The organism is Rheinheimera mangrovi, from assembly GCF_003990335.1.
Taxonomy (GTDB): Bacteria; Pseudomonadota; Gammaproteobacteria; order Enterobacterales; family Alteromonadaceae; genus Pararheinheimera; species Pararheinheimera mangrovi.
Genome location: NZ_CP034683.1, coordinates 1,587,958 through 1,703,300, shown reverse-complemented (window position 1 = coordinate 1,703,300; position 115,343 = coordinate 1,587,958). Strand labels below are relative to the sequence as shown.

General features: G+C 44.1%; 91 protein-coding genes (2 of these 91 only partly in view). 15 read left to right on the top strand and 76 right to left on the bottom strand.

Annotated features, from left to right (window positions below; genetic code table 11):
- The 19 genes from EK374_RS07705 to EK374_RS07615 all read right to left on the bottom strand — a co-directional run.
- Positions 1–1,129, bottom strand: partial view of an alginate lyase family protein gene (locus EK374_RS07705; protein WP_233280368.1) — the 5' portion only. Its footprint begins 98 nt before the window's first position; 1,129 of the gene's 1,227 nt are visible here — the first part of the coding sequence; the start codon lies at positions 1,127–1,129; the stop codon falls past the left edge of the window.
- 422 nt (positions 1,130–1,551) lie between these two features.
- Complete coding sequence (locus EK374_RS07700) at positions 1,552–3,684, bottom strand: bi-domain-containing oxidoreductase (RefSeq protein WP_127021670.1); 2,133 nt, start codon at positions 3,682–3,684, stop codon at positions 1,552–1,554.
- A 40-nt stretch (positions 3,685–3,724) separates the two neighbouring features.
- The gene (locus tag EK374_RS07695; protein ID WP_127021668.1) at positions 3,725–4,489 is read right to left on the bottom strand and encodes an AglZ/HisF2 family acetamidino modification protein; all 765 of its coding nucleotides are present in this window, start codon (positions 4,487–4,489) and stop codon (positions 3,725–3,727) included.
- Positions 4,490–4,491: 2 nt separating this feature from the next.
- Positions 4,492–5,106 (bottom strand): imidazole glycerol phosphate synthase subunit HisH, encoded by a 615-nt coding sequence (hisH, locus tag EK374_RS07690; RefSeq protein WP_127021666.1) that lies wholly within the window; start codon positions 5,104–5,106, stop codon positions 4,492–4,494.
- Positions 5,103–6,236, bottom strand: a complete 1,134-nt coding sequence (locus EK374_RS07685) for an N-acetyl sugar amidotransferase (RefSeq protein ID WP_127021664.1) — start codon at positions 6,234–6,236, stop codon at positions 5,103–5,105. The genes hisH and EK374_RS07685 overlap by 4 nt, the downstream gene beginning before the upstream one ends.
- Positions 6,237–6,249: 13 nt before the next feature.
- The gene (locus tag EK374_RS07680) at positions 6,250–7,074 is read right to left on the bottom strand and encodes a glycosyltransferase (protein ID WP_127021662.1); all 825 of its coding nucleotides are present in this window, start codon (positions 7,072–7,074) and stop codon (positions 6,250–6,252) included.
- Between the two features lie 26 nt (positions 7,075–7,100).
- Positions 7,101–8,333, bottom strand: a complete 1,233-nt coding sequence (locus EK374_RS07675; RefSeq protein ID WP_127021660.1) for an O-antigen ligase family protein — start codon at positions 8,331–8,333, stop codon at positions 7,101–7,103.
- Positions 8,334–8,339: 6 nt separating this feature from the next.
- On the bottom strand, positions 8,340–9,260 hold the full coding sequence (locus EK374_RS07670; protein ID WP_127021658.1) for a WavQ: 921 nt from the start codon (positions 9,258–9,260) through the stop codon (positions 8,340–8,342).
- Positions 9,257–10,789, bottom strand: a complete 1,533-nt coding sequence (locus EK374_RS07665; RefSeq protein WP_127021656.1) for a lipopolysaccharide biosynthesis protein — start codon at positions 10,787–10,789, stop codon at positions 9,257–9,259. The genes EK374_RS07670 and EK374_RS07665 overlap by 4 nt, the downstream gene beginning before the upstream one ends.
- Before the next feature lie 26 nt (positions 10,790–10,815).
- Positions 10,816–11,958 carry a dTDP-4-amino-4,6-dideoxygalactose transaminase gene (gene rffA, locus EK374_RS07660; RefSeq protein ID WP_233280367.1) on the bottom strand — a complete coding sequence of 381 codons (1,143 nt, stop codon included), beginning with the start codon at positions 11,956–11,958 and terminating at the stop codon, positions 10,816–10,818.
- Complete coding sequence (locus tag EK374_RS07655) at positions 11,939–12,514, bottom strand: acyltransferase (RefSeq protein ID WP_127021655.1); 576 nt, start codon at positions 12,512–12,514, stop codon at positions 11,939–11,941. Before EK374_RS07655 ends, rffA begins: the two co-directional genes overlap by 20 nt.
- A gap of 9 nt (positions 12,515–12,523) precedes the next feature.
- Complete coding sequence (gene rfbC / locus EK374_RS07650; protein ID WP_127021653.1) at positions 12,524–13,066, bottom strand: dTDP-4-dehydrorhamnose 3,5-epimerase; 543 nt, start codon at positions 13,064–13,066, stop codon at positions 12,524–12,526.
- Entirely contained in the window at positions 13,066–13,947 is an 882-nt protein-coding gene (gene rfbA / locus EK374_RS07645) for a glucose-1-phosphate thymidylyltransferase RfbA (protein WP_127021651.1), read from the bottom strand. Before rfbA (EK374_RS07645) ends, rfbC (EK374_RS07650) begins: the two co-directional genes overlap by 1 nt.
- On the bottom strand, positions 13,947–15,017 hold the full coding sequence (gene rfbB / locus EK374_RS07640) for a dTDP-glucose 4,6-dehydratase (RefSeq protein WP_127021649.1): 1,071 nt from the start codon (positions 15,015–15,017) through the stop codon (positions 13,947–13,949). The genes rfbA (EK374_RS07645) and rfbB (EK374_RS07640) overlap by 1 nt, the downstream gene beginning before the upstream one ends.
- Positions 15,014–16,261, bottom strand: a complete 1,248-nt coding sequence (gene wecC, locus EK374_RS07635; RefSeq protein WP_127021647.1) for a UDP-N-acetyl-D-mannosamine dehydrogenase — start codon at positions 16,259–16,261, stop codon at positions 15,014–15,016. The genes rfbB (EK374_RS07640) and wecC overlap by 4 nt, the downstream gene beginning before the upstream one ends.
- 27 nt (positions 16,262–16,288) lie before the next feature.
- Entirely contained in the window at positions 16,289–17,218 is a 930-nt protein-coding gene (locus tag EK374_RS07630) for a Wzz/FepE/Etk N-terminal domain-containing protein (protein WP_127021645.1), read from the bottom strand.
- A gap of 68 nt (positions 17,219–17,286) precedes the next feature.
- Positions 17,287–20,088, bottom strand: coding sequence for a polysaccharide biosynthesis/export family protein (locus tag EK374_RS07625; RefSeq protein ID WP_127021643.1), 2,802 nt, complete (start codon positions 20,086–20,088; stop codon positions 17,287–17,289).
- Positions 20,089–20,595: 507 nt separating this feature from the next.
- On the bottom strand, positions 20,596–21,732 hold the full coding sequence (gene wecB, locus EK374_RS07620) for a non-hydrolyzing UDP-N-acetylglucosamine 2-epimerase (RefSeq protein ID WP_127021641.1): 1,137 nt from the start codon (positions 21,730–21,732) through the stop codon (positions 20,596–20,598).
- 91 nt (positions 21,733–21,823) lie between these two features.
- On the bottom strand, positions 21,824–23,863 hold the full coding sequence (locus EK374_RS07615; RefSeq protein ID WP_127021639.1) for a capsular polysaccharide biosynthesis protein: 2,040 nt from the start codon (positions 23,861–23,863) through the stop codon (positions 21,824–21,826).
- A 297-nt stretch (positions 23,864–24,160) separates the two neighbouring features.
- Between EK374_RS07615 and EK374_RS07610 the strand changes: the two genes are divergently transcribed.
- From EK374_RS07610 to EK374_RS07595, 4 genes are all read left to right on the top strand, one after another.
- Complete coding sequence (locus EK374_RS07610; protein ID WP_127021637.1) at positions 24,161–25,207, top strand: hypothetical protein; 1,047 nt, start codon at positions 24,161–24,163, stop codon at positions 25,205–25,207.
- Positions 25,200–26,165 carry a glycosyltransferase family 29 protein gene (locus EK374_RS07605; protein ID WP_164731840.1) on the top strand — a complete coding sequence of 322 codons (966 nt, stop codon included), beginning with the start codon at positions 25,200–25,202 and terminating at the stop codon, positions 26,163–26,165. The genes EK374_RS07610 and EK374_RS07605 overlap by 8 nt, the downstream gene beginning before the upstream one ends.
- Before the next feature lie 2 nt (positions 26,166–26,167).
- Positions 26,168–28,357, top strand: a complete 2,190-nt coding sequence (locus tag EK374_RS07600; protein ID WP_127021633.1) for a glycosyltransferase family 2 protein — start codon at positions 26,168–26,170, stop codon at positions 28,355–28,357.
- 149 nt (positions 28,358–28,506) lie between these two features.
- Positions 28,507–29,970, top strand: a complete 1,464-nt coding sequence (locus EK374_RS07595; protein ID WP_127021631.1) for a methyltransferase domain-containing protein — start codon at positions 28,507–28,509, stop codon at positions 29,968–29,970.
- 133 nt (positions 29,971–30,103) lie between these two features.
- On the opposite strand, the gene EK374_RS07590 is transcribed toward EK374_RS07595, so the two are convergent.
- A complete protein-coding gene (locus EK374_RS07590) occupies positions 30,104–32,932 on the bottom strand; it encodes a glycosyltransferase (RefSeq protein WP_127021629.1) in 2,829 nt (942 codons plus the stop codon).
- 222 nt (positions 32,933–33,154) lie between these two features.
- Positions 33,155–34,048 carry a UTP--glucose-1-phosphate uridylyltransferase GalU gene (gene galU / locus EK374_RS07585; RefSeq protein WP_127021627.1) on the bottom strand — a complete coding sequence of 298 codons (894 nt, stop codon included), beginning with the start codon at positions 34,046–34,048 and terminating at the stop codon, positions 33,155–33,157.
- 494 nt (positions 34,049–34,542) lie between these two features.
- On the opposite strand from galU, the gene EK374_RS07580 reads away from it, so the two are divergent.
- Positions 34,543–34,914: a hypothetical protein gene (locus EK374_RS07580; RefSeq protein ID WP_127021625.1), complete on the top strand. Its 372-nt coding sequence runs from the start codon at positions 34,543–34,545 to the stop codon at positions 34,912–34,914.
- A gap of 195 nt (positions 34,915–35,109) precedes the next feature.
- Here the strand turns inward: EK374_RS07580 and EK374_RS07575 are convergent, their stop codons facing one another.
- The 5 genes from EK374_RS07575 to EK374_RS07555 form a co-directional block, all read right to left on the bottom strand.
- Positions 35,110–36,288: a nucleotide sugar dehydrogenase gene (locus tag EK374_RS07575; RefSeq protein ID WP_206099305.1), complete on the bottom strand. Its 1,179-nt coding sequence runs from the start codon at positions 36,286–36,288 to the stop codon at positions 35,110–35,112.
- A 492-nt stretch (positions 36,289–36,780) separates the two neighbouring features.
- On the bottom strand, positions 36,781–39,084 hold the full coding sequence (locus tag EK374_RS07570) for a hypothetical protein (RefSeq protein WP_127021623.1): 2,304 nt from the start codon (positions 39,082–39,084) through the stop codon (positions 36,781–36,783).
- 10 nt (positions 39,085–39,094) lie between these two features.
- Positions 39,095–41,047: a glycosyltransferase gene (locus EK374_RS07565; protein ID WP_127021621.1), complete on the bottom strand. Its 1,953-nt coding sequence runs from the start codon at positions 41,045–41,047 to the stop codon at positions 39,095–39,097.
- A 96-nt stretch (positions 41,048–41,143) separates the two neighbouring features.
- The gene (locus EK374_RS07560; protein WP_127021619.1) at positions 41,144–43,408 is read right to left on the bottom strand and encodes a CgeB family protein; all 2,265 of its coding nucleotides are present in this window, start codon (positions 43,406–43,408) and stop codon (positions 41,144–41,146) included.
- Positions 43,409–43,488: 80 nt separating this feature from the next.
- Positions 43,489–45,402, bottom strand: a complete 1,914-nt coding sequence (locus tag EK374_RS07555) for a glycosyltransferase family 2 protein (RefSeq protein WP_164731839.1) — start codon at positions 45,400–45,402, stop codon at positions 43,489–43,491.
- 215 nt (positions 45,403–45,617) lie between these two features.
- Here EK374_RS07555 and EK374_RS20665 point away from each other — a divergent pair, with 215 nt between their 5' ends.
- Positions 45,618–45,953 (top strand): hypothetical protein, encoded by a 336-nt coding sequence (locus EK374_RS20665; RefSeq protein WP_164731838.1) that lies wholly within the window; start codon positions 45,618–45,620, stop codon positions 45,951–45,953.
- A 791-nt stretch (positions 45,954–46,744) separates the two neighbouring features.
- On the opposite strand, the gene EK374_RS07550 is transcribed toward EK374_RS20665, so the two are convergent.
- The 12 genes from EK374_RS07550 to rfbD (EK374_RS07495) form a co-directional block, all read right to left on the bottom strand.
- Complete coding sequence (locus EK374_RS07550; RefSeq protein ID WP_127021615.1) at positions 46,745–48,151, bottom strand: glycosyltransferase; 1,407 nt, start codon at positions 48,149–48,151, stop codon at positions 46,745–46,747.
- A 277-nt stretch (positions 48,152–48,428) separates the two neighbouring features.
- Positions 48,429–49,691 carry a tetratricopeptide repeat protein gene (locus tag EK374_RS07545; RefSeq protein WP_127021613.1) on the bottom strand — a complete coding sequence of 421 codons (1,263 nt, stop codon included), beginning with the start codon at positions 49,689–49,691 and terminating at the stop codon, positions 48,429–48,431.
- Positions 49,692–50,849: a tetratricopeptide repeat protein gene (locus EK374_RS07540; RefSeq protein WP_127021611.1), complete on the bottom strand. Its 1,158-nt coding sequence runs from the start codon at positions 50,847–50,849 to the stop codon at positions 49,692–49,694.
- Positions 50,846–53,071, bottom strand: a complete 2,226-nt coding sequence (locus tag EK374_RS07535; protein WP_127021609.1) for a glycosyltransferase — start codon at positions 53,069–53,071, stop codon at positions 50,846–50,848. The genes EK374_RS07540 and EK374_RS07535 overlap by 4 nt, the downstream gene beginning before the upstream one ends.
- 39 nt (positions 53,072–53,110) lie before the next feature.
- Positions 53,111–54,835, bottom strand: coding sequence for a BNR repeat-containing protein (locus EK374_RS07530; RefSeq protein ID WP_206099304.1), 1,725 nt, complete (start codon positions 54,833–54,835; stop codon positions 53,111–53,113).
- Positions 54,836–54,855: 20 nt separating this feature from the next.
- Positions 54,856–55,401, bottom strand: a complete 546-nt coding sequence (rfbC, locus tag EK374_RS07525) for a dTDP-4-dehydrorhamnose 3,5-epimerase (RefSeq protein ID WP_127021605.1) — start codon at positions 55,399–55,401, stop codon at positions 54,856–54,858.
- A gap of 1 nt (position 55,402) precedes the next feature.
- Positions 55,403–56,278 (bottom strand): glucose-1-phosphate thymidylyltransferase RfbA, encoded by an 876-nt coding sequence (gene rfbA, locus EK374_RS07520; protein WP_127021603.1) that lies wholly within the window; start codon positions 56,276–56,278, stop codon positions 55,403–55,405.
- Positions 56,279–56,298: 20 nt separating this feature from the next.
- The gene (gene rfbD, locus EK374_RS07515) at positions 56,299–57,213 is read right to left on the bottom strand and encodes a dTDP-4-dehydrorhamnose reductase (protein ID WP_127021601.1); all 915 of its coding nucleotides are present in this window, start codon (positions 57,211–57,213) and stop codon (positions 56,299–56,301) included.
- A 29-nt stretch (positions 57,214–57,242) separates the two neighbouring features.
- On the bottom strand, positions 57,243–58,298 hold the full coding sequence (gene rfbB / locus EK374_RS07510) for a dTDP-glucose 4,6-dehydratase (protein ID WP_127021599.1): 1,056 nt from the start codon (positions 58,296–58,298) through the stop codon (positions 57,243–57,245).
- Between the two features lie 8 nt (positions 58,299–58,306).
- Complete coding sequence (locus tag EK374_RS07505) at positions 58,307–59,884, bottom strand: coiled-coil domain-containing protein (protein WP_127021597.1); 1,578 nt, start codon at positions 59,882–59,884, stop codon at positions 58,307–58,309.
- On the bottom strand, positions 59,881–62,694 hold the full coding sequence (locus EK374_RS07500; protein ID WP_127021595.1) for a coiled-coil domain-containing protein: 2,814 nt from the start codon (positions 62,692–62,694) through the stop codon (positions 59,881–59,883). The genes EK374_RS07505 and EK374_RS07500 overlap by 4 nt, the downstream gene beginning before the upstream one ends.
- A 752-nt stretch (positions 62,695–63,446) precedes the next feature.
- Complete coding sequence (rfbD, locus tag EK374_RS07495; RefSeq protein ID WP_127021593.1) at positions 63,447–64,331, bottom strand: dTDP-4-dehydrorhamnose reductase; 885 nt, start codon at positions 64,329–64,331, stop codon at positions 63,447–63,449.
- A 332-nt stretch (positions 64,332–64,663) separates the two neighbouring features.
- Here rfbD (EK374_RS07495) and EK374_RS07490 point away from each other — a divergent pair, with 332 nt between their 5' ends.
- Positions 64,664–65,122 carry a transposase gene (locus EK374_RS07490; RefSeq protein WP_127021591.1) on the top strand — a complete coding sequence of 153 codons (459 nt, stop codon included), beginning with the start codon at positions 64,664–64,666 and terminating at the stop codon, positions 65,120–65,122.
- A gap of 801 nt (positions 65,123–65,923) precedes the next feature.
- Here the strand turns inward: EK374_RS07490 and EK374_RS07485 are convergent.
- From EK374_RS07485 to EK374_RS07470, 4 genes are read right to left on the bottom strand one after another with little or no spacing between them, the layout of a single operon-like run.
- A complete protein-coding gene (locus EK374_RS07485) occupies positions 65,924–67,009 on the bottom strand; it encodes a chain-length determining protein (RefSeq protein WP_127021589.1) in 1,086 nt (361 codons plus the stop codon).
- The gene (locus EK374_RS07480; RefSeq protein WP_127021587.1) at positions 67,006–67,668 is read right to left on the bottom strand and encodes an ABC transporter ATP-binding protein; all 663 of its coding nucleotides are present in this window, start codon (positions 67,666–67,668) and stop codon (positions 67,006–67,008) included. Before EK374_RS07480 ends, EK374_RS07485 begins: the two co-directional genes overlap by 4 nt.
- Positions 67,665–68,450, bottom strand: coding sequence for an ABC transporter permease (locus EK374_RS07475; protein ID WP_127021585.1), 786 nt, complete (start codon positions 68,448–68,450; stop codon positions 67,665–67,667). The genes EK374_RS07480 and EK374_RS07475 overlap by 4 nt, the downstream gene beginning before the upstream one ends.
- Before the next feature lie 31 nt (positions 68,451–68,481).
- Entirely contained in the window at positions 68,482–70,170 is a 1,689-nt protein-coding gene (locus EK374_RS07470) for a polysaccharide biosynthesis/export family protein (RefSeq protein WP_233280365.1), read from the bottom strand.
- A gap of 316 nt (positions 70,171–70,486) precedes the next feature.
- On the opposite strand from EK374_RS07470, the gene EK374_RS07465 reads away from it, so the two are divergent.
- From EK374_RS07465 to EK374_RS07445, 5 genes are all read left to right on the top strand, one after another.
- Positions 70,487–71,110, top strand: a complete 624-nt coding sequence (locus EK374_RS07465; protein ID WP_127021583.1) for a prolyl hydroxylase family protein — start codon at positions 70,487–70,489, stop codon at positions 71,108–71,110.
- Between the two features lie 26 nt (positions 71,111–71,136).
- Positions 71,137–73,662 (top strand): hypothetical protein, encoded by a 2,526-nt coding sequence (locus tag EK374_RS20750; protein ID WP_206099303.1) that lies wholly within the window; start codon positions 71,137–71,139, stop codon positions 73,660–73,662.
- Positions 73,663–73,730: 68 nt separating this feature from the next.
- Positions 73,731–74,948 carry a capsule biosynthesis protein gene (locus EK374_RS07455; protein ID WP_127021581.1) on the top strand — a complete coding sequence of 406 codons (1,218 nt, stop codon included), beginning with the start codon at positions 73,731–73,733 and terminating at the stop codon, positions 74,946–74,948.
- A 28-nt stretch (positions 74,949–74,976) separates the two neighbouring features.
- Positions 74,977–76,089, top strand: a complete 1,113-nt coding sequence (locus EK374_RS07450; protein ID WP_127021579.1) for a hypothetical protein — start codon at positions 74,977–74,979, stop codon at positions 76,087–76,089.
- Positions 76,089–78,038 carry a hypothetical protein gene (locus EK374_RS07445; protein ID WP_127021577.1) on the top strand — a complete coding sequence of 650 codons (1,950 nt, stop codon included), beginning with the start codon at positions 76,089–76,091 and terminating at the stop codon, positions 78,036–78,038. The genes EK374_RS07450 and EK374_RS07445 overlap by 1 nt, the downstream gene beginning before the upstream one ends.
- Positions 78,039–78,101: 63 nt before the next feature.
- Here EK374_RS07445 and EK374_RS07440 read toward each other — a convergent pair whose 3' ends face one another.
- From EK374_RS07440 to EK374_RS07275, 34 genes are all read right to left on the bottom strand, one after another.
- Entirely contained in the window at positions 78,102–79,520 is a 1,419-nt protein-coding gene (locus tag EK374_RS07440) for an MBL fold metallo-hydrolase RNA specificity domain-containing protein (RefSeq protein ID WP_127021575.1), read from the bottom strand.
- Positions 79,521–79,645: 125 nt separating this feature from the next.
- Positions 79,646–80,134, bottom strand: coding sequence for a DUF2802 domain-containing protein (locus EK374_RS07435; protein WP_233280364.1), 489 nt, complete (start codon positions 80,132–80,134; stop codon positions 79,646–79,648).
- On the bottom strand, positions 80,134–80,628 hold the full coding sequence (locus tag EK374_RS07430; RefSeq protein WP_127021573.1) for a chemotaxis protein CheW: 495 nt from the start codon (positions 80,626–80,628) through the stop codon (positions 80,134–80,136). Before EK374_RS07430 ends, EK374_RS07435 begins: the two co-directional genes overlap by 1 nt.
- Before the next feature lie 39 nt (positions 80,629–80,667).
- Positions 80,668–81,399 (bottom strand): chemotaxis protein CheW, encoded by a 732-nt coding sequence (locus tag EK374_RS07425; protein WP_127021571.1) that lies wholly within the window; start codon positions 81,397–81,399, stop codon positions 80,668–80,670.
- 1 nt (position 81,400) lies between these two features.
- Positions 81,401–82,180 carry a ParA family protein gene (locus EK374_RS07420; RefSeq protein ID WP_127021569.1) on the bottom strand — a complete coding sequence of 260 codons (780 nt, stop codon included), beginning with the start codon at positions 82,178–82,180 and terminating at the stop codon, positions 81,401–81,403.
- A 1-nt stretch (position 82,181) separates the two neighbouring features.
- The gene (locus tag EK374_RS07415) at positions 82,182–83,171 is read right to left on the bottom strand and encodes a flagellar motor protein MotB (RefSeq protein WP_127021567.1); all 990 of its coding nucleotides are present in this window, start codon (positions 83,169–83,171) and stop codon (positions 82,182–82,184) included.
- Positions 83,172–83,915, bottom strand: a complete 744-nt coding sequence (locus tag EK374_RS07410; protein WP_127021565.1) for a flagellar motor protein — start codon at positions 83,913–83,915, stop codon at positions 83,172–83,174. It abuts the gene before it with no gap.
- A 41-nt stretch (positions 83,916–83,956) separates the two neighbouring features.
- A complete protein-coding gene (locus tag EK374_RS07405; protein ID WP_127021563.1) occupies positions 83,957–85,153 on the bottom strand; it encodes a protein-glutamate methylesterase/protein-glutamine glutaminase in 1,197 nt (398 codons plus the stop codon).
- 11 nt (positions 85,154–85,164) lie between these two features.
- A complete protein-coding gene (locus EK374_RS07400; RefSeq protein ID WP_127021561.1) occupies positions 85,165–87,363 on the bottom strand; it encodes a chemotaxis protein CheA in 2,199 nt (732 codons plus the stop codon).
- 15 nt (positions 87,364–87,378) lie between these two features.
- Complete coding sequence (locus tag EK374_RS07395) at positions 87,379–88,134, bottom strand: protein phosphatase CheZ (protein ID WP_127021559.1); 756 nt, start codon at positions 88,132–88,134, stop codon at positions 87,379–87,381.
- Positions 88,135–88,159: 25 nt separating this feature from the next.
- Positions 88,160–88,531, bottom strand: coding sequence for a chemotaxis response regulator CheY (cheY, locus tag EK374_RS07390; protein WP_008898490.1), 372 nt, complete (start codon positions 88,529–88,531; stop codon positions 88,160–88,162).
- Positions 88,532–88,585: 54 nt separating this feature from the next.
- Complete coding sequence (locus tag EK374_RS07385; protein WP_127021557.1) at positions 88,586–89,305, bottom strand: RNA polymerase sigma factor FliA; 720 nt, start codon at positions 89,303–89,305, stop codon at positions 88,586–88,588.
- Positions 89,302–90,192, bottom strand: a complete 891-nt coding sequence (locus tag EK374_RS07380) for a MinD/ParA family protein (protein ID WP_127021555.1) — start codon at positions 90,190–90,192, stop codon at positions 89,302–89,304. The genes EK374_RS07385 and EK374_RS07380 overlap by 4 nt, the downstream gene beginning before the upstream one ends.
- Positions 90,185–91,603: a flagellar biosynthesis protein FlhF gene (gene flhF, locus EK374_RS07375; RefSeq protein ID WP_127021553.1), complete on the bottom strand. Its 1,419-nt coding sequence runs from the start codon at positions 91,601–91,603 to the stop codon at positions 90,185–90,187. Before flhF ends, EK374_RS07380 begins: the two co-directional genes overlap by 8 nt.
- 10 nt (positions 91,604–91,613) lie before the next feature.
- Positions 91,614–93,719: a flagellar biosynthesis protein FlhA gene (gene flhA, locus EK374_RS07370; RefSeq protein ID WP_127021551.1), complete on the bottom strand. Its 2,106-nt coding sequence runs from the start codon at positions 93,717–93,719 to the stop codon at positions 91,614–91,616.
- A 58-nt stretch (positions 93,720–93,777) separates the two neighbouring features.
- On the bottom strand, positions 93,778–94,905 hold the full coding sequence (flhB, locus tag EK374_RS07365) for a flagellar biosynthesis protein FlhB (protein WP_206099302.1): 1,128 nt from the start codon (positions 94,903–94,905) through the stop codon (positions 93,778–93,780).
- Positions 94,906–94,914: 9 nt separating this feature from the next.
- Complete coding sequence (fliR, locus tag EK374_RS07360; RefSeq protein ID WP_127021548.1) at positions 94,915–95,688, bottom strand: flagellar biosynthetic protein FliR; 774 nt, start codon at positions 95,686–95,688, stop codon at positions 94,915–94,917.
- Positions 95,688–95,957 (bottom strand): flagellar biosynthesis protein FliQ, encoded by a 270-nt coding sequence (gene fliQ, locus EK374_RS07355; RefSeq protein WP_127021546.1) that lies wholly within the window; start codon positions 95,955–95,957, stop codon positions 95,688–95,690. The genes fliR and fliQ overlap by 1 nt, the downstream gene beginning before the upstream one ends.
- Positions 95,954–96,700 carry a flagellar type III secretion system pore protein FliP gene (fliP, locus tag EK374_RS07350; protein WP_127021543.1) on the bottom strand — a complete coding sequence of 249 codons (747 nt, stop codon included), beginning with the start codon at positions 96,698–96,700 and terminating at the stop codon, positions 95,954–95,956. The genes fliQ and fliP overlap by 4 nt, the downstream gene beginning before the upstream one ends.
- A gap of 1 nt (position 96,701) precedes the next feature.
- Positions 96,702–97,127: a flagellar biosynthetic protein FliO gene (gene fliO, locus EK374_RS07345; protein ID WP_127021541.1), complete on the bottom strand. Its 426-nt coding sequence runs from the start codon at positions 97,125–97,127 to the stop codon at positions 96,702–96,704.
- The gene (gene fliN / locus EK374_RS07340) at positions 97,127–97,516 is read right to left on the bottom strand and encodes a flagellar motor switch protein FliN (protein WP_127021539.1); all 390 of its coding nucleotides are present in this window, start codon (positions 97,514–97,516) and stop codon (positions 97,127–97,129) included. The genes fliO and fliN overlap by 1 nt, the downstream gene beginning before the upstream one ends.
- 2 nt (positions 97,517–97,518) lie before the next feature.
- A complete protein-coding gene (gene fliM, locus EK374_RS07335) occupies positions 97,519–98,607 on the bottom strand; it encodes a flagellar motor switch protein FliM (RefSeq protein ID WP_127021537.1) in 1,089 nt (362 codons plus the stop codon).
- A 12-nt stretch (positions 98,608–98,619) separates the two neighbouring features.
- A complete protein-coding gene (fliL, locus tag EK374_RS07330) occupies positions 98,620–99,147 on the bottom strand; it encodes a flagellar basal body-associated protein FliL (RefSeq protein ID WP_127021535.1) in 528 nt (175 codons plus the stop codon).
- Between the two features lie 160 nt (positions 99,148–99,307).
- A complete protein-coding gene (locus EK374_RS07325) occupies positions 99,308–101,446 on the bottom strand; it encodes a flagellar hook-length control protein FliK (protein WP_127021533.1) in 2,139 nt (712 codons plus the stop codon).
- A 121-nt stretch (positions 101,447–101,567) separates the two neighbouring features.
- Positions 101,568–102,008: a flagellar export protein FliJ gene (gene fliJ / locus EK374_RS07320; RefSeq protein ID WP_127021531.1), complete on the bottom strand. Its 441-nt coding sequence runs from the start codon at positions 102,006–102,008 to the stop codon at positions 101,568–101,570.
- A 3-nt stretch (positions 102,009–102,011) separates the two neighbouring features.
- Complete coding sequence (fliI, locus tag EK374_RS07315) at positions 102,012–103,349, bottom strand: flagellar protein export ATPase FliI (protein ID WP_127021529.1); 1,338 nt, start codon at positions 103,347–103,349, stop codon at positions 102,012–102,014.
- Positions 103,350–103,391: 42 nt separating this feature from the next.
- Positions 103,392–104,195 (bottom strand): flagellar assembly protein FliH, encoded by an 804-nt coding sequence (fliH, locus tag EK374_RS07310; protein ID WP_127021527.1) that lies wholly within the window; start codon positions 104,193–104,195, stop codon positions 103,392–103,394.
- Between the two features lie 22 nt (positions 104,196–104,217).
- Positions 104,218–105,252, bottom strand: coding sequence for a flagellar motor switch protein FliG (gene fliG, locus EK374_RS07305; RefSeq protein WP_127021525.1), 1,035 nt, complete (start codon positions 105,250–105,252; stop codon positions 104,218–104,220).
- Positions 105,245–106,963 (bottom strand): flagellar basal-body MS-ring/collar protein FliF, encoded by a 1,719-nt coding sequence (fliF, locus tag EK374_RS07300; protein WP_127021523.1) that lies wholly within the window; start codon positions 106,961–106,963, stop codon positions 105,245–105,247. The genes fliG and fliF overlap by 8 nt, the downstream gene beginning before the upstream one ends.
- A 17-nt stretch (positions 106,964–106,980) precedes the next feature.
- A complete protein-coding gene (fliE, locus tag EK374_RS07295) occupies positions 106,981–107,322 on the bottom strand; it encodes a flagellar hook-basal body complex protein FliE (RefSeq protein ID WP_206099301.1) in 342 nt (113 codons plus the stop codon).
- A gap of 234 nt (positions 107,323–107,556) precedes the next feature.
- Positions 107,557–108,912 carry a sigma-54-dependent transcriptional regulator gene (locus tag EK374_RS07290; RefSeq protein WP_127021521.1) on the bottom strand — a complete coding sequence of 452 codons (1,356 nt, stop codon included), beginning with the start codon at positions 108,910–108,912 and terminating at the stop codon, positions 107,557–107,559.
- The gene (locus EK374_RS07285) at positions 108,899–110,020 is read right to left on the bottom strand and encodes a sensor histidine kinase (RefSeq protein ID WP_127021519.1); all 1,122 of its coding nucleotides are present in this window, start codon (positions 110,018–110,020) and stop codon (positions 108,899–108,901) included. Before EK374_RS07285 ends, EK374_RS07290 begins: the two co-directional genes overlap by 14 nt.
- 122 nt (positions 110,021–110,142) lie before the next feature.
- Positions 110,143–111,594, bottom strand: coding sequence for a sigma-54 dependent transcriptional regulator (locus tag EK374_RS07280; protein ID WP_127021517.1), 1,452 nt, complete (start codon positions 111,592–111,594; stop codon positions 110,143–110,145).
- Positions 111,595–111,730: 136 nt separating this feature from the next.
- Positions 111,731–112,528 (bottom strand): flagellin, encoded by a 798-nt coding sequence (locus EK374_RS07275; protein WP_127021515.1) that lies wholly within the window; start codon positions 112,526–112,528, stop codon positions 111,731–111,733.
- Between the two features lie 240 nt (positions 112,529–112,768).
- Between EK374_RS07275 and pseB the strand changes: the two genes are divergently transcribed.
- The 3 genes in view from pseB to pseF are tightly spaced (at most 3 nt apart) and all read left to right on the top strand, a layout consistent with a single transcriptional unit that may run on beyond the window.
- Positions 112,769–113,770, top strand: coding sequence for a UDP-N-acetylglucosamine 4,6-dehydratase (inverting) (gene pseB / locus EK374_RS07270; protein ID WP_127021513.1), 1,002 nt, complete (start codon positions 112,769–112,771; stop codon positions 113,768–113,770).
- On the top strand, positions 113,767–114,930 hold the full coding sequence (pseC, locus tag EK374_RS07265) for a UDP-4-amino-4,6-dideoxy-N-acetyl-beta-L-altrosamine transaminase (protein ID WP_127021511.1): 1,164 nt from the start codon (positions 113,767–113,769) through the stop codon (positions 114,928–114,930). The genes pseB and pseC overlap by 4 nt, the downstream gene beginning before the upstream one ends.
- 3 nt (positions 114,931–114,933) lie before the next feature.
- Positions 114,934–115,343, top strand: partial view of a pseudaminic acid cytidylyltransferase gene (gene pseF, locus EK374_RS07260; protein ID WP_127021509.1) — the 5' portion only. The gene runs 289 nt beyond the window's last position; 410 of the gene's 699 nt are visible here — the first part of the coding sequence; it begins with the start codon at positions 114,934–114,936; its stop codon lies beyond the right edge, outside the window.

Sequence of the window (115,343 nt, the reverse complement as noted above, 5' to 3'; positions counted from 1 at the left end):
AGGTGGTTTTTATGATCCGGCAGCAAAAGGCGGATTTAAATTGAACGACCTGACCTTTTGGTAAAGTTAACATGATATTCGTATCGTCTTTTTGTACTGCAGTGATGTTCGGATGCAAATGAAAGTGAGCTACCGCACTGTGGTAACGTCCGATCAGAGTATCTTTAACCTGAAGTTGGTTTGGCATCATAGACACTGAGCGTCTGTGCACTACTTTGTCAGACAATCTGCAATATCCGTCATGAGATGCCGTAATAGTCACCATCTCATCTGAAACACTGCTGTTCTCCAAAGTAGCTTTAGCACGGCGCGCAACCCTAAAACCACTCCAAACTTCAGAAGAATCGACTCCATTCACAACAACAGTATTGTGTGCAGCGGTTTGGCGTTGCCTTAAACGTTCGGCACTGACACCATAAATCGATGTTCCCGAATTGACAAATACACGCTGTAAACCCAACGACCATTCGAAACTTAAGCTATCCGCATGTGCATGACCCGGCAAATAATCAGGCCCAACCTGAGCGTGATCAAAAATCAAGCTGTGATCAGGCATACTAATTTTGCTATAGCCGCTCTCAGATAAAGTGTGCAGGGGCTCTGGTACAGATTCGCTAACAAAGAGCCCTAGTGATTGTGCATAAGCAAATATTTGCTGCGGTGTAGCAGCTATACCTATGGCACTGTCGTTAAAAAAACTAACCTCGCCGTCCGGATGAAGCATTGTTTTAAGCCAGATCAAACCCTTTCGTGCAATATCTGACCAAGGCTCTACCCTTGTATTCAACTTAGTATTTCCGGACAACTGAGCTAAATGTAGCAACTCCAGTAAATCCCAAAGTAAAATACAATGATACATAGGGCTAAGCTCAAAATGCCCACCGTCTTTCAGAAACTGCTCTGGTATTTCGCGATCAAGGATCTTTAATCCAGAATCAAGGTATTTATCGGCAGCAATCCCTTTAAGGAAACAACCGGAGAATACCAGTGCTTTGCCGTTGGCAAACAAGTGATTTCCTAAAATATGATATTCAAGCTGTTTGCTCAGGGCTTTTGCTTGAAGATCTATACTACGAATAATTTCGGGCTTATTCAGTTTTGCCCTTTTATACCACTTGATCCAATTCACCAACCGCAGCGACAAAGGATAAGGCTCCCAGCCATTGCCTGATACTGCAGGGTTTTCCGCCATCCAACGCTCTACCAGAGCAAGTTGTGTTGCGGTTCTTTGCTGACTGCCTCGGGCATTCAAGTCATCGAAATAGTGCAGGTTATACAGCCAGAGTTTTTCAAAGGCAGGACTATTCCAGTCCTGAGCTGACTGAACCTGACCGGACAGGTTCAGAAAACAAACTTGGTTACCGCCTAAAAATGACGGCTCAACGACCTCTGGCCCATGCCAGATCCAATCGGTAGAACTTAAAGAGGTCGAATCGGATGAAATGTGTCGCAATGGAAATAGCTTATAGTAAATTCTATAAGCTATTTGTTCAAAGCGCAGCGGCCTTACCGTGTGGTAAAGCCGCTGAAGTTTAGTGAGCAGTTGCATCCTTAGCCCTGTTGTATTCTTAATTGCTCTGCTATTTCAATAGAAACTCTTGCCACTTCAAACACTTCATCAGCTGGAATTGGGCACTCTTTGCCTTCATTAATAGCAGCTAAAAAGGCCTGACAACAAGCGACTTGCCCTTTGTCCTGACGCCACAAATTCATTTTCGAGAAACCAGGCCAACCGAAACCTTTTAGTTTCAGGAAATTATCTAATTGCAACACCCGTCCAGCAGTGAACACTTCAACCCTTTCTTTCGGAAAGCTTGATGATCCATTTGCAAAGTAATGGATGGTACCAAAAGACCCATCTGCGAAACCTAAAATAATGGCGGCTTTGTCTTCAGTTATAGACTGGTGTGAATTGTCTCCCATACGTCGAGCCTGAACAGATATAATTTCTGAGCCTGCCAGATAACGCATTAAGTCGATGAAGTGGCAAGCTTCACCTATGATTCGACCACCACCCACCGAATTATCCTGAGTCCAGTGATCTTCAGGAATGGCGCCTGCGTTCATGGTCATAATAAAAGACTTAGGTTCTTTCACTGCATTGAGCAACGACTTCATCTTTTGTATTTGCGGAGAAAAACGACGGTTAAAACCAAGCATCAACAACTGCTTGCCTTCGGTTTGACGATACGCAGCTTCTACTTTCGCCAATTCTTCTTTGTCGATAGCCAGCGGCTTTTCTACAAATACATGTTTGCCATGTTTTAAAGCTTGTTCTGTGAAATAAGCATGACTGTTATGTTGAGTAACAATAACTGCAGTGTTTATTTGCGGGTTTTCCAGCAGAGCTTGTGTATCAGTAGATGCGTTCGCAAACCCCGCTTTTTCGCCATGGATAACACTATTAATCCCCCCTGAGGTGCTAATAGTATGCAGCTGAGCGCCTGCAGCTTTAAACGCAGGGATCAACACTCTGGAAGCGTAATTTCCAGCGCCAACAAAGCCTAAAGTCGGCTTATCAGCTGTAAATGAAGTCTGTAATAAGCTTACAGAACGGATGTGCCGTTCATTAAATTCGCTTGGGTACTTTAATAAAATACCCAGTGCAGCTTTATCGTCTGTTAAAACCGAATAAGCTTCTGCAGCATTTTCAAATATGAAACGGTGTGTAATCAAGGCTTCTACATCAAGTGCGCCTGCAGACAACATATCAAGCACAGCCTCAAAGTTACGTTGTTCAGTCCAGCGCACAAAAGGCAGTGGGTAATCCAGACCTTTTTGCTCATAATCTGGTTCGTAGCGGCCTGGGCCGTAAGAGCAAGAAACCTGAAAGCTTAATTCTTTTTCATAAAAATCTGCACGATTTAATTCAAGGCCTGTTACACCAACTAACACAATACGGCCACGTTTACGGCTCATTCGGGCAGCTTGGGTTATAGGATCATTCGATTTAGTAGACGCCGTAATAATAACAGCATCAACACCATGACCTCGGCTAAATGCCATACCAGCTGCGACCGGGTCTTCACCAGCTCCAGGGTTACAGATTTCTGCACCAAATTGTTTGGCAAGTTCAAGTTTACGTTGATCAAAATCTATAGCCAGTACCCGACAACCCTGGGCGCGTAACAACTGTACTGTTAATAAACCAATTAAGCCTACGCCTGTAACTACTACAGATTCACCTAAGGTTGGTTCAGCTAAACGTATACCTTGTAAGCCGATGCTGGCCACTACAGTAAAGGCAGCAGCTTCGTCACTAACGTTATGCGGGATTATGGCGCATAAATTTTTTGGCACTCGTGCTACATCTGCATGCGGTCCATTAGAAAGCACACGGTCACCAGGCTTAAACTGCTCTGCCCCTTTACCAACAGCCTCAACAACACCAACGTTGCAATAACCTAAAGGAAGTGGCTGCCCCAGCTTTGAGCGCACAGCATCTATAGTGGTTAACAAACCATCCGTTTGAACCTTTTCAAGCACCATTTTTACTTTTTCAGGTTGCTGTCTGGCTTTGTCAATTAAAGACGCCTTGCCAAAATCGACTAGCATACGCTCCGTACCTGCAGAAATCAGACTGCATGTAGTATTAATCAGCAGGTGCCCGGAACTCACAGAAGGCGTAGGTGCCTGAACGACAGTGGTAGCACCTTTGGCAAGGTCTTGGAGAATTTGCTTCATCATTAAGCCTTTGGAAAAATATTGAGCTTTCGAGCTGAGTTCAGCTCTTATTGAGTAATTTCTTATCTTCTACAGAGGGGTAATTGATCAAAACTGCCTTGTAGGTTCCTTTAAATACAAACAGGCTACCTGCAGCAACACCTATAATTTTATGTTCATCAATCACCGATTTAATGTCGCTTAGAGAGCCAGCACCACCAAGTACAGTGAGGGGAATATCTATTGCAGCGCGAATCAATCTGATCAATTTATGATCATAGCCAGCCATTTTACCGTCATTATCAATAGAGTTAACAACAATTTCACCTGCGCCTAATTGCTGAGCCTTTTTAGCAAGTTCTACAACATCACCTTTCACTTTCTTTGTGCCATTGTAAATATAACAATCATAACCGCCAAAAAGAGTTTTCTTAACGTCGAGAACAACAACTACGCTTTGTCTACCGATGGCACTGGCAATCTCAGTTATTAACATTGGGTTCTCAAGTGCAGAAGAACTTAACGCTACCTTTTCAACCCCCAAATTACTAATCCTAACTGCTTGTTCAACAGTTTTAATACCTCCACCGTAACAAAACGGCATACGGCATTCTGTAGCAAGATTTTCTATCATCTTGTAATCAGGTTCTCGATTATCTTTTGAGGCATCGATATCAAGAACAACAAGCTCATCAACAAGTTTTTCATTAAAAATTTTAACTGCATTAATCGGGTCACCGACATACTTAGGATCTTTAAAATTGACTGTTTTAACCAGTCCTTTATTTTTAACGAGCAAACAGGGAATGATTCTTGAACGCAGCATAATTATAAATTCGCAAAATTTTTAAGGAGTGTAACTCCGTTTAATAAACTTTTTTCAGGGTGAAACTGAAATCCGTAGATATTCTCCTTATGCACAGCACAAGCAAACTCCCCTGCATACTCTGATACAGCAAGTATGTCCTGAGGATTTTCAGCATCATAATAATAAGAATGCAGAAAATAAAAACCCTGCTCGTAATCAATACCTAAAAAAATCTCAATATCCTTTGTCGCTCGAACCTGATTCCACCCCATGTGAGGAATAGTAGGCTTGTGATTTAGCTTGGTTACATCAATTTTCTTTACAGTTCCATCAACCCAGCCTAACCCTGGCAAAGAACCTTCTTCGCTGGAATTGGCCATAATTTGCATACCTACGCAAACGCCTAACACTGGCATTTTCTTATTAAGAACCAAGTCGTCCAGCGTGTCACGCATTCCAGAATTATTCAAAAGCTGCATAGCATAATCAAATGCGCCAACGCCAGGAAGGATCAGCTTATCAATTGACTGAAAGTCGGCTTCTGTTTTGACCGCTTTAAAAGATATATTCAACTGCTTGAATATATTAGAAAACGCGCTGAGATTTCCTAAGCCGTAATCCACGATTCCAATCAACGCTTGCCTCCTTTTTCCAACCCGAAAGCACGCATCACTTTCGCACCAATATCATAAATACTTTGCTGGTTTTTATAGTCGCGGTAAGTTTTGTTTGGTGCATCCATATAACCTTGCAATTCATCAACAGTGATACCCAACTTCGTAGCAATATACTCAAACTCGTTGGCAATTTGCTCATCGTCATGCGCAGGAGTTTTTAACTTCTCTAATGCTTCTTCACGAGTCATTTGCCCAGTCAGAATTAAACTTGAGTACTGAACTTTTCTTGTGTCATAACCAAATTTTTTGGGTAACCAGTAGCCTTCATAGAACTTGGTGAATCTGGATTCAAAATGCTTTTGCGCGTAACGCTGATAACCAAAGTTGTCGACTAAAAACTGTGTAGCTTCTTCTTTGTGATATGGCATGTAGTCTAATGGACGAATCAGTTTAATGCCGCGAATGTAAGGCAAATAAACTTTGTGCCACAAAATATTTGTGACCGGGTAATTTTTTAATGGGATAGTGCCAAACTTCTTGTGAATATCAACAAGCTGAGTAGCATCTGACTGATAATACATCCATTCGAGTGGGTTACGAACACACTCTGTAGAGAAATTCCCACCGGTCAAAATATAATTAACCTTATATTTTGCTGCAAACTTATACATAGTTGCAAAGAAAGAATGGTCCTGCGGGCTATCAATATGCGATACACCAGATTTAATGAAAGCTAACTGAAGATCTTTCATCTCTTCCCAATCTATTACTTCCGTATATAAATCAAGCCCAAGTTTGTCGACTATCTTTTCAATATTATTTACTGCGGTCTGAGAGTTCCAGCCAGCGTCAACATGAAATACCAAAGGGCGCAAGCCAAGCTTCTCCTTGGCTAGGTAGGTAAGGTAGGAGCTATCAATACCACCACTCATACCTATAATACAGTCAAAGTCTTTCCCTTTACCTTCTTCTTTAATCTTGTCGGCGATTGCCATAATGTTTTTAAGGCCTACCTCGTCGGTATGCCATTTAGGCTGAATGTCGGTAAAGAAGGTATTACAGTGATCACATACACCTTCATCATCAAATACAATTTTCGAATCGGTGGTATCCATCACGCAATTGGTACAAACTTGATATTCACGCATTAATTCAGATCCTTTAGCGCCAAACTTTAACGTACTTACGATATTCTTTATGAGCCTGGCAAGAATATTGCCACTTAAGCTCACCTGGGATCATGCCTGTTGAAGCATGACAGTAATGAGTTACAGAAATACGGGGCTCATAGTACGTTTTAAAGCCTTTCTCCTCAAGCTGCTTTGACAAGAAAAACTCTTCGTACATCAGAAAGGTAGGTGCCCACAAATCATTAAAATTCTTAAAAAACAATGGAGTAAGCACATAACACGCGCCATATCCCTGATAAATTTCTTGAGCTACTTCATACTGTTTTTCATCTTCACGGTCTGTCAGGCCATGAGTTAACTTCGCAAGTTTGACAATGAGCCCAGCAAGCCAGTAACTGGAATGGTATAAATCGTAAACGACTTCCCTCACTTTACTTATAGACTTAATCACATGAGGGTTTTGTGGTGTCCCATCCAACATGCGGATATCAGGTGACAAAACTGGATAACGGGATACGACGTCAGCGCTTTGCTCTAGTTGTTGCAAAAAATTTTCCGGAAAAATGAGGTCGTTATTACCCACAACCATTAATTCAACATGTGGGAAATCTTGTCTGGCTCTTCGAATACCCACATTCAAACCTTCGAAATAGCCAAGATTATTTTCGTTAAAAATAGCGGTTACCCAAAAGCTATGTAATTTACTGAGCTCAACCAACTTGCCTTGCTCTACCTTACTACTTCCATTATCCACAACGAATACATGAATTTCATTAGAACAGTGCTTTAAAGATTCTAGCATCTTTTCAGTAAAATCAGTGTTATTAAAATTTGTAACTACATATGATACACGCATAAGTAAAACCGGCTCCAAAAATTAGATTAACATTTGATTGCATTATAATGGACTCTGAATAGATACGCTAGAAGTGCTATCATTTTGACGTCTGAGTAAAAATCCAAACTAGTACCCATGAACAGGCCAGTGACTATTACGAATGTAATGACTCTATTAGATTCACTTAAGGTGGAAAAATGAAACAATTTCCATATAAAAATAGAGGCAATACTAATAAAAAACACCAAACCGACCACTCCATAACATACAAAAACATATACGTAATCATTATCAAAACTATTGTTATACACGCCCAAGAATTCGAGATAGGACCTGCCTGCACCAAAAATAAATAACACTACGTTTGAATCAATAACAGCACCTATTTGAGCAAGCCAAATTTCAATACGAGCTCCCATTGAAGATACTTTCAATCCAAATTCAGCTAGACGTTTCAAATCATAAAACGTAGCAGTCAGCATGTCCCAATAAGAAAACACACTAAAAGAAGCAACACAAATTATTGAGAGAACAAAGAAAACCGAAGACCAACCTTTTGTTGCCATAACCAAAAAGGAGTAAATAGCAAACATTATCACCAAGATCAAGATTGCAGTTTTAGATTGCGAAAGTACAATTAATCCAACAGATAATATAACACCAAGCAAGCTTGTATACCGATAATCTGAAAAACTGTATCGCATCAGAAAAAAAGAGAATGAAAAAATTGCCAAAATACCATGCTGTCCAGGACCTGGCGACAACCCCAGAGCTCTAACACTATTGAGCGAGGAGGAAAACTCGCTGTGCGAGGAGCTATTATAAATGCTTGAAATAAGTTCAGAAAATGGAAAACTCAAATGAAAAAATTGGAAAAGTGATACGCAGAAATCGGCAATTACATAAAAAAGTAGCGCATTATGAAATGCGTTTAAATTTTTATCAGAGACTGAAAAAAAAACAAACACAAAGAGAGTTATTTTAACAAACTCTTTTATATCGTAAACATTTCCAAATATAATCGATTTGAATATAGCCCACGTGAAAAATAGAAAAAAAACTGAGAGCAGGAAGGACATTGTTTTAAAATTAAACTTATTCCTATTTGAAAGCAAAAATGGGGTGAAAAAGATAAAATTTAATATATAAAACACATCAAAGCTTACTGCCGGAGAGAACAAAATAAATAAAACGGCTATAATGCTTACATTATTGTAATTTTTAGAAGAAGTACTAACCATACTCTGCGCACACGACAAGCCTGCAGTGCTATTCATCTGTTGTCAGGCCTTATTTTCAAAATAGTCTATGCATTCCAAAGCAAAAAGACTTACTGCTTTATCGACCTTAGCATTTTCACTAAGGACATGTTCCAAAACTAAACCTTTAGTTTCTTCCGCCCAATTATTATATGGCACACCGTAAGATAAGCCGAATCGGTCCACTTGGTTTGGGTACCAATCTCGCTCCTCAACACCTTCGTCACCAACAACAATCGATTTGCATCCACAAAGTACCGCGAAAATTGAATAGGCTGTATAGGTATCATAACTAATAAAAAATTCAGAATTCTTAAAAATCTCTGCCACTTTCGAATGAGGTAAATCGTCAATTAAAGTATCAGTGGAGTGATCTTTTATATGCTTTTTACCCTTTCCCTTTCTAACGCAGTAACAATAACCTTTACGACTAGAAGGTAAATCAGCAGTGTTATAATATTCCAAAGGGTAGTGAATTACCTTTAATTCATTTTTTGAAGTTACCGAGCCAGGAAATTCAAAATCCTTAATAGCTGAGTTAAATTTATAGATTAATTCACCTGCGCTATAATAAAATCGATTTTCATGAAATCCTGGCTGATGAAGAAGCCATCTAACTACGTTTTTAGCTTGTAATGGATTGCCAAAAACAACTTCTGGATATATCACTATATAATCATTAAGATTTTTAATAGAACCTGAAAATACTGGCGTATTAAAAAATTTATTGGTCTTGAATGGTCGGATGCTGTTATAAACGGACCATTTTAAAAGATTAAAAATATTTTTAATAATATTGAATCTATTCACCTCATACGTGTAAGCATAAGGAAAAACATAAGATTCATAACCTAACTCATTAAGGACGTGACATAGTTTATGGAGAACAACGGTACCACCGCTATTTTCATCATAAGACGGGGTAAAACAAATAAACTTCTTCATTTAAAAACCTCACTAAACCGCGCCTTGAAAATAAAAATAGATTTATATTTCGAAAATACAAGATGCAAAATAACCACTGAAGCTAGCGCACAACAAGCCACTGATGTTAACGCAAACCAAACTACACCAAGATTAAAGAATACTAGTTTGTTTAAAATAAGGATACTAACGGAAGATAGTAGTGACGCTGTAAAGACCATAAATCCATACTTAATCAACTTCGGAATTAAACTGTTTAAAACAAAACCAGACCAGAAAAACATAAATATCATAGAATGAAGAAATATGAAAAATGCGCTTCCTTCTCCGCCAAATTTCATAGCAACGATCACTGATAGCGGAATAGTAAGAAGTGAGTAAAGTGAATATGCTCTAAAGTGATATTTTAGCTTCCCCACCGCGAAGAGAATAATAAACAAGAAATTAGTAATTCCATAAAAGTAAGCTGATGATATAAGCCATTTAGCATAACCATTCACATTTTCAGAAATATCTCTAGAACCAATCCAAACATAAATAAGCTCTGCTCCACACAAGAAAAATAAAGGTATTATCGGTGTAACAATAGCAATAAAAGCCAAGAAGAATTTTGTAAATAATTCAGACAGTCTGTCTGAGTCACCGTTGGAAAACAAAGAAGAAAGCCGAGGTAATAAAAATTGAGTTAATGGCACGGTAAATAGGCCAAGACACAAAGAAACTTGAGTTGCTATCTGGTAATAGGCAAATTCTTCCAATGGGATATATTTCGTTAATACTAATTTGTCCACCTGCGTTGCCACGACCCACAAAAGGGATAGGCCTGACAAATGAATAGTCGTTCCAACAAAATCCCTTACTTTGATATTCTCATTTTGATATGAAGAAGATATGTAATTTAAGACATTTTTTTTAGCGAGCATCGTCTTCTCAACACTGTAATAGTACAAAACCAGCGAAGAAACGACTAGAAAATCAATAACACTTACCACAAGCATGATTAAGAAATAAACCAAAATATCCCCAGAGGAATAAACTAAACCTAAGTAGGAGCCAAAGTAATACGCTAAAGTGGAAGTGACAGACCAATAAGCTAATGGAACTTGTCTTTCTAAACCATTTAAAAAACTAGTAAGGTATGTCTTCAAGTAAGACACGAACAGTATAAAACCCATAATCAGGAGAGACTGAGATACGATTTCCGGTTTTAGATTTGATTTCAACCAATTATTTTCAATAAGATCCTTTGATAAAACAACGAAAGTAAATAAAAGTATAGCTACTGCGAAAAGTACGCAAAAAACTTTTAAGTAAAACGAAAAAACTTTTTTGACACCCTGAACATCATTCTTATGAATTGCGACTAAGCGTGTTATACCGCCACTAACCCCCGCATCTAACAAACCTAAAAGACCAATAAACAAAGCTAACAAAGACACCAAGCCATATTGCTCTGGTCCAGTAATATCAAGTATTAAAGGTACAAACACCAAAGGAAGTAATGCCTTTAATGTTTGCGCCCCATACAACACTCCTAACTTAATTAGCATTAATTACTTACTTCCATGGAGAGATATCAAAATCTTTCTTCTGAGAAAAAAGATGCTATAAGATTGCAAATTTTTAAAACTTCCTCATTAGTTAAATCATAGAACATAGGCAACCTTAGTAAACAATCACTAAATTTGTCACAATTAGGAAGGTCTCGGCCATCGTGCAGACTAGTATAATAAGGACTTTTATGCAAAGATATATAATGAAATACTGAGGAAACCTCGTTATCCTTTAAAAACTGTATTAACGAACTTCTCACCTCCAGGCTTGCACATACTATGTAAAACATATGTGCATTATTGGTGGCATACGAAGGCGTTACAGGTAATTTTATAAACCCATCGACCTCCAAGTGGCTGAGCTCTTGAAAATATAAATTCCAAAGTTTCAACCTTTTGCCTTGTATATCTTCTATGTTTTCGAGTTGAGCATATAGATAGGCAGCTATGATATCTGAAGGAAGAAATGACGAGCCTAAATCTACCCAGCCATATTTATCAACTTCGCCTCTAAAAAAAGAGCTCCTATTGGTTCCTTTCTCTCTGACGATTTCAGCACGTTTCACGTATTCTTGATCGTTAACAGTAAGCAGCCCCCCCTCACCTGAAATGATATTTTTTGTTTCATGAAATGAAAAAGTGCCAAATTTGCCTATTTTACCTAATGGTGTGCCCTTGTAATATGAGTCTATCGCCTGAGCTGCGTCTTCCACAACAGATATGCAGTGCTTTTTGGCAATAGCCATAATATGATCCATATCACATGCTACGCCAGCGTAGTGGACAACAATTATCGCTTTTGTATTTTCAGTTATTAACGGTTCTATCAATAACGGGTCTATGTTAGGGTTATCGTTATAACTATCGGCAAAAATTACTTTCGCCCCTCTCAATACAAACGCATTCACTGTAGAAACAAAGGTAAACGAGGGTGCAATCACTTCATCGCCGGGCCGAATATCAAGAAGAATTGCTGCCATTTCTAACGCATCAGTGCATGACGTAGTCAATAATGCCTTTTCAAAACCATAACGACTTTCAAAGAAAGTGTGACATTTTTTTGTGTATTTTCCGTCTCCTGAAATTTTTCCTGAAGATACTGAATCGGTGATATACACTAGTTCTTTTCCATGCATCAAAGGCTTATTAAATGGGATCATTTTCATCTTCACTCTGAAAAAATATTTTTTCTAAATTTAGTAAATTTTTACTTCGATTGGACTTTCGCTTTGCAGGGATTCCTGTATAGATACCCCAGTCTTCTGTGCTTCGATTAACTAAAGTCATTGAACCAATAGCGCACCCTTCAGCTATAACCACGCCAGGAAAAATCACTGACCCTGCGCCTATGATTACATGCCGACAAATATACACAGGCTCAAATTTTTCATTTTTAAATTTTTTGGGTATTAGCGAGTTTGTCATTGTTTCGCCAGTGTAATCATCACTTTGAGCGAAAACCTTTACACCGTAAGCTAATGTTGAGAAATCAGACAAATAAACACCTGGAATACCTCCTGCAACTAAGCACATTGGAGTGATATGGCAATATCTACCAATTTCAACAAGCCCGGAGATAATACAAAAATCGTCTATACGAGAGTTATCTCCGATCTTTATAGTTTCTGGGTTATAAATCGCTGCTTTGTCACTTATTTTTACGTTACGACCTACTGATGCAAAACCCATTGCATTAATTTCATTTTGAGATAGGTATGCCATAATGCTCCACTAATAAAATTTATAGTTACTGAATAAAGCACCATTTTTATCTTTTTCGCTTAATATCAAATTATCGACTTTTGGCCATTGGATATTTAAATCAGGATCGTCCCAGCGAATTGCGCCCTCGTCTTTGGGATCATAAAAATCAGTGCACTTGTATTCAAAATCTGCAATGTCAGATAGCACTAAAAAACCATGTGCAAAGCCCGGAGGCACCCAAAATTGAAGCTTGTTTTGTTCTGATAAAATAACGCCCTCCCATTGTCCGTAGGTAGGAGAATCAGGACGAATATCAACTGCAACATCAAAGACTTCGCCTCTCACCACTCTGACAAGCTTACCTTGAGGTTTAGTTTTCTGAAAATGCAGTCCCCGTAAAACGCCTTCTATCGAGCGGGAGTAGTTATCTTGCACAAAAGGCAAATCAATTTGTGCCAACTCAGCATAACGGTCACTTTGAAATGTTTCTAAAAAAAAACCACGATCATCACCAAACACTTTTGGTTCAATAATCAAACAGTCTTTTAGTTTGGTATGCGACACTTTCATCACACGACTCCGTCTGCCAGTTTCTTCAGATAAGCACCATAACCCGTCTTTCTCAGGTATTCAGCCTGGTTCAATAACTGACTTTCACTTATCCAGCCATTTCTGAACGCAATTTCTTCAAGGCAAGCCACTTTCAATCCTTGTCTGGATTCAATCGTTTGCACAAAATGTCCAGCTTCCAGCAAGGAATCATGAGTTCCAGTGTCAAGCCAGGCGAATCCACGGCCTAACAAAGACACGTTCAGATCGCCACGCTGTAAATATGCGGTGTTTATATCTGTTATTTCTAGTTCACCGCGAGCAGAAGGCTTTATGGATTTAGCAATTTCGATGACATCATTGTCATAAAAATAAAGTCCGGTCACCGCATAATGTGATTTTGGCTGAGCAGGTTTTTCCTCTATTGATAAGGCTCGACCTTCCTTATCAAATTCAACCACGCCAAATCGTTCCGGGTCTGTCACATGATAACCAAATATAGTTGCGCCCGAATCACGGTTGACAGCATCTTTTAACTTATCACTAAAATGTTGGCCATAAAAAATGTTGTCACCAAGTACTAAGGCCACATGACCAGACCCGATGAATTCTTCACCTATTAAAAATGCCTGCGCAAGGCCATCAGGGCTAGGTTGCACGGCATAACTCAAACTTACACCAAACTGGCTACCATCACCAAGCATGCGCTGAAATGCAGGCAGGTCATCTGGTGTTGAAATAATTAATATTTCGCGAATACCTGCTAACATCAATACAGACAATGGGTAATAAATCATTGGCTTGTCGTAAATTGGCAGCATTTGTTTAGAAACACCCAAAGTAATAGGGTGCAACCTAGTGCCTGAGCCGCCAGCTAAAACTATACCTTTTGCAATGGCCATCAGCTCACCTCCCCTTGTCCTAAGCGTTCCAATTTATATGAACCATCTAACACAGCTTGCCACCAGGCTGAATTCTGAAGATACCATTGGACAGTTTTACGAAGACCGCTCTCAAAAGTCTCATCTGGTGTCCAGCCTAAACAATTTTTAATTTTAGAGGCGTCAATTGCATACCTTAGATCATGGCCAGGACGGTCGGTAACAAAGGTAATTAACTCTCTGTAATGTTTCATTCCCAATGGCTTTTCAGGCTGTAATTCTTCTAGTAGGTCGCAAATACTATGCACAACTTCAATATTTTGTTTCTCATTGTGGCCACCAATATTGTAGGTTTCGCCAACTTCACCTTTTGTCACAACATGGTACAAAGCGCGAGCATGATCTTCGACGTACAACCAATCCCTGATTTGATTTCCCTTGCCGTACACTGGTAATGGCTTTCCAGCCAAAGCATTGAGGATAATTAGCGGTATCAGTTTTTCAGGGAAATGGTAAGGACCATAGTTATTCGAACAATTAGTAACCACAACAGGCAAGCCATAAGTTCGATGCCACGCTCTCACCAGGTGATCACTACTTGCTTTGCTGGCAGAATAAGGGCTGCTTGGGGCGTAAGGCGTAGTCTCGGTAAACAAGTCATCAGTACCGTGTAAATCGCCATAAACTTCATCTGTTGAAATATGGTGAAATCTGAATGTGGCTTGACGAACCTCAGATAACCCTTTCCAATAAACTCGGGCTACTTCCAGCAAAGTGTAAGTCCCTACAATGTTAGTTTCGATAAAGGCTGAGGGTCCATCGATGGAACGGTCTACATGGCTTTCTGCCGCCAAATGCATCACAGCATCAGGTTGATGTTCTGCAAAGACTCTGGATAATTCTTTTGAATCACAAACGTCTACTTGTTCGAAGCAATACCGATCAGATTCGCTCACCTGCGCGATAGATGACAGATTTCCAGCATATGTTAGCTTATCAACATTGATCACGCTGCAGTTTGTATTTTGAATAATATGGCGAACTACTGCTGAACCAATAAAGCCTGCGCCGCCTGTTACCAATATTTTCACAACCAAATCCCCTTCGTATCAATAACCAAACCATTAGGTCTTACTTGTTTAAAGTCTTTATGGTCCACCAGTAACAGATGTACATTGGCATTAGTAAGCGCATGCTCAAGACTGACTAACGAGTTTGATGCAAGCTTTTCCGGCAACTCGTCAATGTTTGGTTCTACCCAAACGCAATTCGGATAAATAGCTGAAAGCTGTTTTGAAATTTCAAGCGCCGGGCTTTCACGTAAATCGTCGATGTCAGGTTTAAACGCCAATCCGTAACAGGCAATGGTCAGTTCTTTCACTGTTTTTTCAGGGTTTGCAATAAGATAGTCTGCAACCTTTTGTTTCACTTGATCCAACACCCAAACAGGCTTGCTATCGTTAACTTCGCGCGCCGTTCTGATCAATCTGGCTAGTTGCGGTGATTTACTGACGATAAACCAAGGGTCAACAGCAATACAATGGCCTCCAACGCCGGGCCCTGGTTGCAAAATTTTCACCCTTGGATGTCTGTTCGCTAAACGGATCAACTCCCAAACATTGATTTCCAAATCATCGCAAATCAAGGACAGTTCATTGGCAAAAGCGATATTTACGTCTCTGAAACTATTTTCTGTTAACTTAGCCATCTCGGCGGTACGAGCATTTGTAACTACACACTCACCTTGAACAAAAGTGTTATACAAAGCAACAGCGGCCTCAGAGCAAGCAGGCGTCATTCCACCAATCACACGGTCATTTTCCAATAGTTCTCTCATGACTTGCCCTGGCAATACACGTTCAGGACAATGTGCAACCCTGATATCTGAAGCAATACCAGCTGACTGAGGAAAACTTAAATCAGGTCTGCATTCTGCAAGCCAGGCAGCCATTTGTTCAGTTGCACCTACTGGTGAAGTAGATTCGAGAATAACCAAATTTCCATGTTCAAGAACGGGAGCAATAGCTCTGGCAGCAGATTCTATATAACTCAAATCAGGTTCATGATTTTCGCCTTTAAATGGCGTAGGAACAGCCACAATAAAAGCATCCGCTTTTTGCGGTATTGTAGTTGCAGTCAAATAACCTGCCTTAACAGCGGCATGAACAGCGACATCCAACTCAGGTTCTACGATATGAATTTTACCCGCATTAATCGTATCTACCGCTTTCTGGTTCACATCAACGCCAATAACTTTAATGTTGTGAGTGGCAAACACTGCTGCAGTAGGCAGGCCAATATAACCCAAGCCAATAACGGAAACAGACTTAAACATCCTTTAATACCTCAAATCGTTATAATCTTAAGCAGACTTTTCAGTTCTCATGGACATGCGAAAAATCACAAAAAAAGCCGTTAGAAAGAATCCCAACAAAAAGCCTAATACAACCAATAATGCTCTGGCTGGCTTAATTTTTTTCTCTGGAGCAAGCGGAGGATCTATAGTTTTGAACACATACTCATCACGCACATTTGCCAACATTATCGTTTTGGTTTGTTCTTCTACCAATGAAAACAACATTGTCTTAATCTCAGATATATTCGTTTGCGCAATTTGTTCATTGAGGTAGCGGATACTTTGTTCTGCTTCAATTAAATCACGTTGCTTCATTTCATTGTTAATGTCTTTAGTCAAAAGCAAAACCCAATCTCGAGCAACATTTGGAGACACATGTTCGATGGATATTTTCACCATACTAGTCATTTTATCCTGACTGACCGCAAATATATCTTTGAACTCTTCATAAGCTTCCTGCATTGAAGGCTCAGGCTTAATAGGGGCTTTCACATCACGAACCCAAATCTTGCTCTCTTCGTTGTACTCGTCAGCGTCTATAATGACTTTATCCTGATTCTGATCCCAACCTTTCGCCGCCATAAGAGGGACAAGTAATTTATGCTGATCAATAAAACGAATAATAAAATCACGGGATTTCAGTAGTTCGAGCGCCAGCACTGACTTTCCACCTCCATCTAAGCCGCCTAAATTTACGCCGGCAAGAGCCGCAAGACTGCCTAATTGGCCAGGAACTTTTAAGGCACTATTATCTGCTACAGGTGCTAATATAGTCTCTGCCCGATAAACGTTAGGCAAAAATAAAGAACCAATAGCTACAACAAGGGCAAAACTAATCGATATACCAAAAATTAAGTATTTATAACGTAATATTTGAACCAAATATTCTTTCAAGTCGGTTTCTTCTGGTGCAACCAGACCTTTAATTTCGGTCATATGAATTGATATCCATTCTGCTTGAACGTGCGCAAACGACATGAGGTCACCCATCGTTTGCGTGACGATTAAAATGAGTTAATGGCTGCGATAGCTACAGCTGATTGAAAGAATATTTGTGTTACTGCTGTCCATATTGACAAGCTATCTTTATATTCAGTATCCACTGGAACAATAATAGTGTCACCAGGTTCCAGAGTTTCGGATTTAACTGCGAACCAACCATTTTGCTGTGGAATTACCACTGAACCGTTGGCTTTAATCACGTAAACACGCTCAGAGTCAGCTCGTTTTCTTAAACCACCAGCCAATGCCAGATAATCGTCAACGGTGAGCCCTGCTTTGTATCTGTGGCTGCTAGCATGCTGCACTTCACCCACTATAGAGACGGTGCTATCCATTCTTGGGATATAAAATAAATCGCCATTCTCTACCTGAATATCGGCTTCTGGCTCACCGGCCAAAATGGCTGGCATATCCAATACTAACCGGCCTACAGGAGGTTGATTTTCAATTTGACCGATCATTAACAGGGCGTCTTGTGGCGATGTCGTCATGCCCTGCTCTGAGAGACTTTTACTGGCGATGTCGGCACGCAACTGTTCAATTAACTTTTTCAGTTGTAAACGCTCGCGCTCTTTCACACTTTCGCGGGTGTAGACTACGCCTTGCGTAAAAGCGTTACGACTTAAGCCACCAGCTCGGGCGATAATGTCAGACAACATTTCGCCACGTTGAATGGTATAACGACCTGGGAATTTCACTTCCCCACGAATTTCGATGGTGTTATCAATATTCCAATCTGGAATTGGGAATACGTTTAATCGGTCACGGCTTTGTAGTGCAATATCATTGGAGCCTGCTAAGGCACCCTGCAGATCCACAGCGATGTTTTCTACCTGCACGCCATTGCTATGCGCATCAACACTCACTGCCCGTGTTAATTCTGCCCGGCCTAAATAGGCAGCGTCTGTTACACCACCTGCAGCAGAAACAAGTTGTTTTACTTTTGCGTTTTCAGCCAGTGGATATTCGCCTGGAACCCTTACTTCGCCGCCAACCCGAACAACATTGACAGTTTGGCCGCTGCGTGATTGTGCTTTTAACTTAGCTAAAAGTGGATACAACAGCTCTGTTCTGTTAAAACTGGCAGACAATGCAAGCAGCTCTTTGTCATGATACAAACGTTTCATCACATCACTCATGATTTCCGGCAGTGCATTTTGGCTAACGGCTTCCCTAAGCTGTGTGCGGCCACCTTCGGTTAACTGTGCACCAGAGCTATCTGCTTGCGCTCTATCGACAATACTCTGCCCTGCAATTGATCCTGATTTGCCAGCAGCGTTAGCACTCTGTTTCTGCTGGTTTGCATCAAGCAGCAAATTGTTAAAACCCACTGTGGACAAATCTTCAGTACCAGCCCAACGCATATCCTCATTCAGACTGTTCCGTTCAATCAGCTTTTCACGTAAATAAGCGTTAATGGCGTCTCGATGAGTAAATTCATTGGCGTGGTTGAATACCAGTACTAAATCGCGTGGTTTCAATAACAGGTTGTCTGAACTGTTGGCATCATTGATGGAGTTTGCAAGACTAAACTGCAGTACTTTTACATCACCAGCTTTATTAATTTCCCGGACAACTAATGCGTAGTCAAGATCAGCTGTCATATGCAAATCAGCCCAGAATGATTTGATTAAATCATTTACTTTCATCCCTTGCTGCCAGGAATAATGGCCTGGACGTACCGCAGCGCCTGCAATAGTTACCACATTCTCAATACGTGGCGAAGTTTCAGGTAAACGCAGAACGTCACCGTCACGCAGTGCCATTTGTCTATTTACTTTATTGGTTAAATCAAGATTTAATAAATCACGTAAGTTATAGCTATTAAAGCGCTCTAACACTACAGACTGTGGATAAGCGCCTGCGCTGGCCCCTCCTGCCATAGCAAGCAGTTGGTCAATAGTTTCGCCCGATTTTACTTCATACAGCGCCGGGCGTTTTACTGCACCTGCTACTTCAACAGAAGCACTCATTGGAGCAATAAAGACTACATCGCCATGCTGAAGTTGCACATCAGCAGAGCTATCACCGCGTAATAACAGGTTATATAAGTCAAAGTGCCCCACCGTCTGACCTGCACGTTTTACCTGAATATCCCGTAAGCTGCCGATATCAGAGACACCACCTGCAACATATAGAGTTTGAGTTACCGTTGTCATTGCAGATACAGCGTACATGCCTGGTGTTTTTGCCTCGCCTGCGACCATCACGTTAATAGTTCTCAGCTTGCCCATACTTACGGTTGCATCTACACCTATCATTGCTTCTTTTACTCTGGAGATAATCAACGCAGAAGCTTGCTTCAGACTTAAACCAGAAACTGTTAAAGGGCCAATTTCTGGCAGATTCACTTCACCAGTGCGACTGATGAGCAATTCATGCTCAGCACTTTGTTTACCAAATAATTGTAATAAAATAATGTCGTCAGGACCCAGACGATAATTGTCAGGAACAGGGCCATTGTCCACAGGTGCAAAAGTACTGACCTGCGAATTAAACATATTCAGGCCAAAACGCTGTTTTGACGGGTCGCTTTCTTTAGGTTCAACTTGTGCCAGGGCCATCTCGTCAAAAGCAACCTTTTGTTGCTGCGGCACTAATACTTCTGACTCAGCTTGTTGGTTCTTTGAAGCCCCGCCCATTCCAGCGGGCAAAGTTACACCGTACTGCTTCGCTAATCGCTGTTGTTCTGCTGGTGGAAGTTTTTGAAATTGAGCTATCATAGCTGGCGAAGGCGTCACTGCACATACAGGCAACGCTGTAAAAAAAGCAGCAATAAAACAAGCTTTTAAACCTTTAAGCACCCTGGAACTCCAATCATTAACTGTTATTTTAGCTGTTCAATACGCGCATTAGTTTACCTGCTTTATTCGCCTTTCCAAGCAAAAATAACAGGCACGAGCGTCTATTTATCTGTGCATTCAGCTGCGGTTACTTTGAGCGACTTAATAAACAAGGGGTTACGGAGAAACACTGAAGAATAATTCCGCATATCCATTGCTTAAAGTCCTTACGGTTCTTTACCTCAAAAAACCGGACGCGACTTTAGCCAATTCAAGAAGGCTTGTCCATAAAAATTCCGATTTTGATGTATCTGCCGGGCTGTTGTATGCATGGGTTGCAAACACCGCGGTACCATTAGACGGGCGGGCACAAGGCCCATCAACACCGCGGTACCATTAGACGGGCGGGCACAAGGCCCGCCCCTACTCGTTTTTTTATTCAAACAACGGTTTTTAACCGTAGGGGCCGCGGCTTGTCCCGGCCCGTCCATCTGCACCGCGGTGTATTGCGATACAACACCACGTTTTTTATTTGTTAACTGTCAGCGTTGCCTTAATCGTATCAATAATACGTGCACAAGCCTTGCCATCACCATAAGGGTTATGGGCGAAACTCATTTGTTCATAGTAGGCTTTGTCCGTTAACAAGCGGCTGACTTCGCGCACTATCACATCCGCATCTGTTCCAACCAATTTAACTGTACCGGCAGCAACAGCTTCAGGACGCTCGGTGGTATCGCGCATAACAAGCACTGGCTTCCCCAGAGACGGCGCTTCTTCCTGTATACCGCCCGAGTCCGTAAGCACCACTGTGCTGCGGCTCATCAGATATACAAAAGGCAAATAGTCCTGCGGCTCTATTAAATGCACATTGGATGTGTCACTTAGCAAACGGAATACAGGTTCACGTACATTAGGATTTAAGTGCACTGGGTAAACCACATCAGTGTCTGGGAATTGCTGAGCGATTTGTTTCAGGCCGGCGCAAATTTGCTCAAAGCCACCACCAAAACTTTCACGTCGGTGACCTGTCACTAACACCAAGCGACGGCCATTTAAGCCATATGGGAACTGTTGTTCAAAGTTTTTTGTTAAATCAGCATCGGCGTCAATTTTTGCCACAACCTGATGTAAAGCATCGATCACTGTATTGCCAGTGACAACAATGCCCGCAGCATCGATGTTTTCATTCAGCAGATTTTGTTTTGAGGTGTCAGTTGGCGCAAAATGCAGTTTTGTTAAGGCACCTGTTAATTTGCGGTTTGCTTCTTCCGGCCATGGGCTATAGATATTGCCGGTGCGCAACCCTGCTTCTACATGGCCTACCGCCGTTTTTTCATAGTAACAGGCTAAAGCAGCAGCAAAAGTGGTGCTGGTATCACCGTGCACCAGCACTATGTCCGGTTTAAAATCACGCAGCACAGGCTTAATATTCAGCAAAATACTAGTGGTCACGTCGTATAAATCCTGGCCAGCTTTCATAATTGCCAGATCATAGTCCGGCACAATGTTAAACAGCTTCAACACCTGATCCAGCATTTCCCTGTGTTGTCCTGTTACACAGACCTTACTTTCAATACCTTCAGTTTGTTTCAGCAAATTGACCAGAGGGGCCATTTTGATAGCTTCAGGCCTGGTACCAAACACACTCAACACTTTAATCATACGTATTCCATTTAATTTATAACTGAAAAAACCAAAAGCTATCTATATAACACCAGCTTAAAAAGCTGTTGCTGAACAGCAACTGAAACCCTTAGTGAGCACCGATAAAAGTCCGCACCATCAAACGCCTGAATCTTTGCAAAAAGCCATTGAGTTTAATGACCTTTGCACGCTCTGATAGCTCTCTAATCGCTTGTTCTGGCTCTGCCATCTGTCCAGACTGCGGGCTAAGATACTTAGCGTAACGGATCAGTGCAATATAAATAAGCTCATCCACAGTCAATAGGCGTTGCCGTCTGGAGCAACTTAGATAATCAACAGTCAGCCCCCAACCTGCATAAAAAGGCATACCGTGACAATGTACTTCTTTGCCCCGGATCAGGGCTTCAAAGCCAGCAAGAGAGGTCATCACATGAATTTGGTCCACTTGTTCGATCAGCGACAGTATAGAGGCATCAGCCACTATTTCATCGCAATAGCGGAAAAACTCTGCAGCCTCATGGCTTTGCTGCCTTAAACCAGCCACTTCATCAGGGTGAGGTTTGTAAACAATATAATGCTGGGGATATAGCGCCCTGACTTTTTGTAACAAAGCCCCATTGCTGGTAACTACAGGGCTGCCTAAACGGATTGACGCATCAGTTTCAACCTGCCCCACGACTAAAATCACCGGGGCCGCCCTTTGTGGCCTGCGCCATTGCACCTTTGTTAAATTGTATTTTGTTACACCGAATGTCAGCAAATAATCTCTTAGCAATGCTGCCCGTTTTAGCTGCTGCTCTGTTAACTCAAGGTTTTGTAACTGAAGTTCCAGTTCGGAAGCCTGAGTTGCGTCGTAATAAATACCGCTTTGATCAATCACCCATGACAAAGGCGACCGGAGTTCAGCTCCAAGTCCAATCGATCGCACAAATCCGTCTTCCACTCTACAGATCTGGCTGGAATTGAGATGAGACACATCCTTCATTCCCCACACCAATACCTTGGCATCCGCAGGGATCTTCGTTGCATCCTCAATAAACTGTAAAGGCTTGCCAGCTAAAAAGCTTTGTAAAAACCTGCGCTTCCAAAGCGGCATCTGAAATGCAACCCAAGTTTGGTTGAAACTTTCTGCAGCATTCTGTTGCCGGGCAGTAAGCTCGGTTCTGACTGCTGCTAAATAACTGATCAATTGCTCAGCTTGGCAGGGTTGCAACTGAAGGGGATCCAGGTACCTTGGATAATCAACTAAAGCGGCATGAATCAATTGTTCCAAACTGACTGCTTTCCGGCGAGAAGGCGCTGGCAAATAGTCATGGGTCAACCCCCAACCAGCGTAAAACGGCATGCCAAAACAATGAACAGTGCAGCCCCATAACAAGGCCTCAAAACCAAGCTGGGATGTCACAGTAAAAACTGCTGCAGCTTTTTCCAGAAGCGCCGGAGGATGAACATCATGAGCCAGCACCACAATACGTGAATTTGCTCGCAGGTCCTCAAGCGCAAAATAACCACGTTTTTTTCCTGCCACTACGTCGGGATGAACCTTTACCACCACTTTATGCTGCGGATACAACTGCAGCGCCTGCTCCAGCATCAATGAAAAACTTGTTGCAGAGCCTAGCCCGTAATGAACAGATGCGTCCCCCCATGTCTGGTCAACCACCAGCACAAAAGGCTGTTCAACATTACACAATTCAGGCGCATGGTTGTATTTGGATACCCTACTTACCCGCCAAAGCTGCTGCAATCTTTTTGCCCGCTCGCGCTCAGAGTCATTCAGTTCTTGCTGAATTTGCAGTTCAAGCCTGGAAGGCAAGCTAGCGTCGTAATAAATGCCGATGTCATCCAGCACCATGGAATAAGGTTGGGTATGACCGAGGCCAGTGGAGCGCAAAAAACCATCTTCAAGGCGCAATAGGGGTAACGTAAGTATTTTAGCGAGCAGTTCAGCCCTTCTGGCTGTAGATTTTCGTCCCCAAGCTAGTACTGCCGTCGCATTATTACGTTCAAAAAGGCTTGCTAACGAACAAAGCACAGGGGCGCCAATAAATGCCGATAACCCTGGTATTTTTGCGATAGTACGCGAAACAGACAATACAGTTCCGCTTTCAGATAAATGATTGGTTAGTTTAGCTATTTTATAATCCATAAGCTGCAACAGCAGTTCAAACTGGGCTGATACTATACTATTATGCAGAAAATCGGGCTAGAACAGCGCATTTTGTTTGGATAGCGAATTGTAGGGGTGGGGCTTGCCACCTCCCGTCTAATGACACCACGGTGTGCATCACAGATGTAACACTGCGGTATAGATAGACGGGCCGGGACAAGCCTCGGCCCCTACGGTGAAAACCGATGTTTGAATAAAAATCCGTAGGGGCGGGGCTCGCCCCCGCCCGTTTTGACGATACCACGGTGTCATTTAGACTTTTCAGGGATAAAACATTTGAAACTGCTTTCAGTTACCTTTGTTGCATGCAATAAAAACCCCGCACTCTACAGACAGGATCCTTCATTTATTTACCGCTGTGAAAACTTAGGTCTGGCCTTGCAGTCTCTGGGGTGCCAGGTCAAATTTCTGCATTACTCTGAATTACAAATCTCTGAACCCAGTCAAATTATTCTGTTCCACCGCCCCAACTACAGGCTGTTTTTATCTTACAAGCTGCAACGTCTGGCGAAAAATGGCAGCATTTTGGTCGCAGATGTTGACGATCTGATCTTCCATCCGGATTGGGCTGAGTTTAGTCCTGGCGTTCGCAACCAACTCGTTTCTAAACGGGTTACAGCAGCTGCTTTCAAAAAGAATATGAATGCACTTAAATTGTTCCGCTACATCAGCGTATCCACCACCGAACTACAACAACGGCTGAAAGAAGTTCTGCCTCAAGCCAATACAATGGTGCTGCACAATGCGGTGCATCTACACTGGCATACATTAGCGCCTCAACAGCAAGAAGACATCGCAACGCCTTGTTTGATCAGTTATTGGCCTGGTACACGCAGCCATGATCGTGATTTCCAACAAATCACAGCACCACTGGAGCAGATTTTTGCAGAAAATGCTCAGTTAAAGTTAGTGATCACCGGGCCATTACAAACAAAGTTGAAGCTAAATGAACAACAACTCATACAGACTGAAAAAGTAGCATTTTCCAATTATGCTCAAGTGGTAACAAAATCCCACATCAACTTATTGCCGCTGGAACAAACCTTTTTCAACCAACATAAATCTGCACTCAAAGTCATAGAAGCAAGTTTCTTTGGCATACCTACGTTATCCTCAAGCTTGCCAGACCTGGCTCATTTGCCAGAGCGCAGCTATAAAGTTATGCATAGCGAACAAGACTGGTACAACAGCCTAAAACTTTTGATCAGCCAACCAGTCAAGCGTTCAGACTATCAGCACAGTCCTGATACTCCGGCTGTGCTTCAATCTGCCCGACAGTTCGTGAATTGGTTGATGCCTGATGGATCCGCAACAAATGTTTAGTCCGTTTCGTCAAAAGCCAGAGTACCAAGCCTTACGCATTGAATTGCGAAACCGCCGTACCTTCAGAAGCAAAAACCGGCAATTGCTGCGTCAAGGCTGCTATAACCTGACCACAGTCTGGCGCCATCGCCTGTTGTACTTGCATACTGGCCAACTGAGGGATTATGTAGACTACTTGTCATGTCGCAGGGCTTTCGGCTATCCGGTTACGCCAAGGCAACACAACAAACTAATGCGCTACACCTTATTTCCCTTCCCATTTCGCTGGTTTCAGGCCATGTATGGGATAAGAGCCTTCCGCTACCAACATCTTGCCAACTTGTCTGACGGAAGCCCCGACTGGCGTAGGCGGCAACAACTTAACATGCAAGAGCTGAGCAACACTTTTATACAACGCGTTCAGCGCGCCAAAAGCATCATTGTGGTAGGCAACTCCGCCAGTTTAAACAGCTCCAACTCTGGCAGCTTTATCGACAGTCATGAATTAGTTTTCAGATTTAATCACTGTTTTGCTCAACCCATAGCTGAGCAGACCACAGGTAAAAAAATCTCCTACTGGGTAATAGCGCCAGATTGCCAGACGCCATTACGACTGACTCCCGAACAGTGCTGTGTGCTGTCAGGCCCGGAAATATTAGACTGGATAAAAAGCACAAAAGCACTACAACACTTAACCGGGCAAAACAGCACAGTGCAAATCCCACTAGCCATTTGGCGCGAATTGGTCGTACAACTTGGCGCTCCGCCAAGTTCAGGCTTGCTTATACTGCATTGGCTATTTACACTTGTTACGGATAAAAGCGTTATTCAACGAATTGGATTCTCAGCACCTGAGCAGTTTGACCAGGAACACTACCACAGCATATTACCAGCGCATAAAGGATCAGCGCGGCATCATTGGAACATGGAATGGAAACTACAAGAAACGTGGTTTCAAAGTCAGCTTAGATTAGAGTAGTTATGAAGTTAAACGCCCTATCACCTATTGAATTCATTATTGACAATCCAGACTGGAGCATCAGCCAGCAGAGCGCCCAAAGTATTTTACTACTTTGTACTCAACCCCAATCACAGTGTTGGTTTGAAGTGGTGATCGAAGCAAAAGAACAGTCTGGTTTTCTCGAACAAAACATTTTTTATCTGCACCAAAACAACAATCCTCATGGTGTCGATCTGCATACTGAACATAAACAGCATAAAAGTCTGATTTTTTTCCGTCATAACCCGCTGACCAAGCTCGAATTACGCTGGACTAAAGCACAACAACTGCAGACCAGTCCGGTTCTGAAATTCACCATCAGACAACTAAATACAACGACGGCCATTTTCAGAATGCTGAAATTTATCAGCATCAAAGATAAAGCCAACGCGGTTCAAAGTAGCAGAATATACCGCAAAAGTTATGCCCGCTGGCGTAAGCTTGGCTATCAGGGCGCTCTGGAAAGATTAATACGTGAATACAAACACTTATTAACACATCAATTGATTAGCTGTGAACCCTATCAGTACTGGCAACAAGAGATTGAAACCAGGCGCAAATTTGAGCTGTTAAACGAGCAGCCAACGGAAAGTAAATCTTTTGAATTTGTTCTGCTGATAAAAATTCCGCAGCAAACCACACTTCTGCAGGAAAGTCTGAACTCCATACGTCAACAGTCTTATGCCAATTGGCGGGTATTATTGCTCAGTGAAACCCAAAACAGAGATGATAAAAAATGGCAACCCTTGTTGGACGCAGAACCCCGTATCGACATCATGCAAAGCCATCAGGACTTTTTGTTTAAAAAAAATCAGTTCGTGATAAAAATGGCAGCTGGCGATCAGTTAAGTCCTGATGCACTTGAACTCTGTGCACATAGGCTAATGCACAAACCAGAGATAAAAATACTTTACACAGACCACGATGTGCTCGATGCAGAGCATCAACGTTCAGAACCCGCTTTTAAGCCAGATTGGAACCCAGAGCTTTTTTTGTCCACCAACTATATGGCGCCTGCCGTGTTTTTAAGCACTGAGCTGATGCAGTTGAAAAACCCCAAAGATCCGTTGTGGTTTAAGCAAAACAGCTACCTGTGGCTTTTGCAAAACGTGGGGAAAATAGCAACCAGCGACAGGTTTCTGCAAATAGACCATTTGCCTGCTATTACTTATCACCAAAGTCACGTCAATCACGAGCGTAGCTATTCCAAAGAAAAACGCGAACTGATCCAGCAAGCTATGTCTGACTTTTTGCAAAACGATAAGGAGCAAGTGCTCAACATTGGCCGTGGAAAAACCAATCGCAGTTTCAGAGCCAGGTTTAAAATCCCACAACCTTTACCTTTGGTCAGTATCATTATTCCAACACGCGACATGTTGGACGTGCTTCAGCAATGTATAAAAAGTATTTTGGATAATACCAGCTATCCACATTTTGAAATTTTAATCATCGACAATCAAAGTTCCGAACCCCAGACCCTGCAATGGTTTGACACTATAACAAGTGACCCAAGGATCAGGGTTGTTGACTATCCCTATCCTTTTAACTTTTCTGCCATTAATAACTATGGTGTGTCTGAAGCCAAAGGATCTATTGTCGCAATGGTAAACAATGATGTTGAAATCATTTCTGCGGATTGGTTAACAGATATGGTTCAGCACGCTTTGCGTCCCGGCGTAGGTGCAGTAGGTGCCAAACTGTATTATTTTGACGACACTGTGCAACATGGCGGCGTTGTGCTCGGTTTATGGGGTCTGGCTGGTCATGCACATAAAAATTATAAGCGAACATCCGATGGCTATTTGCAGCGGCTCAACTGTACACAGAATTACTCTGCCGTAACAGCTGCCTGTCTGGTTGTCATGAAAGAAAAATATCTGGAGGTTGGCGGCTTAAATGAAACCGATCTGGCGGTTGCATTTAATGATGTCGACTTTTGCCTGAAACTCAGTGCCAAAGGCTATCGCCATATCTGGACACCTTATGCTGAATTGTACCACTATGAGTCCAAAAGCCGGGGGCCTGAAGATTCGCCGGAAAAAAAGGCACGTGAACGCAAAGAGATCCAATATATGAAGCGAACCTGGAAAACTCAGCTTAAATACGATCCTCATTACTCTCTGCACCTGACCAGGGTACGTGAGGATTTCAGTATTGGTATCGAAGGATAAAAGTTCTGGTTCTGTTTTATTTATGCTAGTTTAACCGGCAATTTTGAAACATTATCTCTTCAGCCCGGGCCGGAACTTACTCCGCTGATTCAAAGTTCCGGCGCTCATTTTGCAAAGTACGGGCCGCACATTTTAAGTAAAGGTTGTTTATGCAATACCAGTCTTTTGACAACACAAACGGCAGTTCTAAATCTTTTGAAAAGCTGGTGTGTTTACGTATTCCGGAGCTCAAAGGAAAAGCATTTCTTGACGTTGGCTGCAACGAAGGTTTCTTTTGTGGTTATGCCCTGCATGCAGGCGCTGAAAAAATCATTGGTATAGACTTATCTGCCAAAGCAATAGAAAAAGCAAAAATCCGTTTCCCTGAGGTTCAATTTTTTAACCAGTCCTGGGATCTATTGCCTGAAGGACAGTTTGATGTCATCACCCATTTATCTGCACTGCATTATGCCGAAGACCAGGCTGCCCTTATCCATAAACTGGTAAATTCGCTAAGCCCAGACGGAGTGTTGATATTGGAACTTGGTATTGCTTCAGGTTCTGAAAGTCACTTTGTTAAAGTGCAACGTACTATTGATGAACGTTTTTTTCCGACCAGAAATAAACTCCATGAAATTTTAGATCCCTATGCCTGGAAAGTGCTTGGCCATAGTGTAAATCAGGCTGGAGATCCTATTCAGCGTTATGTCGTGCATATTCGCAAACCAAGACCCTATGCATATCTGATGATGGCCCCTGCTGGTTCTGGTAAATCGACGATCACCCGCAAACTTTTTAAGCAAACAGATGTAGTGACTTTGTCGGGTGATCTTATTTATTCACAAATCAGCAAAAGAAAACATCAGGTTCCAGCGGCGTTGCAGGATTTAATAACTAAAAACTATAAATCATCCTCAATAAACCAGTTGGTTCAGGAAATATGCGAAACCGGACAGCTGCCCGACGTAGTCGACTTATGGCTATCTCTAGCCCAAAAGCAGGATTTGGTGCTGGACTCCTATGTGCCGGACGAATACAAATCGCAGGTCACTCAGCTCATGTTCGCTAAGGGGTATTTCCCTGTCCAACTATGCTGGGATATAGATCAATCACTGAGTCCAGGTGCGCCAGGAAACCTTTACGCCGATCAGTACAAAGATTTTTTAACTGCACGCTCTGAGCAGGATAAACATTCAGTATTAAACGTTAAAAGACATGCAGGCCCTTTAACCAGACAATTACTGGGCTATCATCTGGATTCTCCTCAAATGGGAGAAATTTTTGCCAGCAACGGTAGAGTCAGAATAAGTGGCTGGGCATTGTCAGCTTCAGTCCCTGACACACCTCTGCGGGTGTATTTACAATGTGGTGAAACGAGAACAGAGCATCAATTCAACAAAAACCGTCCTGATGCTTTAACAGCTATGTTTGAAGACGACATACCCGATTACTGGCACGCAACAGCCTGTGGCTTCAGTTTTGACGCATTTATTGGTGAACAGCAATGTGACATTGGCATCAGCCTTAATAATGTCGACATAGTAATAGCAAGCTTGCAAGCATTACCAAACAATGAATTGACCGAACAAAACAAAAAACACAAAAGCAGCTTTTTTAAATTTTTTAAACTGTAGGGGCGGGCCTTGTGCCCGCCCGTGTCGACGAAACCACGGTATTTCATCGGCAAAACACCGCGGTGTTGTATCGCAAAACACCGCTTTACAGATGGACGGGCCGGGACCTTAGGGGCGGGTCTTGTACCCGCCCCTACGGCCTCCCCCCGCCTAACGCTTCGACTAATTTGGGTTTAACTACGGCAGCAGAATACAAAGCCACCGCTTCTGCCCGGGCTGCATCAGCAACACGGCGGCACAGTTCAGGGCTGCTACTTAACTGCTGTATCCACTGAGCCACAGCCGCAATATCGCCCTTTTTGCAGATAAACCCGGTTTTGCCATGACGGATCAACGCATCAACAGCGCCGCCCTCGTAAGCGATCACTACCCGTCCAGCAGCCATTCCCTCAAGCAAGGTCCGGCCAAATGATTCTTCAAAGTGTGACAAGTTCAGCACAATATCAGCGTGTTCCAGCGCCAGCAATGGATCGGCCAGATAGCCGCCGTCATAAACAACTGCTTCAGGCCATTGTTGACGCAGTAACTGCAGTTCCTCTGTGAAAGGACCATAAAGCCAGCATTCAACCCGGACAGACAACTGCTGCAGTCGTAATGCCAACAGAAAAAAATCCTCTATTCCTTTTTTACGAATATTGCTGCTGATAAGCGCCAGTTTCAGCGGTTGGTCGAATACCGCAGGGGCAAGCTGTAGTAACCCGTCGTTAAAAGCGTTGGGGATAACCTGCACATTTTGATGATCAAGATATCTGGCCGTAGCCTCTGAATTGGCCAGGCAATAATCTGAATGACTCCAGACAAAGTCCCGGATCTGCGTGGGTGTTGCAGCTAAAGCTTCACACAAAGCTGGATCCGCACCAGGAAGCTCCCGCACATGAGTAATAACCCTAACGCCCGCCTGCTTCGCCGCAACAGCACTTTCCCACAACACCAGCGTATTTTGATACAGCACCCGCACATTAAAACGCTGATAAAGCAGTTTGAATTGTGCGGTTATTTCCTGATCTTCAGCTCTGTCGTTACGCCACCACTGATAGGGCCACACCACAACCTGATGACTGAGCAACTGTAGCTGCGCCACATAAGCCGAATTTTGTGCCGACGGCAAGGTTACTATGATATTCAGCGGCTCATCAGCCAGCATTTTCAGTACATCCAACAAACTTCGTTCTGCACCATACAACTGTATACCCGCCTGATGAGCACACACCACAGCGGTTGGCCATTGTGTCTTGTAACTTTTAGCTCCAGCCAGCACTGTACCTTGCGGAAAAAAATGCTCTGCGCCAGTCTCCAGACAATGCAACAGGCTTTCTGTACCATCTGTATTGGCGCCCAGCCACAAAAGGTAAGCCGCCGGATCAAAAGCCGGACCTGGTATACGTCCTTCCGCATCACCATGCTCAAGATAATGCACTGCACCTTCCATACCGGCTGCGCTTATATCTGGATAACGACTCAAATACCACAGTTCGTTAAATAGCGGACTTTGCTTTAGCAGTTGCAACAACTGAGCGCGCTTTTGATCCGCGGGTAACGCCAGCATGCACAAAGGCGCAGGAAAGGGCCTCATATCCGGATTGGCAGACAAATACAAGGTGTCAGCAGTACTGTGCCAATGCTCAGCAGCGTCTTGATACCAGCGCCTGACACCAAAAAATTGTGTACGTAAATGAGTGCGGCTTTGCTGCGTCAAAGATTGCTCTGTACTGCGGCCAAATGACAGCGGCACGCCGGCTTTTACGTGCATCACTGCGCCCTCTCCATACACAGAGGTTAAACGCCGCATGTACTCGGTATCGGCATTTACCCTCACATTGTCCCAATAGCCAAGGCGCTGAACCACCTCACGGCGAAAAAGTAACGACGATATATTGGGATAAATCAGACTGTCTTCCATACGCCAACGAGAAAACGCCAGAGTACCAGACGCTCTGACCCAATAAGACAATGAGGCTAATGCATCTGAGTGTCGAAGAGCCTCCAGCTGCAATTTAAGCTTATCAGGATGAGACCAGTCATCTGCATCATGACAGGTAATATAGTCCCCTCTGGCTTGCTGCAAGCCGGTGTTTCGGCAACGATAAGCACCTTGATTGACAGTATGGCGGATTAAACGAAACCGGCGATCATTCGCACAAAACCTGTTCACCACAGCCACTGTGTCATCCGTAGATGCATCATCAACAACCAATACCTCCAGCCTGCCGTAACTCTGATTCGCCAAAGATAGCAAGGCTGTAAGCACTGTAGCACCAGCATTGTACACAGGCACAATCACGGTCAGCAAAGCCAGATGATGAGTACGAAACGGCCTTAATAGTTTGCTGATCATCCCGGCAGGACGCCCAGCCAAAGCATCAAAAAGCAGAGGTTGAGAAAAATCCGCTTGCACTGCCTTCAAACCATAAGCGGACCAAAGCCTATTCAAAAGCTTGAGCGCTTCAGACGCCGGAAGAGCCATAGCAGCCAATAAGTCTTTGTTATGCCCTGCCACCTGGTCTGGTAGTTTGTGCACATACTGCTGGTAGTGAGCTTTGTCAGCTGTGTGCCACAACACCAAAGCATGTAATAGCCAGGGGCCAGCGTGCCCAAGCACAGCAGCGCAGAATCCGGACAGTCCGCACCTTTCACTAAAACATTCAGCGTCTTGCCAACGACCGTAGCTGCCATACCAACGGGCTAGAACCCAACACGCAAATTCAGCTTGCAAACCAAAGCCCGCAGCCAGCTCCTGCAGCTCGGTGATCACTCTTATGTCGGTTTCAAACCACAGTTTCTGTTCAAGATCTAAAGCTTTAATAGCACAAGGTAAACGCCTTTCGGCATAACCGTGCTGTAGATAATGCTGCCACGCATCCATGCCTGCAGATGCAACATCCTGATAAGTCTCTAAATACCAGAAAGCGTCAAAATATGGCTGTAATTCCTGCGCTGTAGCCAAAGATAAAATAGAAGACAAACCAGAAGGATCCTGTGGTTAAACTAAAGACAGAGTATGCCAGATGAGCACAGGTTATGGGTAGGGGCCGTGGTGTTTTGCGATACGACACCTCGTTTTTTTATTCATACATCGGTTTTCACCGTAGGGGCCGTGGCTTGTCCCGGCCCGTCAATGGGCTCCGCGATGTTTTGCCTGTATTACACCGCGGTATCACCAGACGGGCGGGTACAAGACCCGCCCCTACGGTGCCAATAGCTTTTGTAATTGTGCTCTGAACTCTTCACCCAAGTCTGGGTGGCGTAAAGCGTATTCAACAAATGCTGTTGCATAACCCAGTTTATTACCACAATCATGGCTTCTGCCACGAATATGGTAGGCATCAACAGGCTCTTTGATCATCAGGCTGGCGATAGCATCTGTTAACTGAATTTCGTCTCCGGCACCTATAGTTGTGTGTTTCAGGCAGTGCCACAGCTGCTTCGAAAATACATAACGCCCTACTACAGCCAAATTAGAAGGGGCTTCATCTACAGCCGGCTTTTCCACTATAGCTGTCATAGCTACAGAATCGCCAGCCATCAAGGCAACTCCGCCAGTATCCACCACACCATAAGAACTCACAGCTTCTAAGGGCACAGGTTCAACCATCACCTGGCTGCGGCCCGACTCTTTAAAGCGTTGGATCATCTCCGCCAGATTGTCTTTCTTCAAATTGCTGTCGAATTCGTCGATTAACACATCTGGCAGCACCACAACAAAATCATCGTCTCCAACCACAGGTAAAGCACATAACACGGCATGGCCTAAACCTTTAGCTTCGCCCTGACGCACATGAATAATAGTGACATCTTTTGGGCAAATGGCTTGCACATCCTGCAGTAACTGGCGTTTCACCCGCTTTTCCAGCATAGATTCCAGTTCAAAGCTTTTATCAAAATGGTTTTCAATGGAGTTTTTTGACGAATGCGTCACCAACACTATTTGCTTAACACCAGCAGAGATACATTCGTTCACCACGTATTGGATCAAAGGTTTATCAACCAGTGGCAGCATTTCTTTCGGTATAGCTTTAGTAGCAGGCAACATTCGAGTACCCAAGCCCGCTACCGGAATTACAGCTTTTAATAACGACATCCAACAAACTCCTTTGCATCCATTCAGGACAACAGAACAACTTTAATTAATCAAATTTAGGGCAAGCGCTGAAGCTTAAACCTTTCAAATCCTTTGCAGAACAGTTGGGCACAGCCTCTGACAAAGGCCAGTTAATAGCAAGTTCAGGGTCATTCCATCTGTATCGCGGTGTTTTGCGATATTACACCGCGCTTTTATATTCATACATCGGTTTTCACCGTAGGGGCCGCGGCTTGTCCCGGCCCTTCACCCGCCCCTACGGTCCCGGCCCGTCCATCTTTGCCTCGGTGTTTTGCGATGGTCGCAACCCGTCCATTTATATAGTGCACAGCATACTAAGCCAAGCTTCCGCGGCTTAACAACAAAAAATAAATTTTCCTGCTTGCAGGCTCATCCTTCCTTCAGTTATACATCAGATGAAGTTTAACGCAGTGAGGTGTTCAATGAAGTACAAATCCGCAATGTGGTTGCTTGTTATGCTTTCAAGTGCCTCAATGGCGCAAGAAAGCAAAGTGTATCTGGACTGTGACGTAGCTTTAGTTGTCACAACAGATGAAAAACTGAAAATAGGTGAAAAAACAAAGTTCCATTTTATTATCGACATGGAAAACCAGAGTGCTCAAATTCCAGGTTATACCGAGTTTTTGTATACCAGTACCCACGCTGATCCCGAATACAGAATTGGCTTTGGCCCAACTACCATAGTTTTAGGTGACCCGTCGCACGATAAAACCAAAGCCAACTTTTTAATATCCAGAACCAATTTAGAGATTTACTACTGGGAGCAATGGGCAGATGTAAAAAGCCGCTACGACGGCAAATGCCAAAAAACAGGCCCAGGCAAACCTCCAACAGTTCTTTTTTAACCCATACCGGCGTTAATTGACCACAGGGGCCGCGGCTTGTCCCGGCCCTTCCATCTGTACCGAGGTGTATTGCGATACGACACCGCGGTGTCATTAGACGGGCGGGCGCAAGGCCCATCAACACCGCGGTGTCATTAGACGGGCGGGCGCAAGGCCCGCCCCTACGGATTTTTTTTCCACATCAGCATTCATTCATCAATCGCTGCCAAACAAGTCGCGGGTGTATACCTTGGCGTCTACGTCTGCCAGCGCATCATTTCTTCTGTTGGCAACTATTACATCCGATATCTGCTTAAATTCGGCCAAATCACGGATCACCCGCGAATTATAAAAGTCATCCTGCTTTAACTCTGGCTCAAACACCACCACTTCAATACCTTTGGCCTTTAAGCGCTTCATAATGCCCTGAATAGCAGAAGCCCGGAAATTGTCCGACCCTGCTTTCATCACCAAACGATAAATACCCACCACTTTTGGATTACGCATCAATATCGCATTTGCCACAAAATCTTTGCGGGTACGGTTGGCGTCAACTATGGCCTGGATCATGTTATTGGGTACATTCTGATAGTTAGCCAGCAACTGCTTGGTATCTTTAGGTAAACAATAACCACCGTAGCCAAAGCTTGGGTTGTTGTAATGTTTGCCAATACGTGGGTCCAGCCCCACCCCTTCAATAATCTGTTTACTGTTTAAACCATGAGCTTCAGCGTAACTGTCCAGCTCGTTAAAATAGGCTACACGCATCGCCAAATAAGTGTTTGAAAACAACTTAATAGCTTCAGCCTCAGTGCTGTCGGTGAAAAGTATTTCAATATCTTGCTTAATAGCACCTTGCTTCAACAAGCCAGCAAACTCTTCAGCTCGCTCTGAACGCTCACCCACAATAATGCGTGACGGGTATAGGTTGTCATACAAAGCCTTACCTTCGCGTAAAAACTCCGGTGAAAATATCAGGTTTTCAGTGCCAAACTTCTCACGTGCCGTTTTGGTGTAGCCTACAGGCACTGTCGACTTAATCACCATCACTGCATTAGGGTTAATAGCCATCACATCCTGAATCACGGCTTCCACACTTTTAGTATTGAAGTAATTAGTTTGTGGGTCGTAATCTGTCGGGGTGGCAATAATGACAAAATCAGCATGGGCATAAGCCAGTTCTTTATCTAAGGTTGCAGTAAAATTCAGCGTTTTATTCTGCAAAAAATCTGATATCTCCTTGTCTTCTATCGGAGATTTTTTATTATTCAGCAACGCCACTTTTTCCGGAAGAATATCCACTGCAACAACACTATTGTGTTGCGCCAATAACATCGCATTTGAAAGACCTACGTAGCCAGTTCCGGCTATGGCTATATTACGTTTTAAATTCAACTGGTTACCCTCAAAATACCTGATAGAGCAAAATAATTATGCAAACTATACATCAATACAGCTGATAAAAGTTTTTACATTAACCCTCTTACTTCGACCGGAGACCACAATAACACTGGTTTCCTGAGCCCCCATAAAACTCTCCGAGTAATACCCGCGCTCGCTTGTAATCGTATAAGAATCACTAACAGAAAATATTAAAGTGACTGTAACACCTTTACATTTCAGGTCGACAGCCCCCGCCCTGATAGCAAAGGACACATCAGGATGCAAAAGAAACTGAACGCGCCATACTTTATCAATCTCTGATTCCACATCATCAACCAAAACAACATTGATTCGGTTGCCTGAGAAAACTGCAATCTCTCTTGTAATTAACGCTTCCGGTTCTAAATTGCTTACCCCTTTTATAGTTACAAAATTATGATCTTGTTAACACTTCAAATATACAGCCCCAACATTTAATTTCTTTTCAATCACTTTATTGTAACCTTACGATACCAGAATAGTATCTTTCAAGAAAATTGTTGCATCAGAATACCAAGGCCTAACACCTATGATAATTTTTTCCGCCGAGGAAGATAAATGAACAGCGATTTTTATCTCGTTATAAAAGTTTCTTGTCTCTAGATACTTGTAATAAAACCCTGCATCAGACCAAATGAGGCTATCAGATTTAACTACCCCCTTCTCACATTTAAAGAATATTAGTGCTTTATTTTGTTGACCAGATTGTGTAATTAGCTTACAAGAAAATATAACATTACCAACATAATTAGCATCTATAGAATCTAAAACCATCTCTCCTTCAAGTTTCTTGTAGAAATTAGCTAACAAACGAGTTTCTAGTTCATTGGCACTAAGCACAGCTAGCATCTTTACATCAACTTTTGAAGATAGTGCATCATTCTCGCCCTCCTCAAAATATCTAATTAGGTGTTCCTGGTTAGCTACACAGTCCTCTAAAGCTTTATTCTTAAGCTTTAGAATATTAATTACATCTTCACTTGCTGTTCCCTTAAAAAAGGCATTCCCTTGATAATTTAGGACGTTTTTTATTTCCAAGGCAACATCTTCGACTGAATCAAATGAAAGTATTTTCTTATCAAAATAATGAATAAGAGCAGCTTTCAACAACGAAAGCCAAAAATAAATATCTTTTAACACAAAGCTGTCGATAGTTTTTTCGCTAAGCTCGTGTAACCTTCCGAAGTCTATAAAGTCAAAAAAGGAAGCATTATCCGTATAATAATTTATTACAAAATTTTTGCTTAAACTTACCAGCTGTAGCCTCCATCCATGTAAGCCAAAACCTTTTTGCGAAGGAAAATACTTTTTAAATTCATATGGTCTTTTCGAACTGACACGGTCATAATTTTGAGTTCCGATCCAATCACGAAGATCCGTTGGCCATTTATCATTTGCATAAGATATTCCTGCAAGATCAGTATTTTGTTTAGTAGTCATAACATAGTGTATGAATTGACTCTCTAAAATTTGGTCATCTACACCAACGAGTAATTCATACATCCTTCCGTCTAAAAAAGGATGAATCTCAGACGTACCGAGATGACAACTAGACAAAGCAGATGCCAGATATGTTGAATTTCTGAAATGAACGCTCTCAGCTTGAGAAAATCTTGATTTTGGATAATACTGCAGTACATCATAAAGTGTCTTTTTATAATATTCGTATTGATGAACATAATATTCTTTAGTTAAAATACCAAAACTATCAACCCAGTACTTCCGTGAATTTACATATTCTTTTAAATCAAGTTTATTACTTTTCGACTTAAATCCGTTTTCATGCCCACCAACTACTAATAAGTTTTTATTGTTATAAAACATCTTCAAGTCAGCAAATGAGTTCCCACTAAAACACCATGCTAAATCGACAGCTAATCTTTTATAAATATCAATAGCCCCCTCTCCGATATTAACATTATTAATTACATGCTGATTGCTTACGCCGAGAAAATTAGACACATCCTTCGAAGACATAACATCTGGGCTATAACTTTCACCGTGAGTTACAAAATCAAAATTACTAAGATTATCCTTAGATATTAACCCTAATATCGCTCTGCTATCTTTACCACCACTTAGCCATAGTCTCTTCTTGACAGGTGAAATTGCTATCGACTTATTAAAAGAATTTGCAAAATCTTCTATTTTATCTACTACATCATGTCTAGATAAATTTAATGCGAAATAATTTTCAGCTGAAAATGAAGTCAAATCCCCATCAAAAAAATAAGTATTTGAAGGTTCAACCTTCTTTAAATCTCTCCAGTAAGTATCAGTATCTGATATATGATTACGACCAACAATCCAAATAAAAGATTTTTTCTCAAAACTTTTAGTTAAAATAAATCTACCAAGCAAATTATGCCGATTAGAGACATATATAGTTCTGCCGTCTAACAAATAGAATATTGGGTCAACACCGCAAAAACTTGTAGAAAATGTCAAGTTATTTTCGCTTAACATTAGAGCACAGAATGGCTCTGGAAATCGATTTATACTCAACGGTAACTTATTAAAAAAACTATCGTGAACTCTAGTCTCAAGATCTAGGTCACCAGCACCTTGAACAAGCAAATAGCTGTCTTTGTTATTAACAATTTTTCTCTCTAATGCTACACCGTAGTTAAAACAAATAAGCTCTCCATTTTTAACCTCAACATAATTATGATCTATTGGTTTGAATGGTAAGTTGTTTAAGAAGTCTGCAGGCACTATTCTTTGACCAGGAACGCTATCCATAGAGAATCTCGCTATAAATACTGACATAAATATATCCTTAAAAAATCTCTTGTATAACGCTACAAAAAACTTGTACTGAATAGCGCTGCATTAATTCTTTGCCTTCCACAATCAGGCTAGCATTATTGGTTAATAAACGATTATTTAAAACTCGTTCTTTTATGTCTTCTAACGAACTATAAATAAAATTTTCACTATATACATACTCCGCACCAGCCCAACTCAATATCATACTTTCAGCGCCAGCGGCAAAACCATCTGCAACCGCCAAATGAAAACTCTCAGGCCCAGGAAACCCTGGTGAGTCTTCACTTAACGACAATACGAAGCCAACTTGTTGCTGAGCCAAAGCCCGCTTAATGTCACAATGCCCCAAAAAGTCGATGCTATCTGCCAGACCATAGCTAGCAATCATGTCTTCGCAGCGCCTGTAATACTCCATTTCATCCTGATGTTTACTCAGCCAGGGTATGTCCCGTGGGCCTTTGCCAAAAACTTTTAATCTGTAACGCTGATCATGTTGCTTTAAATTCTGCAGCAAATTGATCGCATGATGGAAACCCTTACGGTAAGGAACAATACCTATCATCGCCAGGTTAAAAAAACGCTCTGGAGCACACACCTGTTGGTAATCTTCTGTATCCACATAGTTGTGCAGTAACCGTACTTTTTGTCGTGGAATATTTGGAAAACGTTCCAGCAAACGTTCGAAAAACAAGACAGATACCGCGAATACTGCATCTACATTCTCAACCTTCAGTTTATCGCCAAAATCCCGGCCCAATTCGAAACGATGCATCCGAACAACCAGTTTTTGGTGCGAACTTTTGCGCTCTGCATACCAAACTGCATTACCCAATAACCATTCACACCAAATATAATCGGCCCACTGCAATAACTTTTCACTCTTGGCCGCATCATGAGCATCATGCCCAAGCCATTCATCCACTTCAATTTGATATCTTTGTTGGAGTTGTGGCAGTACTGGCAAAATAAATTTAAGATCGTGCCCGGCGATTAACAATCTGGGTTTGCAGCTCGCTTTAAAAGCTATAAAACTCCCGCTTTTAAGGCTATTTAAAACACTCTGAACATTAGCAGCAAATTTATGGCTGGATATTGCCGCTTCATACTTCTGAATAAAACAGGCAAATCGATTAAAATCCTGCTCAGAAACATCGCCTTTGTTTCTAAAAATTAAACCTTTGATTGCCGTTTGTAAGCCAACCCTCAACCTTAGCGTTATATAGTCAATGCCAATACCAGCCATAACATCAATAACACGTTGCCACACCAGCAAATGGTTATTCAGCTCTCGGCTGCCATACTCTTGCGTACTGGACGCTTTGAAAGAGGCCCTTCGGTTATAAATAAAAGTTGGATGATCCAAATACTCTATTTGCGTACAGTGCAAAAGCAGCGTCGCTAAAAAAATTGAGTCTTCACCTACCCTAATATCTTCGGGCCAATAAATAGAGTGGCTCTGTAACAAAGAGCGTTTGATCAGGCTGGGTACAGTGGAACTTTGCTTGCCGATAATCTTTGCAATGCGACTGGGTAAGTTTGTAGCCTCAGACCAGTCGGTTACCCTATTTTCCGGCTGCTGCGCCTTGCCGTCATCTGACAACAAGTAGCCCCGCACTATGCAAGCATTCGTCGCTTTTGCATGAGCATAATGCAGCTCTAAAGTATCAGGAAGAATTTCATCGTCGCAATCCAGATAAAACACATAGTCGCCTCTGGCCTGTGCTGTGCCCAGATTTCTTGGTCGTGAAGGTGAACCACTGTTTTGCGGCAGCTGCAAAACCCGCCAATGTGGCTCTGTTACAGCCTGTTGTTGTAAGTAGGCAAAGGTTCCATCAACAGAACAATCGTCCACAAAAATAACCTCGTAGCGTTCTGCCGAAAAACTCTGATTTCTTAACGAAGTTAAACACCGCTCCATTTTGCCCACAGCATTGAAGCTGGGCACTATTACTGAAATATCCATTTAGCTCATTTCATCGTTATTAGTTTCAACGCACTCTGACTAAGAGTTATACCTAAGCGGCCTCAGTATGCAAGCCTCAGAAAAAACACCACCACCTCAAACGGCATAAGCCACTATGGGTTCACCCGCAAGCCGCGCCTGATACAAACGAATAAACAAACCGGAATGCGCCAGTAAAGTGGCGCCAGACACTGCAGTTTCAAGCTGATATTTTTTAGTGGAATAAGGTGTTAACGGGTAGTCAGTTTGATAACAAAGATGCAGTTTAGCAAGCTGCAACCAAGAACCGTCAATCACCTTACTGGCATTAAAAAGCAAAAAATACGGCGTTTGAATAGGCTTGTACTTAGCCGCCATCGCGTGTTTTTGCATAAAACTTTCAGCAGTTACAGTAATACCAAAACGATTATAGTTTTGGTAAAAAGCCGCCACTTCAATATCGGGCACTTTAGCCGACACCACCAATAACAAACTACAATCAGGGCTGCGGCTAAAATGTTGCTCAAAATAGCTGATCGCAGCCATGGCCTCTGCATCATTACTAATTTGGCTAACCAGCGTGATGCCTTCGTTATCAGCTTTTACCTGAAAACCAATACACTGCAGCATATAGCGCCAACGTTTAGCATAAGTGTGTTCTGCCAGCACCAATTGCAAAGCCTGATCACGGATATGGTCTATTTCAACTTCGGATAAAGCACCAAGACGATCAGGGTTTTTATCTGCAAAAACCACTAAATCGCCAAACATTTCTGCAACACCCTTGGCATAATTCGACACCACCAAGGTATGAGAAGACATAAGTTCAAACACCCGGCGGGCAAACATAGTTGAGGATTCAGTCACAGTATTAAAATTAAGCCCCAGTACTGACGACTTATACACGGCTGGCATTTGAGTATGAGGCAAACCAGGCCGGATATAAGGCTGATATTTATCGGGCCACAGATGCAAAGGATCGTTGTCGCCATAATAGCGATCATAAATTTCTGGCTGATAGCCAGAAGCCAGCAAAGCATCCAGCACTTGTTCCATCACCTCGCAGCGTTCAAGATGATTGGCATACCAACTACCAGCAAATACAACTTTAGTACTGCGCGCACCAGAAGCTAAGGGGTTAAACAAAAGTGGGTTTGTTGCAAAAGGCAGCGCAAAAACGTGTTGGAGCTTATAGTCCTGCCGATATGCCTCTACACACTCCGCAGCCGAGGTAAACACATAATCAAACAAGGCTGCAGTTTTGACAAAATCATGCTTGCGGTCGGTGTAATGAGTTGGGTCTTCCTTATTCCAAAACAAAGTTGCAATACCTTGTTGCCTGCAATAGCTTAATATCTCCAGCAAAACGCTTCTGTTTTCCCGGGCAAAATTGCTACTGGCGTATATTTTGCCCTTCCACGGCCTTTGTAACGAATCTTCACCCGACCAGGCTGACTCGCAAAAAAACAAATCAGGCTTATGTAGTTCAAACTGCTGACGCCAATTTTCCGGGGTGAGCGCAATGGCGTTAAATTCGTTTTTAAAACTGTTAAAACTAAACTCATCCAAAATAACAGCGACGCTAAGCTCGTTCGCCGCCTTTAACACCACAGGGGGTTGTTCCACCTTAACAGCCGAAATTGCCTTAGGCTTTTGCATGACAAAACCAGCTTGATTGCGCATTTCAAAACAAGCGCCACGCCATGGCTTGATGCCTATATGCACGTAGCTGGTATTAGCAGGCAACTGATAATTAAAACTGTCCATTTTTAAATTATCGGCACTTTGCTGTACTAAATAACGATACCAAACTGCCAATTCGTCCGACCAGGTTAAGCCGGTAACACCTTGTACTATCTGAACTCCGTTTGCGTCAAAACACTGCAACCAGTAGAGACCTGAAGGTTTATTTAGTTTTACTCTATCGTACTGCTGAAATAACAACTGCAGTTTGTGCTCAAGCAATCCGCCAATCACAGGCACTACAACAAAAAACTGCTCGCTTGGCCGCACAAACTGGTACGCAGGCAACTGGCCAAACCAACGTAAAACCCCGCTCAATGGCCGCCCCTCCGCAGCACCGTGCAGCGCATAATGCAATAGCGGATTAATGCCAGCCTGAGCTACGTCAGGGTAAGTATTCAGGTACCACTTGGTGTCAAACCAGGCTGAAGGGCTATCACCTTGCTTCCATCCCATGGTGTGAAAATACTGGTACGGATCCTGGCTTATATGAGGTGCATTGGTTCCTACATGCTGTAAAGCTTGATACCAGACGGGGTCAAGTAATCGTTGTTCTGAAATGCATTTCACAACACCAGAAGCGGCTTTTTGTTTTTGTGCTGAGGAAGGCTTAAGAAAAGAAAAAAAAGCGCCAAACATGAAAGATACACTCCGCTAAAGCAAGTTCAGACACTGCTGCTTTGGCCCACTGTTGCCTTAAAAAAAAGGTAAAAAAACCTTCAGTCATAGCGCTGTACTATAACTTCTTTTATAACAACAAAGCCACTCCCCTGCACTCTGAAGCCAAAGCTTATTCGTTTGCAATTTGCTGGAACTTCGATTGGCATTGGCTCGTTAAGCCAATAAAACTGGTGATGAAGTTGGCGCCCTTCTCCATCGTAATAAATTAAAACGCCTGAAACACTAAGCTGTCCTTGCGCCACCACTTTCAATAAAACGTTACTTTCTTCCGTATTAACCGGCAGTACATCATGGATTGGCTGCTGCAACATCAGGTACGCATGCTGCTTATCCTGCAATCTTGACTCTAATGACAAACCAGTAGCGGAAGCAGTAGCAGAAACACCTTTCACTGTGTCGAAGCTATTAGTCAGCCAACTCTGCTGCGAAAGGATTTGTTCTACATGTAAAACCGGACCTTTCCGGCTTTGCCTTGCAATCAAAAATTCAGGAAGCTTTTCAAAATACGACTCAGGAAAATGCCATTGCCCGGCTGTAAATAGAAGAGGTAACTCGAACTTCCCCAGTCTACTATGGCGATCGCGGAATAATTCCATATATGGGCTACGGGCACTTATATCCTGATTAAGTACCTGCTGCCGCTCATCAATACGGTAGATATCATTGGTAAGGTTGTTATTAATAAAGCTCTGATAAAGCACAGGATAACGCAAACGAGCGGAGGAAGAATTTGGCGCAAACTTGACTATTCGCTCAATAAATTCCGTGTCAGCACCTTTTTTTAAATTTTCGAAATAACCATAGTGCTTATGAATACTGCTCAATGCAGCAAAAGACGCTGTGCCATATCGCTCTACCTCTTTATCCATCTGCAGCATATTGCTTGTGCTATTTATTCTGACAATATCCGCAATACAGTAATCCGGGCTATTTGATTGTATCCAGGCCGACTGCATCCAGGCTCGTTGTGCACAGCTCATATCATCAGAGTCATTCACCAGATAGATAGTGTGCTCTTGCTGATGAGCCAAAATAGCCTGGTTTCGTTGCCAATAAGTGCCTTTATTTTCGCAGCTGAAAAACAGTTCCAGCCAATGATTGTCAGCAAATAAAGTAGTGAGCCGTTTTAACGTGGCAATAGAATCATCAGTACTGGCATCGTCCATTACACACAATTTAATAGCAGCATAAGACTGCAAAGCGATAGAAACGACACTTGAGGCTAAGTGAGCAGATTTATTGTAATTAGACATCACAAACACAGCTTGCGCCGATCCTTCGTGACTAGGCGCAGTGAAAGCGACTTTTCGGCCAGTTATTAACCAACGTGGCAACAACCAATGATTCTGGTGTGCTACGCCTTGGTAAGCGGTTGTGTTGGCTGGTGCAGGAACCAGATCAAATAAAAACAAAAATCCATCTTCAGTAATCACTTTATCCTGAATGTAACTGCACAAATCACCGGGCTTGCCTTGGCCGGCAGTATCATCCAAAACCCAGAAATGATTGGCTTGTGCAACCGCTGTGTTTCCCCATACAACAGCTTGTTGCCTAAACCTATCTAAACCTCCGAATCGACTAAGTCCAGCCTTAGTAATAAAAATATCGGCTTGTGTGGCCAGAGGGTGATCAGGGTAAGCTAACAGCTCTTTACCGACCAAATGAGCCAACAACTGATAAAAACTTGTGCACTTGAGCATTGTCCGAAACAAACTCGCCTTATCAAGTAACATTATTTTGTTTGTTAGGTCCACGCCTTGAAACACAGTATGTGCACCGTAACAACGTAAAAATAAACAGCTGTGGTCAACAAGGGTATCAGCTTGCGAAAGCAGCCAAAGCTCCCCTGCCAGGCGTTTCATATACTCTTTGCTGTCTTTATAAAACTCGCCTTTTTCTCCTGACACCTGAAGATGATGTACTGCACCACTCTGAGTCACCCAGTCTGACAACTCTGCATCGCCAAACAGTAACTTGGGTTCTGCAACAAGCAGGCAAAGTTCTAACTTGGACACTGTAGATAACTGCTTCAAGCTGCTAATCAGTGCTGCCGTATCTACGCGCCGTTCAAGTAAAATAACCAGCCCTGCTTTCACGGACGGCTGAGCTGAGTTCCAATCAGAGATCAGTGCAGCCTCTTGTTCTTCAGTGACGCTCAGCAACGCCTTTGATTGCTGTCTTATTGGCGCGCCATCTGCCGACCAAGATTTCAGGCCAACATAGTTCAGACCAGATAAAAAGGCACTTAAATCTTCTGGCTTACAGATACGAAAAAATTTGTGTGCCAGTAGTAACTGAGGCACAACCAATGCATGTGCGGTTTCAAGCGACTGAATTTTTGAAATACCATCGGGGCTTTGAAAAACAACGTGCTGATACAACCAACTCTGAGCCACCAAAGACCAAAACTGCTGCAATTCAGTTAGTTGGCTTAATCGGCAAAAATAAGCCAAGTCAGCTAACTTCGCTGTATCGCAGTGTTGAAAAAAGGCTTTCAGGCTGAGCCAGGGCGTTACGGCAACCTCACAACACTTAACGCCAGAAGGCATTTTCAGAGAGGCCAGTTGACCCGCCACACGCTCAGACGAAGGGTATAACCAAAGTTGGCAACATGCTGGCAGTTGCTTTAGCAGTTCAATAGTTGCCAAGTCATCTACCCACACGACCAAATGAATGACGCTATTATTTGGCGTATCCAACCTTAGTTCATTTGCACGTTTTAGGTTGTACGTCCAAAGATGTGCAAATTGAGGGTAGCAATACTGCAGCCAAACATAAAGCTGCGCCGCTATGCCATAACACTCATCCTTAAATGCTTTGTTTGCAAAATGCAGTAAACCAGAGTCGCTCAAAGGAGCTGTGGGCATGCCTATTTTCCTAAAGTATGATGTAGGGGCCGCGGCTTGTCCCGGCCCGTCCATCTGTGCCACGGTGTATTTGCAATACAACACCGCGGTATCATTAAACGGGCGAGCACAAGGCCCGCCCCTACGGATTTTTATATAAATATCCGTTTTAATTCATATCCAATTTTAACCGTAGGGGCCGTGGCTTGTCCCGGCCCTTCCATCTTTACGGCGGCGTATTTGCCTATATTACACCGCGGTATCAATAGACGGGCGGGTACAAGACCCGCCCCTACAGTCCCGGCCCGTCCATCTGCGCCACGGTATATTTGCCAATATCACGCCGCTGTATCATTAGACGGGCGGACACAACGCCCGACCGTACAGATTTTCACCCCAGATCGGCGGTAAAACATATTCGAATTACTATAAAAAACAATATTTTGTACTACCTTACCATCAGTGCCATTTGTTTAACAAAAGAAAAAATATCAGGCTTGAAAGTAAGGTGTTTTAATACGCCTTTTAAATTGTGGTTCAAGGCCGATGCGCTGACATGCTTTGTTAGCAATGCGTTTAGCTGCGGCCAATTAGCAGCCATACTCAAATGAGTCGAAAAATAAGCTGAACCAGTATCATTGACTGGTTTGTCCTGTTGTAAATAAAGCTTTAATGCTTCAGCAAGAGACTCGGAAGTAACTGCAACTGCAGCTCCGGCATCCACAATATGCTGCGTAGCTGCAGTTGGCGTAATAAATACCTGCAGCCCGGCAGCCAAAGCATCTATTAATTTAGCTGGTAGCTGAAATTGCGAAACAAGGCTTTGCGGGTCTTGCAATAAAACACAAATATCTCCAGCACTAACCAACGCAGGCATATCTTCTAACGAAGGCCCGGTAACAAATAAAAATTCTACATTACTAAACTGCTGCAACTGCTGTTTTAAGTTTTTGTCTGGAAAATCACCGGCTATTAAAAATTTAATTGTTTTGCTATTTAACTGAGTTAATGCAGCAGCGGTTTCCAATAAGCCTTTGTGCTTACGCGCTGTACCCACAAAAACCAGCAACCTGTCTTCCGCTGTAACACCTAAAGAGGCCCTGACTCGTAGCCGATGTGTAACTGCCTTAGTGAAAACAGCTTCGTTACGCACATGAGGAATAATAAGGCCGCCGTATTTAGCCTGTAACGCAGGGTTAGACACTGTAATAGCGTCAAATAATGCAACAGAACCTACCGCCAATTGAGTCCAGGGTGCCGCATCCAGCGGCAAGGAAGCAAAGGATTTAGCCTCAAATTCAGCAAAGGAAAGTGGCAGCTCTTCTTCTATAAAAGCCAGTTCTTCATCGTCTACATCCATAATCACTTTACTGCCCCACACTGCTTTATAAATAAAGCCTAATACCAAATTCACAATACGGGGTTTAGACAAATGAACTATGTCGTACGGGTGCTGCAACACAAACTGCAAACAATCGTCTAAAAAACACTCACTTTCACCAAAGTTAAAACTATGAGTAAGTTCAGATAAATAATGCACAGGGGGCCAAATACCACGTTCCGGTTTAAACACACAACCTATCAGCTCAGCAGAAACACCGCCAAAACGGTATAACTCCAGCAAAGTAACGGCACGCCCTGCAGCATTGTGGCTCAAATCCCAGGCTGCAACAGCAACACTCTGATTTTGAGCATTTTTTTGCTTTGCACGCATCAGCTTAGCGCGTGAAATATTGATTTCACAACTGCTAATTAACTCTTCAACTTGGGCGGCTTTAATATAACAGTGTATCGACTCAGCAAACTCCCCCTGATTAAACAGGGCGTTGCCTTCAGCCAAAGAAAGTCCCTGCATAGTTACCCTTTTACAACTTTTTGAGACTGAAACTGTAGTTTTTTACACAACCTAAGCACACAGTTTAGGAGCAGCTCCCTTAAACTATTTTCGCCACTCTGTATGTAAAAACTCAGCAAAACAAAGGAGCGCAAATGAATAGTGAAAGTATTTTTGCACCTGCTCTACATCTGATACTGACTCACGCAATCTCATATAGAATGCCAAAAGCTAAACCTGGCAGCCTATATGCCAAAAGGGAACTATAAATGCATTGCAAATAATAAAACATTGATAATCAATTAGAAAACCTAACATTAGTATAACGAGAACGCATTGAATCGAGAAATACACTTGCTTCCGGCGAATGAGGAAACGTCTCAGCAAATTGCAGAGTGTAGAAATCGGCTGTTTCATAAAGTTTATTTGCATTAGAAACGCGAACTAATCTTTTAAAGAAGTCTTGGTGTGGCAAAATAGAAATTGCCTTCTTTAAACAGTTAATCGCCTCAGAAAACTCCTTAAGGCCGATCAACACACCAGCCAATGCATTATAAACAAATGCATCATTCTGATTTTGGATCAAAAAATGTTTAAGACGCGTCTTTGCAACATCACTAAAACCCAACGTATTTAGACTATTACAAAGCAGAATAATTGCATTTGAATTTTCAGGTTTAGCCCTTAGTGCCAGATTTGAAAAAAAAACTGCCAGACCAAAATCATTTTTATTTTTATAATTCATAGCAGTTGAAAGGTAAAAATTAAATAAGCCGTTCTCTGAAATTTGCTCTCGATACTTCAAAGCAATATCATGAGCCAACATCGGTCTTTTCAAAGCCACTACTGAAGCTAAAGTAGAAACTCTTATTGATGATACCCTACGCTTTTCTCGCGAAAATTCACAAATACTTTGAATATCGTAATCCATAATATTTTTAACTGTACGCTGAAAAACAGAGCTTCCTGTAAAAATTTCGATTGGAAAATGTCCCGTAAAATTAAGGGAGCAAAAACTTAAATTAGATACATTTTCAGCGATTTTCTCAATATGTAACTTATCTTCTCTGTAAAACCTATCGTAAAAAACAATACCTCGTTTAGAACAATCATCTGCCGATATCTCCATACCAAAATTCAAAGACTCATTATAATGAACAATAAACCTTTTGTCGTAATCGCCAAATACACAGGGGTTAATAGTGTATTGAGGTGAAAATGACAATACAAAATCAACTTTCAACTTGTCCGCATGCTTTATAGCTGCATACCCACCCATGGATGTACCAAAAGTAAACTTGAAATCGTATTTACTTAATAATTCAAGAATGATACTGAGTGAGTTATTGATTGAAGAACAAGGATACCAATTCTTACTTTTTGCTATGACCCCTATAAATGAGTTACCAGTCTTAAATGCTAATGACTCCCCCCAGTAACGTTGGGCTTTGGACTCATAAAAGTTAAGTGGTGCAAATGTTATCACCGCAACATTGGATGTATTCTCAGTAAAGAAAACCTTGATGAATTCATCCTCATAAACTAACTCTGTTAGCAACATTTAATCTAAAACTCTTTTTACTAAGATCTCTCCATCAAGACCTATGCTCGAAATATTTTTCTGGTTCTTCCTAACGAAGTCCCAACTCTTCAAAAACGTAAGACCACCAGGCAGACAAATTATTCTATTAAGAACGGCAACACTTTCTGAGATCTTATTGTTTGACATAAGTATCCAGGATAGCTTCCTCAATACGTCAACGTTATTCGGCCATATAATTACAGCCTCCCTCGTCAAAGACTCTGCTTGTCCAAAATTTTTATTTTTTATTAAAAAATCTCTTTCAGTATTAAACTGTGCCAAAGAATACTCACTCTTACTCAACAACAACCTTTTATCAATTGAGTGATTTAACGATAACCAATGCAACTCATCAAACTTATCATTAGCTATTGACTCTAAGCATAGAAGTATAAACTTAAACTCAACATTTAAATGCGACAGTAGCTCAGCAAAACGCTTATCTGCTATTTGCTGTTTGAATTTAAGCCAATATTGACTACCGCCCCAAGCTAAGCTTTTTCGCGCGTTAAATTCCCCTGCATTTGGTCCTGTCGTGCGTCCTGCTGGGTCTCGGTTTAATGATAAATGAATGCCGCACTCTGGCCGCTCACGAAACAATGGGTCAGGGGAAAACCCTTTTCTTATCATGTAAAGATAAAGGACATGCTCATCATTTTCATTTTTCAAATCTAGGTCGCTCAGATCTGGCTTCGGATAATAGTTCTCAAAGCTACAGAAATGTAAGCCAGACAATCTTGGCTTTTCAGCAAATGGATCTCGAACAATATTACTAAAAGGTAATGAGTATTTATCTATGAAGCTGGTATGAACACCTAATACATCATCAAAAACTAATAAATCTATATCGCCAATATATATATACTTAGCCTGAACACTAGGTTCTTCTAAAAACCTGATAGTATTTGGGATAACTTCATTAGTTGAAAATACAGACTGAGTAAAAGCATACTGATTTTCAAAGTAATTACTCAAAACAACTAAAGCATCTTTATATCTAGCTCTAAACCCGATCTCATCCTCAAGTTTTATCTCAACGAACGAATCAGGATTATTTATTAAAGCAAACCAGACATACGGTATGGCAAATTGTTCATATTTTTTATCAGCATAAGTCAAAAACAGCAAATTTATCACACATAACCCCTAATTAATTCTATAGCTTCACTAACCGCAGCTTTGTGCACAGAGAAGTTGGCTGACTTCATCAAAGAATTAGCCTTAAGTCTTGCCAATACATCATTACGTGTAACTGATGAAATCAACCTATTAAAACATTCGTCCTCATCAAATGGATTAATAATTAAGGAATCATAACCATCGACCGCGTATTCATAGATACCACCAAATTTAGTAAGCATAGAAAATGCTCCACACGCCATTGCTTCTAACCCTGTACGGCCAAACGCCTGATAGTCAGATAAATCGATAAAACAGTCTGACTTTTGCAGTACTGCTGCTACACCTAAGCGTGTTAGCTCTCCGTTGTTATTATATTTAAAGCCCCGCTCTAGCTGCTGAAATAATGGGTCTTCATCTGCACAACCAAACAGCTCAATATGGACCTTGTCACCAAGATGGTCATAAACCCGTTTTAACAAGGACATGGTCCGCTCTGCACCACGGCGTGGTGTTTTTGGCCTAATCATAGCTGACAGCACTATTTTAGCCTCTAACCCAGAATGCGTCTTAGCTAACGGGTCGGGTTTGTATACATCGTGGTCAATACTGGGAGACACTTTACGCACCTGCACGCCATGCTCTTCATGTACTTTTTGGCAAATCCAGTCTGTTTTAGCAAACAGTATGGCATTAGGCAGCAAAGTATAAGAGTCTCTCGCTTCTTGCCATGCGGACGAACCTAACTCGGAGAAAAAAGGCTCATAGTCTTGTATATAGTATGCAGGCTGAATTTCCGGATTAATGTCCACCACCTCTTTGACCAATTTCATCGAGGTATAAATAGTACCAACAATAACGTCGAATTTTTTGGACAAATCACCAAGTTCGTGAGGTTCAAACCCTATAAATAAGTCCTCTACAACATCTATATCTTCGTATTTTTTAATAAATTTATGTCGATGTTTTTTCGGCACCGCAATTTTTGCCCGTACGCCTATGCGCCGCATACCCATAGTTTCTTGTACGATAGAATGTACACCACCGCCACCGCCCGATACGGGTAACAAAAATAAAATTCTGTTTAACAATGGATCTTTAGTAAAACTATTGGCGGCGTTGGTTAAGGCTTGCCGCACCTGTTGGCGTATATCATTAAATACTGTCATATCCCGGATCTGGCCAGCGAGCTCATTGACCTTATCTTTACCATGTTTAGCTTTTAATGCATCCGAGCCTACTTTTGACAACTGTTTACGTTTTTCATGACCGAAGCTCTTTGATTTTGCATGGAATACATAAGTATCGTCGCAAATTGCCAACTTAAACCCTGCTTGTGCAACCCTTATGCAGTAGTCATTTTCTTCACCATAACCTGTTGGAAAGGTTTCTTCGTCTAATAAGCCCACTTTATCAAACGCAGCTTTCGCAATCATAAAACAAAAGCCATTTACAAAAGGCACCTGCGGGTAATACCTTTTACTGGCAGCACTTACCAGTACAGCCATATCATCTGCGTTCCACCCCTGTGGCAACTCGTTAACCGCAAACTGGTTATTTTCATCCAGTAATATGGGTACATTTTGCCAACTGGCGGCATTTGACAAAGGCCCTACCACACCAAACTCTGCATTAGTTTTAAAACAACGCACCAAACCTGTTAGCCAGCCTTTGGTTACTATAGTGTCGCTATTGAGGGTCACTATATAATCACCTTTGCACTGGCGCAGCCCAACATTAACAGTTGGGGTGTAGCCTTTGTTTTTATCATTTTCAGTTAAAACAAACATAGGTTTATTTTTACAAAAGGCCCTTAACCATTCAGTTGTTGGCATGTCCGAACCGTCGTTCACTATATAAACATTTACCGTAAACCCATCAGTATTGCGGTTAATTGCATCCAAACAACGCTGCACATCCTCAAGAGCGTTAAAAACAGGAACAACAATATCTACGACAGCATTTTCGCTGTTAATACTATAAATATCAGCAGCTAAACTAACATCACTTTTTCCAACCAAAGCAGAACAGTCTTTAGGAAATAGGTTATTTAATTTTGATTGAGCAAAACGGATATTAAACTCAATCACTTTTGCCAGTGCTGGAGTTTGCTCTAGCGCCCGCTTAAATAACGAAACAGCTAAGCTATAGTCTTTTGAATTTAACGCCGTATTACCTAATGATAAAAATGTTTGTTCAACGCGTCCTGCTATTTGCGGTTCCTTTGCATTCACTGCCATGTTTAATCTCACTCATTTAAACTTAAAACCAAAAAATGTTTATTCGCTAAATACTATATCTATCAAGTAAATAGGCTTTACCACACTGGCATGGCCAAGATCATGGTTAGGCTGGTCATTGTATTGTACTAATAGGCTTAAAACTTGGTCTTGCTGCCAACGTAATCTGTCAATTACAGGTTCAGCTAAGCCTAGTGGCTCTGAAAAGATAACTTGTTGGTTTGCGGGTTCATAATGGTAATGGGGCGCTTTTAAACACAATACAGCCATACAGTCACCGGTAATATCACCGCGGTAAATAACAAAGAGGTTGTCTTGCTTATCTATTACTATTTCCGGTCGTGATATGGGAATACGCAAAGTACCACCACCACATAAATCAAATGCTTCGGTGCGGTTAGAGATAATTTGATGTTGCCATTTGTCACCATTAAACCACAGATGTTGATACTGAACTATGCCATTTTCGTCATTTGCGTAAAACACAATATGCGGCCGGTTTTTACTGTCTGTCGCCATACTGGTTTGGTTAATCAGGTTACTTGCTGGTGATATTGGCCATACTACTTCGGCATTCACTTGAGTAATAGGCAGTTTAAAAATTTTGTTATTGGATGAGTACCAATTTTTGCCATTATCATAGGTTTTGGCGTAGCAAATATTCATATTATTGATTTGTTGTTGTTCACCAATATGATGAGTTCGCCATACAAAACTAAGATGGCCGTTGCCTTCACTATCAAGTACTGGGTGGTTCCAGTAGGCATTGCTGGTCCAGGGCTGATTGGTTTCTCCAGATAAAATTGCACTTTCGGTATCAATCCAGCGTTGCTCAGTTTCGCAGTAATGCTTAATGTACGCAGAACCTTTTTGATGGTTACCATCACGATAGAGTAATTGCATTGGCTCATCGGCCATTTGCATTATAAACGCAGGATAAGTGACTTTAGCTTCGCGTTGCCCTGTCATTTCCAGTTCATCGCTAAAACCATCAATACTGTAAGGTTTTAAGCTACGCCTGTATTTAAGCTGAGTTCCATGATGGTCATAGCTAATGTGTATGTAGCCGTTACGATCCATACCTAAACTGATACTGTTATGAGCATCTTTGATATTGTAATTGCCTGTAATATCGGCAAATCGAAGTTCGTTATTCGTCAGATTACGTTGCGCTAAACGCAGCGTATGTTTATCAACATAAAATGCGGTGTATTGCATACCGGCATGGCTAAACACTCCATGATGACGAAAAATAACAGTGTTGACCGTATTGCCTGCCCAGGCGTCGCATAGTTTTAGCTGGTTTAAGGTTTTTATACTGAATTCTGCATATTGCAGTGGCTTGGCCCTAAACTCTACACCAGCTTTATGCAGCCTCTTTTGTTGCCATATTTCACGAAGTTGCAGTACTGTGCTTTGCGTCTGCTCTGGTTCGGTTAAGGCTACGGCCTGAAAAGCAAAACGTTTTGCTTTTTCGTCGTCACAGTTAATGTAACAAGCATTAGATAAACTGGTTTTACAGCCCGACAGTAATAACGAAGCAAGTCTTTGTCTATCAAAACCTTTTGCAACCAGTGCTGTTAATATCAGCTGAGCCTCAGTAGCCTTGCCTTGTTGCAACAGCGCCATTGCTATATAAGCTTGTTCGTTTTCTGACAAGCCAACAGCGTCGCTATCTAAAGCAGCCAATATTTCGCTATTGCCCTGCGCCCACAGTAAATTAATGTGTTGGCTCAGCTCACTGCTTACAGGTAATTCAGGCATAACATCAGGTTCTCTTGGCATTAACTAAAGAATGGGCAATCAGCAAAGTTTCTGCCTTCAGCATCTTTAGCTGATAACTTAAGGCTATGTTCGTCAACTGGCCACACTATGTTTACGGTTGGATCATTCCACAACAAAGAATATTCGTCGCCAGGTGCATAATAATCAGTGCATTTATATTGAAATTCAGCCACATCGCTTGTTACAACAAAACCATGGGCAAAACCTGGTGGTACCCACATTAAGCGTTTATTTGTTTCGCTTAAGTACTCGCCCACCCATTTGCCAAAAGTGGGAGAGTTTTTACGCATATCTACGGCAACATCGAATACTTCGCCTTTAGTGACTCGCACCAGCTTGCCTTGGGGTTGCTTATGCTGGTAATGCAAACCACGCAAAATACCTTTGCCAGAGCTGGAGTGGTTGTCTTGTACAAAGCTGTAATTACCACAGTGTTTTATAAATTCGTCGTGACGAAAAGTTTCCATAAAAAAGCCACGCTCATCGCCAAAAACTTTTGGCGTTAACAGCACTACATCTGGTATGGCTAAAGGTTGATAGTCCATATTAAAAACCTAACTCTGCTAATTTAATTAAATACTGGCCGTATTGAGTTTTGCCGAAATAACGGCCCCGCTCTATTAACTGCTCGTTGCTAATCCAACCATTGCGCCAGGCTATTTCTTCCAGACAAGCTACTTTTAACCCCTGGCGGTGCTCTATGGTTTGTACATATTGCGACGCTTCTAATAATGAATCGTGCGTACCTGTATCCAGCCAGGCAAAGCCTCGGCCAAAGCGCTCTACATTTAAGTCACCTCGCGCTAAGTAAGCGTTATTTACACTGGTTATTTCCAGTTCGCCACGCTCGGAAGGCTGCACAGCTTTAGCTATTTGTACTACGTCGTTGTCGTAAAAGTACAGCCCTGTTACTGCATAGTTTGATTTGGGTTGTTTTGGCTTTTCTTCAATAGATATAGCTTTGCCGTTACTGTCAAATTCAACCACGCCAAAACGCTCCGGGTCGTTTACCATATAACCAAATACGGTAGCTCCTTGTTGCTGTTCTGCGGCATTTTTTAACTGCTCAGAAAAGTGTTGGCCATGAAAAATATTGTCGCCCAGCACTAAACACACATTGCTTTGGCCAATAAAATCTTCACCAATAATAAAGGCTTGGGCTAAACCGTCTGGTGATGGTTGTTCGGCATACTCAAATGCCACACCAAACTGCTCGCCAGTTCCCAAGAGTTTTTTAAAACCAGGTAAATCTTCAGGTGTGGAAATAATTAAAATATCTTTAATACCGGCTAGCATTAATACTGAAATAGGGTAATAAATCATGGGTTTGTCATAAATAGGCAATTGTTGTTTAGACACACCTAAAGTAATAGGGTGTAACCGGGTGCCAGACCCTCCTGCCAATACAATACCTTTACGCATACTCTGTATAGTCCCTTATATTAGTGAGTAGTAAGCTCATTAAACGTGAAATAAAGTTGCTGCTGCCATTCTGGCAGTTGCAAATTAAATGTTTGCTCTAATTTGGTCAGGTTTAAACGCGAATTTGGCGGGCGCTTAGCCGGAGTTGGGTAATCGACAGTGGCAATAGCTTTAAACTGTTGGTCGTTTAGTGCTAACACCATACCGCTGTCACGGGCTAATCGAAATATCTCCGCCGCAAAATCGTACCAGCTGCAGTAGCCTTGTGATGCCAAATGGTAAATACCGGCATAAGACCTTATGGCTTCAGCTTCGTCTTCTGCTTGCTGCAACAAAACCTGTTGCAAAGCCAACACTGTCACCTGGGCTATTAATCTGGCAGGAGTGGGCGCGCCGGTTTGATCTGCCACTACACTCAAGGCTTCGCGCTGCTGCGCTAGTTTTAACATGGTACGTAAAAAATTATTGCCCCGCGCCGCGTATACCCAGCTGGTTCTGAAAATAATATATTTATCTGTGTGTTTAATAACAGCTAAATCGCCATCCAGCTTGCTTTGGCCATATACCGAAAGTGGGCCTGTGGTATCAGTTTCCTGCCATGGCGTAGTGCCATAGCCTGGGTATACGTAGTCGCTGGAGTAATGCACCAACCAGGCGTTGCACTGGTTAGCTACCTCAGCTAAAGCGGCTGGCAATGCTACGTTTATCAGTTCGCAGGCTTGCTTTTCCGCCTCAGCTTTATCTACCGCAGTCCAGGCTGCTGCATTAATAATTACTGTCGGCTTGAAAGCTGCAACTTTGGCAGCTACTGCCGGAGTATCAGCAAAATCAACGTCTTGACGGCTTAATGTGAACAACTGCCCTAAAGGTGCCACAGCCCGAGCAACTTCAAAACCAACCTGACCGTTAGGAGCCAGTAATACAATAGTTTGCATAATTAAACCTTTTAACCGCTTTTTTCAGCTTAGCTATTCAGCTGCTGGTAACTGCCATCTAAAATAGCCTGCCACCAGTCTTTGTTCGTTAAGTACCACTGCACTGTTTTACGCAAACCGCTTTCAAATGTTTCTTGCGGCACCCAGCCTAATTCCCGCTCAATTTTGCCAGCGTCTATCGCGTAACGCACATCATGACCAGGCCTGTCAGTTACATAGGTAATAAGGTCTGAGTATTGGTTAATTCCAGCAGGCTTAAGCGGAGCCAGCTCTTCTAATAAGCTGCACAAGGTGTGCACTACTTCGATATTTTGTTTTTCGTTATGGCCACCAATATTGTAGGTTTCGCCAATTAATCCTGTAGTAGCCACACATACTAAAGCACGGGCGTGGTCTTCGACAAAAAGCCAGTCGCGTATTTGTTTGCCATCGCCGTACACTGGCAGTGGCTTTCCTGCCAATGCATTTAAAATCATCAGTGGAATAAGCTTTTCAGGAAAATGAAATGGCCCATAGTTATTTGAACAGTTGGTAACCACTGTAGGTAAACCAAAAGTGCGTTGCCAGGCGCGAACTAAATGGTCAGAACCTGCTTTGCTGGCCGAGTAAGGGCTACTAGGTGCATAGGCTGTGGTTTCTGTGAATAAGTCGTCTGTGCCATGCAAGTCACCGTATACTTCATCTGTGGATATATGGTGAAACCTGAATGCAGCTTTTTTTTCAGCCGCTAAAGCAGTCCAATACGAACGGGCAGCTTCTAACAACGTATAAGTTCCGACAATATTGGTTTGAATAAAGTCGCCTGGGCCGTTAATAGATCGGTCAACATGACTTTCTGCGGCCAGGTGCATTACTACGTCGGGCTTATAGGTTGTAAACAATTCAGCCATTTTTGTTGCGTCGCAAATATCGGCTTTCTCAAAAATATAACGTTCGCTGGAGGCTACGGATTTAAGTGAACTGGTGTTACCGGCATAGGTGAGCTTATCGACATTAACCACTCTATGTTCAGTATTCTGAACTAGATGCCTTACCACAGCCGACCCTATAAAACCGGCCCCACCAGTAACCAAAAAAGTTTTCATCACAACACTTAATCCTTCAGTATAAGTTCTTTAATAATTTCAATCTGAGCTTCGGCCTTTAGCATTTCATTTTCCAGCGCCTGTTGTCTTTTCGCCAATTCTTTACTTTGTTCTTGCAATATTCTGTTTTGCTTTTCTAATTCAGTTAACTTTTCCAGCCGTTGTGCCGAGAGTTTTTGGGTTTGAACAAGTTCTTGTCCCTGCTTATCAAACTGCTTTTGTAACTCAAGCTTAGTTGCAGCTTCTTGCTGGGCTTTTGCTGTTAACTCAGCTTTTTGTTGTTCTGCTTGTTGCTGCTGGGCTGTTTGCTGCTGTTTTAACGCATCAAGCTGTTTTTGCAGTTCAGCTTTAGCGGTGGCTTCTTGCTGTGCTTTTGTAGTTAACTCAGCCTTTTGCTGTTCTGCTTGTTGCTGCTGGGCTGTTTGCTGCTGCTTTAACGCCTCCAGCTGCTTTTGCAGTTCAGCTTTGGCGCTTGCTTCTTGCTGAGTTTTAGTAGTTAACTCAGTTTTTTGTTGTTCAGCTTGTTGCTGCTGGGCTGTTTGCTGCTGTTTTAACGCATCCAGCTGTTTTTGCAGTTCAGCTTTAGCGGCTGCTTCTTGCTGTGATTTTGTAGTTAACTCAGCCTTTTGCTGTTCTGCTTGTTGCTGCTGGGCTGATTGCTGCTGTTTTAACGCATCCAGCTGTTTTTGCAGTTCAGCTTTAGCGGCGGCTTCTTGCTGTGCTTTTGTAGTTAACTCAGCCTTTTGCTGTTCAGCTTGTTGCTGCTGGGCTGTTTGCTGCTGTTTTAACGCATCCAGCTGTTTTTGCAGTTCAGCTTTAGCTACAGCTTCTTGCTGGATTTTAGTGGCTAAATCAGCCTTTTGTTGTTCGGCTTGTTGTTGCTGTTGTTTAAGTACTGCAATTTCATCCAAAGCTGTTTGCTGTGCCGTTTTTAACTGGCTTAATTCCGTGTCTTTTTGTTTTATTTGCCAATTTTTTTGCTGTAGTTCCAGCTTTAATTTATTTAACCTAAAGCTAAATATTGGCAAATCCGGGTCTGTATTGTTGGTGTGATACAAATCAAAACACTGGCTGGCTAACCACTGCAAAGCTTCAGCTTGTGGCGAATAATTGTCGTATAAAGCCTCGGCTGGCCAACAGAATTGCAGCTCGCTAAATTTAACCAGTAATTTTTGCTCGGCCAAATGTTTAACCAAAGCTAAGGCGTTAGCTGGAGTATGCAACCATAAGGCACAGCTAGCGGTAAAATCGAGTTTTAGCTCTGTCACCAGATTTGCCAGGCTTTTGGCAGCCAACTGCTCTTCGGCTACTAATTTTAAGCCGGGAAATAAAGCCTTTAGGCCACTGCCTTTTTGATTGGCGCTTAACGCTGCAATATTGTAGCTGTAGAAATGTTCCTGGCCGTCTTGAGTGCTTACCAGAGTTTCTATTACCTCTAACTGTGGAATACGCTGCTGCAATTTGAGTAATTGCTGACATGCTTCGCTGCGGGCTTCAACGGCGATAATTCGCTTACAGCCTGATGCCGGCTGAAAAGCTTCGCCACTGCCTGCGCCAATCCAAAGAATTTGTACTGCTGAACTCATAAGCCACTACCTATGCTGCTTTTGTGCTGTAATAAATTACCCGAAATATGACGACCTTCGTTTTGACCAAACTTAATGTAGTGGACCAAAGGGTTGGCACCGTCTAAAGCGACATCGAGGTAATTGCGGTAATACCACTGAGTATCAAATACGGGGCCTGGGTTACGGCCTTCCTGAGCTCCAAAACATAAATAATGCTCGGCGGCGCTCATGCCACTGGCGGCAACGTCAGGGTATTGTTGGTAGTACCACTGGGCGTCAAATAGATCGTGCTGTTCCAGCAGCAGACAATCGCGTTCCAGTTTGGCTTTTTCGGCTTTAGTGCGACGGTTTTGCGATAAAAACCGGACAGGTTTAGTGATCTTCCAACTGGTAGTCGCTTTAATAAAGTCGAGCTCTTGTCTGGCTTTTTTCAGCTCTATAATTTTTGCCATTAAGGTGCTGACTTCTTTTTGCTGCGCCAGACTTTCTGCTTTTGCAGTATGTTTTAAGGTTTTTAACTCGGTATTTAGTTTTTGATGCAGCTGCTTTAATTGATTCAGCTCGTCGATACTTTGTTGCATACGGTTTTGCATCAGGCTAAGTTCCTGACCAAAAGCGTGCTGCTGTCTGGCTGAATCTTGCTGTAAAGCAGCGAATTTAACCTCTTGTTGTTTAGCTTGCTCAGCAAAGCTGGTTTCTTTAACTTTTGCCTGCAAATACAGTTTTTCAAGCTCTTCCTGTACCAAAAACAACTGCTCTAAAAGCAATGAATTTTCTTGCTCTGTGGCTGCTTTAGCTGTATTGAGCTGTTGCACATCCTTTTGCCACTGCTGTTTATCTTGCTTAGCCTGACTGTTTAACTTTTCTAACTGTTGTTTTTCTTGTTGTAATTGAGAGCTAAGTTCTGAGTAGTTTTTTTCAGTTACAGCTTTTGCTGCAGTAAGCTGCGCTGACTCTTTTTGCCACTGCTGCTTGTCTTGTTGAGCTCTCAGATATATGGCTTCTAATTCTTCCTGCACTTTTAACAACTGCTCCAGCACCAAAGAGTTTTCTTGCTGTAAGTTGGCAATAGTGTTGTTTGCTGAAGCACTGAACTGGTTGTAACGCTCTTGCTCTGCTGCCAGTTGTTGTTGCAGGTTTGCTTGTGTATCTGCAGCTTGGGCGTTGGTGCGATCCACATCAGCTAAAGCTATGTGCAGTTGTTCTGCATGTTGCGATAGTTGCAGTAATAGATTTGCTTTCTCAATTTCTAATTTTTGATTTAAAGCAAGCATCTGCTGATGTTGATTACGCATTTGAATTAAAGCATTTTTTTCAAGCTCAAGCTTTTGGCCAGCCTGAAATAGCTCGTGCTGTTGTTGCTGCAACTTGATCATTAATACAGAGTTCTGCTCTGCTTTTTCCTGGCTTTGTTGCTGGGCAGTGGCTAATTGCTGATTTAGTTGTTTCAGCTGTAGCTCTGCTGCCTGAGCTGTTTCGCTGGCTTGTTGCTGAGCAAGCTGCAACTGCGCTGCCAGATCGGAGTTTTGCGTGCTTAGCTGCTGAAGTTGTTTTTTGCTGGCGTCCAGTTCAGTTTGCAGTTCTTGTTTTTGTCGCTCTGCATTTTGGGCGGCTTCAGCTTGCTTTTGGTGGCTTAGCTGCAACTGTGTTTCCAGCTCGGTGTTTTGCGTGCTTAATTGCTGAAGTTGTTTGTTGCTGGCGTCCAGCTCAGTTTGCAGTTGCTGTTTGCTTTGCTCTGCACTTTGGGCGGCTTCAGCTTGCTTTTGCTGGCTTAGCTGCAACTGTGTTTCCAGCTCGGTGTTTTGCGTGCTTAATTGCTGAAGTTGTTTGTTGCTGGCGTCTAGCTCAGTTTGCAGTTGTTGTTTGCTTTGCTCTGCACTTTGGGCGGCTTCAGTTTGCTTTTGCTGGCTTAGCTGCAACTGTGCTGCAAGGTCAGAGTTTTGCGTGCTTAGCTGCTGAAGTTGTTTTTTGCTGGCGTCTAGTTCAGTTTGCAGTTGTTGTTTGTGTTGCTCTGCACTTTGGGCGGCTTCAGCTTGCTTTTGCTGTAGCTCATTTAATGCCTTTTGCTTTGCCGCCAGCTGTTGTTGGCTGTCAGCCAGCTGAGCATTAAGGCCGGTCGTTGCTTCTGTTGTTTGTTGCAGCTGTTTTTCAGCCAGTTCAAGCTTTTCACTTTGTTCCAGTTTTAATTGTTCCAGCTCTTTCACTTTGTTTTGCTGGCTTTTTAAACGACTTAGTTGCTGCTGGTAAAGGCTAAATAATTGTGCAGCGCTAAGTGCTGTATCTTGTTCTGTTAGCGGCTGGCATAACGCGACCCGTAGTTGCTCGCTGCTGGTAAGAGCTGGTGATTGCGCTACATAGTGAGCAGCGAATACGGCTTCGATACCAAGCTGTGCCTTAGCTTCAGTTAGTTGGCTTAGCACTGGTTCGCCGGCCCATTGCTGGCAAAACTGCAGGAAAAGCTCTGGTGCCGCATTAATTTGTGCAATATCTAATGATTGCAGTTGTTTACGCAGCACCCTGATATGTTGCTGCTGCACAGAAAACTGCTGTAACCAGGCTTGTTCGGCCTGTTCAAGGCTTTGTTGTTGTAATAACGCAGAGGCAATGCATTGTGAAGCGCTGGGTAATAACCATAACAATTGAATTTGAGTGCCTTGAAGATGGGGTAACCAGGCCGATAAATCAGCGTAAGGCTGCTGGCACAGCACGAGGCTGGATTCAGGCAAAGATGACAGTTCTTCTGGCTGATTGATAATAACGGCTTTTTTGGTCCATTCCTGCGACAAAAACCAGTTTTTATCTGTATGGTTATGAATAATCAGCTTCACTAATAACTCCTTTACTGCAGCTTACTGCTTTTTGTGTAATTTAACCCAAAACGGCAGGTATTGTCTTTTTGTTTTTTCCAGTTATGCATTTGATTGGAATTCAATATGGGTGGGGCAAGGCCCAATCAAGACCGCGGTATCAATAGACGGGCGGGGGCGAGCCCCATCGACACCGCGGTTTCGTCTAGACGGGCGGGTACAAGACCAATCAAGACCGCGGTATCAATAGACGGGCGGGGGCAAGCCCCGCCCCTACGGGTTTTTTATTCAAATACCGGTATTCATTGTAGGGGCCGCGGCTTGTCCCGGCCCTTCCATCTGTACCGCGGTGTATTGCGTATATTACACCGCGGTTTCGTCTGGACGGGCGGGGGCGAGCCCCGCCCCTACCGGTTTTTTATTCAAACATAGGTTTTCACCGTAGGGGCCGCGGCTTGTCCCGGCCCTTCAATGGACACCGCGGTGCAATCACCTCGGGCGGGCAAGGCCCATCGACACCGCGGTATCGTCTAGACGGGCGGGTACAAGCCCCGCCCCTACCGGTTTTTTATTCAAACATCGGTTTTTATCGTAGGGGCCGCGGCTTGTCCCGGCCCTTCAATGGACACCGCGGTGTATTGCGTATATTACACCGCGGTTTCGCCTGGACGGGCGGGCACAAGGCCCGCCCCTACGGTTTTTTATATAAATTTCCGTTTTAATTCGTGTTCGGTTTTTACGGTAATGCCGCGGCGTCATGGACCGACCCGGTTTTACAATAATTCGTCCATGGTTAATTGCAGCTGGCTTTGCCAGTCTGGCAATTTGATATTTAACATTCTCTCTATTTTATTCAGGTTCATACGGGAGTTTTTTGGTCTTTGTGCTGGTGTTGGATAAGCAGTACTGGGAATGGCTTTTACCTGACCAGCATTTTTTATTAATAACCCTGTGTTTTTCTGCTGACACAAGTTAAAAATTTCAGTCGCAAATTGGTGCCAGTTGGTATAGCCCTTAGTCGCAGCGTGATAAACGCCTGATTCTAAAGTCAGATTATTTCTGATACGTTCGGCGAATAATAAAGTGAGGTTCGCCAGTAAACGAGCTGGAGTTGGAGCGCCCCATTGATCGGCCACTATGGAGAGCGAGTCTCTGGTAGCAGCAAGCTTTAGCATGGTAAGCAAAAAGTTCTTGCCTCTTGCAGCATAAGCCCAACTGGTGCGAAGAATGATATATTGGGTGCCGCTGAATTCGATGGCGATATCACCGGCCAATTTGGTTTCGCCGTAATAGCTCAATGGGCCAGTAGTGTCAGTTTCAAGCCATGGTATTTCGCCGTGGCCGGGGTATACATAGTCGGTAGAAAAATGGATCAGCCAGATGTTGTTGATTGCACAGTAGTTGGCCAGCATAGCGGGTAAGCTGGTGTTTAACATCAAAGCGCAATCGCGCTCTGTTTCCGCTGCGTCTACAGCAGTCCAGGCAGCAGTATTAATAATTAGGTCGGGTTGGTTATGCGACAGATAATAGCTGACGGCATTTAGATCGTATAAATCTAATTCTTGCCGTGTTGGCGCAAACACAGTAGCGAAGCTGCTAAATAGCCTGACGACTTCAAAACCAACCTGGCCAGTGCCACCAGTTATTAAAATTTTCATTAGCATCCCTCGTTGGGTTGTTCTATCAACATGGGCGGGTCGTAGGGGCCGCGGCTTGTCCCGGCCCGTCCATCTGTTCTCCGATGTATTTGTATTTTTAAAATTACACCGCGGTATCGTCTAAACGGGCGGGGGCGAGCCCCGCCCCTACCGGTTTTTTATTCAAACATCGGTTTTTATCGTAGGGGCCGCGGCTTGTCCCGGCCCTTCAATGGACACCGCGGTGTATTGCATATATTACACCGCGGTTTCGTCTAGACGGGCGGGTACAAGACCCGCCCCTACTGGTTTTATACTATATTTTTGCTGAGGCAAACTACAGGGGATGCAGGATGCAACAACGTAAATCAATTCGCCTAACGAGTTACGACTACAGCCAAGCTGGTATTTATTTTGTTACCTTGTGTTGTTATCAACGTAAACATTTGTTTGGCTGTATTGATCAAGATGATTGGCATGCTGCGCCACTGGCTTTCAGGGTTGAACAATGTTGGTCGCATTTGCCCAACAGATTCCTTCGACTTTGTTTGCATCCATCGATCATTATGCCCAATCACTTTCATGCTCTTGTTGAGCTGCAAAGCGTAGACGATACCCAAGCTGTTTCACTCAGCCATATTGTGGGTTGCTTTAAATCAATTACCGCACGCATGGTATTGCCGCAAAAGCTATGGCAACGCGGCTTTTACGAGCATGTTATTCGGAGTGAGGCTGATTATCAGCGTATTGCCGAATATATTCAAAACAACAGGTTAAATTGGCAAAACGATTATTTTAATACCGACGGTTAACAACCACCGCGGTGTCGTCTAGACGGGCGGGTCGTAGGGGCCGCGGCTTGTCCCGGCCCTTCTATCTGTACCGCGGTGTCATTAGACGGGCGGGCACAAGGCCCGCCCCTACCGGTTTTTTATTCAAACATCGGTTTTTATCGTAGGGGCCGTGGCTTGTCCCGGCCCTTCCATCTGTACCGCGGTATCATAAGACGCGCGGGCACAAGACCCGCCCCTACCGGTTTTTTATATCCAAATACCGGTATTCATCGTAGGGGCCGTGGCTTGTCCCGGCCCTTCTATCTGTACCGCGGTGTCATTAGACGGGCGGGCATAAGGCCCGCCCCTACCGGTTTTTTATTCAAACATCGGTTTTTATCGTAGGGGCCGTGGCTTGTCCCGGCCCTTCTATCTGTACCGCGGTGTCATTAGACGGGCGGGCACAAGGCCCGCCCCTACGGTTTTTTTATCCAAATACCGGTATTCATCGTAGGGGCCGTGGCTTGTCCCGGCCCTTCTATCTGTACCGCGGTGTCATTAGACGGGCGGGCACAAGGCCCGCCCCTACGGTTTTTTTATCCAAATACCGGTATTCATCGTAGGGGCCGTGGCTTGTCCCGGCCCTTCTATCTGTACCGCGGTGTCATTAGACGGGCGGGTACAAGACCCGCCCCTACGGTTTTTTTTATTCAAACATCGGTTTTTATCGTAGGGGCCGTGGCTTGTCCCGGCCCTTCTATCTGTACCGCGGTGTCATTAGACGGGCGGGCGCAAGGCCCGCCCCTACGGTTTTTTATTCAACATCGTAGGGGCCGTGTTTTAATCGTTGTGGTCGCGTACTACCCAAATCGCTAAATGGGTGATGAAAGTCAGGATCAGTGCGAATATGGCAAAAACTACTGTGTTGTATAAACGCCGTGGCTCTGCCGAATATTCAGCCTGAGTTGGGTATTGTAATACAGACACTTGCTTTAACTTACGGGCAGCCTCGACTCTGGTGCTTTCAAGCGCTGAAAGTGCGTTCGAATACAACTCCATAGCAAAGTTGGCCTGTAATTCAAGGCTTTGGTATTCAGCCGAAATTTTATTTAGCGCTTCACCTGAGCTGGACGCTGTTTTTTTCAGCTCCAAAGCAATTTGCTGCTGCAGGGCCTGAATTTCGCTTTTAAGACGCACCACCTCTGGAGAACTGGCACTTTGATAACTGGTGGCTACTTTTAAACGGGCCTGAGCGCTGGACAGTTGCCCTTCCAGTTGTGCCACTATGGTTAAAATGCTTTGCACTGTACCTGTGGGCGACACCATGCCGTTTTTGTTTTGATAATCCAGCAGTTGTTGTCGGGCCTGATGTAAACGCTCCGCCAGATTTGCCACTTGAGTTTCAATAAAACTCACCTGCTCAGCAGCTAAACGCTGACTCATGGTGTTCATATGCTGTTCACCATTTGCCAATAAAAGCTCGGCTAATTTTTTTGCCATATCCGGGTTATAAGCTTGTACTTGAATACGCAAAACATTGGCGTAGTCGTCGTATTCCACTGCTATGCGTTTATGCATATACGTAATAAATTTTTCCAGTGGCACGTCAGCACTGCTCAGACGGGACAGGTAGTCTATGTCAGGGTTGCTGTAGTGTTGGCGCAGCTGCTGCTCTTTATCCAACTTTATTATCATATCGGCAGATAACAAGTGATCCCTTAGCAGCAATAAGTCACCAGCACCACTGGTGCCACTGAGCAAAGAAGCCACGTTAAGGCCGGTAGAGTTCAGCTCTGAGCTTTGCATCACTATATTGGTTTCAGACACATACCTGTCTGTAGCCCAAACACCCCAATAAAATGCGGCACCGGCTACAGCTGCCAAACATAAAGCCCAGTGTGGTGACTTTTTAACGAAAGATTTCATTTACCTATACTCTTATAATAATCGTCGAAGGCATCGTTGATTTGGTCGTACCAATAAGCACGGCCCTGATGTAACCATAAACCTGCCTGACAAAGGTCCTTTAATATTCCAACACTGTGAGACACCATCACAATACTGGCCTTACCTATTCTGTCCTGAAAGGCTTTGGTTGCTTTGGCTCTGAAAGCAGCATCCCCTACAGAAGTGGCCTCGTCTGATAAATACATATCAAAGTCAAAAGCCAGCGACAAACCAAAGGCAAGGCGGCTACGCATACCACTGGAATAAGTTTTTACCGGCTGGTCGAAGGCTTTACCTATTTCGGCAAAGTCTTGCACAAAATCAATAATTTGTTGCATCCGGCTTTCGCCACCATGGACACGGGCTACAAATTTAACGTTTTGCCGGCCCGTTAGTGAGCCCTGAAAGCCACCGCCTAAACCTATAGGCCAGGAAACACTGCAATGCCGGACTATCTTGCCTTTGTCTGGCATATCCATTTTAGCCAGTAGCCTGAGCAAGGTAGATTTACCTGCACCATTTGCACCAATAACCCCGACACTTACGCCGGCGGGTATGGTGAAACTGACATCTTTTAATACCCAGTCACCGCCAAAAGGCCCGTGGTATCTTTTATAAAGATTTTGTACTTCAATCACCTTACAAGCATCCTGGTTTTGTAGCGAAGCTGTAGTAAAAGCCCAACAAATAACAGCCCCACACTCCATGCCAATAAATAAAGTGGTGACAGATTATTCATGGCTTTGTATGAACTAAAAAAGGCCAGCCGGGTAAGTTCAACACCATGCAATACCGGATTCCACCAAAGCCATTGCTGCACAGCATGCGGAAATACCTGAACGGGGATCATAGCGCCGGAAATAATCAGCATTGGCAGCATTGAAATACTGACAAATTGTTCACTCTCCCTAAAGGTAGCTACCATCACACAAAAAATCATACCAAGGCCTAAGCCAAGCAACCACAGCACAAAAAAGTAAAACAAGGCTAGTGCCGGGTCATCGGGCAAAATATTAAAATCAAGCAAGTGCAGTATGGTCACCAGTATAAAAAACACCATAAACTGTATACATCCTTCCAGAAACGCCCTGACACATACTGTGTCTATGGGTTGTACCTGGCGGTATGCAAACAAAGCAGCATTGGCATTTACCACAGTAGCAAGACGGGTCACCACATTGCGGAACAAAAAAAATGACAAAATGCCGACTATTAAAAACGGAATAAACTCTACGCCAGTGACCATTCTGACGCGGCCCATCAGTTGCCTGATACCAACCATAATTCCCAAATGTAATAGTGGTTCGATAAATATCCAGCTCCACCCCAGGCGGTCGGCAGAAATTCGGGTAAAAGCTTCACGTAGAAATAAAGCGCGCCATACATCCAGCATGACGCGTAAACCTGTTCTTTTAAGCATTTTTGTTGGCCCTCTGCCCCCGGATCATAACTTACAGATCCAGGGCAACTTTGGTAGCCACTGCTATTTGATACAGTATTTGAGTAATGGAGCTTGCCAGCTGTAGGTTTTTGGTATCGGCTTCTGGCAATACTAATATTTCATCGCCCGGCTCTATGTCGACGTCATCCGCGTAACGCACTTCGCCATTAGGTTTTAATATCAGGATCATGTCTTCGTCAGCCCGTGGAGTAAAACCACCAGCGCCTTCGATGTAGTCGTATGGGTCTTTACGTTTGCTAAACACCACGGACTGAGGCACAAAAACTTCGCCACTGATTAAAATAGCATCCGACTTTTGCGGAATGGTGATTATGTCGCCGTCCTGCAAGCGTACATCTTGTATTTGGCCTTCATTGGCTACCACTAAGCGACCATTAGGTTGTACTTCTCGCGCCTTTTTTACAAACTGGCTGATAAGTTCTGCCTCACGCACTCTAATAGCTGATTCTTCATTGGTGGCAGAGGATGCGCCCAAATAAGTAGACTCTAAGCGGCGTAAACTGTCTTCTAAGGCTGCTTTTTGACGCTCGGCAATACTGATTCGTTTAACAGAAATGCTTTTACCGTCGGCTAACACAGGGTCAAGTTGTATTTGCTTTAACAAGTCGAGTAATTGAGTTTCTTTTGGTACTACAAAGCGCGACTGCCCCAGGTATCCCCCTTCCAGTTGCACCACTATATTGTCATTTTGTTGATCGGCGATATAAATAACTTCGTCACCATCAGCCAGTTGATAGCGGGCAAATTCGTCCATGCCCAGGTAACTCACAACTTTGCCACTATCGCGGGTACCACGGACTAAAACCTGATTTACACCACTTTTCAGCCGGGCCAATTGGTTAACCGAGTTGCCTGTTAATGGCTCTTCAGATTGCAATTCGTAACGGTATGGCCGACCAACGTCGCCCTGAACTATGACAGCAGGGCCACGTTTTGAGACGAAAATTGTATCGCCATCCTGAAATTGGGTTTGAGTTAGGCGACCTTGTAAAATGAAGTCGTATAAGTCTGCTTTAGCGATTTCGATACCGTTACGCACCAGGCTGACCTGACGGTAACTGCCTAATTGTTCATCTATGCCTGCAGCCTGATCTATAAAGAACAATAAAGAGTCAGAAGGAACGCCAGCATAACGACCTGGCCTGTTAACAAAACCTGCGACAAAAACAGCCACTGGCTGCACACCCTGCAGGTTGGTGTATACATTTACGTTATCCGGGTATACTTTTTTAACTGCGGCTCTGACTGTCTGGTCTAGATTAGCGTGACTCATGCCCATCACTGGCACAGGCCCGATTGAAGGAATAAAGATGTTGCCCTGTGCATCAACAGGCAGGATGCGGTCTATATCAACAGCGCCCCAGACTCTTAAGGTAACCTGATCACCTGGCAAAATTTTGTAATTGCTATTTAAACCGTCTGCTCTTAAGCCGCGGAATCCGCCAGCGAACAAGTCAGCTCCAAAGGGTTTAATTTTTGATAATGGCGTTATGGTTTTAGAACTGATGTCAGGGCCATAACGACCGCTTTGCCAATTGGTGTCTGACTTGGCCTCATTAAGCAGCAAAGGAGTTTTTGTCTGTTGGTCCTGCGGTAAATCACCGCTATTGACAACCTGGGCCGCAATCGAAAAACTCAGGCTGATAGCAGCCATAACCGGGAATAAAACTTTTATCACAAAAATACCTCAATATCCCTACCGAAATAAAACCAACACATTTGGCTTGTAAAGTGCAGTTTTAAAGAAAATAAAATGCACCAGAACACTGGTTTTACGCTGATACATTATTAAACCTGCTTGGTTAACTAAACTCAATCATTAAATTTTAATTAGCCAAATTTAGCAGTTAAGGCTATGAATTTAGGTAAAAAACTGGCTTCTGGCAACAGTTGTAGGATTTTCATTTGTAATTAATGACGCTTTAATGTTTAATTAGTGCTCATATGGTTTCACTAAATTGAGATGCGGTTTGTTTTGCCCGCATGTGGTAGGCATGGAAAGTCTGTACAAATACCATTTAAAAAACTTTTACCCAAACGGTAAGCAGTTGCACCACGACCCTCTGGTTGTATTATTTGAGAACTTTTTATCAGCCTCAGATGCTGAAGAAGTTATACTACAAGCGAAAGACCAACTGGTGCGCGCCAGAGTCAGCGGAGCAAAAGAGGTTGAGGTTAGTGCAGGCCGAACCAACGATCTGGTTTGGCTGCAACACAATCATTCACCCGACATTCAACGAATTTGTGGAACTGTGGCTGAGGTGGTAGGGTTACCCTTAGCCCTTGCTGAAGCGATGCAGGTAATCAGGTACTTACCGGGTCAAGAGTACAAAGCACATTATGACGCCTACAAACAGGGCAGTCAGTACATGGAAAAACGCGGCCAAAGGCTGGTTACAGCTTTGTGTTATTTGAGTAATGTCATCGACGGAGGCGAAACGGAATTTCCCAAATTAAACATTAAAATTAGAGCTAAACAGGGTAGTTTATTGATATTTAATAACACCTATCCAAACACCAATGATGTACATGTGAACTCGTTACACGCAGGTTGTCCAGTTATATTTGGCGAGAAATGGGCGTTTAATCTGTGGTTCAGAGAATACACAAGAAACTGAGAGTAATAAAAATGGCAAACGTAATTATGACTAAATCAGCAGTGGCTATTGCAATAGCCTTGTCTCTGACCGGATGTTTTGGCTCGGGCGATAATGCACCGGAAACTCAAACACCAGCTCCTGAACCTGCTCCACAGCCAGAGCCTGAGCCAGAGCCGGAACCACAACCAGAGCCTGAGCCGGAACCACAGCCTGAACCAGAACCAGAACCAGAGCCAGAGCCTGAGCCAGAACCTGCGCCTGCATCTATTGGTGGTAGTGCTGTAAAAGGTTTATTGCAAAACTTCCAGGTTCAGTACTACGGCTTTAATGCTGGTTCAGCAGGTTTACCTTCTACGCCAACGTTATCAACAGTGTCAGATTTAGCGGGTAGATATGCGTTTTCTTACAATCCTGTTCAGGTGAATTATGGCTGGGTTAGAGTTTTCCCAGCTTTAGGTTCTGCTCAACCAAGCATGGTTTGTGACGTGCCAACGGGTTGTGGTCCGGCTGCAAACTTTGGTTCTGGTGTAGCTATTCAAAGTGGTCTGGAATTAACAACACTGGTGGACCAAAGCCCCGCAGGCAGCAACCAGACAGCGAATGTTAATATTTACACTGATCTGACGTCGAAAAAAACCTTAGATGACGCAGATGCTTTAGCAAATATAACTAAAGGTTCAGCGGCATTTCAGGCACTGACAGCCTTGACAACCCGCATTGTTGCAATCTCTTTGGGTATGAGCGGTGACTCAATTCCACAGTCTTTGTTAAATGTAACAGTTACTGACCCTTCACAACTGGCTACTTTGACTCCTGCTCAGGCGCAGGTTGCTATGTCGCCCACTAACTTTAAGTTGTCTTTATTAAGCAGCGCTTTACTGCAAACCATTATGCAAGACGGCGGCACTGCAGATTTAGGTAATGTGATTAACCAGCAACTGGGCTCACTTTCTACCAATATCAATCAGGGCAATACTGCAGCACTGAATTCAACTATTACTAAAATGCGGACTAACGTGTCCTCTATTGCCACTAACCCATTGTTGATTAGTCAGTTAACGCAATTAGAGAACAAACTTGCTCAGGAAGGTTCGTCTGTGCCGCTGGGTGTAACCAGTGCAAACCTGCAAGGTAACTATGCAGAAGAGCTGTTAAGCTCGCTGGAAACTGAAGTTAATACAGATGAGTTACAATCCACTGTTAGCGTATTAGCTAATGTGATCAGCCTGATTAAATCGTCAACTGGTCCTTTAAGCCCGACTTTAATTACGCAAATTACTGACTCAGTGAAAACTGTAGTTCCTGGTTTTGAAGTGACACAACCGGGTACTGAGCCTAAGCCTGTAGATCCGGAAATTCCTGCTGACCCAGCTGCCTTTGCTGACAGAGCTGCATTTGCCAAAAAAGTAATCAACGATTTCTTTGGTATTAATGGTGTATCAGTAGCGAATAACAAACGTGCTGTTCAGGTATCTACTGATATAGTAGACGCTATCCAAAAAGCTATTCAGGTGGCTCAGGATGTAGATACGACCAACAACGGCGAAACCGAAGTGGTTACCTTTACCGAAGCCCGTAACGATGGCGTGGTAGTGACTTATTATGTGTCTTTGAAAGAAGAAACAGTACAGTTTGGTAACATCACAATGAACGCTGGTTTCAGCGGTGTACTGACCAACTATCCGCAAGTCGACGGAGCTACAACTGTATGCCCGGCACAACAAGCTGAGTGTAGTCGTGTACCATTTAAGTTAGGTTACACTTTCAACAGTGATGCTCAGGTTGCCAATGGTGAGCCAAAAGTATCTGCTAATGTATCTATTACTGGTGAAAATGCTTATGTTGAAGCAGGCATAGCACGTGTTGAGTTTGAGCCAACAGAAACTTCTGTAATTACTTTTAACTCGTACGATCCGGTGAAAACTTACAAAGATTTTAATATCGGCAGCAAAGATACTCAGTGGTCTGTTACTGCTTATATGAACATTTTTGAGAATGAAGTTGAAGAAGTTGGCATTAACGGTACAGGTAGCTTTGCTTTCTACGGCGATAACTTCAGCGAGTTTGGTGACAACATTCTTGAGCAACATAAAGTATCTACTGACTTGTATAACGCTCGTGGTTCTGAATTGACAGTAGAAGACGATCACTACTCTGTTGAAGCTAAAACTTTTATCTCTACTGAAGATAACAAGAAAGTTATTAAAGACACAGTGACGCTGATGTTAGACGAAGCCGCCAATCAGTCATTGGAATTCAGATTAGACCTGACCAACGATGCGCAGCAATTTGTGGCTGAAGCGAAGACAACTCCTATCTGGTGTGAAAACTGGCAGGGTAATGTGTATGCTGCAACCAAAAATGGTGTTGCTGGCGTAAGAACCCAAACTACCCTGGTGGGTGTGGTACGCCCTACTTTTACAACGACTAATTGTCCTGTAAAAGCTGAAGACGCCACCTTTGAGTTTGTGGTTAAACAAGATGGACAAGACGTAGAGAAAGTAAGCATTAAGAACGTGGACAGATTACTGGAAGCTCTGAGCGCTTATTTTGACAGAAAGGACGACTAATTAGTCAACCCTATAGAACATCAGGGGTTAATAGCCCCTGATGTTCAAGTCTTTATGGAATCTGCGTTATGAGAAAGTACTTGTTTTTGCAAGGTCCGCTAGGTCCGTTTTTCGCACAGTTGGCTAGCTATCTCAGAAAACACACGGAATGTGACACTTATAAAATTGGTTTTAATGGTGGTGATGAATTTTACGCTGAAAAACACAACTATGTGGGGTTCAACGGAGTTCACTCAGATTTTGAGGCTTTTGTTGCTGATTTTATTCAGGAGCATAAGATCACAGACATTCTTGTTTATGGCGATTGCCGCTACTATCACAAAATAGCCCGCAGGGTGTCTTTAAAGTTAAATACTAACTTTTGGGCATTTGAAGAGGGATATTTCAGACCAAATTTTGTCACCTTTGAGAAAGAAGGCGTTAATGGTCATTCCAGATTAACTACGCTGGATGTCATGGCTGATCACGTGAATGCATCCATCAATCGTGGTCGTAAAGCTGATTCGAAACCTGGTAGCCATTTTGCCAATATAGCTCTGTATGCCATTTTGTATTACTGGAGCAAAACCTTTTTACACTATAAATACCCGAATTATTTGCATCACAGGCCTTGGCTTATTGTTGAAGAAGGCATGAACTGGATGATTAGTGGTATCAGGAAACTGGTTTATAAAGCCACACAACGTAAACTTATGCAGCGGCTGACTGGTGAGTTGAAAAAGAAATATTATCTGGCCCCTCTGCAAGTGAGTATTGATAGCCAGATTTTGTTCCACTCCCCTTTTGATTCTGTTGAGGAATTTATAGGCGTGGTCATTGAATCTTTTTCTGAGCACGCGCCAAAAGACAGTTATTTGGTGTTTAAACACCATCCACAGGATAGAGGCTTCACCAACTACCACAATTACATTAAGAAGCTATCTTATGCTTTTGATGTAAATGGCAGAGTGTTGTATTGCCACGATTTGCATTTGCCTACCCTGCTGCACAATGCTAAAGGCACTGTCACCATAAATAGTACTGTAGGTATATCGTCTCTTATCCACGGTATACCGACAAAAGCCCTGGGTTCAGCAATTTTTAATCTGGATAAGATTACCAGCCAGAATTCGCTAGATGAATTTTGGAATGATCCTTCAGCACCGGATAAAGAATATTTTCAGCGATTTGCTAATGTTGTTTTAGACAGAACTCAGGTGGTAGGCTCTTTTTACCGTAAACCGGAAGATATGTTCGTCAATATTTCAGAGCGGCTGGCAACATCGGTGAAAGTATCTCCAACATAATTAAAAGTATAAGGTCCCGGAGTTTTTGATGTCTGAACGTCGTGCGTTTCCACAGGCTTTGTTTATTTCGTTATCGTTGTTATCTTTCAGCTGTTCAACTTTCAGTGCAGAGTTATACAGCAAAATATCCAGCGACAATTACACCCCAGCCGTACCTGTAAATGACTTTTTCGGATCATGGAAGGGGGCAAAAAGCTTTAAAGCATCAGACAGTGCTTATGCTAATCACATAGCTGAATTTGGTGTGAATTACGATCAGTGGTCTTTCGGCATTTTTGCGCGTCTTGATTATTACATTAAGATGCACCCTGAAGTAGGCGAGTATCGTTACTTGTTTCATAACGCCAGAGATCAGCTGCAAGATAAAGACTATGTGTATGACTTTTCTGAACAGCGGTTAGTTTCTGAAGGCATTCGTATAGGGTATAGCTTTGCCTTGCCGGAAGAGTATGAGCATATACAGATTGCTACGTCGCTTAATGTTTTGCATTCTTCTATTTTTCAAAATAGGGAGATTGCTGACGGCTACATTAATGGTAAAACCCGCCTTGGCGACGCTGATGCGGTTTACCATTTTAACGAAGACACTCTGTACACTCTACTGAATGTACCTAAAACTCCAAACGGCTATGGCGCAGCACTTGATGTTGCCTTGTCTTACAAATATTCATGGCGATTGAGCTTTGGTTTAGAAGCTAAAGATTTATTCCACTTTGTCCGTTTTAAAGAATCCCCTTTTGCACGGGGAAACTTCCGCTTCAATGATTACTACTTTGACAAAGACGACATCAGAAATCAGTTGCCTTTGATCGATTTGGTGACACATGAATCTGGTCGCTATGAATCTTTCACCATGAATTTGCCTGAGAGGATCAGAATATTTGCTAATTATCGTCTGAAGTATAAGTGGTCTGTTGAAGCCAGCGTGCTTAATATCAATAACGATAACTTTTATACAGTGAAAACCACTTACATTCCCAAGCGAGGAGTTAGTTATGGGGTAAGTATTGAACCCACAACAAGCAGTATTGGTTTTCATTATGCGAACCAGAATTTTGAGGCAAGTTTGGTCAGTGATGACATCAAGTATTCATTTGCTAACCGTATTAACTTGTACCTTGGCTATAAATGGGAGTGGTAATGAAGTTTCAGGTTTTATGTTTTCTGCCATTGCTTGCGTTGTTGTCAGCCTGCGGCGGCGGCTCGGGTTCTGCTGAGGTGGCACCGGAGACACCGCCCCCATCAACACAAACACTCGAGATATCAGTGCTTCATGGCATGGTTTTACCAGGGACCAGAGTTGAAGTTCATAGCGTAGATGGCAGCACTGCGCTCCTTGGTTTTGGCACTACAAACAGTGAAGGTAAAGTATCGGTTACGGTAGACAGGCAACAAAACTATAGAGTGGTATTTAACCCTCTAAACGAATTTATTGCGCTGAAGTGTCCACTGCGTAATGGCTGTGTAACTGAAGCCACCAATAGATTTGTGGCCTACGGCGCTGCTATTAATTCAAGAGTTAGTGTCTCGGCTTACCATAATGCGGCTCATGGCTCTAAAATTGATGTGGGTGTATTGTCTGATCTGGTAGCAAAACTGTATCAGGCTGGGGTTTATGCGGACAGAGTAAAACCTCTGGAGACGATCCAGTCTTTTGTCGCCAATGTGTTTGGTCACATTGGTTTTGAAAAAGCCTTTCAGATCGAAGCCGACGACATTCGAAATTCAGTTTTGGTTAAAGCCCTGGATGTTGCAGGTGTAACTCAGTCAGGTGTTGTGCTTTCTAATGGTAATTCAGCACTAACGACTATGAGCCGTCGGCTTAGGGAACATTTAACCGGCAATGTTCAGGCCGTTGATGAGCTAAACAAATTGTGGATAAACGACACGCTGGATTATATGCAAGCCGAGATGCTCAGCTGCACGTCTTGCACTGAAGCTGATCGGGGCCGGCTGGCAAGGACAAGAGCTGTCATTGCATCCAGATATCATCCACTGGCAACCCCCTATATGCCCTCACCTGCGATTGATCTGGTTGAGCCTATAGCAAAAGCTAAACAGAACATGACTGACTTCAGAGCTTTGTATTACTCTTTGGATTCAGAAACGCCAGCCTATACAACGGTGATCAGTGACGTTCGTAATATTGGAACTATAGTCGATCAGTTCGCCACACTGGTTACTGAAGATCTTTTTGACCTGTTTGCAGATGTACTTTCCGACGTCCCTGTTGGCTCAAAGGACGGCAATTATAAATTAGGTGCTCTGGATATTAATTACACCAATTCATCTCAACAATGGGTGCTTAAAGGAACTTACCAGGGGCTTACTGTGGATGCCACTGTAACCATGATCAGCTTTCGAATTGATGCTGGCGGCGACAGTAGGATTGAAGCTTCGCTGACTGGTTCTGTGGTAAACCCTGAACTGAATAGCACTTTAAATGGTGTGGTATTTAATCTGGTTTCTTTTGCTGAAAATGCACAACCAAAACCGAAGAGCACAGGCTATATTGCCGTGGACGGAGATTTTTTACTACGCAGAGGAGCCTCTGTTTACGAAGGCATGGTTCGCAGCAGACTGGAATCTATTACTACAGCCGACGATGTGAATAAACAGGTTTTGGAATCTGTCTATCTGTCAGGAGAGTTAAGACGAACAGCAAACACTTCAAGAGTGACAATCTCGTTGGTGAATCCTTCGTTGTTTTTGGAATCGGCTACAGCGGATATTATTCCGGAACATGTGGTGACAGGTGTCAGCTACAACGATACTCTTGAAGGACTGTCTTCTTCTTCACTTACACTGTTTTTCCCTTTTAAGGATCTTAACTCTTTCCGTATACAGGATAATATTGATGTAAGTGCATCATTTGCCGGCCGCTTTATGGAGTTCAACTTCGCAGGAAGTAGCACTACCTTTATTTACTCAGGTCGGACGCAGGACGACATCAACTGGGATTTCAAAGTAGACGATCGCATTCCCGCCGGATTTAAGTACTTTAATGGTACTAAGATTGGCGAAGTCCGAATGCTAAAAGACGTACCTGGCGTAATGTTCAACGACGGCAATTTTGTATCTATTTTCTAGAATCTAGAAGATAACGATAAGTGTGTGATACCTGAAACTACTGCTTCAGGTATCACCCGCCTATTATGATGCAATCACAGTGTGAAAGCCTTTAGATACAAGCAACTGTTTTAAGGCCCTCTTGGCACCTTCATCGCCATGCACTAAACGAATTTGACCAGGTGCTTGCGCCATTCCTTCAACAAAACTTAATAAGTCCTGCTGATCCGCATGGGCGGAATAGCCATGTAACTGCAGTATTTCTGCATGTATTGGATAATAGACTCCGTCGAGTTGCAGCTGCCCCCCACTTTTGGCTTTGGCTACCAATGCGGCACCTGGTGTGCCACGAGCCTGATAACCAATAAACAAAATCTGGTGGCGCTGTGAGCCCAATAGTGCTTTCAGATAGTTCACAACCCTGCCACCTGCGCACATACCACTGGCTGCTATTACTATTGCTGGTCTGCAGCTGTCGGCTAAATGTTGTACTACTTTTTGGTGATCCTCATGATTTTTGACGGTCAGCAGTTGTTCAAACTGCAATGGGTGTCGCCCGCTTTGTAGCTTTTGCTTAGCCTCGTCATCCCAGTGCTCTCTTAACTCTTTGTACACCGCTGTAAAATCAGCAGCTAAGGGAGAATCTACAATAATATCAAGTTGCTCCCATTTCAGGCTTTTATGAATTACCTGGCCTTGCATGCGGTGAACTATATCTTCCAACTCGTAAAGTAGTTCCTGAGTGCGACCAATACTAAATGCCGGGATCAGTACTGTGCCGTTGTCGATCAGGGCTTTTTCCAGAGCTTGCTGTAAGCGCTGCTGGCGGTTTTTGCGGTCTTCGTGGTTTTTATCGCCATAAGTGCTTTCAAGCACCAAGAGATCAGCATACTCAAGTGGAGTAGGATCGGCCAATAATGGTGTATCACGAGCCCCTAAATCGCCAGAAAAAACAGCTTTGTACCAACCAGGTTGTGTATCTTGATCTATAGCGGGGATTTGATGGCAAATTTCTACGTAAGCAGAACCTAAAATATGGCCTGCATTCTGAAAACGGACCCGTGCACCAGATAAGCTCTGTTCCAATTCATACCACTGGTTATAGTTACAAGGCCGCAGTTGACGTGAAACTGCCTTCAGAAAGCCACTGATCAGCTTTTCGTCTCTGGTGATCCCCATTTTTAATGCGTCTTCTAAAACCAGTGGCAGCAGTAAAGCCGATGCTTTGCTGCAATAAATTGGGCCTTTGAAACCTGCGGCTATCAGATAAGGAATACGGCCTGCATGGTCGATATGCACATGAGTAAGCAGTAGCGCCTGAATACCATCCAACGGAAAATTAATCTGAGCAGAGTCGGCTCCGGCTTTGCCCCTGCCCTGCTCTATGCCCTGAAACAGACCACAATCAATTAGAACACTTTGATCATGGTGAATGAAATATTGATGGCAGGAACCAGTCACTCCATCCACGGCGCCATGGTGAACAAGTGTTGGATTGTACATAGCAGTGCCCAGTGAGCTTCATCCTTGTAAAGAAAACTATAGTCGTTTCGTAAAGAAAAGACCAAGCCCCGAGATACCCAGTTAACGTCAAGAAATAGAGTTTAGACAGACAAAAGGAGTTCAGGTTATTTAGATTGTTTATGCAGATTAAACAAGAGTTCAGCTTCTGCCTGAGGGAGTTCACATTCGATCATGATTTCTTCCATGCTAGAACCTAGCTGAACCATTTTCATTGCTCTGCTGTAAATTTTTGATTCGGGGTCAAACAAGTGCAAAGATTTTTGTTGTTCGGCCAACTCAGCCACTTGCTGCATGCCCTGCCCCAGATGACTTTCCAGGGTGAGTACACGTTGCCCTACACCAATAACTGTGGAACGTAATTCTTCGATATCCTGATGCGAGCGTTTCAGCTGTTGTGCCATATGCTCTATGTGCTGACGTAACTGATCAAGGTTTTGTTGTTGCTGCCAATTGGCTGAGGCGTTTTCGTTGATAATAGCCAGCAGCTTTTTACTGTGACGTGAAGCGACAAACGCCATCACGACAGCAAGCAACAAAATGGCCGCGATCACCAGCAGCCATATCCATGAAAAGTCAGTCAGAAAATTAGCCATTAAATGCTACGGATCTCTTCCCATTCGTCGTCAGACAGTAACTTATTCAGATCCACCAGGATTAATAATTCGCCGTCACGATTCGACACGCCCTGAATAAACTTGGCACTTTCGTCTGTGCCTACATTTGGCGCCGTATCGATTTCTGATTGTTTCAGATACACCACTTCAGCCACACTGTCGACCATAATGCCAATAACCTGACGCTCTGATTCGATGATCACAATACGGCTATTGTCAGTAACTTCCGATGGCGGTAATCCAAAACGCGCACGGGTATCAATCACTGTGACCACGTTGCCGCGCAAATTGATAATGCCCATCACATAATCTGGTGCGCCTGGAACCGGAGCTATGTCTGTATATCTCAGAACTTCCTGCACCTGCATGACATTAATACCGTAGGTTTCTTCCTGCAGTTTAAAGGTCACCCATTGCAGCACTAAGTCTGTGACTTCTTTAGTTTTGCCAGATTGTGCTGTTAAATTACTCATGCCTAGCTCCTACCCAGAGGTTAAATACCTGTACTCTACTCAGTCTTGACTATTCATGCCCTTTGCCAGTAGGGCGATAAGGGCATCGACATCCAGCAAAGCACACATATGTTCTTTAATTAAACCAGCGAGCCATGGCCTTTTGCCTTCGGTCTCCCGCCACTTTACTTCGTCTTGCTCTAAGGCAATTGTGTTGACCAAAGTATCACAAGCCAGGCCCCAATGGCTATTGCCCAGCATAATAACATATTGATAGTTTAGCTTTTCTGCCAGTCCTTGATCATATTTTTCTGGCATCACCCAAAGCGCAGTGTCTACCACATTAATTTTTTGCTCGCGGTACAACATGACGCCTTTGAGCCATTCTGGCTGGCCTGGCAAAGAACTGATTGGCATCATTTTGTGAATACCGCCCAGCGCCTTTAAAGGTAGAGCCACTTTTAAACCTGCCACTGTAAAAAACAGCGCCTGAAAACGACCTTTTCGGTAGTCCTTCACTACAGGTGCAGTTGCTTTGACTGCCGGAACAACAGGTGCGGCTGGCACAACTACGGGAGCTTTAACAACCGGGGCTATTACAGGAGCTACGACGGCCGGTTTTGCTATCACAGGAGCTTGAACAGGAGCGCTAACCGGAGCAGACACAGGAGCCAGCAGTTCATTCAGTTGCTGTTTTTTTGCTTCCTGAATAGGCGTTTCGACCACGTCATCCGTCAATAAAGCACTTAGATAATGCTTCATGACTTTTTGGCTGGCTTGTAAATCGCTCATCTTAGTTCTCCGGCGCTAACTGCAATAAATAGGTTAGCAGCGTATTGTAAGCAAACACACCCCGCGATTTAGGCGCGAATACAGGAGGTGGTGTCTGAGCCAGACTAGCGTCGCGGAATTTCGTGTCGATAGGAATAACAGCGGACCACACCCTTTCCTGATACTGAGCTTTTAGCGCTTTGTAAGCATCCAAAGAAGCTTTGGTTCTTTTGTCATACATAGTCGGTACTATGGTAAAGGCATAATCCTGCGGTGACGAACTATGCATCAGTTGCATAGTGGCGATCATTCGGTCCAGACCTTTTAATGCCAGAAACTCAGTTTGCACCGGTATTAAAATACGATCACAAGCCGCCATGGCGTTGACCATCAGCACACCAATCACAGGGGGGCAGTCAATCAGCACATAGTCGTAATCGTTTTCTATTTTTTGCAGCGCTTTTTTAAGAATAAGCCCCATGCCCCCTTGCTGACCATGAGAACGGTCTAAGGTAGCCAGAGCCATTGAGGTTGGCAGAATATCCAGATTAGGCATACCGCTTGGGCACATAGACTGCAGAATTTCTTCGCTGGTAATGTCTTTGGCACGCAGAAAAATATCGTAGACGCTGACTTCCAGCTCTTCAGCATCAATACCAAAATAGTACGTGAGTGAGCCATGAGGATCGGTATCGATCAGTAAAACGCGATGACCACGCTGTGCAAGCAGAGCGCCTAAGGTGACTGTAGTGGTAGTTTTTCCAACCCCACCCTTTTGATTTGCTATTGTCCAAACAACCAATTTACTGTTCCCGCTCACTAGGTGGTTCTTCTTCGCCTGGTTCAGGCGGTCTGGTCGTGATCCTTATACCACCATGAGGTAAGCGGATCACCCGTATTTTGTTTTGTTCTTGCGCTGTTGCCTCTTCGGCACTTTGCTCTGCTACCTGTTCTGGTGCAGTGGGTTCTGGCGTTTCAAGCGCTACAGGCTCGTATGCATATTTAGATAAAGCTATGACTACCTTACGGTTTTGGCTGCGCCCTTCTACAGTTGTATTTTCTGCAAAAGGGGAATACTGCCCGTAGCCTTCAATAGCCATACGCTGTGGCGCTACACCTAATTGTTCCAGTAACCGGACTATGGATGCTGCCCTTGCTACTGACAATTCCCAGTTCGATGGAAATTGCTCGGTACGGATAGGCACTGAGTCAGTATAACCCCGTACCCGTATAAAATTGTCGGTCTGCATTAAGATAGCAGTAAGTTCAGTCATCACGGCAGTAGCTGAACTATTTGATCGAGCACTGCCACTAGCAAACAATAAACCGCTGTTGAGTTCCACAGTTAACCAATTTTCATCTAATGTAACTTTGGCTAACCCCGACTCCACTAAACTACGTAAAGCCCTGTTTATGTCCTTTTGCATACCTACCAAAGGGCTGCCAAGTTTTGTGCTGTCAAGATACTCAAGCTTTGAGTTGTCAGCTAGTAATGTTGGGCCCGCAGCATCTTCCAGGCCTGAACCATACAACTCAAAATCACTTTTCAGCAGAATATCAGGCTGCACTGATTGCCCCTGAACGCTCAGCTCTTTTTTCTCTGTTGTTTCTACAAACACCTGTGAAATAGTGTCCTGCAGTTTTTTGAATTGCTCTTTTTCCATGGTTGCCATTGAATAAAGCACAACAAAAAGCGCAAATAACAACGTCATGTAATCAGCATAAGATACCAGCCAGCGCTCTGCATCAGACTTTTCAGCTTCACTGGCGACGGAACGGCGAGGCCTGTACATTTAGCCCGCTCTATATGCCAGCAGCTTGGATTCGACGCTGCGTGGGTTTTCCCCAAGCGCAATAGAACACAAACCTTCGATCACCATCGAATGATACAGTGCCCGCTCTTCCACCAGTATTTTTATCTTATTAAAAACGGGAATAAACAAAAAGTTAGCCAGACCAACACCGTAAATAGTAGCAACAAAAGCTGTTGCGATACCTTGACCTAACTCATCCGGGTTAGAAATATTAGACAAAGCAAGAATAAGCCCAAGTACAGCGCCCACTATGCCTATAGTTGGACTATAGCCACCCATAGCCTCAAATACTTTAGCAGCTCGCAACAACCGTTCTTTTTCCAGATGCAATTCAGTATCCAGAATATCCTGCAACACTTTAGCTTCTGTACCGTCCACCAACAGGTTAAGACCTCGTTTTAATAGTGGTTCTTCTTCATTCAGTGCGTCTTGCTCTAGGGACAAAAAACCCTGTAAACGAGCAGAGTTACCCCATTGGGTAATTCGTTCTATGGTGCTATCAAAATCCAGCTTGGGCGGTGTAAAAACCCAAGGAAGCAAACTCATGCTTACCCGAAACTGCGAGGCAGGACTTTGGATCAGCACCGCACCTAAGGTACCACCAAACACAATCAAAAAAGCAGGCCAATGTAATAAGGTAAGAACGTCTCCACCTTCCTGACTAAAGCCACCGACTATAGCCACTAACGCGATGACAATACCAGCAAGAGTCAATTTATCCATAAACTACTTCAGCAATCATTATGCCCGCTGCAAACGACAAGTTAACCATTGCCAACTTCTGCGATGATTCGGGCTGCGACATCTGACAATGCCACTTCAAGGTGAGTCAAACCAGCAGCAGTAACGGCCTGAGGCATACCATAGACGACACAGCTGGCTTCATCTTGCGCCCAAATACGGGAACCGGATTGTTTTAACAACCTGGCCCCTTCGCGGCCATCAGACCCCATACCTGTCAGAACTATAGCCAGCACCTTGTCATTAAAGACTTTTGCTGCGGTGCCAAAAGTAATATCTACACTGGGTTTAAAAGTAATTCGCGGCGAATCGTCTTCGCGGACCCGTAATCTGGCTTGGTTTTCGTTACCATCGACCAGCATTTGTTTACCACCAGGTGCCAGATAAGCTACACCAGGACGTAATATGTCGTTATCTGCTGCTTCTTTCACTTCAATTTTTGCCAACCCATTTAACCTGGCGGCAAAAGCACCGGTAAAGGCTGCAGGCATATGCTGGATCAGCACTATAGGCAAAGGAAAATTAGCAGGTAAAGCAGTGATAATTTGTTGCAAAGCTACCGGACCACCAGTTGAAGTACCAATAGCCACAAGTTTGTAGTTTTTACCACTGGACTCAAAACTGCCACCTCGCTGAGTTTCAGCGCGCTCTGCCACTTTGTTTTGCAGTTCAGCACGTTCAGCCAATGCTCTGGCTGCGAGACTTTGAGCTAAAGGTGCTCGTGCTGGTACTGCTGTCGAACCTGTTGCAAAGGTTGATGCCGCTCGGGACGCTAAAGCTGAGCTTGCTGAGCCGGTTAAACCTGAAGGTCTGCTAATGACCCGGCGTCTGGCTACTGTTTTTACACGCTGGCGTAAAACGTCGGCCGCTTCAGCTTTATCGCGGGCTATATCTTCAAATTTTTTCGGCAGGAAATCGATAGCGCCGGCTTCCAGCGCATCTAAAGTGGCTTTCGCACCTTCATGAGTTAACGAAGAAAACATCAGAATAGGCGTGCGCTGCACTTTTAAGATTTCGCGCACGGCCGAAATGCCATCCATAACGGGCATTTCGATGTCCATCGTAATCACGTCGGGCCGCAAGGCTAAAGCTTTTTCCACCGCCTCTTTACCATTATTGGCGGTGTCAATGACCTCTAACTCAGCATCCTGACTCAGAATTTCCGTCAGACGACGACGGAAAAAACTGGAGTCATCAACAACTAATACCCTTATGGCCATAGTGCACTCTCTTAAGCTGAGAATTTGTCAAAGCGATCAAATTTTATTTTGGAGCGTTTGGCATAATGCTTCAGCAGGTTAGGTACATCTAAAATCAGCGCTATACCGCCGTCTGATGTGATAGTAGCGCCCGCCATACCTGGAGTGCCTTGCAATAAAGCATCCAGAGGTTTGATCACCACTTCTTCCTGACCAATCAGAGAATCCACCACAAAACCAATTTGTTGGGTGCCTATTTGCACTATTACCACATGGCCTTGTTCGCGACGTATCTTCTTGCTTGAACCTTTCACCAACCAATGCTCGAGATAAAACAGTGGGATAGCTTTGTTGCGTACAACAATCGTCAACTGTCCATCTACATTGTTGGTTTTGGCTAAGTCGAGGTGGAAAATTTCGTTCACTGTGGCCAATGGCAAGGCAAAGGTCTGCTCGCCCACTATCACCATTAAGGTTGGTAATATGGCCAGAGTCAGGGGGACCTTAATTTCTAATAAAGTACCCTGACCCAACTTCGAGTTGATATGCACTGTACCATTGAGCTGGGTAATTTTGGTTTTCACCACGTCCATACCTACACCACGGCCAGAAATATCGGAAATTTGCTCTTTGGTGGAGAAACCAGGGGCAAAAATCAGGTTAAAAGCTTCTGTATCCGACATACGGGCGGCAGCATCAGGTTCAAGCACACCACGTTTAATTGCGATGGCTTTAAGTTTTTCCGGATCCATACCGGCACCATCATCTGTGATGGTTAACAGAATATGATCACCGGCCTGTGACGCGGCCAACCGGACCAAACCTGTACGAGGTTTGCCCGCTTTAACCCGCACATCCGGCATCTCAATACCGTGGTCAACTGAGTTACGCACTAAGTGGACCAATGGATCGGCCAGAGCTTCCACCAGATTTTTATCTAAATCTGTTTCTTCCCCTTCCAGCACAAGGTTAATGTCCTTCTGCAGTGAACGGGCTAAATCACGGACCACGCGTGGGAAACGGCCAAATACTTTCTTAATTGGCTGCATCCGGGTTTTCATCACAGCGCCCTGTAAATCGGCTGTGACTACATCCAGGTTCGCAATGGCTTTGCTCATTTCTTCATTTTGCGCAGAACCTGACAAGCTGACCAGACGGTTACGTACCAATACCAATTCACCCACCATGTTCATGATCTGGTCAAGGCGTTTGGTATCCACCCGAACTGTAGTTTCCGGCTGGTTGGCTGCTGCTTTTGGATCGGTTTCCGGGTCTTTTGGAGCCGCAGCTATAGGAGCCGCTTTAGCAGCAACTGGCGCAGGTGCTGCTTTAACAGGCTCTGCCGCTTTTGCCGCAGGAGGCGAAGCTGGTACAACAGCGACAGGCGCTTTGCCTTTACCATGTAATTCATCCAGCAGAGATTCAAACTCTTCGTCTGATATGTCATCACCGCCAGTAGTTTTAGCTTTTTCTGCCGGTTTAGCAGGCGCTTTTTCAGCTGGCTTAGGCGCTGCAGCTGCAGTTTCACCAGGGATAAAAGATCCCTGCCCATGCAGCTGGTCTAAAATAGCTTCAAATTCGTCATCAGTGATGTCTTCGCTGGCAGTTTCTTTGATTGCAGGTGGAGGCAGATTGGCGGAAGTATCACGGCCAGGAGCACCTTTACCATGCAATTCATCCAGCAATGATTCAAATTCATCATCACTAATTTCGTCGATGGAGGAAGAAGTTTCAACGGCTGGTACAGCGGCAAACTCAACCACTGCATCGAACTCTTCCATACTGATTTCAGCTTCTGGTTCTGGTTCCACAGCTGCATGGTGAACCTGCTCGTCTTCCGACTCAGGCATGCTCAGACGATGCAAAGCCTCGATAATAGCAGGATCAGCCGGGGTCAGTGGTTCGCGGTTTTGCACATCGGCAAACATAGCGTTGACTGCATCCAGAGCTTGTAAAATAACATCCATCAATTCTGCAGTGACACGACGTTTGCCGGTACGCAGAATATCAAACACGTTTTCGGCGCCATGGCAGGCATCAACTAATTCAGTCAGCGATAAAAATCCAGCGCCACCTTTTACGGTGTGGAAACCACGGAAAATGGCATTTAATAAATTTGCGTCATCCGGATTATTTTCCAACTCAACCAACTGCTCTTGCAGTAGTTCAAGGATCTCGCCGGCTTCGACTAGGAAATCCTGTAAAATATCCTCATCTAAATCAAAGCCCATGCTACAGCTCCCCTTTTAGAAACCTAAACTTGATAATAAATCGTCCACGTCATCCTGACCGGACACCACGTCATCACGCTCTGCTGCGTCAATAATAGGGCCTTCAGCTTCGTGACCTGCTTTTGGTTTTTTCATTACAGCTGCCGGACGTTCTTCCGTACTTAGATTGGTTTGGCCAAAGGCCGTTAATAAACCAATTAAGCTGTCTTCCACTTCCCGGACTAATTCAATGACCCGCCGTAAAATCTGACCAGTTAAATCCTGATAATCCTGAGCCATCAATACTTCGGTAAGCAGTGCATGTAAGGTAGCAGAGTTTCCGGTAGCCTGTTGCAAAAAGCCATCGAGATTGTGGCATAAGGCTTTGAACTCTCCGACTTTTAAGTCACGACTCATCAATTTTTGCCAGTTCGGCAAAATAGATTGTAAGTGATTGTTAAGTTCATCGGCGATGGGAAGACAGTTTTCAACCGCATCCATAGTTTTATTCGCGGCCTGCTCAGTCATATCGATGACATGATTCAGCCGTTTTTTTGCATCTGGAATATCATCTTCCAGCAAAGAACTTAAGGATGGGTCAATTTGGAAACTTTTCAGCGAATCGTGCAGTTGCCGGGTTAGTTTTCCAACCTCGGCAAATAACTCAGAGGAGCCCGGCACAGCCAGCTGTTGTACCAGTTCGTTTGCTGTTTCGATTTCGCCGAATTCCAGTAACTGAACCAGTTCACGGGCCTGCTCTAAAGTAATCAAGGGTGCCGTAGCTACAGACATGGTGTACTCCTTTGTCAGTTACGGTTTAACCCAAACGTTCGAATACTTTAGCCAGTTTTTCCTGTAGGGTAGCAGCAGTAAAAGGTTTGACAATGTAACCATTCACTCCAGCCTGAGCAGCCGCAATGATTTGTTCCTTTTTCGCTTCAGCGGTCACCATTAATACAGGGATATGCTTCAGTTTTGCGTCAGCACGAATTGCACGTAACAAATCGATACCTTGCATACCTGGCATGTTCCAGTCAGTGACTACAAAATCAAAATCACCGTTTTGCAGCATAGGCAAAGCCGTACTGCCGTCATCAGCTTCAGACACATTGGTGAAACCCAGATCTCGTAACAGGTTTTTTATAATGCGTCTCATGGTTGAGAAATCATCAACCACAAGAATTTTCATATTCTTATCCAAAATCCCCTCCGGTGAGAGCCCAAGCTGGACTAACTCAAACTATTACAACCAATCCTGCATTCTGGAGCGCAAGCGCACCAACGCCTGACTATGAATTTGACTGACCCTGGACTCACTGACATCCAGCACAGCACCAATCTCTTTCAAATTTAGTTCGTCATTATAATACAGCGACAACACTATAGCTTCTCGTTCCGGTAAGCTACTGATATTTTTTATCAATGCCTGCTGAAATGCATCATTTGCCTGTTGTTCGTACAAATGATCGTCTTCTTTATCATTTGCAGTCACTAACACATCATCTGAGATCCCCAGATCTTCGATACCAATAATGCGGCCGCTGCTAGCGTCACTAAGCATATGATGATACTCATCCAGAGATATATCAAGTTTTTCAGCAACTTCACTATCTTTTACATCGCGACCCAATTCAGATTCAAGCTCAGCAATAGCTTCAGCTATCATACGTGAATTACGGTGGACAGAGCGCGGAGTCCAGTCACCACGGCGAATTTCATCCAACATAGAGCCACGAATACGAATACCAGCGAAGGTTTCAAAGCTAGCTCCTTTACTGCCATCAAAGTTCTTCGCAGCTTCAATCAGACCTATCATACCGGATTGAATTAAATCATCCACTTGAACGCTGGCTGGCAGACGGGCTAACAAATGGTAGGCAATACGCTTAACCAGAGGTGCGTACCGTTCAACCATTTGGGTCAGATGATCAGCGGCACCGTAGGCCGCAAGTTTGCTATTCAAACCAGACCTCTCGCTTCAGGTTGTTGTACCAGTTGTTCCAGGAAAAACTCCAGATGGCCTGACGCCATCGGAGGCACAGGCCATTGCACTGCACGGGTAGCCAAAGTGCGAACAGCCAAAGAGGCTGGAGTTTTTGGAAAAGCATCGACAAAAGCTTTTTGTTTACGCGCTGCTTTTCTTACGTTTTCATCAAAGGGAATAGTAGCAACTAATTCAAGACTGACATCTAAAAAACGGTCTGTTACCCGGCTTAATTTGGCAAATAGTTCCTGACCTTCTTTTAAACTGCGCACCATATTGGCGACAATTTTAAAACGCTGTACACCGTGTTCACGGCTCAATATTTTCATTAAAGCGTAAGCATCGGTGATAGAAGATGGTTCGTCACAGACCACAACTAACACATCTTGAGAAGCACGAGAAAAACTCAATACCATATCGGAAATACCAGCAGCGGTATCCACCAGTAAAATATCAAACTTTGTCCGCATTTCGCTGAACGCCCGAATAAGACCAGCGTGTTCCACTGGCTTTAATTCGGTCATTGACTGAGTGCCTGAAGTTGCCGGCACAATTTTGATGCCAAAAGGCCCTTCAATCAGAATATCGTCTAATTCAGCTTCACCGGATAACACATGAAATAAGTTTTTTTGTACACGAAGCCCAAGCATTACGTCGCAGTTCGCTAATCCAAGGTCAGCGTCCAGTACCAATACTTTTTTTCCAAGCTGAGACATAGCCATGGCAAGGTTCAGAGTGACGTTAGTTTTACCCACGCCACCTTTGCCGCCTGTCACTGCTATGACTTTTACCATTTGTTGCTGCTGTTGTTGCTTCATTCTTCTCAGGCCACTGGCTTGATCATCATTCATCGGAAGATTATGCATAGGTTCCTTCCACTCGGGCTACTGAATCTGAATACCACTGATAGCCCGTACTACTGTTAGAGGTCCGTAACTGCTCTGCCTTGGCAACCATTATTTTCGCATCGGCCATTTCGATATCTTCAGGGACTCGTTGTCCGTTGGTCAAATAACTGACCGGTAACGCATTTTGGATTGCCACATTAATGATTTCTCCCAAACTTAAGCATTCATCAAGTTTGGTGAAAATACAACCCGCTAATGGAATACGTTTGAAATGCTCAACGGTTTCCTGCATGACGCGAGCTTGAGATGTTGCAGACAATACCAGATAACTTTTTATTTTAACACGCGAATTATGCACTAAAGACGCAAGTTTTTCAGCAAGGCGCACGTCGCGTTGGCTCATGCCTGCGGTGTCAATCAGAATTAATTTACGTTGTTGTAACTGATTTAACAGTGTCGCTAACTCTTCGCTGTCCTTTACCTGTTTCACCGGGCAACCAATAATGCGACCAAAGGTGGCTAGTTGCTCGTATGCGCCGATACGAAATGAATCTGTGGTAATTAACGCCACTTGATCTGCACCATGACGCTTAGCAAACTGAGCTGCAAGTTTGGCCACTGTGGTAGTTTTACCCACACCTGTAGGGCCTACTAGCGCTACTACACCACCACGACGCATAATGTCGTCATTGGTGGTGATCAACTGGCCAGTTAATAACTCTAACGCACTGTCCCAGGCTTCAGCATCGCTGATATCTTCTGGCATAAAACAGGCAATTTGATCAGCGACAGGCTCGGATAAGCCTAGTGCCAACAGCTTTTCAATCACCAGGGCCCGAACAGGTTCACGACGAGCTAAATCCTGCCACATTAAACCAGAGACTTGATGTTGCAGCAGTTGTTTCATCGAAGACATTTCGTTGCGCATTGCATCAAACTGTTTTTGCATCAGTTTGGCTTGTTGCTCCTGATAACGGGTCAATTCAGTCAGATTGACCATAGGCGCGCCGGAAGATTGACGTTCAACATCTGAAGGTGCTGAATTTGCGACCGAAAACAACGCATTGGTGGCTGCAGCAGTTTTTGTAGCCGCCATTTTATTGGCAGAGATAGCCTGAGCAGCCGCTGGTTGTTTGCTGATTTGACGGGCTAATAAAGCTTGCAGAGAGTCAGCAGGCACTTGCTCTGGTTCATCATCTACTTTGATATTCAAACGACTGCCTACCGCGGGCTGAGCTGCGACTTGAGCTGCAACAGCAGGTTCAGCCTTAGCCACAGACGGCGCGGCTTCCGGGTCTATAGCTGCTACAATTTCAACGCCGCCAGCCACTTTTTTATTCGACAGAATAATGGCATCAGGGCCTAAAAACTCTTTGACTTCTGTCAGAGCGGTGCGCATATCTTTGGCAACAAAGCGTTTGATTTTCATAGCTTAACTCCTAATTCGACTGGCCTACCACACTGACAATACGTATTTGTTTGTTGTCAGGGATCTCTTGGTAGGACAAAACCCGTAATCCTGGAATACTGTATTTCACGAATCGTGCCATAACTGATCGCAGAATGCCGGATGTCAGTAAAACTGCAGGTTCGCCGGCCAATTCCTGATTCTGACAGGCTGTGGCTAATGACTGTTGAATACGCTCAGCAAGGCCTGGTTCAATACCAGAGCCATCATTACCGGCCGATTGCATTGACTGATGTAACATCTGCTCTAAATCAGGAGCGAAGGTAATCACAGGTACTTCAGGCGCACTACCTACCACTTCCTGAATAATCAGCCGCTTTAACGCCACGCGGCAAGATGCGGTTAATACGTCAACATCCTGACTCTTCGAACCATAGTCCACCAGCGTTTGGACTATGGTGCGCATATCACGGATAGGCACACCTTCATGCAGCAGGTTTTGCAACACTTTCACTACGACTGTCAGCGGCAAGGTATCAGGCACTAAAGCATCCACCAACTTGGGTGAAGATTTAGCCAGCATATCCAGCAGATTCTGCACTTCTTCATGGCCCAGCAACTGTGCTGCGTTATTGGTTAAAATCTGGCTTAAATGAGTAGCGACCACCGTCGCCGCATCCACTACTGTATACCCTAAGGTTTGAGCATGTTCGCGTTGGCTCTTCGCTATCCAGACCGCCTCCAAACCAAAAGCGGGATCTTTTGTAGCTATGCCTTTGACTGTACCAAAGACCTGACCTGGGTTAATCGCCAGCTCGTTATCGTGGCGCAGCTCAGATTCGCCTGTGGTGACCCCCATCATAGTCACACGGTAGGTGTTTGGTTCTAAGTCCAGGTTATCGCGGATATGCACAGCAGGGATAAGGAAACCCAGTTCCTGAGATAGTTTTTTACGCACGCCTTTAATGCGGGTCAGCAATTCGCCGCCTTGTGCTTTATCAACCAGAGGAATTAAACGATAGCCAACTTCTAAACCTATGGTGTCAACTGGTTGCACATCGTCCCAACCTATTTCTTTGACAGGCGCCACTTCAACCGGAGTCGTCAGTTCAGCCTTTTTAATCGCAGCCGCTTTTTCTGCTGTAGGATTCTCTATCCGGTATAAATAATAGGCAGCACCGCCTACTATAGCCGCCAGAGTTAAAAAAGCCATATGAGGCATACCTGGCACTATACCCATAATAACTAAAATGCCACTCGCAATTACCAGCACTTTAAAGTTACTAAACTGACCTGCCATCAGGGTACCGAAGTCACCCTCTTTATTTTGGCGGGTGACGATGATGGCTGTACCCACAGACAACAACAGACCAGGGATTTGCGCCACCAGACCATCACCTATAGTCAACAAGGTATAAACCTGTACAGCTTCCATAAAGGCCAAATCGTGCTGGAGCACACCAATCACCAGGCCACCGATAATATTGATCACCATGATGACGATGCCCGCCATCGCATCGCCTTTTACGAATTTATTCGCACCATCCATCGAACCGTAAAAGTCGGCTTCCTCACCTATTTCTTCTCGGCGCTTACGGGCTTCATCCGCGTCGATAAAACCAGCGTTTAAGTCGGCGTCTATCGCCATTTGCTTGCCCGGCATTGCATCTAAAGTAAAACGGGCTGTGACTTCAGAAATACGGGCAGCACCAGAGGTAACCACCATCATGTTGATAATAATCAGGATAATAAAGACCACAAAACCTACGGCATAGTTACCACCTATTACCACTTCACCAAAGGCTTCCACCACTTTACCCGCAGCATCAGGGCCATTGTGACCTTCTAGTAAAATAACCCTGGTACTGGCGATATTCAGCGTTAATCGCAATATAGTCGCGACCAGAATCACACTGGGGAAAATAGCAAAATCTAAAGGTTTTCTGGTGTAGATAGTGATTAAAAGTACGACTAAACCCAATGTAATATTGAAGGTAAATAAAATATCCAGCATCAATGGAGGTAAAGGTAATACCACCATGGCAAGAGCTGCCAGGATCATTAACGGAGTGCCAACACCTTTGGCATAAGACCAAACTTCGGGATCAACGCGGGAAAACATTTGGGTCATCGACATAAAAAGCCTGACAAATTACTGACGCTACAGGCTGTTATACAAAAACTGTTCCACAATTTTAATGGCGATAATCTTCTGGAATAGGTAAGTCTCTCGCCAGATTTTTCGGCCGTTTTCCCTTGCCTTTTTTATACATGTTCAACTGATAGACATAAGCCAGAACCTGGGCAACAGCCGCAAATAACTGCTCAGGAATAGGATGATCCAGCTCAGTGGTGTAAAAAATAGAACGGGCTAAAGCCGGTGACTCTAGCACCGGAACTTTGTTTTCTTCGGCTAAACGACGAATATAAAGCGCGACTTCATCTGCCCCTTTTGCCACCACCACAGGAGCCCGGAACTTGGCCTGATCGTACTTCAGGGCCACTGCAAAGTGGGTCGGGTTGGTGACCACCACGTCAGCTGTAGGCACTGCGGCTATCATTCGACGCCTTGCAGCCTGATACTGCAAACTACGAATACGGCTTTTCACCCTGGGATCACCCTCTGAATTTTTGTATTCGTCTTTGACTTCCTGCAGCGTCATTTTTAGTTCTTTGTGGTGTTTCCACATCTGATAGGGTGCATCAATGGCAGCGATAACAATAACGCTGAAGCAAATACCAAAAAACACCCAGGCAAGAATTTCCGCTGAGGCAAAAATATCCTCCGGATTCGTCATCAGGGATAAGGCCATAATGTCGTCAAAGAAGGTAGAGAGCAGCGCAAAAGTTAAACCACCAATAACCAATACTTTGGCGATACTTTTAATCAGTTCTACCATAGCCTGCATACCAAACATCCGTTTGATGCCTGTCAGTGGATTCAGTTTGCTAAACTTGAAGCCAACCGCTTGCCAGGTGAAGTTATAACCGCCAACAAGCACGCTGCCCACATAAGCAGCCAGCAGGATCAGCAGGAAAAACTTCAGTAAACCGGGAAACAATTCAATTAATGCATCTTCCCAGACAGAGAACATTGAATAAGGATTAAAAATATCTTTCTCATCCAGCGACAGTAAACGACGACAAACCTCCAGTACTGAACCTGCTATCTCTTTGCCGAAAATTAAAATACCAGCACTGCTACCCACCAATACGCTAAAAGTTGACAGATCGCGTGAACGCGCAACCTGACCTTTCTTTCGGGTATCGTCCAGCTTTTTACTGGTGGGTTCTTCGGTTTTTTCCTGACCTGAGCTTGCCATCAGTAACTCCTAACAACCAATCAGCTTGCAGGTGTATTCAATACCATGCTGCCAGTTCAGATTAAAATGAAATAAGAAAGTGTCCATGGTCAGCCACATGATTAATAAACCTGACAACATGCTGATCGGCATACCTATAGAAAAAATGTTTAACTGCGGTGCGGTTCGGGTTAACACACCAAAGGCAATATTAACCACCAGCATGGCAGTCACAGGTGCCAATGTGATGGCTAACGCTGTGGCAATAATCCAACTGCCAAATTCGGCGACCTGCCAGTATTTATTCACATCCATCCACTGGCCATTAATAGGCAAAGATTCAAAGCTGAACACCACCATCTGAAACATAATCAGATGACCGTCGTATACCAAAAATAACAGAGTAGCCAAAATAAGGTAAAACTGACCTATAGCTGGCACTGATACGCCGTTAGCTGGGTCCGCCATAGCAGCGAAACCTAAGCCAGTTTGAGTAGCCAGAATTTGGCCAGCTGTGACAAAAGCCTGCACAAAAATCTGCGAAATAAGGCCTATAGCCAGCCCTATGACAATTTGTTGGATCATCTGCAGCACAAGATTCAGTGACATCAGATTGACGTCTTTCACCGGTGGTACCACAGGCATAATCATCACGATAAAAGCTGCACAAAAGGCGGCTTTGACCCGGGTGGGAATATTTTTGGCGCCAAAGGCTACCATGATAAACATCATGGCGGATACTCGGGCAAATGGCAGCATAAAGTCAGCAATAACCTGAAGTAACTGCTGTAGTGGGTATTCCATTAGCTAATAACCGTGGGAATGCTCAGATAGAGCTTCTCGGTGTAGTCCATAATGGTTTGAGTTAACCAATGACCACCATACATAAGAGCCAACAAAGTGACGATTAAACGGGGTAAAAAGCTTAAGGTTTGTTCGTTGATGGAAGTTGCAGCCTGGAATATAGACACAATTAAACCGACGATCAGTGACGGAATAATAGCCATGGAGACAATTAAAATCACCAGCCAAAGTGCGTCACTTAATATATCAACAAATACCTCTGGACTCATGTCCCCACTCCGTAGCTGGTGGCTAAAGTCCCCATCACCAGCAACCAGCCATCTACCAAAACAAACATCATCAATTTAAAAGGCAAGGCAATAATCATGGGAGATAACATCATCATACCCATAGCCATCAGAATACTTGCAACGACCAGATCAATAATCAGGAAAGGGATGAAAATCATAAAACCAATCTGGAAAGCGGTTTTCAATTCACTGGTAACAAAAGCCGGGATCACCACAGTAATAGGTAAATCAGCTACATTATCTACCTTAGGTGTACCTGCTATTTCAGCAAAAGTTTCCAGATCTTTCATCCGGGTTTGATGCAGCATAAAAGCCTTCATCGGCTTTATGGCTTCATCAAAGGCTTGAATTGAAGTAATTTGTTCTGCCAGATAAGGTTGCAACGCTTTTTGATTCACTTCATCAAATACAGGCGCCATGATAAAAAAAGTCATAAAGACCGTGATGCCAATTAATACCTGGTTCGAAGGGGAGGATTGAAGGCCTATGGCCTGACGTAAAATGGCCAATACCACGATAATGCGGGTAAAGCAGGTCATCATAATAACCATGGCAGGCAGGAAACTCAGGGCCGTCATCACTGCCAGAACTTGCAGTGTTACGCTATAGTCCTGCGAACCATCCGGGTTGGTGGTGACAGATAAAGCAGAAAAAGCCCCCCCCTGCTGCGCTAGCAGATCAGGGGATAAAAATAATAAAACTAGCGCAAGTAATGGCCACATATTAAGGTTTCGACTTTTGTTTTTGTAGAAGTGCCTGAAACTGAGTACGCCAGTCTGGCACCACCTGATCGTCAACTAAAGGTTGGTCTAATTCAAACAACATATTGATTTGATTAGAAGTCACACCCAACACCCGTTGTTTTCCCTGCACTTCAATCACCAGAATGCGTTCACGGGGACCGAGCATCACAGAGCTGACAATTTTGATATGGCTGGAACCCGGTAGTTTGAGCGCCAGCTTCTTATACAACCAGGCCAGACCAAACAATAACCCCAGTACAATGATTAAAGAGCCAAACACATTCATAATGGTCATGGCATTCATACCATTGCCTTGTGCTGTTGGCGCAGTGCTGACGGCTGTTGCGACAGTTTCTGCGACAGCTAAGGCCGGACTAAGTGAAATGGCTGCAGACAACAACCGCATTAGCGCAGCTTCTTGATACGTTCAATCTGACTTATAACGTCCGTCAGACGAATACCAAACTTATCGTTCACCACAACCACTTCACCGTGGGCTATTAGTGTACCGTTGACAAGCACATCCAGAGGCTCACCGGCCAGGCGTTCCAGCTCTACCACAGACCCCTGATTTAATTGAAGTAGATTACGAATACTGATTTTGGCTCGCCCTACTTCCATTGAGATAGTGACTGGAATATCTAAAATAGTATCCAGTTTACGTTTCTCATCCACGGTCAGTTGAGCGGGTTCTTCTTTGAGTTCGTCCAGCTCAACCGCAGAAGCTCCGCTGCTGCCTTCAGCTTCAGCTAAAGCTGCTGCCCATTCGTCCATGGTATCTTGTTCATTGGCCATGATTATCTCTCCACACGTTCAGATAAGTTTAAATCCGCTTCCAGCTCACTGATATCTGCATCGCTGTCCAGGCGACGTCCGCCCTTAGTGAACACATGCATCTCTGATTTAACGGATTCAGGTCGTTTAATTTTTTCAATAATTTTTAGGGCAACATTGTCGCGGGAGCGTCCCAATTTGGCTCTATAGGTAGGTAAATCTTCAATTAATACCGTAATGTGATCTGGCATTTCCACCGGAATAATATCACCAGCCTGCATATTCATCAGTTGTTCCAGTGTCACCTCTACATCCAGCATTTTGGTCGTCAGATCCACTTTCACATCCATAATTTCGTCACGCAGCGCTTTACTCCAACGTAAGTCAGTATCTTCTTTATCACTTTGGACACCAGCGTCAAGCAATTCGCGGATAGGTTCCAGCATTGAATAAGGCAGGGCTACATGGAAGTCACCACCACCACCGTCCAGCTCAATGTGGAATGAACTAATAACAACCACTTCTGTTGGACTGACTATGTTGGCCATAGCAGGGTTGACCTCTGAATCCAGGTATTCAAAGGACACGTCCATCACAGGAGCCCAGGCTTCTTTGTAATCTTCAAAGATAAGCTTTAAAAGCATCTGGATGATACGGCGTTCCGTCGGAGTAAATTCGCGGCCTTCAATTTTGGCATGATAGCGACCATCACCACCAAAGAAGTTGTCCACCAGAATAAACACCAGACGGGCTTCCATGGTAATCAAGCCTGTGCCTTTTAACGGACGGAACCGCACCATGTTCAGACTGGTTGGAACAAAGAGGGTGTGAACATATTCACCAAATTTAATCATTTGCACGCCGTTAATTGACACTTCGGCGGTACGGCGCATCATATTAAACAAACTGATCCGCATATGACGGGCAAAACGTTCATTAACCATTTCGAGCGTGGGCATACGACCACGTACGATACGATCCTGCGAGGAAAAGTCATATTCAGTCGCAGACCGCCCGCGACCGTCGCCACTATCCTCGACCTCTTCTTCTTCTACGTCATCGACACCATGCAGTAGCGCGTCAATTTCGTCCTGGGACAATAAATCAGTCAAGCTGTTGCTCTCTTATTGCATCACAAAGCCAGTGAACAGTACTTCTTCCACTACATCACTGCCAGCCACGCCAGTTAAGGCTTCCTGCACTTCTTTTAGTGCCTTTTTCTTAAGATTTTCTTTACCTTCAACAGTAATTAACTCTTCAGCATTACTGGCACTGAAGATACGTAACAAGGTGCTTTCTAGCAGAGGAATATGTACTTTGGCTGTTTCTTCATTATTACTGCCACGTACTAACAACTGCACTTTAATCTGCACCAGACGGTCTTTACTTGCACCTGGTACATTAAAAATAAAAGGCCGCGGCATACTGACATACATAGCTGTCCCTTTGGCAGCCAAAGCATTTGGATCTGTCGCGACCACAGTTTCAGCTGCTCCAGCTTCAGCAGGCGCAGGTTCAGCTGAACCACCTGACATCATAAAAACCGCCACGACAGCAACAACGGCCAGCACCACAACGCCACCAATGATGATGATCAGTTTTTTCTTCTTTGCATGGCCTTCACCAATTTCTAAGTCTTTACCCGCAGCCATTTTTATTCCTTATCCACTGTGATGAAGCCGTATTATTGACCTCGGCATTCATCAAAGGCAATCTCTAACTGTGTATCTGCTGCTTTTCTACCCTTCTGAACTGATACAACAGAGCTACAGTCTCATTTATTGCAATATTGACCCAATGCCTGAAGTATTTTCAGGCGTAATAATCCACTACGCGGTCAGAGTTTTTTGTTGGCAACAGCACAGGATCAACAGTCTCGTCAGAAGCGTTCAACGCCGTAACTGTACTATTTCCACCTGCTGCACGACGTCCACCTTCCTGACCTGCAGACGATTGGTTTTGCTGTTGTACCGATCCCTGACTCAATTCAATGCCTTGCTGCTGCAATAATTCTTTTAGTTTTGGCATTTGCTGTTCCATCAGCTCTTTGGCATTGCCTTGCTGAACCGTAAACTGCACAGACATTTGGTCCTGCTGCAGATTAATTTTGATCTGCATTGAGCCTAATTCGGAGGGGTCTAAACGAATTTCAGCGGTGTGCACCTTGTCTTTCACCATCATCAGCATTTTTTCTTTTAACTGATTCGACGCTTCAGGCTGGATCAGATTCAGCTTCTGCCCCAACTGATCGACTTGTTTTTGACTAGCTTCGGAAACCATTTCACGGCCTGATACTGAAATAGCCTGACTGGTTTTTTCCAGGCTGGATTTCAGCTGATTGCTAAATGAGTTCGTATCTGTCGCCAGAGTATGACTGCCTTTTTGTTGTTCAGTCACAGTCAAAATAGTTTCGGCTGAGCCCTGCTGCGAAGGTTCGCCAGAAGAAGAGGACGATGCGCCTTGTTCTCCTTGCGTTGTCAGTGCACCAGACTGGACTTGCTTTAATACTTCTTCAGTAGTGACTTTAGCTTCTGTCGCCGGAGCTTTTGCTTGTTGTGCTGCAGGAGCAATTAATGCCGCTGCACTTTGTGCCTGCACTGAGACTTTTGGCTCTGCCATTACTGTTGGCGTTATGACTGTTTCAGATTCAGATTCAGTTACAATCTTACTGTCAGGAGTAACTATTGCATTGCTTTTTGGTACTGCGCGCGCCGGCTCAGACTGCAGTATTGTTTGGCTGGATGCTGTTGTAGATCCCGGCATTTCGGCTGCGTGTTCAGCCTGATTTAGCTTATCGGTCTCTGTTATTGCCTGTAGCGTTTTTTCTGGCTGATTAAACTGCTTTATTTCAGATTTTGCTTTTATTGGGTTTGCTGTCTGATTTACCAGACTGGTTTCAGATGTAACCTTTGGTTGTTTTTCTGCCTGATTCCCCAGACTGGTTTCAGCTGTAACCTTGGGTTGTTTTTCTGCCTGATTCCCCAGATTTGTTTCAGTTGCAACCTTTAGCGGCTTTTCCGCCTCAGCAGACTGCGCAGTTTGTGCTGTCTGCTCCATAGCTTTCAACTGTTTTTCGATATGAGCCGTGGTCTTGCTTTGATCAGGTCCTGTATCTTTCTGCACACCTGACTGTAGCTTGTCTGTCGCTGTAATTTTCTCTTTGGCTTCTGATACAGCGAATTCAGGCTCTGACGTTGCTGTTTGTTTTAACGCCGTATCAGCAGTCTGGTTTTTTCCTGCAACAGTGTTGCCCGTCTGAGCGAGCGACTTTATCGCTTTTAATTCTTCAGCAGTCAGGCGTGAAACATCACCTTGATCCGTCAACAGCTTTTCATCCAGCACAATGGAACCATCTTTCTGTTCGCCGGTTTTTGCTTTGTCTGACCTGATGCTCTGAGTATCTAAGATGGTCTGAGCCTTAGCTTTGTCATTGTGCTCTGTTGTAGTCAGCGTTTCCTGTACGACAACAGCGGCAGAAACAGCAGCGGCCTCTTTTGCAGCATCTTTATTATCAGAGTCAGTTTTGCTTAAGCGCTGCTGCAAACTTTTTGCTTTTTCTAGTAAGTTTAACCAGTGTGATTGCTCAGCTTCATCTTTGTCATTCTGCACTAAGCCTGAATCCGATCCTGCGGATAACAGAACGTCTTCGTCAACGGCGTCAACCTCTGCGGAGCTCACAGATTTGGGGTTATCATTTTTCACATCAGAGGAGGTTGTTCCTTGCCCAATAGTAGCCCCTTTACTATCGGCACTGTCGGAGGCATTATTCTGCCGCGTTTTAGCTAAAGATTTTGCAGATTTTTCCGGGTGTTTCCCATTCACTTCAGTAGCCAGAGTGGCAGCGAAACTTTGATCAGGTTCTGATGCTCCGTCATTTGACTGCATAACTTGTGGCTTTGCTGCTGGCACAGGCTCAGCATTTAGCAGTGTCATTGATAAAAATTCAGCCATCGGTCACTCCGGTCCTGGTGCAAGACGTTTAATTGCTGCTGTTGTTATTAGCCTGCTCAATGCAGACAAAATCACTTCACGCACGACATAATAGAAAAGACATACAAAATACGCGCCACACTTAACTGACTCTGCGGAAAAATTGCTGTGTGGCAATTTCGTCCAACATTTTTTGTTCCTGTTTATCTGCCTTACGCTGTATCTCAGTCAGCTCACGTTCAATTAATATTTCCATGGCCTTACGCTTTTTTTGCATCGCAAGCAATTGCGCTAAACGCTGATCGGCATTGGCTTTGGCTTGTTGCACATACTGTTGTTGCGCCGTTAAAGCCGCATCAAGTTTGCCGATGAAATTTAAATACTGATTAAACTGCCGGCTTGCCATACCTTCCTGACCACGGCTTTGGGTTTGCTGTACGTATTCGATACGGTAATCCGCCAGCCCCTGATACTTTTGTTGCATCGACTGATAGTTATGTAGTGCGGCTCTGTATTGAGCCTGTAACTTATCTTCTTTTTCCTGCTGTACTTTGACCAGCAGTTGAAGTTGCGCCAATGCCATAACTTATCGTCCCAAATGTGCAGGTAAAAGTTTATCCAGTTGCGTCAGACTTTCGTCATAAGGCACAACCTCTTTCATTTCCTGCTGTAAAAAACCACGGATTTTTGGCATCAGAGTCACAGCCGCGTCAAGTTGCGGATCTGCTCCTTTGACGTAAGCGCCAATAGAAATTAGATCTTTGCTTTGCTGATAGGAGGCATACAGCTGTTTGACAGCACGTGCCAGCTTTTGATGTTCCATACTGGTGACTGCCGGCATAACCCGGCTGATGGATTTTTCAATATCGATGGCCGGAAAATGGCCACTGTCCGCCAGTTGACGTGATAGAACTATGTGACCATCTAAAATAGCGCGGGACGCATCAGCAATAGGATCTTGTAAATCATCGCCTTCAGATAGTACGGTATAAAAAGCAGTAATGGACCCCTGACCAACAGCACCATTACCCGCCCGTTCAACCAGCGCCGGTAATTTGGCAAATACTGAAGGTGGATAACCTTTGGTCGCTGGCGGCTCACCCACAGCCAATGCAATTTCGCGCTGCGCTTGTGCATAACGGGTGATGGAATCGAGCAGCAGCAATACATCCAGTCCCTGCTCGCGGAAATACTCAGCAACCTGCACTGCAGTTTCACAGCCTTTTAAACGCATCAGGGGCGATACGTCGGCAGGAGCAGCAACTACCACCGAGCGCTTACGACCTTCCTCGCCCAGAATTTCGTCAATAAATTCTTTAACCTCACGGCCCCGCTCACCCACCAGCCCCACTACGATCACATCAGCTGCAGTACCCCGGGTCATCATGCCAAGCAGCACAGACTTACCTACGCCAGAACCGGCAAACAACCCCATACGCTGACCTTTGCCGACAGTAATAATGCTGTTGATAGCACGCACGCCGACATCAAGCGGTGCATGAATAGGCTGACGTTGTAATGGATTAATAGGAGGTTTTTTCGCGCCGCCAAATTCCTGACTTAAAATAGGGCCTTTGCCATCCAGTGGTTTACCCGCACCGTCAATAACCCGCCCCAGCAATGCCATAGTCAAAGGCACTCCTTTAAAGTCATTCAGCGGGGTCACTTTAGCGCCGGGCACTACACCGGACACGTCATCTTTAGGCATCAGAAAAATGCGGTCATTGGCAAATCCTACCACTTCAGCAAAAAGCTGGCCTGATGCGGTTTCCACATGGCAAGTCTGACCTATAGCCGCGGTGCAGCCTGTAGCTTCCAGAGTCAAGCCGACTACCCGGACTAACCGTCCAGCCAGATTCGGCCTGCTTTTCTGAATGTGCTGCAGCTGCTGCTTTAGATTGGCGGCTAATTGTGACGACGACATAAAACTCCTTAAACACAGCCTGCACCAAAGCAGGACTTGATATTAATCAGGAGAATGCAAGAAATGCTCCAGACTGCTTTGCAATCTGTGTTTTATACTTCTGTCCATCGAAGACAGTGGTGTTTCCAGTAAACAACCACCACGTTCAATTGCAGGATCTGAGCGCAGTTGCCAGTGCCGTTCGGCTAATTGCTCGGCGCTGAAATGCTGTTCAACTATGGCTACATCCTCTGGATGAAGTTTGATCAGTATATGTTCGGTTTGCAGCGGCAATACAGAGGTCGCATCGGACAAAGTTTTTAAAATAACCTGTGAGTTGGTTTTGCATTCGACCGCAATGACAGCTTCCGCCATTGCCAGACAAAGTTGCAGCAGTTGCTGCTCCACCTGCTGATCAACTTGCAATAAAGGCTGCTGCAGTTGATCCAGCAAAGTAGCCAGCTCCAGCTTCTTCTGTTCAATCTCTTCAGCAGCTTGTTCCAGGCCTAATTTTTTACCTTCGGCCTGACCATGGGCTATACCATCAGCAGTGCCTTGTTCACGGCCTTCTTCGTAACCTTTGGAAAAACCTTCTTCTTTGCCCTGACCAAAGCCCTCTTCAAAAGCGGCCTGACGAATTTGTTCAATATCGTCCGCCGTCAAAGGCTTGATTGCCAGTTGCGCTTCTTCGTCCACTTCAGCCGCTGTGGCCTTTTGTAATGGCAGCGTTTTATTCAGCGCATTCGTTTTACCTGGCGGCGCCTTCTTGTCACTGCTGAGGTCAGGGCTGGGCCAACGTTTGAGCAACTCCAGCAACTCATCCGTTGGCGCAAAAGGTTGTTTGGTACGAAAAGGATCCATGGTCATACAGCTTTACTCCAGCATCCTGTTACAGGAAGTCTTCACCACCACCACCACCTAACATAATTTCACCGGCGTCTGCCAGACGGCGAGCCACTGACAGTATATCTTTTTGTGCCGCTTCCACTTCACTAACCCGAACCGGGCCCATGGCTTCAAGATCGTCATTGAGCAGTTCAGCCGCACGTTTGGACATATTTTTCAGGATTTTCTCTTTTAAGTCGCCATCAGCGCCTTTCAGTGCTTTCATCAAGGCATCCTGCTGTACTTCACGCAGTATGGTTTGAATGGCTCTGTCGTCCACATCCAGCAGGTTTTCGAAGACAAACATCAGATCCTGAATTTGTTGCGCCATCTCTTCATCGTGTTCACGAATCGCATCCATCAACTGACCTTCAACATTGGTATCGAGGTAGTTCATGATATCGGCCGCTGCTTTTAAGCCGCCCATTTTCGCGGCCTGAGCACCAGCTTGACCCGCAAACTGTTTCTCCATAATTTCGTTTAATTCTTGCAATGCTGCAGGTTGAACTTCTTCAAGGTTGGCTATACGCATGGTTAAGTCTAAGCGCACTTTTTCCGGGAACTGAGACAGAATTTCGGCCGACTGCTCCGGCTCTAAATAAGACAATACAATAGTCTGGATCTGCGGGTGTTCGTTGCGGATGATATTCGCCACCTGCTTCGAGTCCATCCATTTCAGGGAATCCAGACCTTTGGCACCACCACCCAGAATAATCTGGTCGATAAGGTTCGAGGCTTTTTCTTCGCCTAAAGCCGCCGTTAATGCACGGCGGATAAAGTCTTCGCTCTGGAAGCCTATGGTACTGAAGTTCTGAATCTGTTCGATAAAAAGTTTATGTACAGCAGAAATTTTAGCCTGGTTCAGATCGTCAATCTGCGCCATTGCCATACCGACCTTTTGCACTTGTTTTGGCTCAAGGTGTTTTAATATCTGCGCGGCATCCTCTTCTGACAAACTCAGCAACAGGATGGCGGCTTTTTCCACGCCATCTAATTTGCCTACGTCAAAACCCGGCTTGATGTTTTCAACATTACTCATCTTCGGCTAACCAATTTTTAACGACCAGTGAGGACAATTCAGGCTCATTCGCCACCAGGGCACGAACCGCTTTTAACAGATCTTCATCACCATGTAAGTCTGGCAGCATCAAAGTGCCATCTGCAGCGAAACCAACAGATTTCGAATCAAACTCACGAGTTAACATATCCATGGTTTCATCACCCAGATCCAGGCCGCTGGTTAATGAAGATTCATCATAAACTTCCTGCGTATCTTCTGGGTAAATCAGTTTCTTCAGCATTGGGCGAACCACAGCTACTATCAGCACTATGATAATCAGGGTACCCATCACCAGTTTAAGTACACGGGCAAACCACTCCTGTTCATAAATCGGTGGTTCTATGGCTTCAACCATGACACTGCGGGCAAAAGGCACGGACACTACTTCTATAGTATCGCCCCGTTGCACATCAAAACCAATGCCGCCTTGCAATAAACGCCGAATATTAGCAATTTCAGCCTGAGAGCGGATTTGTGGTTCAGTTACGGTGCCGTCAGCAGAAGTAGTACCAGGTAAGTAATCAACAGCAACAGAGACACTGATACGACGGATTAAACCAGACTGCTGAGTTGAATGACTAATGGTGGTATCCAACTCATAGTTGCGGGTCATTTCTTTGGTATTACGGCCTGGCACTACAGATTTAGCCGCATCTGCTCCAACGGCCTGTTCTGGAATAGCACTGTTCAACGGTGGCTGGTTAGTTAAAGCACCAGGGATCCCACCTAAACCACCGCCAACACTGTTTTCCTCAATACTCATTTCACTGCGTACTGCAGGTAAGTCCGGGTTAAAGCGTTTTTGGGTTTGTTCAACAGCAGTAAAATCCATCAATAAATCGACCTGAGCCGTGTAGTTATCGACTCCCAGCACTGGAATTAAAATGGAGTCAATTTTCTGACGATATTCTTCTTCACGGGCGCGTTCCATTTCGTATTCTTTGCGACTACGGGCAGAGGAAGCGTCCTGTGAGCCGCTGTTGAGTAAACGACCATTTTGATCCGTTACAGTAACACGGCTTGGCTCAAGACCTTGCACTGCAGAAGCCACCAAATCGACGATGGAATCCACTTCACCTTCTTTTAAGCTTTTACCGCCTCTGACCGTCACCATCACAGTGGCTGAAGGTTGTTTTTCCCGGCGGGCAAAAATATTCTCTTTTGGAATAGCCAGCAACACACGTGCTGTGGCAATACTCTGAAATTGTTCAATAGTACGGGCAAGTTGTTGTTCGCGGCTGTGCTTTAAGCGCTCCATCTCCAAACGCTGGCTGACACCAAAACCACTGTCCTGCATCAGTATTTCATCGCCTGTGGTTTGTTCCTGCTGTAAACCTGCCCGGGCCAGCTTCAGTTTAATGTCCTGATATTCTTTACCAGACACCATCACCACCTGACCTTCAAGCTTGTAGTCGACCTTTTGGCCATCCAGATAGTCCAGAGTTTCAATCAACTCTTTGGTTTCGAAAGTGCCCAAAGGCCGCATATCGGGTTCACGCGCCCATAAAATAATCAGTACAGCTAATGCAATACAAATGGTTAAAGCGACAATCAGACTGATTTGTCGCACCATATCCATGCCACCGCCCATAGAGCCAAGAAAGCCGGATTTCTGCTCTTGTTGCACTGGAGTACTGCTGCCAAAGTCATCTGACGATATTGCCAGCTCAGTTGAGGTACCTTCTGCCACTTGTTATTCCCCTCGCCTTAGACCGGCATCGACATAATTTCTTTGTAAGCTTCGACCAACTTGGTCCGCACCTGCACTGTAGCTTCAAAGGCCAAAGAGGCTTTTTGCCCTGCCAGCATAGCTTGCGCTAAAGACACTTTTGGATCGCCCATTTCAACAGCAGTGCTGAGTTGGCGGCTTTCGCCCTGCAGACCATTCACCTTGTCCAAGGCACCTTTGAGCATGGCTGAAAAGTCGGATTGACTAGTATTTTGCTCAGGCAGAGCCGGAATGCTAAATTCTGAAGGCACACTCTGGACTTGCGAAGCGAGGGATTGAAGTTCCTGATAAAGACTATGACCTTGACCTTGAATGTTCATCTGCTGTGACCTGTCAAAATATTGCTATTACTACGATTAATAGAGGTGAAGCAGGGATCGTGCCAGTATTTAGGGTCAGAGCCTTGACACTGATCCCGCAAGCGTTAAAAGGGAGATAAAAATATCGGTACAAAACAGCCACTTAAAACCCATAAAGGAGGGTTATACAAGGGCTGGAATTCTAACTGGAAGGAAGTAAAAAAAGGGCCAGAGCCTTGGCTCTGACCCTAGGGTTCAGGCAGGTAACTGTATACCGGACTCACGCATCCGGGCTAATTTATATCTTAGAGTTCTGGCGCTAATACCCAGGCGCTCAGCGACTTCTTTGCGGCTATTGGCGCAGGCACGCATGGTTTCCAGAATAATACGGTGTTCCTGCTCATAAATTTCAGATTTAAATACGCTGACATCCAGATCGCCCGCCTGAGCTACAGGCGCATCAGGCATGCTATCTAGCATATTGGGTGCGGATTCGAGCAGAATATCGGCCGCATTAATTTGATCACCATCACAAATAATCAAAGCACGTTGCACTATGTTATCCAACTCACGCACATTACCAGGCCAGTAGTGTTGCATCAGTTTGTGCTGGGCTGCATAGCTTAAGCTGGGCTGCGGCATACCTGTGCTACGACAATGCCGTTCTAACAAGTGCATTGCCAGCGGCACTATATCAGCCGGACGTTCTGCCAAAGCTGTCCAGGTCAGTGGAAACACATTTAGACGATAATACAAATCTTCGCGGAATTTACCTTCAGCCACAGCCTGTTTTAAATCTCTGTTACTGGTGGCTATCACCCGCACATCCAATTTAATGGTTTTGCGTGCACCTAAACGCTCTACTTCACGTTCCTGCAACACCCGCAGTAGTTTCGCCTGCAGGTTTAAATCCATTTCACTGATTTCATCCAGCAAAATAGTGCCTTGCTGAGCTTGTTCGAACTTGCCGGGACAGGCTTGAATAGCACCGGTAAAGGCCCCTTTTTCGTAACCAAACAAGGTAGCTTCCAGCATATTTTCCGGAATAGCGGCACAGTTAATAGCGACAAAAGGACCATCAGGACGGCCGCTTTGTTGGTGTATATAGCGCGCCAGCACTTCTTTACCTGATCCACTTGGGCCCAGCACCAGCACATTGGCATCAGAACGGGCAACTTTTGCGGCCAATTTCACCAGTTGTTTGCCCTGCTCGGAATGAACTACGGGTTCAATAGTCGCGACTTCAGCCCCTAAGGCATAGCGGCTGACCATATTGATCAGCACTTCAGGTGAAAAAGGTTTAGCTAGATAATCGACAGCGCCATTGCGTATAGCGACCACAGCATCATTGACGTTAGCGTAAGCCGTCATCATCAACACAGGTAAAGAAGGGTAATTCAGCTTCACCGTCTTGAGTAAATCTAAACCTGACATAGTGCCCATTTGCACATCACTGATCAGCAAAGAGATTTTATGATCTTTTAACAGCTGCAAGCCTTGCTCAGCACTTTGGGCTGGCACCACCTGATAATTCGCCAGAGCCAGCGTGTCACACAATGCTTCGCGTAAGCCGGCATCATCTTCAACGACCAAAATACTAGTTGTTTGCATAACTTAACTCCTGACCTGCTGTGACAGGCACATAGACGGGAAACAATAATTCGAAACGGGCGCCACCCAATTCTGAAGCGCAATAGCGGATAGAGCCATTGTGAGAATGAGCAACAGCCTGCACCACGGCTAAACCAAGGCCTGTGCCTTGACTGCGGGTGGTAAAAAAGGGTTCAAAAATTTGTTGTTGTAAATGCTCTGGTACACCGGGACCATTGTCTTCAACCGCAATCATCACCAGCTGCGGATTAACCTTATCTAAACGGGCTTCGAGCTTTAGCACAGCGCCCTGACCGATAATTTGCATGCTGTTTTGCACTAAATTTTGGATGGCGCCAGCTAAACTGCGGGGGTTTCCCAGAATTTGTACGTCTGGCTCTGGTAATTGAATCTGGATCTGGCTTTGCTGTTGCTCCACCAAAGCTTCAACTCCGGCAAACACTTCACTTAGCAGGCGCTGCAAGGATAAAGGCTCCACCTGTTGTTCACGCCCTGCACGGGCAAATAACAGCATGTCATTGACCTGCTGTTCTAAATCCACCAGACGGGCGACCAGCTTGTGCTGAAACTGCTCACGTGAGTTTGGATTCAATTTGGGACTGGTTAAGTTCTGGGCATACAGCAAAGCTGAAGATAAAGGCGTACGAATTTGATGTGCCAGCGATGCCATCATTTTGCCAAGGGTGGATAAACGCTGCAGATGGGCCAGACGACTTTGCAACTGACGGGTTTCCGTCAGATCTGTTAAAACAATGAGCTGTCCGGCTTCAGGCTCTAACGAACTGATAGCCAGTTTTACTCTGCGACCATCCAGTAAAGATACTTCCATACCATCATCGCTGCGGGGCCGGAATGACCGGGCTATCACATCCAGCCAGCGCTGACCAACTAAAGGTTCACCCAACATGGAAATAGCAACAGGATTGGCTTCAGCCACATAACCACGTTCATCCAGCACTATGACGGCTGTTGGCAGGTTATTAACTAAATGCTGTAGACGACGGGCCTGACGGGCCGTATGAATGGCAGTTGCAGCAGGTGTAGCACTATCTGGCTGCACTTTTTTTTCAACTGTTGCAACATAAGCAAAAGCTTTGGCTGTACTCATAACGTCTTCGCAAATGAATTGACACTAGCCATTCAAATGCACAAGACATGCCACAATTCAAAATCGACTTAATAACTTTAAAATCAGCAAGTTAACAGGTCATTTTTTTGACAACCACGCAATTAAGCCTGATTCTCATCCCGCATTAAATTGTATTTCCGCATCTTTTCAACCAGCGTAGTACGGCGCAGACAAAGAATATCTGCAGCCCTTGCCACCACATACTCGTGCCGCTCCAGCGCCTGAGTAATTAAGGAAACTTCCAGTTCAGCTAAAAACTCTTTTAAATCCATGCCATGTTCAGGTAATAACTCAAGACTACCGGATTGAGTGAAATTCAGCTCTTGTGAGGATTCATCTTCATCCTCAGAACTTTGGAACAATTCATTGATAGCATCCCTCTCCAGTAATGCATCCGGATAGACAGGCACATAGGTATCCACTTCCAGATGACGGTATTTTTGTGGCAACTCAGCCACATCGACCACCTGATTGGGGAACATAATAGCCATTCGTTCAACCAGATTAGCCAGCTCACGAACATTGCCAGGCCACGGATGCAGCTTTAAGCTTTCAAGTGCACGCTCGGTAAACTTCACTTTGGCATGGCCTTGCTGCTCAGTGCGGATAATCAGTTCCTGCACCAACAAAGGTAAATCGTCGCTTCTGTCACGCAGCGCCGGGGTTTCTATAGGAAACACATTCAGGCGATAAAACAAGTCTTCCCGAAAGCGCCCTTCTTCAATCATATTCTCCAGAGCTCTGTGGGTCGCAGCAATAATACGCACATCAGCACGAATAGGCTGACTGCCGCCAACCCGCTCATAAACCCGCTCCTGCAGCACCCTTAATAACTTGACCTGCATCGGCAAAGGCATATCGCCAATTTCATCCAGAAACAGCGTACCGCCCTGCGCCAGCTCGAAACGGCCTTTACGGGTAGAAATAGCACCGGTAAAGGCACCTTTCTCATGACCAAACAGCTCACTCTCCAACAGTTCTGCCGGAATAGCACCGCAGTTCAGTGGCACAAAAGGCCCCTGATGACGGTTGGATAACACATGAATATTGCGAGCGACTACTTCTTTACCTGTGCCTGAATCACCAAGAATTAATACATTGGCATCCGTTTTGGCCACTTGCTGAATTAAGAAACGTACTTGTTGCATGGCCTGAGTTTGTCCGACCATCCCTATAAAACGGGATTGCTCGCACTGACCTTTCTGACCTGGCAATAAGCGCTGATATTCCTGACAGTCACGTAGTAATTGAGTAAAAGACGCGTAAGAAAAAGGTTCTGTCAGTAGGCCAACCACATTGGCCAAGCCTAAATGATGCTTCAGGGTTTCACCCAGCAATAAAAATGCACAAGCGGGATAACGGCGGATCAGTTGTTCATGATCCTGACTGGATAAAGCGCCCAGTAAAATGACGGCTTGAGAACCTGCATCTAAATGCTGGTCTAACTCATGGTAATTCAATTGCTGATAAGCTTCAGAAATAAAACTAAGCACAGCACCTAAACGAGAGGTGCGTTGTTCCTGCTGATCCAGAATATAGAGCTTGGTGGTCATAAGACTCAGACTTTTATTGCTTTTTACTCATTCTACAAAGCTTGTCTGAGGTTGCAAGGTAAAACGCTATTTTTTTGACACTGCTGTCAAAAAAATAGCGTTTTAGAATAGAGTCAGAACACATTTTCAGTGCTGATTAAGCTAACAGCTTTAAGGCTTGTTGTTGAGACACTCGACCCTGACTGACCACTGACAAAGACGCTTGTTCACGAACGCCGGCAGCCACTTGTTCTGATACCGCTTTGGCATAGTCCAGATCCTGAATACGGCTGATGGCATCCTGCTCATTTACATTCTGAGTCTGAAGATTACGGGCAGTAGACTGCAAGGCGTTAATGGTCGCGCCTAAATCGGTTCTGTTGTTATCCACCACTTGTGCAGAACTCTGAATTGATTTCAGTGAAGCCTGAGCACTTTCAGCAGATGATAAGTCGATGCTAAAAGCACCTGAGTCCGTTAAACGACTTGATAAATCCTGAGTTTTGATACCAATGCTGCCATTACCTGTCTCCACAGGAACAGTACCTTCTTGATTAAATAGCTTGATACCGGCAAATTCAGTATTTTTAATCTGGTCCTGAATACTGGCTGAGTAGGCATCAGCTTGTTTTTGCAAAGCCTGACGGTCTGAAGCAGTTAAAATGCCACTACCAGCCTGCACAGCTAAACGGCCCATTTCGTTCAGATTGTCTGTTACGCCCTGCAAGCCTTGATCGGCCACAGTAGCTAAAGATATGCCATCGTATACATTCTGAGTGCCCTGAGCAGAGGCATTCGCACTTTGAGTTAAGCGGTTGGCTATCTGTAATCCTGCAGCATCATCAGCAGCGCTGTTAATACGCCGGGCTGTGGCTAATTTTTTCAGCAGATTTTCAGATTCATTAGAATTGAATTTCAACTGATTTTCATTGGTAAAGGAGTTACTGACTTTCATACGACTACCTCAGGCAATTCCCGAATGGGCTAGCTATGTTAGAAGTTTACCGCAAAATGTCTAAGCCCCCCAACATTCAAAATGTACTTTTTTTAGGCAGCAAAACCACTTCTGGTCGATACCGCGCTAAGCGCCTATTTAAGAAGGAGTTTTTAATAATGGAATAAATTATGCTAAGGTTTGTTACAGTGGGTAAAGAACCAATTTGACCGTCATATCTATGACGCATCAGGGGCACTTATGTTTGATGGCAAAAATATTTTTATTACAGGTGGCACTGGTTCTTTTGGCAATAAATACACCCAAACCCTATTAGAGCGCTACAAACCCAATAAAATTATCATCTACTCCAGAGATGAATTAAAACAATACGAAATGCAGCAAAAGTTTAATGCACCCTGCATGCGATATTTTATTGGTGATGTGCGGGATCAGGAACGCTTAATTCGTGCCATGCGTGGTGTAGATTATGTCATTCATGCTGCAGCGCTGAAGCAGGTGCCTGCCGCTGAATACAACCCAATGGAATGCATTAAAACCAATATCAACGGTGCCGAGCATGTGATCAATGCAGCTATTGAAAATAATGTCCAGAAGGTTATAGCTCTGTCGACAGATAAAGCTGCAAACCCGATCAACTTATATGGCGCCACTAAACTTGCATCAGACAAACTATTTGTTGCAGCTAATAACATTTCTGGCGGTAGTAAACCGCGTTTTTCCGTAGTGCGTTATGGCAATGTGGTTGGTTCCCGGGGTTCGGTAGTGCCGTTTTTTGAGCAGTTAAAACAAAAAGGCACAGACCACATGCCTGTCACCCATCTGGAGATGACTCGTTTTTGGATCAGCCTGCAGCAAGGTGTCGACTTTGTGTTAAAGAATTTCGAACGTATGCTGGGCGGTGAAATATTCGTACCAAAAATCCCTTCTATCCGGATTGTTGATTTAGCGAAATCCATAGCACCTGATTTACCTATCAAAGAAGTAGGTATTCGCCCTGGGGAAAAATTACATGAAATGATGTGTCCTGGTGATATGTCGTACAACACCTATGAATATGACGACCACTATGTGATAGCCCCTTCTATCCAGTTTTACAATCGCGGAAATGACTTCACCATTAATGCATTAAAAGAACATGGCAAACTGGTTCAGCCAGGATTTGAGTATGTATCAGATAAAAATCCGCACTTTTTAACTCTCGAAGAGCTGGAAAGTTTCAACAGAGACGCGATGTTATGATCCCTTATGGCAGACAATCCATAAGCGCTGAAGATATTCAGGCCGTAGTAGAGACGCTCAAATCAGACTTTTTGACCCAGGGCCCTGCTGTGCCGGCTTTTGAGCAGGCATTGGCCAGCTATTGCAAGGTACCTTATGCGGTGGCAGTCAATAGCGCCACCTCTGCGTTGCATATCGCTTGTTTGGCTTTGGATGTCAAAGCGGGTGACAGAGTCTGGACCAGCCCTATCAGTTTTGTCGCCTCTGCCAACTGTGCTTTGTATTGTGGTGCCACTGTTGATTTTGTCGATGTAGAGCCTGAAACTGGCCTGATGTCGGTAAAGGCCTTAGCCGCCAAACTACAACAGGCGGCCGCAACTCACACCTTACCTAAAGTTCTGATCCCTGTGCATCTGGCCGGACATAGTTGCGCCATGCAGCAAATAGCTACGTTATGCCAGCCTTATGGTATTCGTATTATTGAAGATGCCTCCCATTCTGTAGGCGGCAGTTATCAGCAACAAAAAATTGGCAGTTGCCAGTTTAGTGATGTCACCGTCTTTAGTTTTCATCCGGTAAAAATCATCACCACAGCTGAAGGTGGTGCAGCTTTGACCAAAGATTTAACTTTGGCTGCCCGGATGCAGCTGTTGCGCAGCCACGGTATTACCCGCAATCCGGACGATATGGCCGAAGTCAGCCACGGCCCCTGGTACTATCAGCAGGTAGATTTAGGGCTGAATTACCGTATGACAGACCTACAAGCTGCATTGGGTTTAAGCCAGCTGAAAAAGCTTGATGCTTTTGTCGCTAAACGCATTGAGGCTGTAGAACGTTATCGCAACCTGCTGCAAGATTTACCTCTGGATCTGCCGGATGACAGCCCGACCGGGCAATCGGCCTGGCATCTGTATATTATTCAATTGCATGACGAAAACAGCCGCTTAGCCATCTTTGAAGCACTGCGCTCTGCTGGCATTGGTGTGAATGTGCATTACATCCCTATTCATACCCAGCCTTATTATCAGAAACTGGGCTTTAATTGGGGCGATTTTCCGCAAGCGGAAGTCTTTTACAGCAGGATCATCAGTTTGCCTTTGTATGCTGATTTAACCGCAGAGCAGCAGCAACAGGTTGCTTTAGCTCTAAATTTGGCAATAAAGGATGCCTGCAAGGAGTAACGGATGCGATTAGCCATTATTCCGGCACGCGGCGGCAGTAAACGAATTCCGCGTAAAAACATTAAAGACTTTAATGGAAAAGCTATGATTGGCTGGTCTATTGAAGCGGCGTTGTTATCCGGCGCTTTTGATGAAGTCTGGGTATCTACAGACGATACTGAAATTGCAGCTGTCGCAGAACGTTTTGGTGCCAAAGTTCCTTTTATCCGCCCTGCAGAGTTAGCTGACGATCACACAGGCACCTCAGCTGTAGTTCGCCATGCGATCAGCTGGGCACTGCAGCAACATTTGAAACCTGAGTTAGTCGCTTGTATTTATGCCACAGCACCTTTGCTTCAACCACAGATGCTAAAAGAGGCCATGCTCCAATTACAACAAGATCCCGCTTTGGATTATGTGTTCTCAGGCTGCCG

Coding starts and splice junctions, on each gene's coding strand:
- EK374_RS07700 (WP_127021670.1), bottom strand. CDS start 3,684: ATGAAGCAAATTCTCCAAGACCTTGCCAAAGGTGCTACCACTGTCGTT.
- EK374_RS07695 (WP_127021668.1), bottom strand. CDS start 4,489: ATGCTGCGTTCAAGAATCATTCCCTGTTTGCTCGTTAAAAATAAAGGA.
- EK374_RS07685 (WP_127021664.1), bottom strand. CDS start 6,236: ATGCGTGAATATCAAGTTTGTACCAATTGCGTGATGGATACCACCGAT.
- EK374_RS07680 (WP_127021662.1), bottom strand. CDS start 7,074: ATGCGTGTATCATATGTAGTTACAAATTTTAATAACACTGATTTTACT.
- EK374_RS07675 (WP_127021660.1), bottom strand. CDS start 8,333: ATGAATAGCACTGCAGGCTTGTCGTGTGCGCAGAGTATGGTTAGTACT.
- EK374_RS07670 (WP_127021658.1), bottom strand. CDS start 9,260: ATGAAGAAGTTTATTTGTTTTACCCCGTCTTATGATGAAAATAGCGGT.
- EK374_RS07665 (WP_127021656.1), bottom strand. CDS start 10,789: ATGCTAATTAAGTTAGGAGTGTTGTATGGGGCGCAAACATTAAAGGCA.
- rffA (WP_233280367.1), bottom strand. CDS start 11,958: ATGAAAATGATCCCATTTAATAAGCCTTTGATGCATGGAAAAGAACTA.
- EK374_RS07655 (WP_127021655.1), bottom strand. CDS start 12,514: ATGGCATACCTATCTCAAAATGAAATTAATGCAATGGGTTTTGCATCA.
- rfbC (WP_127021653.1), bottom strand. CDS start 13,066: ATGAAAGTGTCGCATACCAAACTAAAAGACTGTTTGATTATTGAACCA.
- rfbA (WP_127021651.1), bottom strand. CDS start 13,947: ATGGCCATTGCAAAAGGTATAGTTTTAGCTGGCGGCTCAGGCACTAGG.
- wecC (WP_127021647.1), bottom strand. CDS start 16,261: ATGTTTAAGTCTGTTTCCGTTATTGGCTTGGGTTATATTGGCCTGCCT.
- EK374_RS07630 (WP_127021645.1), bottom strand. CDS start 17,218: ATGACCGAAATTAAAGGTCTGGTTGCACCAGAAGAAACCGACTTGAAA.
- wecB (WP_127021641.1), bottom strand. CDS start 21,732: ATGATTAAAGTGTTGAGTGTGTTTGGTACCAGGCCTGAAGCTATCAAA.
- EK374_RS07615 (WP_127021639.1), bottom strand. CDS start 23,863: ATGGATTATAAAATAGCTAAACTAACCAATCATTTATCTGAAAGCGGA.
- EK374_RS07605 (WP_164731840.1), top strand. CDS start 25,200: ATGTTTAGTCCGTTTCGTCAAAAGCCAGAGTACCAAGCCTTACGCATT.
- EK374_RS07600 (WP_127021633.1), top strand. CDS start 26,168: ATGAAGTTAAACGCCCTATCACCTATTGAATTCATTATTGACAATCCA.
- EK374_RS07595 (WP_127021631.1), top strand. CDS start 28,507: ATGCAATACCAGTCTTTTGACAACACAAACGGCAGTTCTAAATCTTTT.
- galU (WP_127021627.1), bottom strand. CDS start 34,048: ATGTCGTTATTAAAAGCTGTAATTCCGGTAGCGGGCTTGGGTACTCGA.
- EK374_RS07580 (WP_127021625.1), top strand. CDS start 34,543: ATGGCGCAAGAAAGCAAAGTGTATCTGGACTGTGACGTAGCTTTAGTT.
- EK374_RS07570 (WP_127021623.1), bottom strand. CDS start 39,084: ATGTCAGTATTTATAGCGAGATTCTCTATGGATAGCGTTCCTGGTCAA.
- EK374_RS07565 (WP_127021621.1), bottom strand. CDS start 41,047: ATGGATATTTCAGTAATAGTGCCCAGCTTCAATGCTGTGGGCAAAATG.
- EK374_RS07560 (WP_127021619.1), bottom strand. CDS start 43,408: ATGTTTGGCGCTTTTTTTTCTTTTCTTAAGCCTTCCTCAGCACAAAAA.
- EK374_RS07550 (WP_127021615.1), bottom strand. CDS start 48,151: ATGCAGGGACTTTCTTTGGCTGAAGGCAACGCCCTGTTTAATCAGGGG.
- EK374_RS07545 (WP_127021613.1), bottom strand. CDS start 49,691: ATGTTGCTAACAGAGTTAGTTTATGAGGATGAATTCATCAAGGTTTTC.
- EK374_RS07535 (WP_127021609.1), bottom strand. CDS start 53,071: ATGGCAGTGAATGCAAAGGAACCGCAAATAGCAGGACGCGTTGAACAA.
- EK374_RS07530 (WP_206099304.1), bottom strand. CDS start 54,835: ATGCCTGAATTACCTGTAAGCAGTGAGCTGAGCCAACACATTAATTTA.
- rfbC (WP_127021605.1), bottom strand. CDS start 55,401: ATGGACTATCAACCTTTAGCCATACCAGATGTAGTGCTGTTAACGCCA.
- rfbA (WP_127021603.1), bottom strand. CDS start 56,278: ATGCGTAAAGGTATTGTATTGGCAGGAGGGTCTGGCACCCGGTTACAC.
- rfbD (WP_127021601.1), bottom strand. CDS start 57,213: ATGCAAACTATTGTATTACTGGCTCCTAACGGTCAGGTTGGTTTTGAA.
- rfbB (WP_127021599.1), bottom strand. CDS start 58,298: ATGAAAACTTTTTTGGTTACTGGTGGGGCCGGTTTTATAGGGTCGGCT.
- EK374_RS07505 (WP_127021597.1), bottom strand. CDS start 59,884: ATGAGTTCAGCAGTACAAATTCTTTGGATTGGCGCAGGCAGTGGCGAA.
- rfbD (WP_127021593.1), bottom strand. CDS start 64,331: ATGAAAATTTTAATAACTGGTGGCACTGGCCAGGTTGGTTTTGAAGTC.
- EK374_RS07490 (WP_127021591.1), top strand. CDS start 64,664: ATGCAACAACGTAAATCAATTCGCCTAACGAGTTACGACTACAGCCAA.
- EK374_RS07485 (WP_127021589.1), bottom strand. CDS start 67,009: ATGAAATCTTTCGTTAAAAAGTCACCACACTGGGCTTTATGTTTGGCA.
- EK374_RS07475 (WP_127021585.1), bottom strand. CDS start 68,450: ATGCTTAAAAGAACAGGTTTACGCGTCATGCTGGATGTATGGCGCGCT.
- EK374_RS07465 (WP_127021583.1), top strand. CDS start 70,487: ATGGAAAGTCTGTACAAATACCATTTAAAAAACTTTTACCCAAACGGT.
- EK374_RS20750 (WP_206099303.1), top strand. CDS start 71,137: ATGACTAAATCAGCAGTGGCTATTGCAATAGCCTTGTCTCTGACCGGA.
- EK374_RS07455 (WP_127021581.1), top strand. CDS start 73,731: ATGAGAAAGTACTTGTTTTTGCAAGGTCCGCTAGGTCCGTTTTTCGCA.
- EK374_RS07450 (WP_127021579.1), top strand. CDS start 74,977: ATGTCTGAACGTCGTGCGTTTCCACAGGCTTTGTTTATTTCGTTATCG.
- EK374_RS07445 (WP_127021577.1), top strand. CDS start 76,089: ATGAAGTTTCAGGTTTTATGTTTTCTGCCATTGCTTGCGTTGTTGTCA.
- EK374_RS07440 (WP_127021575.1), bottom strand. CDS start 79,520: ATGTACAATCCAACACTTGTTCACCATGGCGCCGTGGATGGAGTGACT.
- EK374_RS07435 (WP_233280364.1), bottom strand. CDS start 80,134: ATGGCTAATTTTCTGACTGACTTTTCATGGATATGGCTGCTGGTGATC.
- EK374_RS07430 (WP_127021573.1), bottom strand. CDS start 80,628: ATGAGTAATTTAACAGCACAATCTGGCAAAACTAAAGAAGTCACAGAC.
- EK374_RS07425 (WP_127021571.1), bottom strand. CDS start 81,399: ATGAGCGATTTACAAGCCAGCCAAAAAGTCATGAAGCATTATCTAAGT.
- EK374_RS07415 (WP_127021567.1), bottom strand. CDS start 83,171: ATGTACAGGCCTCGCCGTTCCGTCGCCAGTGAAGCTGAAAAGTCTGAT.
- EK374_RS07410 (WP_127021565.1), bottom strand. CDS start 83,915: ATGGATAAATTGACTCTTGCTGGTATTGTCATCGCGTTAGTGGCTATA.
- EK374_RS07405 (WP_127021563.1), bottom strand. CDS start 85,153: ATGGCCATAAGGGTATTAGTTGTTGATGACTCCAGTTTTTTCCGTCGT.
- EK374_RS07400 (WP_127021561.1), bottom strand. CDS start 87,363: ATGGGCTTTGATTTAGATGAGGATATTTTACAGGATTTCCTAGTCGAA.
- EK374_RS07395 (WP_127021559.1), bottom strand. CDS start 88,134: ATGTCTGTAGCTACGGCACCCTTGATTACTTTAGAGCAGGCCCGTGAA.
- cheY (WP_008898490.1), bottom strand. CDS start 88,531: ATGAAAATTCTTGTGGTTGATGATTTCTCAACCATGAGACGCATTATA.
- EK374_RS07380 (WP_127021555.1), bottom strand. CDS start 90,192: ATGCATAATCTTCCGATGAATGATGATCAAGCCAGTGGCCTGAGAAGA.
- flhF (WP_127021553.1), bottom strand. CDS start 91,603: ATGAAAATCAAACGCTTTGTTGCCAAAGATATGCGCACCGCTCTGACA.
- flhA (WP_127021551.1), bottom strand. CDS start 93,719: ATGTCGATGACCCAAATGTTTTCCCGCGTTGATCCCGAAGTTTGGTCT.
- flhB (WP_206099302.1), bottom strand. CDS start 94,905: ATGGCAAGCTCAGGTCAGGAAAAAACCGAAGAACCCACCAGTAAAAAG.
- fliR (WP_127021548.1), bottom strand. CDS start 95,688: ATGGAATACCCACTACAGCAGTTACTTCAGGTTATTGCTGACTTTATG.
- fliQ (WP_127021546.1), bottom strand. CDS start 95,957: ATGAGTCCAGAGGTATTTGTTGATATATTAAGTGACGCACTTTGGCTG.
- fliP (WP_127021543.1), bottom strand. CDS start 96,700: ATGTGGCCATTACTTGCGCTAGTTTTATTATTTTTATCCCCTGATCTG.
- fliO (WP_127021541.1), bottom strand. CDS start 97,127: ATGCGGTTGTTGTCTGCAGCCATTTCACTTAGTCCGGCCTTAGCTGTC.
- fliN (WP_127021539.1), bottom strand. CDS start 97,516: ATGGCCAATGAACAAGATACCATGGACGAATGGGCAGCAGCTTTAGCT.
- fliL (WP_127021535.1), bottom strand. CDS start 99,147: ATGGCTGCGGGTAAAGACTTAGAAATTGGTGAAGGCCATGCAAAGAAG.
- EK374_RS07325 (WP_127021533.1), bottom strand. CDS start 101,446: ATGGCTGAATTTTTATCAATGACACTGCTAAATGCTGAGCCTGTGCCA.
- fliJ (WP_127021531.1), bottom strand. CDS start 102,008: ATGGCATTGGCGCAACTTCAACTGCTGGTCAAAGTACAGCAGGAAAAA.
- fliI (WP_127021529.1), bottom strand. CDS start 103,349: ATGTCGTCGTCACAATTAGCCGCCAATCTAAAGCAGCAGCTGCAGCAC.
- fliH (WP_127021527.1), bottom strand. CDS start 104,195: ATGACCATGGATCCTTTTCGTACCAAACAACCTTTTGCGCCAACGGAT.
- fliG (WP_127021525.1), bottom strand. CDS start 105,252: ATGAGTAATGTTGAAAACATCAAGCCGGGTTTTGACGTAGGCAAATTA.
- fliE (WP_206099301.1), bottom strand. CDS start 107,322: ATGAACATTCAAGGTCAAGGTCATAGTCTTTATCAGGAACTTCAATCC.
- EK374_RS07290 (WP_127021521.1), bottom strand. CDS start 108,912: ATGCAAACAACTAGTATTTTGGTCGTTGAAGATGATGCCGGCTTACGC.
- EK374_RS07285 (WP_127021519.1), bottom strand. CDS start 110,020: ATGAGTACAGCCAAAGCTTTTGCTTATGTTGCAACAGTTGAAAAAAAA.
- EK374_RS07280 (WP_127021517.1), bottom strand. CDS start 111,594: ATGACCACCAAGCTCTATATTCTGGATCAGCAGGAACAACGCACCTCT.
- EK374_RS07275 (WP_127021515.1), bottom strand. CDS start 112,528: ATGAAAGTCAGTAACTCCTTTACCAATGAAAATCAGTTGAAATTCAAT.
- pseB (WP_127021513.1), top strand. CDS start 112,769: ATGTTTGATGGCAAAAATATTTTTATTACAGGTGGCACTGGTTCTTTT.
- pseC (WP_127021511.1), top strand. CDS start 113,767: ATGATCCCTTATGGCAGACAATCCATAAGCGCTGAAGATATTCAGGCC.